The organism is Methylomonas sp. MgM2 (assembly GCF_054172045.1).
In genome coordinates this window covers 1-115,343 of sequence record NZ_JBSYXO010000010.1, presented here as the reverse complement: position 1 = coordinate 115,343, position 115,343 = coordinate 1, and the positions used below count along the sequence as shown (strand labels likewise).

Annotated in this window: 112 protein-coding genes, 3 tRNA genes, 1 other RNA gene and 2 pseudogenes (1 of these 118 running past the window's edge); 59 read left to right on the top strand and 59 right to left on the bottom strand. The window is 50.2% G+C overall.

Annotated elements, in window-relative coordinates; all coding sequences use genetic code 11:
• Positions 1-739: the beginning of an NAD(P)H-dependent oxidoreductase subunit E gene (locus ACW73I_RS10070; RefSeq protein WP_458029160.1), read on the bottom strand. 1,040 nt of this gene lie to the left of the window's left edge; 739 of the gene's 1,779 nt are visible here — the first part of the coding sequence; its start codon is at positions 737-739; its stop codon lies off the left edge, out of view.
• Positions 740-845: 106 nt separating this feature from the next.
• Here ACW73I_RS10070 and ACW73I_RS10065 point away from each other — a divergent pair, with 106 nt between their 5' ends.
• Entirely contained in the window at positions 846-1,232 is a 387-nt protein-coding gene (locus tag ACW73I_RS10065) for a DciA family protein (protein ID WP_458029159.1), read from the top strand.
• A 47-nt stretch (positions 1,233-1,279) separates the two neighbouring features.
• On the opposite strand, the gene lpxC is transcribed toward ACW73I_RS10065, so the two are convergent.
• The 21 genes from lpxC to ACW73I_RS09960 all read right to left on the bottom strand — a co-directional run bounded on the left by lpxC (position 1,280) and on the right by ACW73I_RS09960 (position 22,253).
• Entirely contained in the window at positions 1,280-2,206 is a 927-nt protein-coding gene (gene lpxC, locus ACW73I_RS10060; protein ID WP_458029158.1) for a UDP-3-O-acyl-N-acetylglucosamine deacetylase, read from the bottom strand.
• Positions 2,207-2,287: 81 nt separating this feature from the next.
• Complete coding sequence (gene ftsZ / locus ACW73I_RS10055; protein WP_458029157.1) at positions 2,288-3,448, bottom strand: cell division protein FtsZ; 1,161 nt, start codon at positions 3,446-3,448, stop codon at positions 2,288-2,290.
• Between the two features lie 24 nt (positions 3,449-3,472).
• The gene (ftsA, locus tag ACW73I_RS10050) at positions 3,473-4,699 is read right to left on the bottom strand and encodes a cell division protein FtsA (protein ID WP_458029156.1); all 1,227 of its coding nucleotides are present in this window, start codon (positions 4,697-4,699) and stop codon (positions 3,473-3,475) included.
• A 26-nt stretch (positions 4,700-4,725) separates the two neighbouring features.
• Positions 4,726-5,460: a cell division protein FtsQ/DivIB gene (locus ACW73I_RS10045; RefSeq protein ID WP_458029155.1), complete on the bottom strand. Its 735-nt coding sequence runs from the start codon at positions 5,458-5,460 to the stop codon at positions 4,726-4,728.
• A 4-nt stretch (positions 5,461-5,464) separates the two neighbouring features.
• Positions 5,465-6,400, bottom strand: a complete 936-nt coding sequence (locus ACW73I_RS10040; RefSeq protein ID WP_458029154.1) for a D-alanine--D-alanine ligase — start codon at positions 6,398-6,400, stop codon at positions 5,465-5,467.
• Positions 6,397-7,287 (bottom strand): UDP-N-acetylmuramate dehydrogenase, encoded by an 891-nt coding sequence (murB, locus tag ACW73I_RS10035; protein ID WP_458029152.1) that lies wholly within the window; start codon positions 7,285-7,287, stop codon positions 6,397-6,399. The genes ACW73I_RS10040 and murB overlap by 4 nt, the downstream gene beginning before the upstream one ends.
• Positions 7,284-8,714 carry a UDP-N-acetylmuramate--L-alanine ligase gene (gene murC, locus ACW73I_RS10030; RefSeq protein WP_458029151.1) on the bottom strand — a complete coding sequence of 477 codons (1,431 nt, stop codon included), beginning with the start codon at positions 8,712-8,714 and terminating at the stop codon, positions 7,284-7,286. The genes murB and murC overlap by 4 nt, the downstream gene beginning before the upstream one ends.
• Positions 8,711-9,772 carry an undecaprenyldiphospho-muramoylpentapeptide beta-N-acetylglucosaminyltransferase gene (murG, locus tag ACW73I_RS10025; RefSeq protein ID WP_458029150.1) on the bottom strand — a complete coding sequence of 354 codons (1,062 nt, stop codon included), beginning with the start codon at positions 9,770-9,772 and terminating at the stop codon, positions 8,711-8,713. Before murG ends, murC begins: the two co-directional genes overlap by 4 nt.
• A complete protein-coding gene (gene ftsW, locus ACW73I_RS10020) occupies positions 9,769-10,935 on the bottom strand; it encodes a putative lipid II flippase FtsW (protein ID WP_458029148.1) in 1,167 nt (388 codons plus the stop codon). Before ftsW ends, murG begins: the two co-directional genes overlap by 4 nt.
• Positions 10,935-12,299 carry a UDP-N-acetylmuramoyl-L-alanine--D-glutamate ligase gene (gene murD / locus ACW73I_RS10015; RefSeq protein WP_458029147.1) on the bottom strand — a complete coding sequence of 455 codons (1,365 nt, stop codon included), beginning with the start codon at positions 12,297-12,299 and terminating at the stop codon, positions 10,935-10,937. Before murD ends, ftsW begins: the two co-directional genes overlap by 1 nt.
• Positions 12,300-12,301: 2 nt before the next feature.
• Positions 12,302-13,384, bottom strand: coding sequence for a phospho-N-acetylmuramoyl-pentapeptide-transferase (gene mraY, locus ACW73I_RS10010; RefSeq protein ID WP_458029146.1), 1,083 nt, complete (start codon positions 13,382-13,384; stop codon positions 12,302-12,304).
• The gene (locus ACW73I_RS10005) at positions 13,384-14,751 is read right to left on the bottom strand and encodes a UDP-N-acetylmuramoyl-tripeptide--D-alanyl-D-alanine ligase (RefSeq protein WP_458029145.1); all 1,368 of its coding nucleotides are present in this window, start codon (positions 14,749-14,751) and stop codon (positions 13,384-13,386) included. Before ACW73I_RS10005 ends, mraY begins: the two co-directional genes overlap by 1 nt.
• Positions 14,748-16,217, bottom strand: coding sequence for a UDP-N-acetylmuramoyl-L-alanyl-D-glutamate--2,6-diaminopimelate ligase (locus ACW73I_RS10000; protein WP_458029144.1), 1,470 nt, complete (start codon positions 16,215-16,217; stop codon positions 14,748-14,750). The genes ACW73I_RS10005 and ACW73I_RS10000 overlap by 4 nt, the downstream gene beginning before the upstream one ends.
• Positions 16,214-17,938, bottom strand: coding sequence for a peptidoglycan D,D-transpeptidase FtsI family protein (locus ACW73I_RS09995; RefSeq protein ID WP_458029143.1), 1,725 nt, complete (start codon positions 17,936-17,938; stop codon positions 16,214-16,216). Before ACW73I_RS09995 ends, ACW73I_RS10000 begins: the two co-directional genes overlap by 4 nt.
• Entirely contained in the window at positions 17,939-18,211 is a 273-nt protein-coding gene (ftsL, locus tag ACW73I_RS09990) for a cell division protein FtsL (protein ID WP_458029142.1), read from the bottom strand.
• Positions 18,211-19,140, bottom strand: a complete 930-nt coding sequence (gene rsmH / locus ACW73I_RS09985; protein WP_458029141.1) for a 16S rRNA (cytosine(1402)-N(4))-methyltransferase RsmH — start codon at positions 19,138-19,140, stop codon at positions 18,211-18,213. The genes ftsL and rsmH overlap by 1 nt, the downstream gene beginning before the upstream one ends.
• Positions 19,141-19,145: 5 nt before the next feature.
• Positions 19,146-19,613 (bottom strand): division/cell wall cluster transcriptional repressor MraZ, encoded by a 468-nt coding sequence (mraZ, locus tag ACW73I_RS09980; RefSeq protein ID WP_458029140.1) that lies wholly within the window; start codon positions 19,611-19,613, stop codon positions 19,146-19,148.
• 353 nt (positions 19,614-19,966) lie between these two features.
• Positions 19,967-20,965, bottom strand: a complete 999-nt coding sequence (locus tag ACW73I_RS09975; protein WP_458029139.1) for an NAD(P)H-dependent glycerol-3-phosphate dehydrogenase — start codon at positions 20,963-20,965, stop codon at positions 19,967-19,969.
• A gap of 5 nt (positions 20,966-20,970) precedes the next feature.
• Positions 20,971-21,438, bottom strand: a complete 468-nt coding sequence (secB, locus tag ACW73I_RS09970) for a protein-export chaperone SecB (RefSeq protein WP_458029138.1) — start codon at positions 21,436-21,438, stop codon at positions 20,971-20,973.
• A gap of 24 nt (positions 21,439-21,462) precedes the next feature.
• Positions 21,463-21,903: a rhodanese-like domain-containing protein gene (locus ACW73I_RS09965; protein WP_458029137.1), complete on the bottom strand. Its 441-nt coding sequence runs from the start codon at positions 21,901-21,903 to the stop codon at positions 21,463-21,465.
• A gap of 38 nt (positions 21,904-21,941) precedes the next feature.
• Complete coding sequence (locus ACW73I_RS09960) at positions 21,942-22,253, bottom strand: ArsR/SmtB family transcription factor (RefSeq protein WP_458029192.1); 312 nt, start codon at positions 22,251-22,253, stop codon at positions 21,942-21,944.
• Positions 22,254-22,661: 408 nt separating this feature from the next.
• On the opposite strand from ACW73I_RS09960, the gene ACW73I_RS09955 reads away from it, so the two are divergent.
• Positions 22,662-23,906: a murein hydrolase activator EnvC family protein gene (locus ACW73I_RS09955; protein WP_458029136.1), complete on the top strand. Its 1,245-nt coding sequence runs from the start codon at positions 22,662-22,664 to the stop codon at positions 23,904-23,906.
• A gap of 37 nt (positions 23,907-23,943) precedes the next feature.
• The gene (locus tag ACW73I_RS09950) at positions 23,944-25,299 is read left to right on the top strand and encodes a S41 family peptidase (RefSeq protein ID WP_458029135.1); all 1,356 of its coding nucleotides are present in this window, start codon (positions 23,944-23,946) and stop codon (positions 25,297-25,299) included.
• 101 nt (positions 25,300-25,400) lie between these two features.
• Here the strand turns inward: ACW73I_RS09950 and ACW73I_RS09945 are convergent, their stop codons facing one another.
• The gene (locus ACW73I_RS09945; protein WP_458029134.1) at positions 25,401-25,856 is read right to left on the bottom strand and encodes a DUF934 domain-containing protein; all 456 of its coding nucleotides are present in this window, start codon (positions 25,854-25,856) and stop codon (positions 25,401-25,403) included.
• Positions 25,843-27,495, bottom strand: coding sequence for a nitrite/sulfite reductase (locus ACW73I_RS09940; RefSeq protein WP_458029132.1), 1,653 nt, complete (start codon positions 27,493-27,495; stop codon positions 25,843-25,845). The genes ACW73I_RS09945 and ACW73I_RS09940 overlap by 14 nt, the downstream gene beginning before the upstream one ends.
• 214 nt (positions 27,496-27,709) lie before the next feature.
• On the opposite strand from ACW73I_RS09940, the gene nhaD reads away from it, so the two are divergent.
• From nhaD to rpmE, 3 genes are all read left to right on the top strand, one after another.
• Positions 27,710-29,014 carry a sodium:proton antiporter NhaD gene (gene nhaD / locus ACW73I_RS09935; RefSeq protein ID WP_458029191.1) on the top strand — a complete coding sequence of 435 codons (1,305 nt, stop codon included), beginning with the start codon at positions 27,710-27,712 and terminating at the stop codon, positions 29,012-29,014.
• Positions 29,015-29,050: 36 nt separating this feature from the next.
• On the top strand, positions 29,051-30,418 hold the full coding sequence (locus ACW73I_RS09930; RefSeq protein WP_458029130.1) for an AmpG family muropeptide MFS transporter: 1,368 nt from the start codon (positions 29,051-29,053) through the stop codon (positions 30,416-30,418).
• Positions 30,419-30,513: 95 nt separating this feature from the next.
• Positions 30,514-30,714 (top strand): 50S ribosomal protein L31, encoded by a 201-nt coding sequence (gene rpmE, locus ACW73I_RS09925; protein WP_458029129.1) that lies wholly within the window; start codon positions 30,514-30,516, stop codon positions 30,712-30,714.
• 341 nt (positions 30,715-31,055) lie between these two features.
• Here the strand turns inward: rpmE and ssrS are convergent.
• The 3 genes from ssrS to ACW73I_RS09910 form a co-directional block, all read right to left on the bottom strand.
• A non-coding RNA gene (gene ssrS, locus ACW73I_RS09920) (6S RNA) lies at positions 31,056-31,237 on the bottom strand.
• A 22-nt stretch (positions 31,238-31,259) separates the two neighbouring features.
• Positions 31,260-31,553 (bottom strand): cell division protein ZapA, encoded by a 294-nt coding sequence (locus ACW73I_RS09915; protein ID WP_458029128.1) that lies wholly within the window; start codon positions 31,551-31,553, stop codon positions 31,260-31,262.
• Positions 31,550-31,777, bottom strand: coding sequence for a TIGR02449 family protein (locus tag ACW73I_RS09910; protein WP_458029190.1), 228 nt, complete (start codon positions 31,775-31,777; stop codon positions 31,550-31,552). The genes ACW73I_RS09915 and ACW73I_RS09910 overlap by 4 nt, the downstream gene beginning before the upstream one ends.
• 107 nt (positions 31,778-31,884) lie before the next feature.
• Here ACW73I_RS09910 and ACW73I_RS09905 point away from each other — a divergent pair, with 107 nt between their 5' ends.
• The 3 genes from ACW73I_RS09905 to ubiH are packed head-to-tail and all read left to right on the top strand — an operon-like array spanning position 31,885 to position 34,935.
• Positions 31,885-32,406 carry a UPF0149 family protein gene (locus ACW73I_RS09905; protein WP_458029127.1) on the top strand — a complete coding sequence of 174 codons (522 nt, stop codon included), beginning with the start codon at positions 31,885-31,887 and terminating at the stop codon, positions 32,404-32,406.
• Positions 32,407-32,415: 9 nt separating this feature from the next.
• Positions 32,416-33,726: a Xaa-Pro aminopeptidase gene (pepP, locus tag ACW73I_RS09900; RefSeq protein WP_458029126.1), complete on the top strand. Its 1,311-nt coding sequence runs from the start codon at positions 32,416-32,418 to the stop codon at positions 33,724-33,726.
• Positions 33,727-34,935, top strand: coding sequence for a 2-octaprenyl-6-methoxyphenyl hydroxylase (ubiH, locus tag ACW73I_RS09895; RefSeq protein ID WP_458029125.1), 1,209 nt, complete (start codon positions 33,727-33,729; stop codon positions 34,933-34,935).
• Positions 34,936-35,011: 76 nt separating this feature from the next.
• Here the strand turns inward: ubiH and ACW73I_RS09890 are convergent, their stop codons facing one another.
• From ACW73I_RS09890 to ACW73I_RS09880, 3 genes are read right to left on the bottom strand one after another with little or no spacing between them, the layout of a single operon-like run.
• The gene (locus ACW73I_RS09890) at positions 35,012-35,491 is read right to left on the bottom strand and encodes a protein disulfide oxidoreductase (RefSeq protein WP_458029124.1); all 480 of its coding nucleotides are present in this window, start codon (positions 35,489-35,491) and stop codon (positions 35,012-35,014) included.
• Complete coding sequence (locus tag ACW73I_RS09885; RefSeq protein ID WP_458029123.1) at positions 35,491-36,264, bottom strand: M48 family metallopeptidase; 774 nt, start codon at positions 36,262-36,264, stop codon at positions 35,491-35,493. Before ACW73I_RS09885 ends, ACW73I_RS09890 begins: the two co-directional genes overlap by 1 nt.
• Positions 36,254-36,655: a group II truncated hemoglobin gene (locus tag ACW73I_RS09880; RefSeq protein ID WP_458029122.1), complete on the bottom strand. Its 402-nt coding sequence runs from the start codon at positions 36,653-36,655 to the stop codon at positions 36,254-36,256. Before ACW73I_RS09880 ends, ACW73I_RS09885 begins: the two co-directional genes overlap by 11 nt.
• Before the next feature lie 122 nt (positions 36,656-36,777).
• Here ACW73I_RS09880 and ACW73I_RS09875 point away from each other — a divergent pair, with 122 nt between their 5' ends.
• Positions 36,778-37,443: a Bax inhibitor-1/YccA family protein gene (locus tag ACW73I_RS09875; RefSeq protein WP_458029121.1), complete on the top strand. Its 666-nt coding sequence runs from the start codon at positions 36,778-36,780 to the stop codon at positions 37,441-37,443.
• A gap of 66 nt (positions 37,444-37,509) precedes the next feature.
• On the opposite strand, the gene ACW73I_RS09870 is transcribed toward ACW73I_RS09875, so the two are convergent.
• The 6 genes from ACW73I_RS09870 to pap form a co-directional block, all read right to left on the bottom strand.
• Positions 37,510-37,914 carry a septal ring lytic transglycosylase RlpA family protein gene (locus ACW73I_RS09870; RefSeq protein WP_458029120.1) on the bottom strand — a complete coding sequence of 135 codons (405 nt, stop codon included), beginning with the start codon at positions 37,912-37,914 and terminating at the stop codon, positions 37,510-37,512.
• Between the two features lie 393 nt (positions 37,915-38,307).
• Positions 38,308-39,585 carry a TRAP transporter large permease gene (locus ACW73I_RS09865; protein WP_458029119.1) on the bottom strand — a complete coding sequence of 426 codons (1,278 nt, stop codon included), beginning with the start codon at positions 39,583-39,585 and terminating at the stop codon, positions 38,308-38,310.
• Positions 39,582-40,070: a TRAP transporter small permease gene (locus ACW73I_RS09860; RefSeq protein WP_458029117.1), complete on the bottom strand. Its 489-nt coding sequence runs from the start codon at positions 40,068-40,070 to the stop codon at positions 39,582-39,584. The genes ACW73I_RS09865 and ACW73I_RS09860 overlap by 4 nt, the downstream gene beginning before the upstream one ends.
• A 5-nt stretch (positions 40,071-40,075) precedes the next feature.
• Entirely contained in the window at positions 40,076-41,083 is a 1,008-nt protein-coding gene (locus ACW73I_RS09855) for a TRAP transporter substrate-binding protein (protein ID WP_458029116.1), read from the bottom strand.
• A gap of 16 nt (positions 41,084-41,099) precedes the next feature.
• A complete protein-coding gene (locus ACW73I_RS09850; RefSeq protein ID WP_458029115.1) occupies positions 41,100-41,981 on the bottom strand; it encodes a TRAP transporter TatT component family protein in 882 nt (293 codons plus the stop codon).
• The gene (gene pap, locus ACW73I_RS09845) at positions 41,968-43,461 is read right to left on the bottom strand and encodes a polyphosphate:AMP phosphotransferase (RefSeq protein WP_458029114.1); all 1,494 of its coding nucleotides are present in this window, start codon (positions 43,459-43,461) and stop codon (positions 41,968-41,970) included. Before pap ends, ACW73I_RS09850 begins: the two co-directional genes overlap by 14 nt.
• Positions 43,462-43,665: 204 nt before the next feature.
• Here pap and ACW73I_RS09840 point away from each other — a divergent pair, with 204 nt between their 5' ends.
• From ACW73I_RS09840 to ACW73I_RS09830, 3 genes are all read left to right on the top strand, one after another.
• Complete coding sequence (locus ACW73I_RS09840) at positions 43,666-43,863, top strand: hypothetical protein (protein ID WP_458029112.1); 198 nt, start codon at positions 43,666-43,668, stop codon at positions 43,861-43,863.
• A gap of 185 nt (positions 43,864-44,048) precedes the next feature.
• Positions 44,049-46,325, top strand: coding sequence for a Tex family protein (locus ACW73I_RS09835; RefSeq protein ID WP_458029111.1), 2,277 nt, complete (start codon positions 44,049-44,051; stop codon positions 46,323-46,325).
• A 179-nt stretch (positions 46,326-46,504) separates the two neighbouring features.
• Positions 46,505-46,891, top strand: coding sequence for an exosortase system-associated protein, TIGR04073 family (locus tag ACW73I_RS09830; protein WP_458029110.1), 387 nt, complete (start codon positions 46,505-46,507; stop codon positions 46,889-46,891).
• 44 nt (positions 46,892-46,935) lie between these two features.
• Here ACW73I_RS09830 and ACW73I_RS09825 read toward each other — a convergent pair whose 3' ends face one another.
• From ACW73I_RS09825 to ACW73I_RS09815, 3 genes are all read right to left on the bottom strand, one after another.
• Positions 46,936-50,379, bottom strand: coding sequence for an AAA family ATPase (locus ACW73I_RS09825; RefSeq protein WP_458029109.1), 3,444 nt, complete (start codon positions 50,377-50,379; stop codon positions 46,936-46,938).
• A 970-nt stretch (positions 50,380-51,349) separates the two neighbouring features.
• Positions 51,350-51,496 (bottom strand): N-6 DNA methylase, encoded by a 147-nt coding sequence (locus ACW73I_RS09820; RefSeq protein ID WP_458029108.1) that lies wholly within the window; start codon positions 51,494-51,496, stop codon positions 51,350-51,352.
• Positions 51,497-51,542: 46 nt separating this feature from the next.
• A complete protein-coding gene (locus ACW73I_RS09815) occupies positions 51,543-51,803 on the bottom strand; it encodes a hypothetical protein (protein ID WP_458029107.1) in 261 nt (86 codons plus the stop codon).
• Positions 51,804-52,264: 461 nt separating this feature from the next.
• Between ACW73I_RS09815 and ACW73I_RS09810 the strand changes: the two genes are divergently transcribed.
• Positions 52,265-52,744: a copper resistance protein NlpE gene (locus tag ACW73I_RS09810; RefSeq protein WP_458029106.1), complete on the top strand. Its 480-nt coding sequence runs from the start codon at positions 52,265-52,267 to the stop codon at positions 52,742-52,744.
• Between the two features lie 87 nt (positions 52,745-52,831).
• Here the strand turns inward: ACW73I_RS09810 and ACW73I_RS09805 are convergent, their stop codons facing one another.
• The 3 genes from ACW73I_RS09805 to ACW73I_RS09795 form a co-directional block, all read right to left on the bottom strand.
• Positions 52,832-55,174: a molybdopterin cofactor-binding domain-containing protein gene (locus ACW73I_RS09805; protein WP_458029105.1), complete on the bottom strand. Its 2,343-nt coding sequence runs from the start codon at positions 55,172-55,174 to the stop codon at positions 52,832-52,834.
• Positions 55,171-55,638, bottom strand: a complete 468-nt coding sequence (locus ACW73I_RS09800) for a (2Fe-2S)-binding protein (protein WP_458029104.1) — start codon at positions 55,636-55,638, stop codon at positions 55,171-55,173. The genes ACW73I_RS09805 and ACW73I_RS09800 overlap by 4 nt, the downstream gene beginning before the upstream one ends.
• Positions 55,639-55,981: 343 nt before the next feature.
• Positions 55,982-58,351 (bottom strand): penicillin-binding protein 1A, encoded by a 2,370-nt coding sequence (locus ACW73I_RS09795; RefSeq protein ID WP_458029103.1) that lies wholly within the window; start codon positions 58,349-58,351, stop codon positions 55,982-55,984.
• Positions 58,352-58,559: 208 nt separating this feature from the next.
• Here ACW73I_RS09795 and ACW73I_RS09790 point away from each other — a divergent pair, with 208 nt between their 5' ends.
• Genes ACW73I_RS09790 through pilQ form a run of 5 tightly spaced genes read left to right on the top strand, consistent with a single transcriptional unit; the run spans position 58,560 to position 63,635 of the window.
• Complete coding sequence (locus ACW73I_RS09790; RefSeq protein WP_458029102.1) at positions 58,560-59,621, top strand: pilus assembly protein PilM; 1,062 nt, start codon at positions 58,560-58,562, stop codon at positions 59,619-59,621.
• Positions 59,621-60,193 (top strand): PilN domain-containing protein, encoded by a 573-nt coding sequence (locus ACW73I_RS09785; protein ID WP_458029101.1) that lies wholly within the window; start codon positions 59,621-59,623, stop codon positions 60,191-60,193. The genes ACW73I_RS09790 and ACW73I_RS09785 overlap by 1 nt, the downstream gene beginning before the upstream one ends.
• Complete coding sequence (locus ACW73I_RS09780) at positions 60,190-60,813, top strand: type 4a pilus biogenesis protein PilO (protein ID WP_458029100.1); 624 nt, start codon at positions 60,190-60,192, stop codon at positions 60,811-60,813. Before ACW73I_RS09785 ends, ACW73I_RS09780 begins: the two co-directional genes overlap by 4 nt.
• Positions 60,810-61,352: a pilus assembly protein PilP gene (locus ACW73I_RS09775; protein WP_458029099.1), complete on the top strand. Its 543-nt coding sequence runs from the start codon at positions 60,810-60,812 to the stop codon at positions 61,350-61,352. Before ACW73I_RS09780 ends, ACW73I_RS09775 begins: the two co-directional genes overlap by 4 nt.
• A 15-nt stretch (positions 61,353-61,367) precedes the next feature.
• Positions 61,368-63,635, top strand: coding sequence for a type IV pilus secretin PilQ (gene pilQ / locus ACW73I_RS09770; RefSeq protein WP_458029098.1), 2,268 nt, complete (start codon positions 61,368-61,370; stop codon positions 63,633-63,635).
• 108 nt (positions 63,636-63,743) lie between these two features.
• On the opposite strand, the gene ACW73I_RS09765 is transcribed toward pilQ, so the two are convergent.
• From ACW73I_RS09765 to ACW73I_RS09755, 3 genes are read right to left on the bottom strand one after another with little or no spacing between them, the layout of a single operon-like run.
• Positions 63,744-65,252: a YifB family Mg chelatase-like AAA ATPase gene (locus ACW73I_RS09765; protein WP_458029097.1), complete on the bottom strand. Its 1,509-nt coding sequence runs from the start codon at positions 65,250-65,252 to the stop codon at positions 63,744-63,746.
• 5 nt (positions 65,253-65,257) lie between these two features.
• Positions 65,258-65,509, bottom strand: a complete 252-nt coding sequence (locus ACW73I_RS09760) for an accessory factor UbiK family protein (RefSeq protein WP_458029096.1) — start codon at positions 65,507-65,509, stop codon at positions 65,258-65,260.
• Positions 65,510-65,514: 5 nt separating this feature from the next.
• Positions 65,515-66,099, bottom strand: coding sequence for a MarR family winged helix-turn-helix transcriptional regulator (locus ACW73I_RS09755; protein ID WP_458029095.1), 585 nt, complete (start codon positions 66,097-66,099; stop codon positions 65,515-65,517).
• 547 nt (positions 66,100-66,646) lie between these two features.
• On the opposite strand from ACW73I_RS09755, the gene ACW73I_RS09750 reads away from it, so the two are divergent.
• The 4 genes from ACW73I_RS09750 (at position 66,647) to ACW73I_RS09735 (ending at position 72,453) form a co-directional block, all read left to right on the top strand.
• Positions 66,647-68,938 (top strand): hypothetical protein, encoded by a 2,292-nt coding sequence (locus tag ACW73I_RS09750; protein ID WP_458029094.1) that lies wholly within the window; start codon positions 66,647-66,649, stop codon positions 68,936-68,938.
• 180 nt (positions 68,939-69,118) lie between these two features.
• Entirely contained in the window at positions 69,119-69,736 is a 618-nt protein-coding gene (locus ACW73I_RS09745; RefSeq protein WP_458029093.1) for a hypothetical protein, read from the top strand.
• A gap of 21 nt (positions 69,737-69,757) precedes the next feature.
• Positions 69,758-70,357, top strand: coding sequence for a hypothetical protein (locus ACW73I_RS09740; protein ID WP_458029092.1), 600 nt, complete (start codon positions 69,758-69,760; stop codon positions 70,355-70,357).
• Between the two features lie 146 nt (positions 70,358-70,503).
• Positions 70,504-72,453 (top strand): transglutaminase TgpA family protein, encoded by a 1,950-nt coding sequence (locus ACW73I_RS09735; protein WP_458029091.1) that lies wholly within the window; start codon positions 70,504-70,506, stop codon positions 72,451-72,453.
• A 15-nt stretch (positions 72,454-72,468) separates the two neighbouring features.
• Here the strand turns inward: ACW73I_RS09735 and ACW73I_RS09730 are convergent, their stop codons facing one another.
• The gene (locus ACW73I_RS09730) at positions 72,469-72,732 is read right to left on the bottom strand and encodes a hypothetical protein (protein WP_458029090.1); all 264 of its coding nucleotides are present in this window, start codon (positions 72,730-72,732) and stop codon (positions 72,469-72,471) included.
• A gap of 109 nt (positions 72,733-72,841) precedes the next feature.
• Between ACW73I_RS09730 and ACW73I_RS09725 the strand changes: the two genes are divergently transcribed.
• The 14 genes from ACW73I_RS09725 to ACW73I_RS09660 all read left to right on the top strand — a co-directional run bounded on the left by ACW73I_RS09725 (position 72,842) and on the right by ACW73I_RS09660 (position 86,550).
• Positions 72,842-73,762, top strand: a complete 921-nt coding sequence (locus tag ACW73I_RS09725) for an SPFH domain-containing protein (RefSeq protein ID WP_458029089.1) — start codon at positions 72,842-72,844, stop codon at positions 73,760-73,762.
• Between the two features lie 3 nt (positions 73,763-73,765).
• Entirely contained in the window at positions 73,766-74,209 is a 444-nt protein-coding gene (locus tag ACW73I_RS09720) for an NfeD family protein (protein WP_458029088.1), read from the top strand.
• Between the two features lie 3 nt (positions 74,210-74,212).
• Complete coding sequence (locus ACW73I_RS09715; protein ID WP_458029087.1) at positions 74,213-74,872, top strand: response regulator; 660 nt, start codon at positions 74,213-74,215, stop codon at positions 74,870-74,872.
• Positions 74,873-74,876: 4 nt separating this feature from the next.
• Positions 74,877-76,289: an ATP-binding protein gene (locus tag ACW73I_RS09710; RefSeq protein WP_458029086.1), complete on the top strand. Its 1,413-nt coding sequence runs from the start codon at positions 74,877-74,879 to the stop codon at positions 76,287-76,289.
• 58 nt (positions 76,290-76,347) lie between these two features.
• Positions 76,348-77,583 (top strand): exo-alpha-sialidase, encoded by a 1,236-nt coding sequence (locus tag ACW73I_RS09705; RefSeq protein WP_458029085.1) that lies wholly within the window; start codon positions 76,348-76,350, stop codon positions 77,581-77,583.
• A 26-nt stretch (positions 77,584-77,609) separates the two neighbouring features.
• Entirely contained in the window at positions 77,610-77,984 is a 375-nt protein-coding gene (locus tag ACW73I_RS09700) for a copper resistance CopC family protein (protein ID WP_458029084.1), read from the top strand.
• A gap of 29 nt (positions 77,985-78,013) precedes the next feature.
• Entirely contained in the window at positions 78,014-78,658 is a 645-nt protein-coding gene (locus tag ACW73I_RS09695; RefSeq protein ID WP_458029083.1) for a hypothetical protein, read from the top strand.
• A gap of 111 nt (positions 78,659-78,769) precedes the next feature.
• On the top strand, positions 78,770-79,792 hold the full coding sequence (locus ACW73I_RS09690) for a HupE/UreJ family protein (protein ID WP_458029082.1): 1,023 nt from the start codon (positions 78,770-78,772) through the stop codon (positions 79,790-79,792).
• Positions 79,793-80,129: 337 nt separating this feature from the next.
• Positions 80,130-80,561, top strand: coding sequence for a hypothetical protein (locus tag ACW73I_RS09685; RefSeq protein ID WP_458029081.1), 432 nt, complete (start codon positions 80,130-80,132; stop codon positions 80,559-80,561).
• Positions 80,562-80,577: 16 nt separating this feature from the next.
• On the top strand, positions 80,578-81,243 hold the full coding sequence (locus ACW73I_RS09680) for a response regulator transcription factor (RefSeq protein ID WP_458029080.1): 666 nt from the start codon (positions 80,578-80,580) through the stop codon (positions 81,241-81,243).
• Complete coding sequence (locus ACW73I_RS09675) at positions 81,240-82,565, top strand: sensor histidine kinase (RefSeq protein WP_458029079.1); 1,326 nt, start codon at positions 81,240-81,242, stop codon at positions 82,563-82,565. The genes ACW73I_RS09680 and ACW73I_RS09675 overlap by 4 nt, the downstream gene beginning before the upstream one ends.
• Before the next feature lie 367 nt (positions 82,566-82,932).
• A complete protein-coding gene (locus tag ACW73I_RS09670; RefSeq protein ID WP_458029078.1) occupies positions 82,933-85,176 on the top strand; it encodes a TonB-dependent receptor family protein in 2,244 nt (747 codons plus the stop codon).
• 315 nt (positions 85,177-85,491) lie between these two features.
• Positions 85,492-86,052 carry a HupE/UreJ family protein gene (locus ACW73I_RS09665; protein ID WP_458029077.1) on the top strand — a complete coding sequence of 187 codons (561 nt, stop codon included), beginning with the start codon at positions 85,492-85,494 and terminating at the stop codon, positions 86,050-86,052.
• 129 nt (positions 86,053-86,181) lie between these two features.
• A complete protein-coding gene (locus ACW73I_RS09660) occupies positions 86,182-86,550 on the top strand; it encodes a hypothetical protein (protein ID WP_458029076.1) in 369 nt (122 codons plus the stop codon).
• Positions 86,551-86,764: 214 nt separating this feature from the next.
• Here ACW73I_RS09660 and ACW73I_RS09655 read toward each other — a convergent pair whose 3' ends face one another.
• The 5 genes from ACW73I_RS09655 to ACW73I_RS09635 all read right to left on the bottom strand — a co-directional run bounded on the left by ACW73I_RS09655 (position 86,765) and on the right by ACW73I_RS09635 (position 89,354).
• On the bottom strand, positions 86,765-87,235 hold the full coding sequence (locus ACW73I_RS09655; protein ID WP_458029075.1) for a hypothetical protein: 471 nt from the start codon (positions 87,233-87,235) through the stop codon (positions 86,765-86,767).
• A 97-nt stretch (positions 87,236-87,332) separates the two neighbouring features.
• On the bottom strand, positions 87,333-87,956 hold the full coding sequence (locus tag ACW73I_RS09650) for a hypothetical protein (protein WP_458029073.1): 624 nt from the start codon (positions 87,954-87,956) through the stop codon (positions 87,333-87,335).
• Positions 87,953-88,348, bottom strand: coding sequence for a copper resistance CopC family protein (locus ACW73I_RS09645; protein ID WP_458029072.1), 396 nt, complete (start codon positions 88,346-88,348; stop codon positions 87,953-87,955). Before ACW73I_RS09645 ends, ACW73I_RS09650 begins: the two co-directional genes overlap by 4 nt.
• Before the next feature lie 9 nt (positions 88,349-88,357).
• Positions 88,358-88,762, bottom strand: coding sequence for a hypothetical protein (locus ACW73I_RS09640; RefSeq protein ID WP_458029071.1), 405 nt, complete (start codon positions 88,760-88,762; stop codon positions 88,358-88,360).
• A 13-nt stretch (positions 88,763-88,775) separates the two neighbouring features.
• The gene (locus ACW73I_RS09635) at positions 88,776-89,354 is read right to left on the bottom strand and encodes a hypothetical protein (protein WP_458029070.1); all 579 of its coding nucleotides are present in this window, start codon (positions 89,352-89,354) and stop codon (positions 88,776-88,778) included.
• A 131-nt stretch (positions 89,355-89,485) separates the two neighbouring features.
• On the opposite strand from ACW73I_RS09635, the gene nikR reads away from it, so the two are divergent.
• Together nikR and ACW73I_RS09625 are read left to right on the top strand one after the other, a co-directional pair.
• Positions 89,486-89,938 carry a nickel-responsive transcriptional regulator NikR gene (nikR, locus tag ACW73I_RS09630; protein ID WP_458029069.1) on the top strand — a complete coding sequence of 151 codons (453 nt, stop codon included), beginning with the start codon at positions 89,486-89,488 and terminating at the stop codon, positions 89,936-89,938.
• Positions 89,939-90,093: 155 nt separating this feature from the next.
• Positions 90,094-92,289, top strand: a complete 2,196-nt coding sequence (locus ACW73I_RS09625; protein WP_458029068.1) for a TonB-dependent receptor — start codon at positions 90,094-90,096, stop codon at positions 92,287-92,289.
• Positions 92,290-92,423: 134 nt separating this feature from the next.
• Here the strand turns inward: ACW73I_RS09625 and ACW73I_RS09620 are convergent.
• Positions 92,424-92,777 (bottom strand): annotated as a pseudogene (locus ACW73I_RS09620) (IS66 family transposase); the annotation flags it as partial.
• 219 nt (positions 92,778-92,996) lie between these two features.
• Between ACW73I_RS09620 and ACW73I_RS09615 the strand changes: the two are divergent.
• Positions 92,997-94,091 carry an L-dopachrome tautomerase-related protein gene (locus ACW73I_RS09615; protein WP_458029067.1) on the top strand — a complete coding sequence of 365 codons (1,095 nt, stop codon included), beginning with the start codon at positions 92,997-92,999 and terminating at the stop codon, positions 94,089-94,091.
• Here ACW73I_RS09615 and ACW73I_RS09610 read toward each other — a convergent pair.
• Positions 94,088-95,023 (bottom strand): LysR family transcriptional regulator, encoded by a 936-nt coding sequence (locus tag ACW73I_RS09610; RefSeq protein WP_458029066.1) that lies wholly within the window; start codon positions 95,021-95,023, stop codon positions 94,088-94,090. The genes ACW73I_RS09615 and ACW73I_RS09610 overlap by 4 nt on opposite strands.
• 246 nt (positions 95,024-95,269) lie before the next feature.
• On the opposite strand from ACW73I_RS09610, the gene amoA reads away from it, so the two are divergent.
• The 6 genes and pseudogenes from amoA to ACW73I_RS09580 all read left to right on the top strand — a co-directional run.
• On the top strand, positions 95,270-96,022 hold the full coding sequence (gene amoA, locus ACW73I_RS09605) for a bacterial ammonia monooxygenase, subunit AmoA (RefSeq protein WP_458029065.1): 753 nt from the start codon (positions 95,270-95,272) through the stop codon (positions 96,020-96,022).
• An 11-nt stretch (positions 96,023-96,033) separates the two neighbouring features.
• Positions 96,034-97,272, top strand: coding sequence for a bacterial ammonia monooxygenase, subunit AmoB (amoB, locus tag ACW73I_RS09600; protein ID WP_458029064.1), 1,239 nt, complete (start codon positions 96,034-96,036; stop codon positions 97,270-97,272).
• A gap of 16 nt (positions 97,273-97,288) precedes the next feature.
• Entirely contained in the window at positions 97,289-98,062 is a 774-nt protein-coding gene (amoC, locus tag ACW73I_RS09595) for a bacterial ammonia monooxygenase, subunit AmoC (protein ID WP_458029063.1), read from the top strand.
• A 712-nt stretch (positions 98,063-98,774) separates the two neighbouring features.
• Positions 98,775-100,022 (top strand): MFS transporter, encoded by a 1,248-nt coding sequence (locus ACW73I_RS09590; protein ID WP_458029062.1) that lies wholly within the window; start codon positions 98,775-98,777, stop codon positions 100,020-100,022.
• Between the two features lie 165 nt (positions 100,023-100,187).
• Positions 100,188-100,628 carry a hypothetical protein gene (locus tag ACW73I_RS09585; RefSeq protein ID WP_458029061.1) on the top strand — a complete coding sequence of 147 codons (441 nt, stop codon included), beginning with the start codon at positions 100,188-100,190 and terminating at the stop codon, positions 100,626-100,628.
• A 122-nt stretch (positions 100,629-100,750) separates the two neighbouring features.
• Positions 100,751-100,924 (top strand): annotated as a pseudogene (locus tag ACW73I_RS09580) (transposase domain-containing protein); the annotation flags it as partial.
• A gap of 65 nt (positions 100,925-100,989) precedes the next feature.
• Here ACW73I_RS09580 and ACW73I_RS09575 read toward each other — a convergent pair.
• Entirely contained in the window at positions 100,990-101,301 is a 312-nt protein-coding gene (locus tag ACW73I_RS09575) for a CcdB family protein (RefSeq protein ID WP_458029060.1), read from the bottom strand.
• Positions 101,301-101,546 carry a type II toxin-antitoxin system CcdA family antitoxin gene (locus tag ACW73I_RS09570; protein ID WP_458029059.1) on the bottom strand — a complete coding sequence of 82 codons (246 nt, stop codon included), beginning with the start codon at positions 101,544-101,546 and terminating at the stop codon, positions 101,301-101,303. Before ACW73I_RS09570 ends, ACW73I_RS09575 begins: the two co-directional genes overlap by 1 nt.
• A 365-nt stretch (positions 101,547-101,911) precedes the next feature.
• On the opposite strand from ACW73I_RS09570, the gene ACW73I_RS09565 reads away from it, so the two are divergent.
• The 4 genes from ACW73I_RS09565 to ACW73I_RS09550 all read left to right on the top strand — a co-directional run bounded on the left by ACW73I_RS09565 (position 101,912) and on the right by ACW73I_RS09550 (position 102,440).
• Positions 101,912-101,988 (top strand) — tRNA-Pro (locus ACW73I_RS09565).
• A gap of 6 nt (positions 101,989-101,994) precedes the next feature.
• A tRNA-Arg gene (locus tag ACW73I_RS09560) sits at positions 101,995-102,071 on the top strand.
• A 20-nt stretch (positions 102,072-102,091) separates the two neighbouring features.
• Positions 102,092-102,167: transfer RNA gene (locus ACW73I_RS09555), tRNA-His, on the top strand.
• A gap of 36 nt (positions 102,168-102,203) precedes the next feature.
• Positions 102,204-102,440: a hypothetical protein gene (locus tag ACW73I_RS09550; RefSeq protein ID WP_458029058.1), complete on the top strand. Its 237-nt coding sequence runs from the start codon at positions 102,204-102,206 to the stop codon at positions 102,438-102,440.
• A gap of 225 nt (positions 102,441-102,665) precedes the next feature.
• Here the strand turns inward: ACW73I_RS09550 and ACW73I_RS09545 are convergent, their stop codons facing one another.
• Positions 102,666-103,055, bottom strand: a complete 390-nt coding sequence (locus tag ACW73I_RS09545; RefSeq protein ID WP_458029057.1) for a tyrosine-type recombinase/integrase — start codon at positions 103,053-103,055, stop codon at positions 102,666-102,668.
• A 464-nt stretch (positions 103,056-103,519) separates the two neighbouring features.
• Between ACW73I_RS09545 and mmoX the strand changes: the two genes are divergently transcribed.
• From mmoX to ACW73I_RS09500, 9 genes are all read left to right on the top strand, one after another.
• Positions 103,520-105,103 carry an aromatic/alkene monooxygenase hydroxylase subunit alpha gene (mmoX, locus tag ACW73I_RS09540; RefSeq protein ID WP_458029056.1) on the top strand — a complete coding sequence of 528 codons (1,584 nt, stop codon included), beginning with the start codon at positions 103,520-103,522 and terminating at the stop codon, positions 105,101-105,103.
• Positions 105,104-105,142: 39 nt separating this feature from the next.
• Entirely contained in the window at positions 105,143-106,321 is a 1,179-nt protein-coding gene (gene mmoY, locus ACW73I_RS09535) for an aromatic/alkene monooxygenase hydroxylase subunit beta (protein ID WP_458029055.1), read from the top strand.
• A 10-nt stretch (positions 106,322-106,331) separates the two neighbouring features.
• Entirely contained in the window at positions 106,332-106,754 is a 423-nt protein-coding gene (gene mmoB, locus ACW73I_RS09530) for a methane monooxygenase regulator MmoB (RefSeq protein WP_458029054.1), read from the top strand.
• A gap of 9 nt (positions 106,755-106,763) precedes the next feature.
• Complete coding sequence (mmoZ, locus tag ACW73I_RS09525; RefSeq protein ID WP_458029053.1) at positions 106,764-107,267, top strand: aromatic/alkene monooxygenase hydroxylase subunit gamma; 504 nt, start codon at positions 106,764-106,766, stop codon at positions 107,265-107,267.
• 82 nt (positions 107,268-107,349) lie between these two features.
• Entirely contained in the window at positions 107,350-107,718 is a 369-nt protein-coding gene (gene mmoD, locus ACW73I_RS09520) for a soluble methane monooxygenase-binding protein MmoD (protein ID WP_458029051.1), read from the top strand.
• Between the two features lie 2 nt (positions 107,719-107,720).
• Complete coding sequence (gene mmoC / locus ACW73I_RS09515) at positions 107,721-108,755, top strand: aromatic/alkene monooxygenase hydroxylase FAD-binding subunit MmoC (protein ID WP_458029050.1); 1,035 nt, start codon at positions 107,721-107,723, stop codon at positions 108,753-108,755.
• 3 nt (positions 108,756-108,758) lie between these two features.
• Positions 108,759-109,049: a hypothetical protein gene (locus ACW73I_RS09510; protein ID WP_458029049.1), complete on the top strand. Its 291-nt coding sequence runs from the start codon at positions 108,759-108,761 to the stop codon at positions 109,047-109,049.
• Between the two features lie 104 nt (positions 109,050-109,153).
• The gene (gene groEL / locus ACW73I_RS09505; protein ID WP_458029048.1) at positions 109,154-110,836 is read left to right on the top strand and encodes a chaperonin GroEL; all 1,683 of its coding nucleotides are present in this window, start codon (positions 109,154-109,156) and stop codon (positions 110,834-110,836) included.
• Between the two features lie 238 nt (positions 110,837-111,074).
• Complete coding sequence (locus ACW73I_RS09500; RefSeq protein ID WP_458029047.1) at positions 111,075-112,847, top strand: sigma-54-dependent Fis family transcriptional regulator; 1,773 nt, start codon at positions 111,075-111,077, stop codon at positions 112,845-112,847.
• Positions 112,848-113,148: 301 nt separating this feature from the next.
• On the opposite strand, the gene ACW73I_RS09495 is transcribed toward ACW73I_RS09500, so the two are convergent.
• From ACW73I_RS09495 to ACW73I_RS09485, 3 genes are all read right to left on the bottom strand, one after another.
• Positions 113,149-113,856, bottom strand: coding sequence for a M15 family metallopeptidase (locus ACW73I_RS09495; RefSeq protein ID WP_458029046.1), 708 nt, complete (start codon positions 113,854-113,856; stop codon positions 113,149-113,151).
• Between the two features lie 115 nt (positions 113,857-113,971).
• The gene (locus ACW73I_RS09490) at positions 113,972-114,715 is read right to left on the bottom strand and encodes an ATP-binding domain-containing protein (RefSeq protein WP_458029045.1); all 744 of its coding nucleotides are present in this window, start codon (positions 114,713-114,715) and stop codon (positions 113,972-113,974) included.
• Between the two features lie 36 nt (positions 114,716-114,751).
• Positions 114,752-115,343, bottom strand: a 592-nt coding sequence (locus ACW73I_RS09485; RefSeq protein ID WP_458029044.1) for a 3'-5' exonuclease, incomplete at its 5' end; no start/stop codon positions are given.

The window sequence follows — 115,343 nt, the reverse complement described above, 5'->3', positions numbered from 1 at the left end:
GATCCTTGAAGGTACCGGGTTCGCCCTCGTCGGCATTGCAGACTACGTAGTGGGCTTCGGCCGTTTCTTCAGCGCAGAAGCGCCATTTGGTTGCGGTCTTAAACCCGGCGCCGCCTCTTCCCCTGAGCCCGGAACGTTCCAGTTCTGCCAGGGTATCGGACAGGCCGCGCGAATATGCGGCCCGGATTGCGGCGCCTTTGTCGAACGAGGCATTCAATAACAAACCGGCTTTATGAATGTTATCGCTGACGATAAACAAATGTGCCGGCCATTCCGATAGCGGCGTTTCGGCCTTGATGAGTGCGGCGATTTCGTCGATCTTGGGCCGGTCCAGACGAGTTAATGCCAGTCCGTTTACCAGGCCGGCAGGACCTTGGTCACACATGCCGGTACATGAGGTGTTGTTCAGGCTAACTAAACCGTCGCTGCGTACTTCGCCTGGCTTGACCTTGAGTACACTGGAAAAATAGCTAAGCAGATTTTCTTTACCCAGCATGTGGTCGGTAATCGAATCGCTGATCAGAATGTCGTAACGGCCCTGTGGCGTTAAATGTAAAAAGCTGTAGAATTCAACTACTGCGATTATTTGCGTCCGCGGAATATTAAGCTCGCTGGCTAATATTTCGATGGCTGCGTTTGGGATATGTTGATATTGGGATTGCACTTCTCTTAACATCGACAAAAGCTTGACCGGCTGATAGTCGGCTTTTGCCAGCACCGTCTGTAAAAATGTGTTCATAGCAGTATTACCGGTTATTTAAGTTGCTTGGAAGATGAAGGGTTACTCAAAAAAACCTGTGTTCAGATCGGCCGTTGATTTCAACGCCGGATCACTCGCGGTGTATATGGAAAAAGTTGCCGAACACGGTCAACTGTTGCGTGTTGTGCGGGCGGCGTTACCTCCAAGCATAGCAGAGCATGCGGATTATTGTGTGGTAAGCGGGAATCGCTTACTGATATATACGGACTCGTCGATTTGGGCCTCGCAAATACGTTTTTATCGAGACCCAATACTAAACGGATTAGGTGATTCCGGACAACAGAATATTACCGATGTTCGGGTAAAAATATTGTTTCAGTTCGATGACGGAAAAAAAAACCGGACTGCACGCTTACCTTCCGCGGAAACGGTGCAATCTATGCTTGGTGCGGTAAATGAAAACAGCGATGATGTATTGGATAAGGCGTTGGCGAAATTAGCTGAGACTTTGAAAAAATGTTTGGGGAATTGAAGCCTGTCGACTATTCAATCGAACGACTTCAATTCGCCCCGAGTTCCTTATCCTGCAGCCGCAACCGGCGTTTGTGCCGAACGCATAAACGAAATTGGGGCGTCTTCATCATTCTCGAAGCTGACCATTTCCCAGGCGTCTTTATTTTCCAACAATGTTAGTAGCAACTTATTATTGAGCGCATGACCGGATTTAAAACCTTTGTATTCACCGATCAAGCTGTGGCCTAACAAATAAAGGTCGCCTATGGCATCTAGAATTTTGTGTTTAACAAACTCATCGGCATAGCGAAGACCGTCTTCATTCATCACTTTATCGTCGTCAACGACAATGGCGTTGTCCAGGCTGCCCCCTCGCGCCAGGTTGTTTTCCCTCAAGAATTCGATATCGCGCATAAAACCGAAGGTGCGAGCGCGGGCAACTTCCTTGACGAAAGTCGTCGACGAAAAGTCCATGACCGCGGTTTTTAAATGATCGGAAAATGCCGGATGTTCGAAGTCTATCGTAAAAGTGACTTTAAAGCCGTCGAACGGTTCGAAGGCGGCCCATTTATCACCCTCTTCCACGCGAATCGGTTGCTTAATGCGAATATATTTTTTCGGCGCGTCTTGTTCGGAAACGCCCGCCGATTGCAGCAGGAACACAAACGGACCGGCGCTGCCGTCCATGATCGGAACTTCAGGTGCGCTGACATCGACGATCGCGTTGTCGATACCTAAGCCGGCCATTGCGGACAGAAGGTGTTCGACCGTAGAGACCTTCACATTGCCTTGTACCAAGGTTGTCGACAATTTAGTCTCGCCCACGTTTTCCGGGCGGGCGTCAATCATGATCGGAGTTTCCAAGTCGACCCGGCGGAAACGGATGCCGCTATTGGGTTCGGCCGGATGAAGCGTCAGATAAATCTTATCGCCGGTATGTAGGCCCACGCCTGTAGCACGGATAGTATTTTTAAGTGTACGTTGCTTGATCATGAAATACTGATATAGAGAAAACTAAGCAGGGAAGTCTATCATAATTTTTTACGATAGCTTCCCTATTGCAATCGCTAGGCTTCAATCGGCTTGACGTCTTAAGAAAGCCGGTACATCCAAATATTCGAGATCGGCATCGGTGCGGGGTTGAGCGCCGAAACGCGTTTCGCGGATAGGTGCTTCCGGTTTTTGCTGGCGTATCACAGTCGGTTTTTGCAATTGATCGTAGTTGATCTCGCCGGCCGCCACTTTTTGCACCAGTTTGATCGGGGTGTTGGCCTTGACTTTTTCGCCCATGCCTGTCGCGACAACGGTCACTTTAACTTCGTTACCCATGGTCGGATTGACCGCCATACCGATCTTGATGTCGGCGTCTTCCGATGCAAACGCATGCATGATACTGCCGATTTCGTCGAACTCGTTCAGTCCCAGGTCGCCGTTGGAAGTGACGTTGACCAGGATGCCGCGCGCACCCAACAGATTGATGTCTTCCAGCAGCGGACAAGCAATGGCTTTTTCCGCCGCCAGGCGTGCGCGGTTTTCGCCGTTGGCGACGCCTGTACCCATGATGGCACTGCCCATATTGGTCATGACGGTTCTAACGTCGGCAAAGTCGACGTTCATCAGGCCGGGATGAACGATTAATTCCGTAATCCCTTGCACCGCATCCAACAAGACATCGTTGGCGACGCGGAACGCATCGACCAAAGAGCGGTTATTGCCTAAGGTCGGCAGCAGTTTCTGGTTTGGTATGATGATCAACGAATCGACCAATTTTTCCAATTCGGATAGACCGTCTTCGGCCACTCTCTTTTTCTTGGTTCCCTCGAAGTCGAAAGGCTTGGAAACCACTGCAACCGTCAAAATCCCCATTTCCTTGGCTTCTTCGGCGAAAACGCCGATCGCACCCGTGCCGGTGCCGCCGCCCATACCCGCCGTCAAAAACACCATATCGGCGCCTTCTATCACTTCGCGGATGCGTTCGCGCGTTTCTTCGGCCGCGGCGCGTCCGACGTCCGGACGAGTGCCTGCCCCCAGGCCTTTGGTCAGCTCGACGCCCAATTGCACGATGGTGTCGACATTCATTTGCCTTAACGCTTGCGCATCTGTATTGGCGCAAATAAATTGAACCCCGTCTATTCCGGTTTCCACCATATGATTGACGGCATTACCGCCGCCGCCCCCAACGCCGATGACTTTAATTACGGCATTGCCACTATTGTCCATCAATTCGTATTTCATTTTCACACCCTCCAGACACACAAATTAAAAATTACCCTGAAACCAGTTCTTGATTGTTGACCACAGATTTCCTCCATCATCATTGAAACCCAAATCCCGGCCGTGATGATCTTTGCCGTAGATAAGCAAGCCCACCGCGGTCGAATAAATAGGGTTATGTGCTACATCGGTTAGTCCGGACACATGTAGCGGCGTCCCCATGCGAACCGGCATATGGAAAATTTCCTCCGCCAATTCGGTTAATCCCTTTACTTGCGAGCTACCGCCGGTGATGACCATGCCGGCGGCGATCAAGTCTTCGTAGCCGCTTCTCCTAAGTTCGGCCTGTACCAATAGCATCAATTCCTCGTAACGCGGCTCCACGATTTCCGCCAGGTTCTGCGCGGATATCTTGCGGGGTTCCCGGTCGCCGATGCTCGGTACGTCTATCATGCGCTGAGGATCGGCCAGCTCCGTCAATGCGCAAGCGTACTGGCGCTTGATCTCTTCAGCGTTCTTGGTCGGTGTCCGCAACGCGACGGCGATGTCGTTGGTAACTTGATCGCCGGCAATCGGGATCACCGCGGTATGTTTGATCGCACCTTCGGAAAAGATCGCTATGTCGGTGGTGCCGCCGCCGATGTCGATCAAACAAACCCCTAAATCTTTTTCGTCCTCGGTTAATACGGCGGAGCAGGAAGCCAGTTGCTCCAGCACGATGTCGTCGACATCCAGGCCGCAGCGGCGGATGCATTTGACGATGTTTTGTTCGGCACTGACGCTGCTCGTGACCATGTGCACCTTGGCTTCCAGCCGAATTCCCGACATGCCGATAGGCTCTTTGATGCCTTCTTGCTGGTCGATGACGAATTCTTGAGGCAGTATGTGCAGGATTTTCTGGTCGGCCGGAATGGCGACCGCCCGGGCGGAATCGATCACGCGATCAATGTCGTGCTGGGTGACTTCTTTTTCCTTGATAGCCACGATGCCATGCGAATTCAAGCTTTTGATATGGCTGCCGGCGATACCGGCAAAGACCGATTTAATCTGACATCCGGCCATTAGCTCGGCTTCCTCGATCGCCCGCTGAATCGAATGGACGGTTGATTCCAAGTTGACGACAATCCCTTTTTTCAGTCCTTTGGATGGCGCGGTACCGATGCCGATAATCTCAATTTCGTCGCCGCCGCGGAACTCGCCAACAATGGCCGCCACTTTCGACGTGCCTATGTCCAATCCCACTAGTATGTTTCGATCTGTTTTTTTGGCCATTTGTTTGCTCAATTAAAGCGTTTAAATCAGGTTTTGTTTTTTGCTGCGATTGCCTTCCAATCAATTTCAATCAGGTCCGGTTTCCAGGTAACTGCATAACCATTCGGATAGCGGGTATCCACGTTTGCCATCATGGCGACCTTGTCTTCTCCTAAAATATCTATCGTCCTTAAGAAACGCTGCATATTTTCCAGCGGAGCCTTGCGGCCCAATTGCATCTGTAAACCGTTAGCCAGCTTGATGCTCCACGCCCGCCTATCGTTGACGTGGAATTCGGCTAACTGAAGCGATTTATCCATCAATACGATATAAACCCCTTTCATGATTTCCAGCAGTTTCTTTTCCTGGCCTTCCGGCCCGGTAATCAGCGGTAAGTTGTTAAATTCAATGATATTGTCCGGTATCAATAGATCGCCTTGATTATTCAATAACGCCTTATCTCCCCAACGTACGACGGGCTTCTGCTCGGTGATTTTGATATGAACCGCATCCGGCCAAACCCTTTTTACGTCGACCCTTTCCACCAGCGGCAACTCGGCAATCAGGTGATGGATGGTTTCCATATCGGCGTGATAAAAGCCGCGCATCATCTGAGGCGTCAGCAGTTGTTTCAGCTTTTCTTTCTTGGTGTATTGAAACGCGCCTTCAATCCTGACGTAGCGTATCGGTTTGCTGATGGCATCTTTGCTTTGCAACTGCTGCCAGCCAAACCAGCACAGGGTTAGAGCGAGCAAACCGAGTATCATAAATTTCATCTGCATCAAGCTAATTCACCATACTGGTTTCTAAAATACGCCAAACGAGTTCGCCGAAATCCACTCCGGCAACTCTTGCCGCCATCGGGATCAAGCTATGATCGGTCATGCCCGGCACGGTATTGACTTCTATTAATTGAGCTTGGTCGTTGCGGTCTATAAACGCATCGACGCGCGCCCAACCTTTTACATTTAATCCTTGGCAGGCTGAAACGGCCAATGCCTGTAATTGTTTTTCCCGTTCCTGGGTTAAACCGCAGGGACAATGATACTGAGTAGTGCTTGCTCGGTATTTCGCGTCGAAATCGTAAAAGGCATTCGGTGTCTCCAGGCGGATCACCGGTAACGCCTCATCCGCCAGAATGCCGACTGTGTATTCTTGGCCTTGAACCCATTGTTCGGCGTACACATCGCATTGATATTGCTTTGCTAGGTTTACCGCTGCGATCAATCCTTCCCGGTTATCGGCCTTGCTCATACCGATGCTGGAACCTTCTTGGGCCGGTTTGACGATGACCGGAAAACCCAAGCGGGCGATACAGGGATCGATGTCTGACTCGTTGCGTATTACCAGCCACTTAGGTGTATTCAGTCCCATGCCTTGCCAACATAGTTTTGTACGTAACTTGTCCATGCTTAGCGCCGAAGCCATTACGCCGGACCCGGTATAAGGCAAACCCATGGCTTCCAAAATGGCCTGCAACACGCCATCTTCGCCGCCGCGTCCGTGAATGATATTGAATACGCGGTCGACCTTAAGGCTCGATAGGGCTTGGATCGGGTTGCCGGTGACATCGACCGCAATCGTATCGATGCCTTTATTTTTCAGCGCTTGATAGACCGCATTTCCGCTACGCAAGGAAATCTCGCGTTCGGCTGCCGTGCCGCCCATCAATACGGCGACTTTTCCAAAATCGGATGCGTGTTTTACGGTCAATGGCTTCATGCGGACTCACCTATACGACAAACTTCGGGTTGCAATTCAACGCTAAATCGCGACTTTACTTGGGTTTGGATATGCTCGATCAGACGCTCGATGTCGGCCGCGGTGGCGTCGCCGCGATTGACGATGAAATTGGCATGTTTATCCGATACCATCGCCCCGCCGATTGAGTAGCCTTTCAAGCCGCAAGCTTCGATCAGGCGCGCTGCATAGTCGTTTGGCGGATTTTTAAACACCGATCCGCAAGTCGGTTTATTAGTTGGCTGGGTAGCATTGCGTTTTTCCAGCAAAGCCTTGATATGATGCAGGCTGGACTCGCTATTGCCGGTTTTCAGTTTCAACTGGGCCGATAAAAACCATTCGTTATCCAAACCTTTGACCGAGCGATAGGCGACTTCGAATTCGTGGTGATCACGTTCTCTCACTTCACCGGCGGCGTTGATCATTTCCACCCGATCGACGATGGCCCACGTTTCACCGCCAAAGGCTCCCGCATTCATTTTCAACGCGCCGCCCATGGTGCCGGGAATGCCGGCTAAAAATTCGGCTCCGCTCAGTCCCAAATCGGCGGTAAAACGGGCAACGTGTGCGCACGGGACGCCGGCCTCCACGTAAACCCTTTCGGAATCAATCAACCGCATGTCTTTTAAGCGGCTGCGGGTATTGATTACCGTGCCCCTTATGCCGCCGTCACGGATCAGTAAATTGCTGCCCAGTCCTATCCAGTAAACCGGTTCGCCTGGGGGTAAGCTCCTTAAGAATGCGATCAAGTCCGCTTTGTCTTCCGGAACGTACATATGCTCGGCAGGCCCGCCGACGCGCCAACTGGTATATTTCGCTAAAGGTTCGTTTTTCAACAGGGTGCCGCGAAGATTCGAAGGGCTTGTCATGACAAGGCCTCCCGTAATTTTTCGGGCAATTCGGCGGCGATTTGCCCGACATTGCCGGCACCCATGGTCAGTACGACATCGTTTTTTTGCACGATGCCGGCCAAGATGACCGGTAAATCGTCGCGGTTTTTCACGAAGACCGGGTCGACCTGACCGCGTACGCGAATCGAACGGCTTAAAGCCTTGCCGTCTGCACCGGCAATCGGCGCTTCTCCGGCGGAATAAACATCCAATAAAATCAAAATGTCGACGCTGGACAAAACCTCTACGAAATCCTCGAACAGGTCGCGCGTGCGGGTATAGCGGTGCGGTTGGAACACCACGACTTTACGACGCTCGGGCCAGGCTTGATGCAATGCCTCCAGCGTTGCGGCCAATTCGCGCGGATGATGGCCGTAATCGTCGATCAACGTCAGCTTGCCGCCGTCAATTTCAATGTCGCCATTGATTTGAAACCGCCTGCCGACGCCTTTAAATTCGGCCAGACTCTTAACGATGGCATCGTCGGAAACGCCGAGCGAGGTGGCGACGGTAACCGCGGCCAGTGAGTTAAGCATGTTGTGCCAGCCGGGTAAATTTAGGGTTACCTTTAACGGCGGCAGATCGCCCCAGCGTAGCACGGTAAAGTGCGTATGAAGGCCGTCTTGCCGAACGTCGACGGCGCGTACGTCGGCGTAGTTTTTAGCGCCGTAGGTTTTTATCGGTTTCGATATCTCCGGTAAGATATCGCATATGCCGGGGTCGTCGGCGCATAACACCGCCAGACCGTAAAACGGTAGCTGATGCAGGAATTTGATAAAGGTGTCCTTCAGACGGTCGTAACTGCCGTCGTAGGTTTCCATGTGGTCTTGATCGATGTTGGTGACGATGGCCATCATCGGTTGCAAATACAAAAACGAGGCATCGCTTTCGTCGGCTTCGGCCACCAGGTATTTGCCTAGACCCAGTTTGGCGTTAGCGCCGGCGCTGTTTAAGCGGCCGCCGATGACGAAGGTTGGATCCAGGCCGTCTTCGGCCAACATCATCGTCGTCAAACTCGTGGTGGTGGTTTTGCCGTGAGTGCCGGCGACGGCGATGCCGAAGCGAAAGCGCATCAGTTCGGCCAGCATCTCGGCGCGCGGAATCACCGGGATGCGATTTTCGTACGCTTTCGAAATTTCCGGATTGTTTCGGTCGACCGCGGTGGAAGTCACAACGACATCGACGTCCGCCACATTGTCCGCCGTATGTTCGAAATAGACCTTAACCCCTAAGGATTGCAGTCTTTGGGTGACAGGCGATTGTTTGATATCCGAGCCCGAAACCCGGTAGCCCAAATTGCATAGCACTTCGGCGATGCCGCTCATGCCGGTGCCGCCCACGCCGACGAAGTGTATTTTGTTGATGTTGCCAAGCGCTTGGATGGGATAAACGTTCGCTTTGCTCATTGCGCAGCCTCTATACATATATTGGCAACGGTTTCAGTCGCATCGAGTTTGGCTTTGTTAATGGCGGCTAATCTCATCGACGCTAAAGAGCTCATTGCTTGTTTAATTAGCTTTTCCAAATTGGCGGCATTCAATTCGGGTTGCGGTAGCAACAAGGCGGCGCCCGCATCGGATAAATAACGCGCATTAGCGCTTTGGTGGTCGTCTATCGCATGGAGCAGCGGTATAAAAATCGCCGGTAAACCGCTGGCGGCTACTTCGCTGACGGTCATTGCGCCGGCCCGGCAAATGATTAAATCGGCCCAACGGTAAGTGTCGGCCATGTCGTCGATAAATGCTAAGACTTCGGCTTGCAGTCCGAGGTCTTGATAGCGTTGCTTAACTTCGGCTTGCATGGCGCTACCGGTTTGATGCTTGATGGACAAATCTTTAAATCCGGCCAAGGCATCCGGGACGCAATCGTTCAATACCTTAGCGCCTTGGCTGCCGCCTAGCACTAATATCCGTAACGGACGATTCGACCCCGGGAGCCATTCGGAATGTTCGCCGGGCTTGGAAAAGGCTTTTCGTAAGGGGTTGCCGGTAAAAATCGCTTGCGCGGACGGTTTAAAGCTGTCGGGAAATGCTTCCAAGACTTTGTTCGCCGCAAATTTTACCAGCCAGCGATTGGTGGTGCCCGGCACACGGTTTTGCTCATGTATGACCAGCGGAATGCCCAGCCATTTAGCCATCAAGCCGCCCGGACCGGCAACGAAACCGCCCATGCCCAGCACTACGTCAGGCCGGCGTTCGCGCAATATGCGGCGCGCTTGCAAACAAGCTTGCATCAGGCGAAATAGGGCCGCCAGCTTCGAAAATAGGCCTTTGCCCCGTATACCCTCCACGGACAGCCAGTCGATCTCGATGCCGTGCGCAGGAACCACTCGGCCTTCCAAGCCTTTGCGCGTGCCTAACCAGCTTACCTGCCAGCCGCGCTCGCGCATTTCTTCGGCTACCGCTAGCGCCGGGAATACATGTCCGCCGGTTCCTCCAGCCATGATCACGATGCGCTTATTCATCGCTGCTGCCCCTTGACGTTGCTCTTATGCAATTCCGTGACTTCGTAATGAATCCGAAACAGCACGGCGATTGCGCCGCACATGATGATCATGCTGCCGCCGCCGTAACTCATAAAGGGTAGCGTTAAGCCTTTGGTCGGCAGTATGCCCATATTGACGCCCATGTTGACGAACGCTTGGAAGCCGAACCAGATTGACAGTCCATAGGCGACCAATGCGGAATATCGTTCGCCGGCCCGTTCCGCCTGCTCGCCAATGGCGAAGCCGCGCACGATTAGGACGGTAAATAAACCGATGACTGAAACGACGCCGATAAGCCCCAGCTCTTCGCCCAGCACCGAAAATAAGAAATCGGTGTGAGCCTCGGGCAAATAAAACAGCTTTTGTAAGCCGTTGCCGAGGCCGACACCGGTCACCTCGCCGCGACCGAACGCGATCAATGCTTGGGTTAATTGATAGCCGCTGTCTCTGGCGTGCTCCCAAGGGTCTACAAAGCTGGTGATACGTTTCAGACGATAGGACGAGGTATAAGCTAGTATTACCGCGGAACAGGACACCAAACCGACCAATGCGAAAAAAGGCGATAGACGCGCGCCGCCTAAAAACATCATTCCCATTGCAATGATTAATATCACTACCGCCGAGCCGAAATCAGGTTCCAACAGCAACAGTATGCAGGCAATGGAAAATAACATTAACGGCCTGACCAACCCGAATAGGGATTGGCGCACGTGGTCGCTGTGGCGAGTAATATAGCCGGCCATATAAATGACCGAAATAAACTTCATGACCTCGGAAACTTGAATTCTTATGCCTACCACCGATAACCATCGGGTACTGCCGTTTACTTTGACGCCAATGCCGGGAATCAGCACGACCAACAGTAAAACCAGGCCGGTTATAAACAACGGTTGGCCGATTTTTTGCCAAACCTGCATCGGGGTGGCCAAAATGAACGCCGAAAATACCAAGCCTAGAACGATGTGTACCAGTTGTTTGATCGGATAATAAGAGACGTCATCCGCCATCTTGACGCCTAAATGCATCGACGACGAAGCTACCAAGACAAAGCCGATACCCAACAGACATAAACAAGCCGTAAGCAGGGGTTGGTCGACATGGAAGCGATAACTTGGGCGGACTTTGGGATTCGGTACGGACATCAGCTTAGCTCCATTACCGCTCGGACGAATTGGTTGCCGCGGTCTGCATAGCTCTTATACTGATCCAGACTGGCGCAGGCCGGAGACAATAAAACGCTGTCGCCCGTTTCCGCCAAGCCTGCGGCGATTTTTACCGCTTCGCTCATGTCGCCGGCAAAATGGGTGGGCACACAGCCGTTTAGGGCTTGATCGATCAGTTTTGCATCTTTGCCCATTAAAACCACTGCTTTGGTTTTCTCTTTGATAACGGGGGCCAGTTCCGTCATGTCGGCGCCTTTGCCGTCGCCTCCGGCAATCAGTATGACCCTACGGTCATAACCCTGTAATGCGGCGATGCAGGCGCCGATGTTCGTGGCCTTGGAATCGTTGACCCAGCGAACACCGCGGATATCGGCCACTTTTTGCATCCGGTGCGGCAGGCCTTTGAATTTTTTCAAGGCCCGGCACATCGCGTTCATGTTCAGACCGGCTGCATAACCCAAAGCTAATGCGGCCAGGGCGTTGGCGATGTTATGGCTGCCTTCCAGGTTCAGGTCGGCCGCATCCAGCAATAATTGATCGCCTTGCATCAGTTGATCGGTATCGCCACGCCGCAAATGAAAATCGGCAGCTTGCTTTATCGAGAAGCTGATGCAGGTTCTGCCAGGGTCTCGCATTGCCATGACGACAGGGTCGTCGGCGTTCAGTATCATTGTGCCGTTACCGCGGAAGACACGTCGCTTTTCCTGCGCGTAGCCCGACATACTGTCGTGGCGATCCAGATGGTCGGCGCTTAGATTCAACACGGCGGCCGCGGCGGCGTTTAGCGCGGTGGTCCTTTCGAGTTGAAAACTCGACAGCTCCAACACATAGAGGTCCGCATCCTGTTGCAGTAAATCCAGTGCGGGCGTGCCTAGATTACCGCCGATGGCCGTTTTGAGACCGGCGGCAACCCCCATGTCGCCCAGCATCGTCGTCACGGTGCTTTTTCCGTTTGAGCCGGTAACCGCAATAATCGGTTTGTCGGTCGCGCAGGCAAATAAATCGATGTCGCTCATCACGTTAACGCCGGCTTGCATGGCTTTATGTATCGCTTTTTCGTTCAGTGAAACGCCGGGGCTTACCAGTAAATGAGTCGCGACATCAAAGGCCGATTGGTCGAAACCGCCCAAAAACACCGGCACGTCGGGCATATGTTCGCGCAAGCGGTCCATTTGCGGCGGATTCGTTCGGCTGTCGATGACGGCGAATTTGATGGGTGTCCGCTGCAAAAACCGGGCGGCCGAATAGCCGGTCGAGCCGAGACCCACGATCAGGACGCGGGCGTCTGCCGGATCGAGCTCGAACCGAGTAAATAGGGCGCTGAGAAATGCGTCGGTATTCATGCCTATCTCAGTTTCAAAGTGGCCAGGCCAATCAGCACCAAAATGACTGAAACAATCCAGAAACGCACAATAATGCGCGGCTCCGGCCAACCCTTCAGTTCGTAGTGGTGATGTATCGGCGCCATCAGGAATACCCGTTTCTTCCGGGTTTTGTAAGAGGCGACCTGAATGATCACTGAAACGGTTTCGACTACAAATATTCCGCCCATGATTACCAGGACGATCTCTTGTCTGACCAGAACGGCAACCACTCCCAGTGCTGCACCCAAGGCGAGCGCGCCGACATCGCCCATGAATACCATGGCGGGATAAGCGTTAAACCATAAAAAGCCGAGACCCGAGCCGATCAACGCGGCGCAGAACACCACCAGTTCGCCGGATTTGGGAATGTGCGGGATTTGCAGATATTGCGCAAAAGTGGCATGGCCGGACAAATAAGCAAAGATGGCTAACGCGGCAGCGATCATCACGGTCGGCATGATGGCCAGTCCGTCCAGACCATCGGTGAGATTGACGGCATTACTTGAGCCGACAATAACGAAATAAGTCAGTACAACGTAACTCCAACCCATATTGATGCCGACATTTTTGAAAAACGGCACGATGAATTGGGTTTCCGCCGGCACTTGCGCGGCATTAAATAGATAAATCGCCGCAGAACCCGCGACTACGGACTGCCAAAAGTATTTGGCTTTGGCCGACAATCCAACGCTATTGCCGAGCAAAACTTTTTTGTAATCGTCGATAAAGCCGATAACGCCGTGAGCCAGCGTCACCAATAACACGACCCAGATGTACCGATTGCTCAAATCGGCGCATAACAGCGTACTGAATGCAATCGCAAACAGAATCATCGTTCCACCCATGGTAGGGGTGCCGGTTTTTGAAAAATGGCTTTGCGGACCATCGTCGCGTACGCTCTGTCCGATCTTTCTGAGCGTGAGCTTTTCGATCATGGCGGGACCGATCATGAAGGAAATGACCAATGCGGTCAGTACGCCCAGTATGGCGCGGAACGTCAGATAATTCAGGACCCTGAAACCGCTATCGATACTAATTAAATAGTCTGCGAGTAAAAGTAACATTATGTTGCTCTGAAGTTTTCGACTAACGCCGCGACCACGTTTTCCATTTTTTGGGCGCGAGAGCCTTTTACTAAAATAATTTCCTTGCCTGTGACTGCCTGGGCTAAGGTGTCGATTAGTTGTTCCTGCTTTTCGAAAAATTGACCGTTTTCACCAAAACCGGCTACGGTGCGTTTGGTCAGTTCACCTGTCGCGAATAAGCGCTGCACGGGCGTCATGCTAATTATTTTTCCCAATTCGGCGTGAATGGCCGGGCTTTCCGCACCCAGTTCGCCGAACTCACCCAGCGCCAGCCATATCGGCTGCCGACAGGCCGAGACGGTATCCAGCGCGGCTTTTAGCGATGCGGGATTGGCATTGTAGGTGTCGTCGATGATGATGTTGCCTTTACGGCCGCGCAAAGCTTGCATGCGTCCGACGACCGGTTTCATGTTTTCTAATCCTTGTTTGACGGAAACAAGTTCGATGCCGAATTGCAGGGTAACGGCCGCGGCGGCGAGCGCGTTTTTCACGTTGTGCTCGCCGGCCAAACTTAAACGAATGCGTTCCTTACCGGCGTGCGTGACCAAATCGAAATCCGTGGCAAAACCTTGGTTGTCTAGTTGTGTGTGAATATTGTTTGCGCGCACGTCGGCCGACTCATTAAAACCGAAGCTGACGCAGCTGCGTGCGCCTACCTTTTCGCTTATCCAAAAGTCGTAGAAGCGGTCGTCTCGGTTTAAGATCGCGACGCCGTTAGGAGCCAGGCTCTCGAAAATCTCCGCTTTTGCATTGGCCACGCCCTCGATGCTGCCGAAACCTTCGATGTGTGCCGGGGCGACATTGGTAATGACGCTGACATCGGCCCCTGCGTAGCGGCTGGTAAACGCTATTTCGCCGAGATGGTTCGCGCCCATTTCAATAACCGCGTAACGGTGGTTTTCATTCAGCCGCAACAAGGTCAGCGGTACACCGATATCGTTGTTGAGATTCCCTTGGGTATATAAGGTGTTACCTTGCGTGGCGAAAATGGCGGCGATCATTTCTTTGACCGTGGTTTTACCGTTGCTGCCCGTGACGCCCGCGACCCTGACGGGCAACTGGCGGCGCCAATAACCGGCCAGTTCGGCTAAGGCCAAACGAGTGTCGTTGACCAGAATTTGGGGCAGTCGGCTAGATACGGGACGATTGAGTAAAAGAGCGGCGGCACCGGTTTGTTCCGCTTTGTCGGTAAAGTCATGGCCGTCGTAACGTTCGCCGGCAATTGCTATGTAGAGTTGGCCGGCACGCAATGTACGCGTGTCGATGCCGGCTCCGTCTACAACCAGATCAGCGCCTATCAGTTTGCCGTTTACCGCGTTTGCAATTTCGCTGAGTGGCAGTTTCATGATACGGAGCCCCACGCGGCTAACGCTTCCCTTGCTATTGCCTGATCGCTAAACGGCGTCTTTACGCCGTTGATTTCCTGGTAGTTTTCGTGACCCTTGCCGGCGATGACCACAAGATCCTCCGGACCTGCTTGGTAGATCGCTGTAGTGATCGCGACGTGTCTGTCGTTAATAACGTTGATTTTGTTGCTGGCGCAGCCAGCCAAAATGTCTTTGATGATTGTCTCGGATGCTTCCGTGCGCGGGTTGTCGTCGGTCACGACCACGTGGTCCGCGTAGGTTTCCGCAATTCGACCCATTTCCGGACGCTTGCCCTTGTCGCGGTCGCCGCCGCAACCGAATACCACCCACAACCGGCCTTCGGCCTTTGCGGCTAGTAGTACTTTTTCCAGTGCGTCCGGAGTATGCGCATAATCCACTATTACGGTAGGCTTGCCGTGCCCCCCGTACTTTTCCATTCTGCCTATAACCGGTGTCAGCCGGGCCAGCTGCGCAACGGCCTTGTCGAAAGACCAGTCCATGGCCAATAGCACACAGAGAACGGTCATGACGTTTTGTAAGTTGAATGCGCCGATAATCGGCGTAGTGGCGCGTAAGGATTGCCTGCCCCAATGCACATCGAATTCGATGCCGTTCGCATGGTGCAGCACCTTGTCGGCAATTAGACATTCAATGCCTTCGATGCGGCGCTGGTCGACGCTAAATCCCCAACATTTGACCTTTTCAGTCAATACCTTGAGTACTTCTTTGCTGCTTGCGTCGTCTAAATTGATCACGGCAAATTCCAAAGCCGGATTCGTAAATAGGCTTAGCTTGGCTTTTAAATAAGCTTGCATGTTGCCGTGATAGTCGAGATGGTCACGCGTCAGGTTGGTAAATACGGCGCCCTTGAATTCAACTGCGTTGACGCGGCCTTGTTCCAAACCGTGAGAAGATACTTCCATTACTACGGTTTGCGTTCCGTTTTCGGCGAGCGTATCCAGTATTTCCTGTATCGCAAAAGCATCCGGCGTGGTATTGCAGGTATCGGTTAGGCGGCCGCGCAAACCCCAACCCAATGTGCCGACGACGCCGCAATCCGGCAATGCTTGTGCAAGCAATTGGCTGCATGTGGTCTTACCGTTGGTGCCGGTTATGCCGATCACGTCGATTCGTTTTGACGGATAGTCGTAAAAGCGTGCCGCAATTTCGCCCAAATGTCGGCTTAAATTGCGTATCGCTATCGCCATGACATTTACATTTACATTTATTCGGTCCTTGTCGTCGATGCCGCAGGGATCGTAAACCACCGCTGTCGCGCCGTTTTCCGCCGCCTGCCCGGTGTATCGGATACCGTGTTGCAGCGCGCCATTCAACGCAAAAAATACGTCCCCTCTTTTTACCTTACGACTGTCCAGGCGCAACCCCGTGATCTCGATATCAGTCTCGATTTCCGTGATACCGCTTAACAAATGGCTCAATTTCATTGTCTGCTCAACAACAAGGGCATGGTTTCGAGGCCGTCAGGCTCTACACCGTAAATCCGTAAAATACCGGCCATTACTTTTGAGAATGCCGGAGCCGCTACCAGGCCACCGTAGTATTGGCCGGTTGTTGGCTCGTCTACGACTATGGCAATGATGAAACGAGGATTGCTCGCCGGAGCCATGCCTACGAATACCGATAAATATTTGTCACGCGTATAGCCTCCGGTTGCGGATGTCTTTTTTACTGTGCCGGTTTTGCCGGCCACCCGGTAACCTTCGACTCTGGCACGATAGGCTGTGCCTTCTTTGCTGATGACGTGTTCCAGCATGTTTCTGACGCTACGTGCGGTTTCCGGTTTGAATATTCGACGCGCGTCGGGGTCTTCATCACGTTTTAACAGCGAAACGGAATGTATTATTCCGTCGTCGGCCAGGGCAGTGTATGCGCGAGCCAGTTGCAATATCGATGTCGATACGCCGTAACCGAAAGATAAGGTTGCCTGATCAAATTCGTGCCAACCTTGATAATCCAATAACGAGCCGCTGGCTTCTCCCGGAAACCCGACTCCCGCCGACGTGCCGAAACCTAAGTTACTGTATACACTCCAAAAATATTCCGGCGGCATACTCATCGCGAGCTTGGTAACCGCAATATTGCTGGATTTTTGCAATACCAGCGTTAGGTCCAGCGTTCCGTAGTTATGGATGTCTTTGACGACGTTACGGCCTACGCGATAACTACCGTTGGTTTCGATTAATGCGTTTGGGGCGACGTAGCCGCCATCGAGCGCCGCCGCGACCACAAAAGGCTTTACGGTTGAGCCTGGCTCAAAGCTGTCGACCATCGCCCGATTGCGATAACGGTTGCTGCGGAGCTCCCGGCGGTTGTTGGGGTTGAACGCGGGTTGACTCACCGAAGCCAGTACGTCGCCGTTTTTGGCATCCAATACCACCAGTGAAGCCGAGTGTGCTTTATGATTGACTACGGCGGCTTGCAATTCTCTGTACGCCAAATATTGAATGCGCTCGTCTATTGTCAATACTAAGTCACGGCCGGGCATGGCTTCTTCAATGTTTTCGACATCTTTAATGATGTGGCCCTTCCCGTCTTTGATGACGCGCTTTTTGCCTGGTTTTCCCCGTAAAATATAATCGTACCCGCGTTCCATGCCTTCTTGACCGATATCGTCAATATTGGTAAAGCCCAACAGGTGCCCGGCTGTCGCTCCGGCCGGGTAATACCGTTTGAACGCCCGCTCGAAATAAACGCCGGTGATGCCAAGTGTCTTTACTTTGTCCGCTAAATCGGGGTTTATCTGCCGTTTTACGTAGACAAAGCGTTTGCCTGCTTCTTTTTTCAAAAAGGACTGCATATTCGCTTCGGGAATATTCAATATTTTGGCCATTTGACTGAACTTTTCGCGTTCGCTGTCCTTGAACTGGCGCATATTTACCCAGATTGACTGAACGGGAGTACTAATGGCCAGCGGTTCGCCGCCACGGTCTTTAATCTGTCCACGGTAAGCCGGTACGTCAACTACGCCGACATGTTGCAAATCGCCTTTGTCTTGTAGAAACTCTTTATCAAGTACCTGCAAATAGACGGCACGCCCAGCCAGCGTCATCATGGCGGTGAGCATGGTTCCCAGCAGTAGGTTCCGCCTGATACGGAAATCTAACGTCGGTTTTGTAGCTGTTCTGGCCGCTGTTGATATTCGCATTTACGGTTTGATGTAAACAATTTCGTTTTGGGCTGGCAAAGTCAGCATTAGTCGGTTTCTGGCTTCTATTTCAACCCGGTTTTCTTCCGTTAGTGTCGTCAGCTCCAGTTGCAACCGTCCCCATTCCACTTCGTAGTCGTCCAGTTGCTTTTCCTTCTGCTGGATTTCTATGAATAACAGTCGCGACTGATATTTGCTGTAAATCACGGCAATGGCCGATAACATCAGCATGGCAACTAAAATGCTTAACAATAAGTTGTTTATTGCGGTCATTAAATTTTCTCCGCTACACGCATGATGGCGCTACGAGCTCTCGGATTATCCCGTACTTCTAATGCACCTGCGCGTATTGACTTACCTACTGATTTTAAGGGCCCTTTGCCTATGTCTTGTTCTTTCACCGGCAATCTGCCGGGGTTGTTTTTACGACCGGATTCTTCGCGGATAAAGCGTTTTACGATACGGTCTTCCAACGAATGAAACGCTATGACCACGAGTCGGCCGCCCGGTGCCATGACTTCGATCGCTTGATTCAATGCCGCCTTTATCTGTTCTAACTCTTGGTTAATTTCTATTCTGATTGCCTGGAACGAGCGAGTTGCCGGGTGTTTGTTTTTTTCCCGAAACGGCACGCTGTCTTCAATCAATTTCGCCAGTTGTAACGTCGTCTGTAATGGCTGCTGTTGGCGTTGCCGCACAATCGCCTTCGCGATACGGCGCGCAAAACGTTCTTCGCCATATTCGAACAAAACCTTGGTTAAAGTTTGTTCATCGACTGCCGCCAGGTATCGAGCCGCACTCAATCCTCTAGTGACGTCCATTCGCATATCCAATGGGCCATCATGTAAAAAACTAAATCCACGTTCCGCCGTGTCCAATTGAGGCGATGAGACACCCAAATCCATCAATATGCCGTTCACTTTGCCGGCAAAGCCCAGTTGACTGATTACGTTGGCCAAGTCTGCAAAACAGGCATGATGTAAACTAAATCGAGTGTCGGCCAACAACTGTTTCGCTGGAGCGCTGTCTATCGCCTCGATATCGCGATCTATCGCTATCAGCCGTCCAAGCTCGCCAAGCTTTTGCAAGATACCTTTGCTATGCCCGCCACGACCGAAGGTGCAGTCGACATAAATGCCGTCCGCTCTTATTTGTAGGCTTTCAATAGCCTCTTCGTATAAAACGGGTTGGTGTGGCGGCATGGTCGTTAAAACGATAAATTACCAAGTTCTTCAAGCCCTTCTGTATCGCTGCCATCCAGCCATTCCAGTTCTTTAGCTTGCCAAGCGGCGTCGCTCCAGATTTCAAATTTATTCAATTGCCCAACTAAATAAATATGTTTTTCCATGCCTGCAAATTCGCGCAGTTTTTCAGGTAGCAATAATCGACCTTGCGCATCCATTTCGCATTCGCTGGCATGACCGATCACAAAACGGCGAAGTTTGCCGGCCATTTTGTTCAGAGTGGGTAGTTTGCTGATCGTTTGTTCCAGTTTTTCCCATTCCGGTAGCGGGTAAAGCCATAAGCAACCTTGTTCGCCAACGCATTTGTCGTCGACCGCAACTGTGACAATCATTTGGCGATCGCAACATTCCTGCAATTCCTCCCGATAACGGGTTGGAATCGCAATGCGACCTTTCGCATCCAAGTTGATTGAACTTATGCCTCGAAACAAGATCAGCCCCAAATAATCTAAAAAATCCCTTTTTAACCACTTTTCATCATTTTTGTACCACTATAGTTTTCAAGAGAGTCTTAGTCAAGAGTCATTCCATTAAATTCTTTCTTTTTGTACAAGGACTTACGATTTTTTTGATAATAAGGATGAGCTTATGTTTTTAGAAAAAATAAAGTTTATTTTTATCAGGCGGTTAATTGATAATTTTGATGTGAAATGTAGTTGATTGTTGCGCTTGATTTTGGCTGGGGAAATGGCAACTAGTTTGGATGGAAGACGGTTTAAAATCTTCCGCGGCGTCTGAAGTTAAAGATTGAAGGAGAATTTGGTGTCGAAACCGGGTCGTGTGGCTAGATTTCCGGTTTTTGGTCTCTGGCAAGCAGGTTTTGAACGGCTTTTTTGGGATCAAGTGAGTCGAATAATACTTTATATACTTGCTCTGTAATCGGCATTTCGACTAGATGTTTTCGGCTCAGCCGGTACGCTTCGCGGGCTGCGGCGATGCCTTCTACGGATTGGTTTATTTCTTCAATAGCCGCGTCCCGGCTTTTTCCTTGACCTAGCGCCAAACCAAAGCGGCGGTTTCTCGATTGATTATCCGTGCAGGTAAGGATCAAATCGCCTAAGCCGGCAAGCCCCATAAATGTATCGGAGTGACCACCCAACTTGATGCCTAAGCGCATAATTTCAGTTAGGCCGCGCGTAATCAACGCGGCGCGGGTATTAGCGCCAAATCCGAGCCCGTCCGCAATTCCGGCTGCAATCGCTAGCACGTTCTTGCATGCGCCCCCTACCTGGACGCCGATAATGTCGCTACTGGTGTATGCCCTGAAGCATTGGTGATGAAAAATCGTCGCAACGTCGGATGCGAATTGATCTGATTTGGATGCGACTGTGATTGCGGTCGGCAGGCCGGTGGCCACTTCTCGTGCAAAGGATGGTCCGGACAGCACGGCGGTTTGCACATTCCTATCGATAACGGTTTCGGTGACCTCGCTCAGTAGCGCGCCGTTGTTGCTGACGAAGCCTTTGGTTGCCCATGCGATTTTAGGGTTTACGTCTAAATAAGGCTTGATTTGCTCCAAAGTTTGTTTAAAAGCGTGGCTTGGCACTGAAACCAACAATATAGGACTAAACTCGGTCGCCTCGCGCAGATTGTCGGTTACGTTGAGATTGGACGGAAAGCATATGCCTGGAAGATACCGGGGGTTTTCCCGTGTTTTTTGCAGTAATTCAACTTGCTGAGTGTTGTGCCCCCAAAGTAGTGTGTCGCATCCATTGCGTGCTGCATGTATGGCAAGCGCAGTACCCCATGAGCCTGTGCCGAATATGCTAATTTTCGGGGGCATGGCTATCAATTTATTGTTTGTCCGGCCGGATTGTTTTGGTTCTGTTGTAGGTGTTGCATATATAAGGCGTCGAAATTGACCGGAGCCAGAATAAGCTGAGGAAAGCCGCCTTTGTTAACGATGTCCGATACGGCTTCACGAGCATAAGGGAATAGAACGTTAGGGCAGAAGCTCCCAAGCATAGGGCCCATTTCCTGCTCGCTGAAGCCGGCAATGGTAAAAATTCCGGCTTGTTTTATTTCAACTAAATATGCGATTGCGTCGCCTATTTTTACGGTTACCGTGATGGACAGAGATACTTCGTACATGGAATTTTCTAGGGTTTCGACATTGGTTCCTAGGTTTAAATCAAGCGAAGGTTCCCATTTCTGAGTAAATATTTTCGGTGAGTTAGGGGTTTCGAACGAAATATCTTTGATATAAATTTTTTGAATGCTGAATTGTTTTTCACCTGTCGTATTAGTTTCTGCCATGACTGAATATTTGAGTAGTTAAAATTAATCGTTGTTTTTACTGCTTATTTTTATCGGTAGTTTATTGTCTTCCCAGGATTGCATGCCGCCTTGCATGTTAAAAATATGTTCGAAGCCCGCTTTTGACAAGGTTTTGCAGGCGGGTACCGAACGCGCGCCCGTTTGGCAAGTTACAATAAGCGTGTAATATTTATATTGATCTAATGTCTGGAGTTTTTCTTCGAGCTTTCCTAATGGGACATTGATGGCGTTTTCAATGTGGCTTTTAATAAATTCGTTCGGCTCCCTAACATCTATGACCACAGTACTATCGCTATCCATTTTGGTGACCGCAATCAACGGTGAGATGCTTTCAAATTTGTTGAAGGAATTGGAAATCAGATCTTGTATCAACAAAAAAATGACACAGACCAGCGAAAATGAGAGCAAGTAGTGGTTGGTGGCAAATTCAATATATTGATCCATCGTAAGAATAATTTTGGGTTTATTTTAGGAATAGGGTTTTAGGTTTCGCAAAATATCGTGCGCATCATTTCAATAAGGTGAATGACACGTTTATCATCGATATAATAAAAAACTCGATTAGCATCCTTTTTATAATCCAAAATCCCTTTGTCTCTTAAAATTGCTAAATGTTGCGAGATGTTGCTTTGGCTAGTGCCAACTTGTTCGACGATATCCTGTACACTGATAGACCTGTCGCCCAACACACAAAGGATTTTTAGGCGTAAAGGGTGCGACATGGCTTTTAAGCAGCGAGAAGCCCGATTAATGTCGGTATCGTCATATAGTATGTGATCGTCGTTGTCTTCCATATGGTTCTTTGTCAATGGATGTTCAATATTCGCATTAGCGTTATGTGCATTCTGCGCGTACTGTATAATAATGGCATAGCGGCCGGTGAAATTATCAAGGCGTCGGCTTCCCGCAAAAAGATCAGCAAATCTAACAGAGTGGGCTTTAATGTTCAATAGGCGTCGTCTTCGGCGGCTTATTTAGGGGGGCTCTTTCGCATTTATTGACGGCGGGTAACGGAATTGTAATGTCGGCGGATTTTATAAGAGTAATGACTAGTTCGCAGAATTCTTTGATTTTAAAAGATATTTGATAAGCTTGGTTTAGGTTGAAAACGTGGCAATCATTTACATACTCCGGCCGGTGCCTTGTCGATGGACGCTATTGTAGTCGACAGAAATGACAGATATTTCGCCGGATGGCCAATAATGAAATTCGGTATTTGTGTGATTTTTGCCGCTATCGGGTTCGGTTCTGACGTATGGGCCGAAGCCGATGCAAATAAAGGCTTGCGTGAATTGAGCAAAATGCACGCAAAAATTAAGCGGATAGGTAATGATGTTAAACAACTGGCCGCGGAAAAGTCTGAGCAGGTGGACTCGCTACGCAAATTAGAGAAACAATATGGCGATCAGATCAACGCCTTGAATAAAGTAAAGGCCGAAATCGCTCAGCAAGAACAAATGTTGCAACAGGTCAGGAGCAAAATCGACGCTACCCGAATGAGCCTTCAGGCGGAGCAGCGCAATTTGGAGAGCTTAGTCAGGACGGCTTATGTGATGGGCGATAAGCGGGGACTGGATGTGTTGCTTAACCAGCACGATCCTGGCTTATCCGGGCGGATGTTGGTTTATTACAACTATATCGGTCAGGCAAGAGTTCGGAAATTGCAGTCAATAGAAGACAGCGTGCAAACCTTGAAGCGTCTTGAGTCGCAAAAGGATACCGAGACTCAATTGCTTCAGGTTTCTTTGGAAAAAAAGCAGCAAGAATTACAGGCTTTGAAGGAGCTTAAAGTTCAGCGTGAAAATTTGTTGGCGAAGCTTGATAAAGAATATGCGTCAAAAAAGATTCAATTAGCCGGATTAATCGAGGACGAGAAAAAATTAGAGGCTTTGGTGGTTTCTTTGCAGCGAGAGGGCGAAAAGTCCCGGCGACCCGTGCAACCGGAACAGGTTATAGAAACAAAACCGGCTTTTTCGAATCCAATCGCTCCACAAGAGCATCGAAAGGAACTCAAAGAGCGTAAACAGGAAGTTCGAACGGGAAAGGTTTTTGCCGAACTTCAAGGGCATCTGCCTTGGCCGGTAGCGGGTGCTGTCATCGAGCACTTCGGTAATCGACGGTTTGAGACGCGATGGGATGGAGCGGTAATCGGTGCAAAAGAGGGTGCCGATATTCGTGTAGTGGCGGATGGTCGTGTGGTTTTCGCCGATTGGTTACGTGGTTACGGATTAATGACGATAGTCGATCATGGTAAGGGCTACATGAGTTTATACGCCTTCAATCAAAGTTTGCATAAAAGGGTCGGCGAATATGTTAGAGCGGGTGAAATATTGGCTTCGGTTGGGCGTAGTGGTGGCCGGTCGCAAGCGGCGCTTTATTTTGGTATACGTGTAAAAGGCAGGGCGGTCGACCCGGAGAAATGGTGTCGTAAGTTGGGTAAGAGTTAAATTGAATAGGAAACGGGTTTTTGGAGTTTTAATACATATGCGGAAAAATACAAATATTTTGATCTTAATTCTGGGTTTTAGCTTAGGCGCGATGGTGAGCTTATGCACTAGCGTCTTGGCGGAAAAAGACTCCATGGTTTCCTCTTCTTCTGAAGACGCTCAAACGCTTCCGTTCGATGAGTTGCGGACATTTACCGAAATTTTTGGTCGCATCAAGCAGGACTATGTCGAGCCGGTTTCGGATAAAAAGTTGTTGGAAGATGCAATCCGAGGCATGCTGTCGGGATTGGATCCGCATTCCGCCTATTTGGCAAACGAAGAATATAAAGAGTTGCAGGAAGGCACCACCGGCCAGTTCGGTGGCTTAGGTATTGAAGTAGGCATGGAAAATGGCTTCGTTAAAGTCGTTTCCCCTATCGATGACACGCCGGCTTATAAGGCAGGGATTAAGGCCGGTGATTTGATCGTGAAACTCGACGATCAGCCTGTGAAAGGGATGTCCCTGGCCGACGCGGTAAAAATCATGCGGGGCGAGCCCGGGACGCAAATCGTCTTGACTGTTATTCGCGAAGGCGCCGATGCGCCTTTAAAATTTGAAATTACTCGCGATATCATTAAAGTCAAGAGCGTAAAAAGCCGTCTGCTGGAAAAAAATTACGGTTATGTCAGGATTAGCAGCTTTCAGTCCGGAACCGGAGAGGGCCTGGTCGACGCTATTGCAGACTTGAAAAAAGAAAACGACGCTCCGCTAAAAGGCATAGTACTGGATTTACGTAACAATCCCGGAGGGGTTCTTAATGCGGCGGTCGATGTCAGTGATGCATTTATTCAGTCCGGTTTGATAGTGTATACGGAAGGCCGAATTAAGAATTCCGAAATGCGGTTTAACGCTACGCCCGATGATTTAATCGATGGGGCGCCAATTGTTGTTTTGATCAATGGTGGGTCGGCCTCGGCCTCGGAAATTGTGGCCGGTGCGTTGCAGGATCACAAACGTGCCATCATTATGGGTGAAAAGTCGTTTGGTAAAGGCTCAGTGCAAACGATTTTGCCAACCAGCAATGGCGGTGCGGTTAAATTGACTACGGCGCGTTATTACACGCCGTCGGGCAGGTCTATTCAAGCAGAAGGTATTGAGCCGGACGTCACATTGGCGCGGGTTAAATTGGAGGCGTTGGCGAAGATCGAGTCTATCAAAGAAGCCGATTTGTCGGGACATTTAACGAACGGCAATACGACTGACGGTGAGTCAGACAACGGAAACAGCGAAGATAAAGAGGCGTCGGATAAAGATAAAGAAGCGTCCGGGCTTGAAGACGACATTAAGGATTACCCTTTACACGAAGCGCTTAATTTGCTGAAAGGCGTCAGCATTTTGGGAAGCCGGAACTAAGATATTGGACGTAAAAAACCGGTGGCCGGTATACCGGCCACCGGTTTTTTCATTTCCTGTGCTTTTATTAGGTGAGCGCTACCCGGCGTAGGATTTTGTTATTAGTTGATCGAGGGTTGGTAGCAAACTGAAAAATCGTTTAGAGCCGACAATACACGCTCTATATCTTTGGTTTCCGAAAGCTCAAAAGCGTCTACCCCGACCCGATGCAAATAAAATACTTGGTCGGTCATGTAATTCCCGACCGCACGTATTTCGCCATGATAACCATGTTTGCTTCTTATTAAAGAAGCCAGCGAAAACAGTCGTCCGTCGGCGAAAACCGGGAAGTCCAATTCGATAAGCTTGATCGCGTTAAAGTCTTCTTTGTTTAGTATATCGATATTGTCGCCCGGCATCAGTCTGACGCCTACTTGGCTTTCATGTTTCAAAAGCTGTTCCTTGTCTCGAGTCCACCGGTCGAGCGTAACGGTGATGTCGCCGTTCGCTAATGGGCTGTCATCGGCGATAAAGGTCCAGGTGTTTTCTGTTATTCGCTGATCTTTAATGATTGGCATAAACTTTTTCTCTAAAAGGTTCAAGGCCTACGCGTTTGACGGTTTGTAGAAATGGCTCCTCTTCCAGTCTTTGTTGAACGTAAACTTCGAGAATGTTCGTGATCGCTTTCGTGATTTCGTTTTTGGCTACGGATGGGCCTAAGCGCTCGCCGATCGCCGCTTCATTGTCCGATGAACCGCCTAGGGTAATTTGATACCATTCTTCGCCTTTTTTATCCACACCCAGGATCCCGATATGCCCTACGCTTTGGTGCGCACAGCCGTTCATGCAGCCTGACATGTTGATTTTTAGTTCGCCGATGTCATGAATGTAGTCCAGGTCGTCGAGTGCCGCATTGATTTCCTTGGCGATGCCAATCGAGCCTGCGTTGGCCAGGTTGCAGAAGTCCAGGCCCGGGCAGCATATTATGTCCGTGACGGTGCCGATATTCGGTGTGGCCAGCTTCAATGCATCGAGTTGTTGCCAAAGCGCATAAAGATCCGATTGTTTGACGTCGGCCAATACTAAATTTTGGCGATGGGTACTGCGGATTTCGCCGAAGCTGTACGTGTCGGCCAGTTGGGCCAATACATCCAACTGATCGGCGGTGATGTCGCCGGGTGGTGAGTCGGGGGCTTTGAGCGATACGAAAACGGCTTTATAACCCGGTACGCGATGCTCTACGCTGTTATATTTCGCCCATGTCGCAAACGCGTTATCGGTGGCTAGATGGTCCGGGAAGCTGGTGTCGTTGCTCGCAGAATGATCGTACGCAGGGGGAGAGAAATGAGTTTTCATTTCCGCTATGCGTTCGTCGGTCAGCAGCATGCCGTCACGAATGCGCAACCACTCATCTTCGACCAAGCCGATAAATTTTTCCAGTCCGGTTTCTTTTACCAAGATTTTTATGCGGGCTTTGTATTTATTGTCGCGCCTGCCTAGCAGGTTATATACGCGCAATATCGCTTCCAAATAGGACAGTAGATCCTTTTTCTCCAGAAACGGTTTAACGGTTTGGCCGATGATGGGAGTTCTGCCGAGGCCGCCGCCGGCCAGTACTCTAAAGCCGACTTCGCCGGCGCCGTTACGCACCAGATAAACGCCGATATCGTGTAGTTGCACCGCAGCGCGGTCCCGCTCCGAGCCGCTGACGGCGATTTTGAATTTGCGCGGCAAATAGGCGAATTCCGGATGTAGCGTGGTCCATTGGCGAATGATTTCGCAATATGGGCGTGGGTCTTCGATTTCATCCGTGCAGATTCCGGCCAAATGGTCTGATGTCGTATTCCGTAAGCAGTTACCGCTGGTTTGAATCGCATGCATTTGCACGGTGGACAGGTCCGCTAAAAGGTCCGGTACCCTTTCCAATGCCGGCCAGTTGAACTGTACGTTTTGCCGAGTGGTGAAGTGGCAATAGCCTCTATCATAGTCCCTCGCAACTTTGGCTAACATTCGCAGTTGTTTGGATGCGAGTAGCCCGTACGGAATGGCCACTCGAAGCATGGGGGCGTGAATCTGAACGTAGAGGCCGTTCATCAGCCTTAGCGCGCGGAACTCGTCTTCGCCGAGCTCGCCATTAAGGAAGCGCTTTGTTTGACCTCGGAACTGGGTAACGCGCTCTTCAATAAGTCTTTGATCTTGCTCGTTATATTGGTACATTTATTAAGGTTTTTTGCTTCGCGGAGAATTTTTACGTAGCCCTGAATAATATACTGGCAGGCATTAAATGACAAAGATTATTGTATGGTGATAACATGCTGCGCTGATTTTTAACCATGATATATAACAAATAAGACTTTTGAATAAAAAGGGGGTTATCTTGTTGCGCATACTGTTGATTTTGGCCGGTTTGCTGTTTTTGCCGGAACTGGCGATGGCCGAAGAGTTTAAAAACCTGGGGTTGACCGGGACAGAGCGGGGAATTTACACCGTTTTGATTTTCTTGGTTGCCTATGGTTTCGTGATGACAGAGGAGTTTACGCATCTGCGTAAATCCAAGCCGGTGATTTTTGCGGCTGCGGTTATTTGGGCGCACGTGGCAATCCTGGCTCAGGAAGCCGGTGTTCCGGGAGAAGAACTCCACAAGGCTTTCGAGCATGACTTGAAAGAATATGCGGAGTTGATGTTGTTCTTGTTGGTGGCTATGACGTATATCAATGCCATGGCGGAGCGTAATGTGTTTGAATCCTTGCGCTCCTGGATGATTAGGAAGCAGTTTGGCTATAAACAATTGTTTTGGATCACCGGTATTATTACCTTCTTTCTGTCGGCTGTTGCGGACAACCTAACGTCTGCGCTATTGGTGGGGGCTGTGGTGCTAGCCGTCGGCGCCGATAACGAAAAATTCGTTTCGGTCGGTTTCGTTAATTTGGTAATCGCCGCAAATGCTGGCGGCGCATTTTGTCCATTCGGCGATATTACAACCTTGATGGTATGGCAAGCGGGATATGCGGAGTTCTTTGATTTCTTTAGCCTGTTCATTCCGTCCGTTGTGAACTATGTCGTACCCGCATTTTTCATGTGGCAGGCCATTCCGGACGAGCAACCTAAGGCAACCGATGAAGCGGCTGTCGAAATGAAACCGGGCGCACTGGTTATTTGCGGTTTATTCGGGTTGACTATTGTCTCTGCGGTCAGTTTCAAGCAATTTTTGCATCTACCGCCATTTATGGGAATGATGCTGGGTTTATCGGTATTGATGCTGTACGGTTATAGCCTGCATGTGCGTTACAGCTTGCAAGGCAGCGGTTTCGACATATTCAATAAGGTCAGAGATGCCGAATGGGATACTTTACTGTTCTTTTTCGGCGTGGTGTTTGCTGTAGGCGGTTTGGGGTATATCGGTTATTTGGAATTGCTCTCCGCAGGTATGTACGATGGCCTGGGTGCTACCACCGCCAATATCCTAGTGGGCATCATTTCTGCGATTGTCGACAATATTCCTGTTATGTTTGCTGTACTGAATATGGGGGTGGACATGGATCTTTATCAGTGGCTGCTGGTGACCTTAACTGCAGGTGTCGGCGGTTCGATGTTGTCTATCGGCTCGGCTGCCGGTGTTGCTTTGATGGGGCAATCGAACCATAAATATACTTTTTTCAGTCACTTGAAATGGACACCTGTGATCGCGGCGGGTTATGTCGCCAGTATTTTTACTCATTACCTGATTAATCATTAATTTTCATCAGTTGCTTTCTATCTGAGGAGAAGGTGTTTGGCATTGACTCGCAATAGTTGGCGCCGCGCTTTCTCCGTTTATACCCGGCCGGAAGTGTTGGGTATGATTTTTTTAGGCTTTTCGGCCGGTCTTCCTTTTATTTTGGTTTCTTCGACTTTGTCCGCTTGGCTGGCGGACGAGCAGGTCAGTTTGTCGGTCATTGGATATTTCAGCTTGGTCGGCGTTGCCTATTCTATCAAGGTGTTTTGGGCTCCGGTTGTCGACCGTTTGCCTTTGCCATTGTTAACCAGATTGCTTGGTAAGCGGCGATCATGGATGTTGCTTTCTCAATTGGGTATCGCCTTCGGCCTCTGGGTAATGAGTCAAATATCCGTGACGACCGGATTGCAGCAAATCGCCTTATTGGCCGTTTGGATCGCGTTTTGTTCGGCAACTCAGGATATCGTTATCGATGCATATCGAATCGAGGCGGTTGCGGTGAAATTCCAAGGCGCGATGGCGGCGACATATGTTTTTGGTTATCGCGTGTCTTTACTGGTGGCAGGGGCTGGAGCGTTTTATATCGCCGAATATATGAACTGGCAAATCGCTTATCAGGCGATGGCTATATCGATGCTGGTAGGGATAATCTCGACGCTAACCGTTCGCGAGCCCAAACACGGTGTTGACCCGGTTGCAAGGCGGATTGAGAAAAAATTGGAGATGTCTCTAGATGCCGCGTCTGATGACGGATTATTCGCCGGTTTATTAACATGGTTTTTGGATGCGGTAGTCAGTCCATTTATCGAATTTTTTCAGCGTAATGGGCGTAGTGGCATATTGGTATTGGCGTTAATCGCACTCTATAAAATGAGCGACATCGCGATGGGGGTCATGGCGAATCCTTTTTATCTGGATTTGGGATTTAGTAAAAAGGAAATCGCCGATGTTACTAAAGTCTTTGGTTTCTTTATGACCATATTGGGCACTTCTTTGGGCGGGGTGTTTGTCGTAAAGTTTGGGATTATGCGTCCTTTATTGCTGGGAGCGATCGTAGTGGCCCTGACAAATTTGCTGTTCGCTTTTTTAGCTGTCGTCGAACCCAATATATATTTGTTGGCCGCAGTGGTAAGCGCGGATAATCTGTGCGGTGGTATAGCAGCTGCGGTATTTATCGCTTATTTATCCAGTTTAACCAATAGCGCGTACACTGCGACCCAGTATGCCTTGTTTAGTTCGTTAATGACGTTGCCGGCCAAGCTTGTCGGTGGTTTATCCGGCGAAATTGTTTCCGGATATGGATACGGCGTTTTTTTTGTATACGCTTCTCTAATCGGTGTGCCGGCAATAGTTTTGGTTGCTCTATTAATGAGAATTCAGTTTGAAAGTCGGCGGCGCGAGTCGAAAAGCAATATAGCGACTTGATGTATATCAGTTTTTTATTGCAGATTCACCAGCTTCACCGTATCATACGCAGTTCTCTACAATTATGATGTGGCCCAAACGGGTATGTGAGCGATATGAAACCAGAAATTCATCCAGAATATAAACAGATTACTGTTACTTGCGGTTGTGGAAATACCTTTCAAACAGGTTCCGTGTTAGGGCAGGATTTGCACATAGAGGTTTGTTCTTCATGCCATCCTTTTTATACGGGTAAGCAACGAGTGGTTGACACCTCAGGCCGAGTTGATAAGTTCCGTAAAAGATTCGGCAAATAAGCCTTTGTTCCGGCTCTCCTATAGCCGCCATTCCCGACGGCGGCTATAGGGTATGGCATTTGCTATCAAAAGCATGGCCGGAATGCTCGAAATAATAAGATCTACTTCGGTAATTTGTTTTGATGTTCTTAGGCGGGATCGCGTTCTGCTCGGCAATGATCCATTTGATGGCGCGTTAGGATCGGGATTGCGGAGCGCGGAATTTTGTCGGCGCAGTCGGGCTTCAATAAGGTTTCGTATTCCAGCTAACACATGACAGAAAATTTTGCTGCCGGATACCTCTGCGTGCCTGTTGCTGATTGGTCTTAGGGTGTTGGCATTGTTGCGGAAAACGATCAGATGGATCTCCCGCCTGCGCCGTCTGATGCTTTCGTCCTTGAACCGGAGGTTCAAGTGGAAACTGTGCCCAGTCAATCAGGCTTCCTGATGGATAACAGGCATGCACACCATGAAAGGTAATACGTTTCCGGGGTAATAACAGGTTCAGGAAACACCCAGCACTGCTCGAACGCCGCAGGAGATAGGGCTGGTATTATAAACTTAAATTAAGTTTTTTCTAAAATGTTTTCTATCTTGGTCCTTAAATCGCTTAATCGCTGGCAAAACTCCGGTCCGGCAGCATTGTTTTTAGTTTGACTTCCGTCGTAAGCCAGATTCAGTGCGGCCAGTACGGCGATACGTTCAGTACTTATCACTTTTCCGGTGTCGCGGATTTTGCGCATTTGTTTATCGAGTTCTTGTGCCGTGCGAATCAGTCCTTCTCGTTCCTCCACCGCGCAAGCGATTTTGTACTCCTTGTCTAAAATGTTGAGCGATACCGGTTGAATAGGCTTGCTCATGAATCGTGTTCCATGGCTTTGAGACGGGCAATCATCGCTTCGACGCGAGCTTTAGCCAGTGTGGTTTTTTCCAGTAATTTGGCTTTTTCCTTGACGAGAGCGTCTTGCTTGATTTTCAACGACTTGTTTTCGTTTTTCATTTGATTGTATTGCGAAATCAAAGTATCTAGTTTCGCTTCCAAAGCGGCTAATTCGGTTGACGGGTCTTTTTCTGATTCAGGCATGGCAGAGTGTTGGGAGATATACATTAAAATCATCCGAAATAGCGAACAATGTTAGCATAAGCGCCGGTTTTAAACAGCTTAAACACAGTGAAATAGTTGGGAAAATAATGTATCAGGCAATCAACGCAATTCTGGTGAATCGGGATGCCGATGCGGGAGTCGCAGAGGCTCACGGTATCGCAACGGGGATGTTAAGTGTCGAACTTAAGGCAGATGCAGCCAATTGGTTACGGGAACTGTTCGCGGAGGAGCACGCGCTGCAGGATGACGAAAAGGCGTCGTTGTTGAATTTGTTCGAACGCACGAGGGAATTACTCGACCCTGAATCCGAAGAATTCGCTTTTGATCTGTTTTTGCCGGATGAAGATGAATTGCTTAGCGATAGAGCGGAGGCATTGCGTTCATGGTGTCAGGGGTTTTTGTTCGGCGTGGGCTATGCGCCTGCTGCCGAATGGCCCGGCGATGTGGCGGAAGTGATGCGCGATATGGTAGAGCTGACTAAAATCGATAGCAATGTTGAAGGTGAAGCGAATGAAGCCGCTCTAGCCGAGATCCATGAGTACGTGCGTGTAGCCGTGTTGACTGTTCGGGATCTTCTTATTGAACAACAAAACGCGCAATCGCATTAAGGAGAGACAATGAAACAATCGGAATTCAAAAAAAGACGTGCGGCGCTGATGAAAAGAATCGGTAAAGGCAATATCGCAATTATCGCCAGCGCTCCGTTGCAAGTTCGAAACCGCGACGTGCATTACCCCTACAGGCAGGATAGCGATTTCTACTATTTGACCGGATTTAACGAGTCGGATTCGTTGGCGGTGTTTATCCCGGGGCGCGAACAAGGAGAGTATATATTGTTTTGCCGAGAGTTCGACGAGGCAAAAGCCCTATGGGAAGGCGCTCACGCCGGTTTGGACGGAGCAACCAGACATTATCAAGCCGATGATTCCTTTCCCATTGACGATCTAGACGAAATCTTGCCGGGCATGTTGGAAAACAAGGCCAAGGTGTTTTACCCAATGGGCAAGGATAGCGAGCTGGACCATAAATTACTGGAGTGGATCAATCACATTCGGCGGCAATCGCGCAGCGGCATCATGGCTCCGGGTGAGTTGGTTTCTTTGGAACATGTGCTGCACGAGATGCGCTTATTCAAAACGCCTGAGGAGATCAAATTGATGCGCAGGGCTGCAGAGGTGTCGGCTCGTGCTCACGTGCGCGCGATGAAGGCGTGTCGGCCCGGTATGTATGAATACCAGATCGAAGGCGAACTGGTGCATCAATTTGTGCAGGAAGGTTTACGGTATGTGGCTTATCAATCCATCGTAGCCGGGGGGAATAATGCCTGCGTGCTGCATTATACGGAGAATAAGGACAAGTTAAACAAAGGCGATTTGTTACTGATTGATGCCGGCGTCGAATGCGATCATTACGCCGCCGACATTACCCGTACATTTCCGGTATCGGGTAAATTTAGCGAGCCGCAAAAATGTTTGTATCAACTGGTGCTAGATGCTCAGGAAGCGGCGTTGGAACAGATTCGCCCCGGCGTGGCATGGAACAAAGCGCACGATGCATCGGTTGAGGTGCTTACCAAAGGCTTGGTGGAACTGGGCTTGCTGAAAGGGCGGGTCAAGAAGTTGATCAAGGATGAAAAATACAAACAGTTCTATATGCACAGAATAGGTCACTGGCTGGGGATGGACGTGCACGATGTCGGGGACTACAAAATCAAAGACGAATGGCGGCCGCTAGAGCCGGGAATGGTGCTGACCATTGAGCCGGGCCTTTATGTATCCGCCGATTGCGATGCGGTCGACAAACAATGGCGAGGTATCGGTATTCGCATCGAAGACGACGTCCTGGTAACCAAAGACGGCCACGAGATTTTAACTCATGGTGTGCCGAAGGCTATTGCGGATATCGAAGCATTGATGCAGGGTGATTAAATGCATAACCAATATGACTTAATGATCGTTGGAGCCGGTTTGGCGGGCAATTGCCTGGCGCTGGCGCTAAAGGACTCCGGCTTGAAGATTGTGATTGTCGAAGCCGCGAGTCGCGAGCAACTGCGCAATTCGCCGGCCGGCGACCGGGCCCTGGCCTTGGCCGCCGGAACGATTCAATTATTGGAGTCCCTCGGTGCGTGGGAGGGCGTAGCCGAAAAGGCTACGGCAATTAAACATATTCATATTTCCGATCGAGGACATTTCGGTAAAACCCGCTTGTCTGCAGCAGAACAAAATATCGATGCTTTGGGTTATGTGATTGCGGCCCGCGACATCGAAGAACATCTCGCCCACTTGGTCGATCAAACCGACGTGAAGCGTTTATATCAGACACGAGTCGCCGGTCTGGTGTCCGGACACGACGAGGTCAACGTTTGTTTGAAACAGGACTCTCAGTCGCGGAATTTTTCGGCGCGCTTATTGGTAGGAGCGGACGGCGGTCAGTCGACGGTCCGTAAGCTGTTGGATATCCCGCAGCAGGTGGTCGAGTACGGCCAGACTGCGCTAGTGACTTCGGTACAGTCTACCTTGCCGCATCGCAATACCGCTTTCGAGCGTTTTACCGAGCAAGGGCCGCTGGCTTTCTTGCCGGTTTCAGGCAAAAGATCGTCCGTGGTTTGGACTCGCAGCCGAGAGCAAGCCCAAGCCTTGATGGCAAGTGGTGACACCGAATTTTTGACGGAATTACAAGCGTGTTTCGGGCACCGTCTCGGCGCGCTGAAATTGGTAGCGCCGAGGCGAGCGTTTCCGCTAAGCTTGATTCGTGCCGAAAGCATGGTTTCCGGCCGAGTGGTCATTATCGGTAATGCAGTGCATCAATTGCATCCCGTCGCCGGACAAGGCTTTAATCTCGGAATTCGCGACGTGGCGAAATTGGCTGAACTGTTGATCCAACAGACCAATCGACAAGGCGATCCTGGGGCAAGCAGCCTGTTAAACGATTATGCGAGACAACGCTCTCGTGATCACAATATGACGATAAATTTTACCGACAAAGTTGTGCGTATTTTTTCTAATGATTGGTTACCGGTGGCGGCTCTGCGGAATACCGGTTTGGCAGTGTTGGATCATTTGCCGTTCGCCAAGCATATCTTAGCTAGGCATGCCATGGGTTTAGCGAATGCGTTGCCTACGCTCAATAAACAATAATGTTTTTATTCGGTTTCCCTGCACGTGCTTTTTGGCCGGCATTTATACGCTTGCGTTTGTTTATCAATTTCCTGTCTTAAAGAAATTTTGTTAGCCATAGCCTAAAGCGTAATCCCCATTCGCTGGTATAGCCGACACTGGTAAAGGCTATGTTGCCCCTGCTGTTAATAAAAAACAAAGCCGGTACCGATTGAACGCCATAGACTTGACCTATGTTGCCATTGTGGTCACTGATCACCGGCCAATTCAGCTTGTTTTTCGATAGATAGCTTGCAATCCGTTCGGCATCGCCCGATCGCTCCGCAACGGTCAAGCCCGGATAGTCTTTTAGAACCTCACTGATATTGTTTTGCATGCCGCGGCATACGCCGCACCATTCGGCCCAAAAATATAGCAAGGCCGGGCCTTGGCCGAGAATCGTCATGGATTGTTGGCCGTCGAGGGTGGTTTGTTCAATTCGAGGTGTTTGTCCCGTTATCATGCTGCCGCTTGCCATGAATTGAACAGCAACAATAAACAGAAGCGCAAAGATATAAAGCGCCAGCTTTCTTTGCATTACAAGCCTCGCATTAAACTGGAGCCGTGTTGCTTTAACCATTGTCTATGCTGAAGATAATCCGGTATATGTTCGGCTACCAATTGCCAAAAGTGCTTGGAGTGGTTTTTGTGCTTGATGTGGCATAGTTCATGTACAACGACGTATTCCAAAATATCGGGCGGCGCCAGCATCAGCAACCAGTTCAGGTTGATGTCGTTTTTTGGTCCGCAGCTGCCCCAACGGGTTTTCTGGGTCTTAATCCTTAGCTGGCGCGGTACCAATTGATATTTCACGCTGTGTTGTGCGATTAGTTGTGTGGCCTGTTGCCGAATCTGTTGCCTCATCCAGTTTTCTAATACGCGGCGGATGAGCTTAGAACTGTCGTCCTGATGTGATTCCGGTAAATAGATTACAAACTGCGGGTCGGGCTTTAAGTGTAGCCGCACGGTTTTTCCGGAAGCCGGTTTAATTGAAAGCGGAATTTGTTTGCCTTGATAGGGTACCTTCGCGCCATCTACATATCGGACGGGAGCCAACGACTCGCTTTGGCGGGCGCGCTGATTGATGCGTTTGACGGCCGCTCTAATCCAAGTTTGCTTTGCACTGACGAATGCTTTGATATGATGCTCGGAGACTTTTAGCGGAGCAACGACCTCAATTTTTTCGGCGGTAACCACGATGCGGGTTTTCTTGGCGCGTTCGCTGCGACGTAATTGATAGTGTAGAGGTGTTTCGCAATCGGTGCTTACTTCACCGGTCTGGAGTGTTGTTGCTTTGGGTTTATTCAACACGGCTTTCTGTTTCCTGATTAATCATATGAGTTGCCAACTGTTGCAGTGCATTTTGAATGTTGGCCTGTAAACGCGGGTCCATTGGGATTTCGGCCAAGGCCTTCCTCATGCATAACATCCATTGATCGCGCTCGGATTCGCCGATTTTAAAGGGGAAATGGCGCATACGGAGCATCGGGTGGCCGAATTCCTCGATGTACAAATTGGGGCCGCCGAGCCAGCCGGACAAAAATTTGAATAACTTGTCTTTTGCGGAGTCCAGGTCGGCTTGGTGCATTGCTCGGATGCCCCGGGCTTCGGGTAATATATCCATGTAAAAATAAAATCGATCGACTAAGCTGCGAATGGCCGATTCTCCGCCTATAAAATGATAGGGCGTTTGTGCTGACATAGGTATTTACGCTCTTTTCAGTAATTGTTGTTTATACTAATGCAATGAAATGCGATCTTGGAAACTCCATCAAGCTCGCAAGGTCTTATTTATTGTTTGTCCATTACCAGGAGGATGTATCTATGCGATTAACTACCACCGCTCGCTCGCAAGCCGGCATTTTAGAAACGAACAAGGTTCTTAAAAATACCTATTTATTGCTATCGATGACACTGCTGTTTAGTGCGGCAATGGCTGCCGTGGCGATGACGTTGAATCTGCCTCATCCCGGGTTGATTATTACATTGCTCGGTTATTTTGGCCTGTTGTTTTTAACCACAAAATTTAGTAACAGTGCTTGGGGTATCGTGTTTGTGTTCGGCTTGACCGGGTTCATGGGAATGACCTTAGGTCCGATTCTGAACATGTATATTCAAGCGTTCAGTAACGGCCACGAGCTCATTTTGACTGCTTTGGGCGGTACCGGCGTGATCTTTTTGGGTTTGTCGGCTTATGCGCTGACTACTCGCAAGGATTTCAGTTTCATGGCTGGGTTTTTGATGGTCGGCGTGTTGGTGGCGTTTTTTGCCGGCTTGGCTGCAATCGTGTTTTCGGTGCCGGCGCTAACTTTGGCTGTTTCCGCGATGTTTATTTTGCTGATGTCCGGCATGATTCTGTACCAAACCAGTGAAATTATCCATGGCGGCGAAACCAATTACATCCTGGCGACGGTGTCTCTCTATGTGTCGCTATATAATTTGTTTACCAGCTTATTGCAATTGCTAGGCGTTTTTGGTGGTGATGATTAGGTTGTAGAGGGAAGTAAAAAAGCCCGGTTTAACCGGGCTTTTTTAGGTAAGGCAAAAATTCAAACTTTAAGCATCGTGTAAAATTTCAATTTTTACTTTAGTCAGTCCGGCACGAATAAACCCAAGTTTCTTAGCCGCTTTCTTCGATAAATCGATTAGGCGCTTATTGGATTTATGCATCCTGTCATTAACTTTAACAATCACGCTGTGATTGTTTTTCAGGTTGGTTACGCGTAACCGTGTGCCCAACGGTAGAGTGTTATGGGCGGCGGTCATGCCGTTCTTATCATAAGCTTCACCACTCGTTGTGGTGCGACCATGATATTTGTCGTTGTAGTACGAGGCAGTACCTGCGCTACGAACCGGTGTGGGATCTTGCTTTTCTGCTTTTGCAAGGCTCACGGAATAAAAGGACATTAACGAAATTGAAAGTATGGCTTTGATTAGCCATCGGCTCTTTCGGCGTTCCATCCCTTACCTCCTTACGTTAAGTAGTTGATAAAAGGCAACTCAGGGTAACCCAGCAAAAATCGATTTGCAAGCTTTTCGTGGTTTTTGAGCAAAACGTGTTGCCGCTTTACTACAAAAAATCTGGCGGGAGACGGTTAAGATTTCAGGGTTGACGCTGTTTGTAGCGTATTGCCGGATTGAACATTAATTTTTAATGAAATCGGCGATTGTTGTAATCAAAGGTAAGCAAATTACCGAGACTGTTGCGGTCAACTAACAAAATAAGCCTTACGTGCGGACAAATAGCGGCTAGGCGTACCTTTAGCCATTTTTGGCGCAAGCACCGGAAAAGGGCGTGGTTTAAATTAGTAAAGACCCGCGCCGGTACGAACGGGTGAAGAGTGCTGTATCTCGCTACAGAAACCATGTGCTCAGCCAAGGCACATAGGTGATGATGAAGACGGCAAGCAAGAGTATCAACATGAAGGGTAAGGTTGACAGATAAAGTTCGGTTATGGATTTTTCGAAGCGATAACTGGCAATAAACAGATTCATACCCACGGGTGGGGTTAAATAACCGATCTGCATGTTTGCCAGAAAAATAATGCCTAAATGTATTGGATGTATGTCGTAACTGACAGCGATCGGCACAATCAGCGGCACCACAATTACCAAAGCGGAAAAAATGTCTAGGATTGCGCCTAGTACCAATAAAAACAGATTCAGCAGCAGTAAAAACTCAACTTTGTTGTCGATGTGGCCTTTCACCCACTCGAACAGGCGCATGGGCACCTCGGCGTCAATCAAAAAATTGGTGAAAGCCATCGAAACGCCTAGTATCAGCAAAATACCGCCAAGCATTTGCATGGCTTCGCTGACAATCCTGGTTAAATCGGAAAAACGGATTTCCTGATAGATAAACACTTCTACTATCAATACGTAGAGTGCGGTTGCCGCGGCAACTTCGGATATCGCCAAGTAACCGCCGAAAATTCCGCCGATGATGAAGAAAGGCAGCGGCAATTCCCACGCGATGGCTTTGACGGAGGCGATAGCTTCATGCCGGGTAAATTCCACTTTATCCAGTTTGACTTTACGGTTGGCCCACAATGCCCAAATGATCAGTAGTACGATCATGATTAGGCTGGGCAGTAAGCCGGCAATGAATAATTGCGGTAAAGTAAATTTTTCGCCGATATCGAGCTGCTGAACGATGATACCGTACAAAATCAACGGTACCGAAGGCGGTAACAGCAAGCCCAGACTGCCGGATGTGGTGACCAAGCCCAGACTGAAGCGGGATTCGTATCCTTCTTTGATCAAGACCGGTAGCAGCAGCGCCCCTAACGCGATAATGGTCACGCCCGAGGCGCCGGTAAACGCAGTAAAGGCGGCGCAAGTCAATAGCGAAATGACTGCTAAGCCGAACGGCATCCAGCCGAACCAGGCGCGAGTAAGGCGAAGTAAGCGTTCCGACGTGTCGCTCTCCGATAATAGATAACCGGATAGGGTGAACAGCGGCAGCGCGACGAGAAGCGGGGTATTGGCGATCCGGTACAATTCCGCACTTATGATCGATAAGTCAATTTCGGTGCTGTAGAAACCCAGCATGGTCGCGGCCAGGATTACCGCGAATAGCGGCATACCCAGCAACAGCAGTAATACGAGTAGGATAGTTAGAAAAAGCGTCATTGGTTCAGGCCGGATGACTCCCGCTTCAAGAAGGCGGCAATGCTGTAGCGGATAGCGATCACTGCGAATGCGATGGGGATGATGGTCTCGCACCACCAGGTGGGAATGTCTGCAAATGCAACACCGCCGAAATCGTATTCCTGTAGGACGAAATCAAAGCTAAACCACGCGGTAACAAAACAGATCAAACCCGTCACGGCGTCCGTCACGCGTTGAATTTTTTGCTTCCATCGTATTGGAACTCTGCGCATTAAGATGTCGATGGCAATATGGTTACGTTGACGACTAGCTATCATTGCGCCCACCATTGCTATCCATAACACACTGATGCGAGTGTATGCATCCGCCCAAATCAAACCGCCTTCAAAGACGTTGCGCATCAATACTTGGATTACCGCTATGACGATTAAGGATATCAATAGCGATAGCAGCAACAGTGTTTCAGCTTTTAACAGGGCCTGATGCAGTTTGTGTAGGAACGTCATTTCATTCAGCGGGTTGCCTGGGCTCTGATTTCGTTAAGATACTCGTGCAATTTTTTGGTCTTCTCGGGGCTTAAGCCCGCGGATCTTTCGAACTGGTCATTGGTTGCGATTATTTTGTTTTTGAATTCCTCGGCCGCTTCGGGAGTGGGTTTGACGAATTCAATTCCTTGATTTTTTAATGCAGCAATGGCGTCTTGATTGTCCTGGCGGCTGCGCAGATCAATTTCTTTGGTAACGCGAGCCATTACATCGCGAACAACTTGTTGGTCCGGTGCGGCGATTTTGTCGAAAGCCGATTTGTCGATGAAAAGCACACCGAACAGATACAACATGGGCAAATCGGTGACATAGCGGATTTTGCTATGCCATTGTAAGGCCAGAGCGCCGATTGGTGAACCGAACACTACATTGATCATGCCGGTTTGTAATCCCATCAGCACATCGCGTAGCGGTAATGGAATCGGCGAAATGTCGAACGCTTGTAAAGCGCTGACCGCAAGCTGATTGTCGTCCGGGGCCCAGGCTTTTTGGATGCGCATGTCCGCTAATGTACGTATGGGTACAGTCGACATCAAATAAGCGAAGCCGAATTCGGCGAAACCAAGCGGGACCATGCCTTGTTGTTCCAAGCCTTGCATTAGCTCGACATCCATTTTTTGGCGTACGTAATCGACTTCGCGCTCGTTTTGGAACAGCAATATCAGATTATAGAGCTGAATATCGGAGTAAACGCCGTTAAGGGCTCCGCTGGTGACCGCCGCCCCTTGCAGCTGGTGCAGACGAATCTTGCGCAATACGGTGGCATCGTCGCCCATGACGCCGCCGGGATAAAATTTCAAGTTGACGCGTCCTTTCGTTTGTTTTTCGATCTCATCCGCGCCCGAACGCATTTTTTGCATCCAGAACGAACCGTCCGGCGAAAGCGCGGCAATTTTTAGGGTCACGGCGCTTGCGCCGGGCGAGGTCAGCAATAGCAGGGCGATGGCAAGGTATTTTTGTAGTGTTCGTTTCATGATTGCGTTATTGTTATTAGAAATAGTCGTTGGCACTATCGAGTAACTGTTGGGCTTGCTGTTGCGCCAAAGTATTGATCAATGTCAAATCGGGCGCGGTTGCTTTAGAGTTTAGGGCAGTTTTTAACAGATTGTCATGCAATTCCCGATCAAATACCATGCGGGCGTAATGTTTTGCGTAGAGCACCCGCGTCATCAGATTGTCAGGCGCCAAGTCAATCGCTCGTTGGAAATGTTGCCGGGCTAAATCGGGCTTACCGCCTAAGGATGCGGGGAGCAGGCTTTCCATGACGGCCATATACACATGGGCCGAGCCTTGTTTATAACTTTCGTCTAATTCCAATATCCTTTGCATAATCAGTTTGACTTGGGCCAGTTGTGCGATAGCATTCCAGTCGCTTTTATTGGCTTGTATCCAGCCAGCCCATGCAGTGCCGAGGCTAAATAAAGCGTCGATATCGTCATGGTCGGTTTGCTGCAACATGGCTTTGACCTCATCGAAAGTTTTTTGCTGCACATCGCACCAATTCGAGCGGTACAAGCAAACGCCTTTTGACGCAATGTCCAGACTTCTTTGACTGAGGCGCTGTTTGCGGGTTTGTTCGTCCGGTAACAGGCCGATATATGCGCCGTACAAGTCGGCTGTCGATAACAAACGCCACTCGTTGTCGTCGTCTATTATCGAAGCCTCTTGCATCAGTAAGTAGGCCGGCAAAGCCTCGGCGACCGTTTCCGGATCATTGTGGTTGAGCACGGCCGTTTTGAGGCGGTCAGAAAAATCTTCGGTCGCCGATCTGACGAAATAACCGCAAGCGTTCAGACTCGACAACATACACAGTAATAATAACGCTTGCGGTCCGCTGCGCTTAGTAGTGGACGCCAATTTAACGGATTTCATCGAGCATTTTCTCCAAGCGTTCGCAGTAAGCTTTAATGATTTTGATGCGAGCATAATTTTTATCGTTGGCCTCTATCAATAACCAAGGCGATTTACCGGTACTGGTGCGGGCGATCATTTCGTTGACGGCTTTTTGGTAATCATCCCATTTCTCCCTGTTTCGGTAATCCTCTTCGGTAATCTTAAATTGTTTAAAACTGATTTGCTCACGACTTTTAAAGCGTGTCATTTGTTCGTCGCGATCGATATGTAACCAGAATTTTAGTATGATAATGCCGTGAGCCAACAAGGCTTCTTCAAAATTGACGATTTCCGAGTAAGCCCGTCGCCACTCGCTGATTTTGGCCAAACTTTCGACGCGCTCGACCAGTACTCTGCCATACCAGCTTCGATCGTAAATCGTAATTTGTCCCGCCCGCGGGATATGACGCCAAAAACGCCACAAGTAATGGTGTGCCCGCTCTTCATCGGTGGGAGCCGCAACGGGGATGATCTGATACTGGCGTGCGTCCATGGCCTCCGTCAGGCGGCGGATCGCACCGCCTTTGCCCGCGGCGTCCCAGCCTTCGAACACCAGTATGCTGGAGCGTTTTGCCGTCCAGGCGTGACGGGTCAGTTCGTTTAACTGGCCCTGGTATTTTTCCAGCTGTTTTTTATAGTCGGACTTGTTGAGTTTCAGGCTTAAATCCAAAGCGTCCAACAGGTTGTATTGTTCGACTTGGCTATTGAGAGCCAATTCTCTGCCATGGTTTGTGGCGACCGCCTCGTTATATTGCTGAATATGATGTTCTATGCACTCCAATATGTGCTGAGCCACGGTCAAACTGCTATATCGGATATCCGAGCCTTCGACGATTAGCCAGGGAGCATGGGCCTTGCTGGTTTCAGCGAGCACCTGTTCCGCGACACCGATGAATGCGTCATACATACCCAAGTGTTGTCTGTCTTTATCGGTGACGCGCCATTTAGTGGCCGGATTCTTGGAGAGCGCTTTCAAACGCTTTATTTGAGCTTCCTTTTTCAAATGCAACCAACATTTAATGATCAACGCGTTGTCGTCGGCTAGCAACTGTTCCAACCGATTAATCTGCGTTAATTCGGCTTGTAAGTCGGCGTCGGCAATTTTTTGATGTACCCGTCGCGCAATCGGGTCGCTATACCAGGAGCCGACATATAAACCTATGGTGCCTTTAGCCGGCAGTGTACGCCAAAATCGCCAAAATTTCGGCCGCTCTCGTTCCTCGTCGGTGGGTTCGCCCAAGGCGATGGTGCGCATGTAACGAGCGTCCAGCCATTCATTCAAGCGTTTGATTACTTCGCCTTTGCCGCCGCCATCCACGCCGGAAATAATAATAATGACCGGAAAGGGATAGTGTTTGAGCTGCTCCTGAACGGTTAGTAGTTGAGTGCGCAATTGGGCGGATTTTTCTTTGTATACCGACTTTACGACGGCGTGGCCTAGTTCAGCGACTTCAAACACGTTGGAAACTCCTTATTTGTTTGTACCCACACTTTACCGAAGATAACGCTTTAAAACACGCTTTGAAATAATGTTTTGACACAAAACAAAATTAAGTGTAAAAAATGTCCCGTCGACCAAAAACAATATTAACTTCGACATGCAACTCGAGTTGCCCCTTTGAAAAGGGCTTTATTATTACAACAATCAAATGAGGATTTAAAAATGGCTGAACAAGAAAAAGATAACACTATGACTGTTGTCATCGCAGTTACTCTGATTGCTATCGTTGGCGTTTTCCTGCTGAAAAGCCGTGAAACCGAACACTTACAATATGGTCAAGCTGGTGACGTTCAACAAGAAGCTCAAGTCTTGAAACAACACAAAGACTACAACAACGACGTATTGAGCCAAGCAGAATAATTCTGCTAGCAAAAAGAATAATAAATTCTTATCCACTGGCCACCCCTGCCGAAAAGCAGGCGGTGGCTTTTTTATGTTTGGAATATACGCTATTCCGAATCCGCCGCAAATCGTCATTGCCTATCTTCATTTTGCCGACTGGCTGTTAGAATGCACGCCTTCTTGAAATTACCTCGATGTAAAAAATGGACCTTATCCAACGTATTGCCGACGAATTATCCGTAAGACCTCAACAAGTAGCTGCGGCTGTGAGTTTGCTTGACGAAGGCGCCACGGTACCTTTTATTGCCCGATACCGCAAAGAAATGACTGGAGGCCTCGATGATAGCCAGTTGCGCTTGTTGGAAGAACGCGTGGTTTACTTGCGTGAACTCAACGATAGACGCGGAACCATACTCGAAAGCGTACGCAGCCAGGGCAAGTTGACGCCTGAATTGGAACAAGCCATTCTGGAAGCCGATACTAAAACCTTATTGGAAGATCTGTATTTACCGTATAAGCCCAAGCGTCGAACCAAAGCGCAAATTGCTCGTGAGGCCGGCTTGGAGCCGTTGGCGGACGCCTTGTTGGATAACCGCGATTTAATTCCCGAGCAAGCGGCGGTTTCCTATATCAATGCCGATAAAGGTGTGGCTGATATCGCCGCGGCATTAGATGGCGCGCGGCAGATCATCATGGAGCGTGTCTCCGAAGATGCCGAATTATTGGCCGAATTGCGCGAGCGTATCTGGGGTAAGGGGGTTTTGCAATCGACCGTCGTGTCCGGCAAAGAAGCGGAAGCGGCCAAATTTAAGGATTATTACGATTACAGCGAAGCGATCAACAAAATTCCTTCGCACCGGGCGTTGGCCCTGTTCCGCGGCCGAAATGAAAACATGTTGACCTTAACATTGAAACCGGCCGAACATGACCAAGAAGAGCATCAGTTTTGCACGCAGTTTGTTTGTCGGCGATTGCAAATCAGCGATATGAAAAAGCCTGCCGATGCCTGGTTGGCGGAAACCGCTCGTTTTGCCTGGAAGATCAAGCTGTTTACCCGGATCGACATGGACTTGAAGCAACGTTTGCGCGAAGCGGCCGAGACGGAAGCCATTCGCGTGTTCGCCAGCAATTTGCGCGATTTGTTGCTGGCGGCGCCGGCAGGGCACAAAGCGACGATGGGGCTCGATCCGGGCATACGCACAGGGGTTAAGGTGGCTGTGGTGAGCGTGACCGGTAAGCTTTTGGCGACCGAAACGATTTATCCGCATCAACCCAAGAATCAATGGGATCAATCTATCGCGATATTGGCGAAATTGATTCAAGAGCACCAAGTATCTTTAATTAGTATCGGAAACGGTACCGCCTCGCGGGAGACCGATCAGTTGGTGGCGGATTTAATTAAGCGGCATAAAGAATTGCCAGTACAGAAAATCATGGTTTCTGAGGCCGGCGCATCGGTCTATTCGGCCTCGGAACTGGCGGCCAAAGAATTTCCGGAGTTGGATGTGTCGTTACGTGGCGCGGTGTCGATCGCCCGCCGTTTGCAAGATCCGCTGGCGGAACTGGTCAAGATCGAACCGAAGTCCATCGGTGTCGGACAATATCAGCACGACGTCAATCAAGTGCGGTTGGCGCGTATGCTGGATACGGTGGTGGAGGATTGCGTTAACGCCGTCGGAGTGGATGTCAATACCGCGTCCGCCGAGCTGTTGAAGCAGGTTTCGGGCTTGTCCGCCAGTATCAGCGAAAACATTGTTTCGTTCCGTGACCAAAACGGTCCGTTTATGAATCGCAGTCAGTTAAAAAAAGTGCCGCGCCTAGGCGACAAGGCATTCGAACAGGCAGCCGGTTTTCTACGTATCGTGAACGGCGATAATCCGCTTGACGCTTCTGCCGTGCATCCGGAAGCCTATCCGGTCGTTAACGCGATTTTGGATGATACCGGTAAGTCGATCAGGGATCTGATTGGGCAAAGTCAATTTTTACGCGGTTTAAACCCGGCCAATTACACCAGCGCCGAATTTGGTTTGCCGACTGTGACGGATATTTTGCAAGAGCTGGAAAAACCGGGCCGCGATCCTCGTCCGGAATTTAAAAGTGTGCAATTCAAAGAGGGCGTAGAGAAAATCACCGATCTGCTGCCGGGCATGAACTTGGAAGGCGTGGTCACCAACGTGGCGAATTTCGGCGCGTTTGTCGATATAGGCGTGCATCAGGATGGCTTGGTGCATATCTCGCATTTGGCCGACAATTTCGTCAAAGTTCCTCGCGATATCGTCAAGACAGGCGATATGGTTAAAGTGCGCGTGTTGGAAGTCGATGTGGCACGCCAGCGTATTTCCTTGAGTATGAAGAAAAATGTCGATAGTGAAGACATAACACGCAGCGATAAACCGCTAAAAACCGGCTACAAACCTAAACAACAACCTGTTGCGCAAAACACCATGAGTCATGCGTTTGCCAAAGCGCTGAAAAAGTAAATTAAAAATGCTCTGCTATACTTTTCGTTCGAATATGAGGGGCTTGTGGGGCAACGGCATTTTAGATGGTTTAGTCGTGCGGTTGGCTCTAGCCTGTCGGCGTATGTCCGGTTGAGTCAGGCGTACGTAGAAACCGTTTGTAAATCATCTGCTATCGCTATCAAGGCACAGGAAAAGATATGAAATACAATAACCGAACCCTCGCATGCATACTGCTAGTTGGTTGTTTTGCCCTCGTCAATCCGGCGCGGGCCGAACCAACTGAAAGTTATGGTGAAATTGTTGGACGCAAACTTCTGAGCGGTTTGGGCAACGTCGTGACTTCCGTTGCAGAAATACCCAAGACCATTATTATTGTCAATAACGAAAGCAATATCGTGTGGGGACTTGCCGGCGGTTCGCTCAAAGGTCTAGTGAATATGATTGGTCGAGTCGGAGTAGGCGTGCTCGATTTGGTCACTGCGCCGATTCCAACCTATCCGATCGTCGATCCGCTTTATGTTTGGGACGATTTTTATGCCGAAACCACCTACGGCCCGGCATTTGTCATTGAAGAAGGGCGTTAGCATCTGTCGGCCTCATTTAACAAACGATGAGGCCTTCACCCTCGTCAGGCAACCATTTTTAATTCACTGAGGCCATTGGGTTTTTTCACCAGTTCGATTTGCGTCTTGATGCGTTTTTTCACACCCTCGACATGCGAGATAATCCCGACGGTTTTGCCGTGAGTCTTTAAGTTCTCCAGGGTAGTCATCGCCAAATAGAGCGATTCCGCGTCCAAGGTGCCGAAACCCTCGTCTAGAAATAAGGAGTCGATCGACTTTCCGTTATTGGCGATTTCCGCCAGTGCCAGCGCCAAAGCCAGGCTGACGACAAAGCTTTCACCGCCCGACAGGGTTTGCGGCAAGCGCCGCGCATTATTCTGTTTGGTATCTTCGATTTCCAAGGCAAGGCCTAAATCGCTAGCGCCCCTGCGCAGATAATAGCGGCCGCTTAGCTTTTCCAGAACTTGATTGGTTTGTGAGAGCAGGTTCTCGACCATCGTGTCTTGAATTCTTTTTCTGAAGCCGGCCGGATCGTCCTCGATCAATTTAATTTCCGCTTCGGCTTGTGCAAACAGAAGCTGTTGTTGTTCGGCTTGTGATTGTAGCGTTTCAAATTTTGCGCGATACTGCTGCTGTTTCGCCAGTTTGCTTTCCAAGGCGCGAATTTCTTGCTCGGCAATATCGATTTTTTCCTGAACGCCGGATAATGCTTGCTGCAGTTCGTCTATGTCGAGTAATTCGGCTTTGGACCTTTCGGTTTCGAGCCCTTCAACCGCTTCTTGTATTTGTGTTTCGATCTCAGCCAGTTTGCCGCTGTCCGCAATTAAATCTTGCTGAAATTGGTTTTCTTGGTCGATCAGGGATAACAGTTCTTTCAGTTGATCGATTGAACCGAATGCGCTAGCAGCCATTTTGTCATTGAATGTTTGCAAGATGGTTTTGTATTCGATTTGGCTTACACGTAATTGCTGCTCTTGATCGACGATGAGCTTTTGTTTCTCTATGATTGCGATATGCAGGCTCAAAAGCTCTTCCTGGCTCAAGGACTGCAATTTATCGTTTATCTGTTGTTGATAAGTTTCTATTTTATTCTGGCAGCCTTGCAGCTTTTCGTTCAGCGCCGCGATATCCTTTTGTATGCCCTGCTGACGCAGCAAATAAACTTGATAATCCTGGCGCCTGCTATTCAGGCGGTCAAACAGTTGGTTTTCCTTGCCGCGAGACGGTAATTTTTCACCCTGCGCGTTCAATTGCGTTTCTAATTTTTCAATCAGCGCTTGAAGTTCGGTGTTGCGTTCGGCATAGGTTTTTTCTATGTCATCGAATTCCGGCGGGCGATTGTTCCATTTTGTTTCGAGTTCTTCCACTGCCTTAATTAGTTTTTCTAACGAGGCTTGTTTCGCATCGAGCTCGGCCGTCGTTTTTACGATGTTGCGTTGCAATTGTCCATATTGTTTGATCAGCTCATTTAGCTTATTCAATTCGTCGGTTTCCTCGGTAAGGAAATGTTTTTGCAGCGATAAGTTGTCGATTGCCATGCCGCCGCGCATGACGTTCAGGCGGTTGGCCAATGTAGTCCATTCGTAATGCATCTGTTGCAGGCGTTGCTGTTTGGCCGATTTTTGCGAGTCGAACTTCTCTGCCGATTTTAATTGGGCGCTCGCTTGATCAACCTGGATTCGTAAGGCTTGAATTTTGCCGCGCTGGTCAAGCAGGGCTTTCTTTGCATCGGTAAAAACCGGTGGTCTCAACACGTAGGGGTGGGTCAAGGAGCCGCATAAATAACAGGGCTGTCCCTCGACCAGTTTCGCGCGGTCGGCGCTCATTTTTTTGACCAAGGCCTCGTTGCGTAATGCTTGTTCCAATACCTTGATGATGTTTTGTTCCCGATTCATTTCTTGATTCAATTCATCGAGATGTGCTTGCAATTCGTCCAAATCCGGTGGGATGTCAGTCGATTTTCTGATTCCTAGCCAAGACAACCAGCCCTTATGCGATAATTTTGCCGTGACGCCGGCTAGCGAAACCATTTCCTGCAAATCGCGGACCCGGGACTGCTGTTCTTGTTGCAGTTCTTTTAATTCGTCAAGGCTTTTGCCTTGAGATATTTCTTGCAAGGTTTGCTGATTGGTTTCGACTTGTTCTTTTAAAAATATCAGATCGGCTTGAGTGCCTTCTAAAGCCGCTTTGTTCTTTTTCAAGGCGGCACCGGTATTTTTTATCCAGTTGCTATTCGATTTCTGTTTGCCACCCAGCTCGATAAGTTCATTTCGCAAATTGCGCAGCCGAACCACGTTAGGAAAATCGTCAATCAAACTCGCATCGCTTCGATGGGCGTTTAGCCATTCGTTCAACTCGGCCAGGGTGGCTTGATTGGCATTTAGCTGTTGCTGAATAGACTGTGCGAGTTCCCGTTGACGCGGTAGCTCCAGTTTTAATTCGCTGATGGATAACTTTAAGGAGTCTACCCTTTGTTTTTGTTCGGTAAGGGTTTTTTCCTTTATTTGGGGGGGTGCTTGCTCCTCTTCGCCGCCCAATTGCCGCTGCAGCATCGCAAGTTCTTTGCGGTAGCTATCTAGAGTGGCTTGGTGCTGGTCGATTTGCGCTTGCTTTTTGTCGAGTAAGGTGATTTCAGGACGGAACTGCACGGCGTTTCGATTTTCGGCAATCCGATTCAAGTCTTGCTGTAATACGGCGATCTTGCTAATCAGTTCTTGCTGCTTAAGCTGCCGCTGTTGCTGTTTCTGTTCCAGCGCCGCAAGGTTTTCAATCGTGGCCAGTTGCGCTTGAATGCGCTGTTCTTGCTGTTGATAGTCGGCTGTTTGCTCATTAAAGTCTTGCAAATCTTGTGCTGCCGCTTCCAAGGCCTGTTCGTCCAGTAAGGGCAAACCCGCAATATCCTGTTGTATCAGGGTTAAGCTGTTTTTGGCTTGGTCGTATTGTTGCTCGATTCGGGTGCGGTAATCGGCGTAGATATCGGTGCCGCTGATTTTTTCCAAAATATACATGCGCTCGCTATCGAGGGCGTGTAAAAACGCGGCGAAGTCGCCTTGAGGCAACACTATCGATTTGCTGAAACGATGAAAATCCATGCCGGTTAATTCGGCAATGCGCACTCGAACTTGATTGGGGGTCTCTGCCAAAACCTCCTCTTCGCCATTTATTCGCGTCAACCGCATGTTCGGCACGGCGGGTAACGACATCGTACCTACGGTGGTGCGTTTTACTGACCAACTCGAACGGAATTTATCCTTGCCCAAAGCAAATTCAACCCGAGCAAAACATTCGTTTGTGGATTTAGTCATCACATGAGCGGCGGGCCGGTCAAATCGAAAGGTTTCTCCGTACAGGCCTAAAGTAATGACGTCGAGTATGCTGGATTTGCCGGAACCGTTAGGGCCGGTAATTGCAAAAACGCCGCTGTCGGCAATCGGTCCTTGATCAAAATAAACTTGACCTTCACCTTCTAGCGAATTGATGTTTTTGAAAGAGATGTTCAGTATGCGCATAAAATGTCGATTTGTTTAGGCTAGTCGAGGGCTTACGGTTTGGTATTCGCGCCAGGGCCTTTTAATAGAGCAATGGTACACGATGCGGAAGGTCTAGAAAACAATGGAGATTTCCGTTGCTGTCTTTGGATACTATTCAAAGTCGGTACGATTTCCGGACGGTTCCGATGGCGCCTGCCTAATTTGGCGTACTAACGGCGACTCGCGTTTGAGTCGGAAACAAGCGGTGAGACCGGCCCGCTTAGCCGGCGCCGCGCCAGGGACGGAAAAGGCATCGCGGAGATGATTCGGCCGGCTGGTTTGATGTTACGGATTTTGTGATGGCCAAAGACGATTGTCTTAAACCCAGAAGAATGGCAATTGCCTGGACATCCGACAATCTAGGTCGACAGTTCTGCTACCTTGGCGAGATAGTGGGAATATGGCGTACGCTATTCACATTGACAAACCGGCCTTGTGGCGCAAGAGCAGCCGCAAGTTTCGCCTGATTTGCACGTCGCGCTGTATTTACTGCTGAAATTACTGTCGCCGCATGTGACACTGCAACTTTGCTCGCCACTATTCAGCGAGTTTTGTTCGCGGTCGCTTTTTAATGCGGGAGTTGGCGTGTCGGTTTTATTTTCCAACAAAATAGGAGTTTGTAATGGCGCGTCTATAGCAAAAGCCGCTGTTGGATTGAATATACCTATCGTGATCAATATAAGGAAAATATAAAAAAGTTGCATCGTCGGTCTTCCCAAGTTTTGTCGTCGTTTCGTTGCGGACATAAGCCTGTCGATTAAGCGCTGCGGATTATAGGCAAGCGTGTCATTCTGAACATTCATGATAGGCTTAAATTTAGGCGCACCAGTCAAACAATACAAGGCAAAATAGAGCGCGTGCTATCGGGCGGGGCTTGACTTTGCCCTCGGGGCGTTTGTTGATTTCGTTCTCGTGTGGCGGTAATAGCGGTTTTGGGGCAGGCTGCTTGTCATAGAACGCATTCCGCCATGGTCTTGATCAACGGACGCGGCGTGCAATACTGGCCTGCACCGGATTCGGTGTCTTTGGCGTTTTTCTCCAACAAGCCTTCGTAGATCGGGCCTTTGCTATAAGCGTAATCGGCGGCCTGTCGCACCTTTTGCTTATAGCGCTACCGGCAACAGGCCGACGACAAACATTGCTTAACTATCGGCTTCGCAAAGCGCCTTAAACTCAGGTATCCCGGTCGTTAGGCGTTGGCGCAAAAAATTCAACTGGCGTTGCAATTCATCCTCGGCATCGCTTACATTTTTGAACACCTGAACGACTTTTTGATCGTTTAGCATATCGGGATAGTGCGCATCGATGAACTCAAGGACCTCCGCGTCGCATTCGGTAATGCTCTTTAAAGCGCTTTCCGTTTGAGCCAATACCGATTTTAGTTCGTCAAGATTCGTCGCCACAAAAACCTCCAGGGAAAAAACGATTACTGTACCAGAATCCGCGCGTGCTGTAGTACAGCTTAATCGCGTGAAATTGAAGCAAACCAAAGACGGCGAAATGGTCTAAATGGGCTATGGATTAAAGAGCCTACCGGATTTAGGTTAAAAGCCACGGTCGAAGCCTCGGATGAAAAATATCACCTTAGCCTTAGGCCAGCGGATGGGTTTGTCAAAGTCGTGCGACAAAATCTAGCGAAAGCCGCCGGACGGGCGGCCGGATTTTTAACGGTGAAATTCAGCCGGCAGCGGGCGAGTTTAGCTAGCTGAAAGTCCGGTTGGCGATTTTTGTTAACGCGTAAAGGGATCGAACGCTTTCGTGCCGCATCGTAAAACCGCATCAGCCCGTGATCGATTTACCCCGGTCGCCATAAGCCTATTTTGTTATCATCACGGTTTTCGATCAATAATAACGGGGGGTAAATATGCATACGTTAGGTCGCCAGATTATGCGAATGCTGCCTTTTTTCTTGTTGAGCGCATCGATTGCGGCAGTTAATCCTGTCATGGCCGAAACCGACGGCGCGGCGGAGCACAGTGGTCACGTAAAACGCGATTGGCCGGGCATTTATAACGGTTTTTTACCGTGCGCCGATTGCGTCGGAATCAAGACTTCGCTAGCTTTAAATAAAAACGGCAGTTACGTGCTGATTACGCAAAACGTCGGCAAGTCGCCTAGAGACTTCGTGGAAAAAGGCAAATACGCGTGGGACGATAATACCGATACCTTGGTGTTGACGCCGCGTAAAGGAAAGGGCGACAAGATTCACCAATATGCGGTCGACGATAATGCATTGATTCAGTTGGACGAACATGGCAATCGCCACACCGGTAAACTCGCCGACAACTATATATTGCAGAGGAACGACGTCACCTCGGAGCCGCCGGAACATTCAGGTCACTGAGCCGGCTAAAATATCCGTTTGAATGCCGTTCGCGGCCAGAGCCGAGTTGGGCCGGGCCGCGAAGGGATTTTCTCGCAGTGCTTGCGACTAATCGACTCGCAACTGGTCGCGGATAGGCAATTCCCGTATTCGCCGGCCGGTCGCCGCGAATATCGCGTTACACAGGGCGGGCGCAATCGGCGGCAGGCCCGGTTCGCCGATGCCGCCCAACGGCTTGTCGAATTCCGAAGTCGGCATAAGATGCACGCGGATTTCCCGCGGCGATTCGTCCAGGCGCAGCAAAGGATAGGTATGGAAATTGTCCTCTACCGCGGCGCCCTTCTTGAAACTGATCTGTCCCTGCATGGCTAGGGTTAGCCCCATGATGCAAGCGCCCTCCATTTGCGAACGTATGCGTTCCGGGTTGATTTGCGGCCCGCAATCCACGGCGATGTCGACTCGCGGCACCGTCAATATGCCGCTGTCGTCGACGCTTGCTTCCACCACGACGGAGACATAGGTCACAAAGCTGTAATGGGCGGCTAGCCCTAAGCCGTGTCCCTTGTTAAGCGGACGGCCCCAACCCGCCTCGCTCGCCACCTTTTCGACGACTCTGCGTAAGCGCCCGGTATCCACCGGATAAAGGTCCGGCGACTCGCCTTGATTCCAGGTGTCTTTCAAAGTTCGGGGATCGATGCGGCGCGGCGGGCCGATCAGATCCAGCAGAAAGTCTTTGTGGTCGCGGCCGGCGGCCGCCGCCAATTCGGCGACGAAAGATTGTATCGCGAAGGCTCTGGGAATATTGGATACCGAGCGGAACCAGCCGATGCGGGTGTGCGATTCGGCTTCCGGATTTTCGATGCGTAGATTGGGAATGGCGTAGGGTACGTTGATGACCCCCATGCCCAATTCGGCCGGCATTTGGTGTTTGCTGCCCGCGGCGAAGGTTGCGGAAATGCTGGGCGCGACGGTTCTGTGCAGCCAGGCGACGGTCTTGCCGGCTTCGTCTAGGCCGGCTTCAAGCCGCTCCAGAGACACCGTATGGAAATAAGAGTGGCGCAAGTCGTCCTCCCGCGTCCAGGTCACCTTGACCGGCTTGCCTTTCATGGCCTTGGATAACAGCGCCGATTCGATCGCGAAATCCGGCATGGACTTGCGGCCGAAAGCCCCGCCCAACAACGTGACGTGTATCGTGACTTTGTCTTCGGGCAACTTCAGCCATTTGGCCACGCGCTCCTTGCACAGCTGCGGCCCCTGGGTACAGGCCCAGACCTCGCAATGGCCGTCGACGATGCGTGCCGTAGCGGCCGGCGGTTCCATCGGCGCCTGCGCCAGGTGCGGGATGTAATACTCGGCGGCCAAAGTTTTAGCCGCGCTTTTCAGTGCCTGGTCGACATCGCCCTGCTCGCGCACGATTTTACCGGGAGCGCGGGCGGCTTTTTCCAGTTCGGCTTTGTAAGCGACCGAGTCGTAAGTGCCGTGCGGGCCGTTGTCCCAATCGATCTTGAGCGCCTTGCGGCCGGTGATCGCCGCCCAGGTATTGTTGGCTATCACCGCGACGCCGCCGAGCGGGTGGAAGTCGGCCGGCAACGGGCTGGCGGGCAGTTCGACCACTTTGACGACGCCGGCGACTTTCAAGGTCTCGCTCGCGTCGTAACGCAAGACTTTGCCGCCCAAGACCGGCGGACGGGCGACTACCGCGTAATGCATGCGGTCGAAGCGGGTGTCTATGCCGTATTGACCGCGGCCGGCGACGATGTCCCGGCCGTCGTAGATGCGCAGATGGCCTTTACCGATGTAACGGAATTCGCTCGGGTTTTTGAGACGAAAGCTTTCCCGTTCCGGAACCGGCAATTTCGCCGCCGCCGCGGCCAGTTCGCCGTAACTCAATGAGCGGCCGCTGGCGGGGTGAACGATGCGATGCAATTCGGCTTTGACTTCGGTAAGCGGTATTTGCCATCGCTGAGCGGCGGCCGACTCCAGCATGTGCCGCGCCGCCGCGCCGACTCGCCGCATCGGCATGAAGAAGTGCCGCATGCTGCGCGAGCCGTCGGTGTCTTGATTGCCGTAGGTTTCTTCGTCGCCCGGCGCTTGCTCGACTTTGACGGACAGCCAGTTGGCGTCCAATTCGTCCGCCACCACCATAGGCAAGCTGGTGCGTACGCCTTGACCCATTTCGGAACGGTGGCAGACGATGGTGACGCTGTTGTCTTCGGCGATGGCGACGAACACCAGAGGATTATCGACCCAGCCGTGCGGCATCGCGTCGGCGCCGTATTTTTCGTCGGAAGGCCCCGGCTGGGTTTCATCGCCTCGGCCGAATGCTGGGAAGCCGGCGGCCAATACGAAGCCCGACAACGCCAGGTTTTTTATAAAAGCGCGGCGGCTGACGTTGACGATGCTGACGGGCGAATCCGGCGCCATTTCATCGATGTTCGCTAAAGGTTTCATGACGCTTCCCCTTGCTTATCGGCAAGCTGTTTGATGGCGGCGCGAATGCGAGGATAAGTGCCGCAACGACACAGGTTGCCGCTCATGGCTTTGTCGATATCGGTATCGGTGGGATGGGGATTTTGTTTCAACAACGCGGTTGCCGACATGATCTGGCCGGGTTGGCAATAGCCGCATTGCGGCACGTCCAGATTCACCCAGGCGTCCTGAACTTTTTTGCCGGTAGGGTCTTGCGCCATGACTTCTATCGTCGCGATCTTTTTGCCGCCGAGCGCCGAGATCGGCGTGACGCAAGCCCGCACCGGCTGGTCGTCGACGTGAACGGTACAAGCGCCGCAGGCGGAGATGCCGCAGCCGAATTTGGTGCCGGTCAGTCCCAGATAGTCGCGCAAGACCCATAGCAAGGGTGTATCGGCCGGCAAGTCGATGTTGCGATTTGTGCCGTTTATGGTTAGCGTAATCATCAGTTTCTCTCCGGATTGCAGGCTTGAGTCAACTGCGCTGTCTATATAGTGTTATCCAATACTATACGGCTATGTTCCGGCAGTCTACACTATTTGGAATCGGCGACACCTCGGTTAACGCGCGCGAGTCTGAATGATCAAGCGATAGGCGCAACGCCGACGCTCTCGGTTTTTGGAATGATTAACCCTTTGCGCCACTTTTTTATTCGCCATCGATAAAGCAAACAAAGATCGAGACATCGTCTTGCCGCCGGGAATCCGTTCTTCCAGCCGATAAAATTTATCTAGAGGTCAAATGCACAGTCCGTTGATTTCTGAGAACGGCCTATGTTGCTTGCCGAGTCTAGAAAAGTGCTTCCTGGAACCATTCGGTGTCGATCTCGAACTGTGGTGCTTTAGGAGCTGAATAGTTTTTCGGAACAGTTTCTTCGATAAAGTATTCCCAAGTACCGTTATGGTTCTGCTGATCCAACAACAGTCCATCTTGCGGATTGATATAGGCTTGAACTATGCCTTCGGGAGTCGCTAAAGGTTTTTCCGGAATATTTTCCAGTGCCGCTTGCATGAATTCCATCCACATGGGCAACGCTGTTCGGCCGCCGGTTTCGCCTTTTCCAAGCGGACGAAGATTGTCGAAACCTACCCAGGCCGAAGCAACAATGTCGGGTGTGAAGCCGTTAAACCAGGCGTCGCGTTGTTCATTAGTCGTGCCGGTCTTGCCCGCGAGGTCATTGCGACCTAGTTGTTTTGCTTTTGTGGCTGTGCCATTTTGTACCACGTCCTGCAAAAGGCTGTTCATTAAAAAATGAATCTGCTTTGAAATGATGCGAGGAGCCGGATTTTCGACATTCAATCCGGTCTCTTCGCAATCCCGGCATACGGATTCCGGATTGGCTTGAAACAAAGCGTTACCGTCGTGATCCTCTATACGCTGGATAAGGTAGGGTTTTATTAAAAAGCCGCCGTTGGCGAATACCGCATAGGCCGATGCCATTTTAATCGGCGGCGCATTGCCGCTGCCTAGCGCTAAAGAAAGCGTGCCGGGTAACTGCTCGCGCGTGAAACCAAACCGCATCGCGGTTTGGAGTGCATACGGAATACCGATATCCTGAAGCAATCGAACCGAAACGAGGTTAATCGATTTGCGTAGAGCTACGCGCAAGGCGATTGGCCCCGAGAATTTGCGGGTGTAATTTGCCGGCCGCCAGCCGTCTTTTAGAGACGGATCTTCAATGATGATTGGAGCGTCGTTGATTATGCTGGCAAGGGTGAAGCCTTTTTCCAGCGCTGCGGTGTAGATAAACGGTTTGAAACCAGAACCGGGCTGCCGTTTGGATTGCGTTGCCCGGTTATAACGGCTCCGGTGGAAATCGAACCCGCCGGAAACCGCTAATATCGCGCCGTTGTTCGGGTCCAGCGCAACAAAGGCGCCTTCCACCTCTGGAACTTGGGTTAATGCCCATGATTGGTCGGGAAGCTGTCTCGCCCAAATAATGTCGTTGGGTTGGACGAAAAACGAATTAGCCGCATCGAAATCGAATTTGTTTGCGCTCGACTGGTGCCAGGGAATGTTTTTAAAAGGAATTTCCGAGGGAGAACCGTCCCTTAATATGATAGTGACGCCATTATTGGAAACTGATTTTACGACGGCTTGCTGACTATCTCCGACAGTGCGTAGCGACGATAATGATTGTGCCGGACCAAATTTCTTATGCGGCAGGCCTCTATATTTGTGGCGTTCGTCGTATTGATGCAGGGCTATGTGCAAGGCGCGGTCGGCGGCCGTCTGCAGGCGGCCTGGAACGGTGGTGTAAACCTTTAAGCCTAGTGTATAGGCATCGTCGCCGTATTTTTCCAACATCTCCTGTCGCGCCATTTCGGCAACAAACGGTGCGTTTAGTTCGATGTTCGACGGCTGCGGACTTGCATCGTCCGGCGTTTGGAGCGCCTCTGTAAACTCATTGCGGCTAATGAATTGGAGTTCAAGCATGCGGCGCAGCACATAATTGCGCCGTTCCAATGCTCTTTCGGAATTGACAATCGGATTATATACCGAGGGAGCCTTTGGCAGCCCGGCGATCATGGCTTGTTGATGAAGTTTAAGTTCGCCTAAGCTTTTCCCGTAGTAAGTTTGGGCGGCGGCGGCTATTCCGTATGCCCGCTGTCCCATATAAATCTTATTTAGATAGAGTTCAAGAATTTGATCTTTTGAAAAACGCTGCTCTATCTGAACGGCTAACAAAATTTCTTTGAGTTTACGCAAGTAAGTCTTTTCATGGCCTAGAAGAAAATTACGTACCACCTGCATCGTAATCGTGCTGCCGCCTTGCTTTTTTTTACCTGTGATAATCAATTGCTTGGCGGCACGTAATAAACCCTTGTAGTCGACTCCGGGATGGGTGTAGAAGCGTTCGTCCTCCGCGGCAAGGAAAGCGCTAATTTGCATTTTAGGGACGCTGCTTACAGTAATCGGGACTCGTCGCTTTTCGCCAAATTGGCCTATCAAAAGTTTGTCCTGGCTATAAACTCTCAAAGGAGTTTGATACTGGACGTTTTCAAGCTGACTGATGTCCGGCAGTTCTTTGCTCAGCTCAAGGATAAAAAAATAGCACGCAATGGAAAAACAAATAACCAGACTAAAAAAAATAAAGATAAGCCACTTGAACAAGGTTTTGATCAGGTGTTTTTGCTTCGGTTCTTTCCTGACAGTCACGGAGAATGATTTTAGGTATTCAGTTACACGTTATTAGTCAAAATACCCGCTTTTGGTCAGAGGAACAACTTAAAGTTCGAATTTAAAAATACCTGGACTGTGAAAATTATAAAACCTAACTATACTTCCCCCCTAGCTAGATTCTGCAAGCTTAGTCCGATGCGTTGCAGACCGTTTAACGTTTCTTGGAATTATGTAGGTTTCATTCATGAACTGGTTTAATCGAAATCAGTCTGCTTTGCTCGGCATCGATATTAGTTCGGCAGCAGTCAAATTGTTGGAATTAAGCCGAACCGGCGCACGCTACAAAGTTGAAAGTTATGCCGTTGCGCCCCTCCCGCAAGACGCTATTATCGATAAAAACATTACTAATATAGAAGTCATCGGCAACGCGATAAAAGCGGCGGTAAAACAGTCGGGTACCAAAGCAAAGCGGGCTTGCGTCGCAGTGGCGGGATCGTCGGTCATGACAAAAATCATTTCCATGCCGGCGTCGTTAAGCGAGGCTGATATGGAAGAACAGATCATGGTCGAGGCCGATCAATATATACCTTATTCTTTGGAAGAGGTGAATTTGGATTTCGAGGTACAGGGCGTTTCGAAAAACAATCCCGAAATGCTCGACGTATTGTTGGCCGCATCGAGAAGGGAAAATATAGAAGATCGGGCGGCCGCACTAAGCTATGCGGGGTTAAAAGCTGCGATCGTCGATATCGAAGCGTTTGCGATGGAAAACGCTTTTACCTTACTTGCTGATCAATTACCTGAACAAGTTGAGAACAAGACGATAGCGATTGCCGATATCGGTGCGACGATGACCGCTTTGAATATTTTATACGACGGGAAAACGATTTATACGCGTGAACAAGGATTCGGCGGGCGTCAACTTACGGAAGAAATCCAGCGTCGATACGGGCTATCGTATGAAGAAGCGGGTTTGGCTAAAAAACATGGCGGCTTGCCCGATAACTATGTTCCCGATGTACTGGAACCTTTTAAAAAGGCCATGCTGCAACAGATTGCTCGCTCGTTACAATTCTTCGTGTCCTCAAGTGCCAATCGGGGCGTTGACGCTTTAGTTCTGGCCGGCGGCTGCGCCTCTATCCCGGGATTGGATAGGCTGGTCGAGCGGGATTTGGGGATTCCCTCATACATCGCCAATCCATTTATTAATATGGCGTTGTCAAATCGGGTTAAGCCGCAAAGCTTAAGTAATGATACGCCAGCCATGATGATTGCTTGCGGTTTAGCGTTAAGGAGTTTCGATTAATGGCCAAGATTAATTTACTTCCCTGGCGCGAAGAACTTCGTAACAAGAAACAACAAGATTTCGTAGCCGGGATCGGTGCCGGTATTTTGGGAACGGCACTGATTTTGATCTTGGTCTACATGCATATCGAAGGGATGAAGGACTATCAAAATAGCAGGAATCAGGTCCTGAAGGATGAAATCGCCATACTCGATAAAAAAATAAAAGAGATTAAGGATATCGAGGATAAAAAGAACCTGCTGTTGACTAAAATCGATGTCATTCAGAAGCTGCAGGAAAGCCGGCCTGAAATCGTACATTTGTTCGATGAATTGACCAGAGTCACACCGGAAGGCGTTTATCTGACTAAGCTAGTCCAGACCGGCGCGGCGTTAAATATGGACGGTAAGGCTGAGTCAAACGCGAGGGTTTCAGCCTTTATGCGATCAATTGACGCCTCACAGTGGCTCAATACGCCTGTGCTCGGTGTGATTAAGGGCCAGGGCAAAAATTCAGGCATACCGAACGATTTTTCCTTAACGGCCAAGCAGGGTAAGAAAGAGGGGAATGATCCGAAGAGGGCTGGCAAATGAACCTATCTGAAATCAATTGGGACTTGAATGCCGCCGGTAGCTGGCCGACACCGATAAAATTCGCAGCCGGGGTCATCGTTTCTTTGTTAGTCGTGATTGCAGACGTTTACTACATCACGATTCCGCAACTGGATGAGCTAGAGGCACTGGAAAACGAAGAGATTAATTTAAAAACGTCTTTTGAAACCAAACAAAAGAAAGCGGTCAATTTGCAGGACTACCGGGATCAGTTAACGCAGATAGAAGCTTCGTTAGGTGAAATGTTGAAACAGATGCCGACCAAAGCCGAGGTGGCGAATCTGCTGGTGGATATATCGCAAACGGGACTGGCAAGCGGATTAGAGTTTAAGCTTTTCCAACCGGGCGCTCCAATTCCCAAGGAGTTTTATTCGGAGTTGCCGATAAATATTCAAGTCATCGGTAAATATGAGGAGTTAGGCTTGTTTGTCAGTGGCTTGGCCTCTTTACCTCGGATTGTTACCGTTCATGACGTCAATATCGTTCCTATAGGCGGTAACGATAAGACAGGAACGATGAATATGTCTGCGGTTATCAAAACCTATAATGAGGCCGATATGGGGGCTTCTGCAAAAAGCAAGCCAAGAAGAGGGGGAAGATGATGTTACTCCGCTATCGAGTAAATAACTTTGTTTATTCATTGGCATTTGCTTTTTTCCTGACAGCTTGTAGCAGTGACGATATGACAGATCTGCATGAATATATTCAAGAGGTAAAGGTCCGGCCTAAAGGCGCTATTGAACCATTGCCCGAAATAAAGATAGTCGAGGGTTTTATCTTTAAACCGGAGGGATTGCGCGACCCATTTCGGCCAACAGAAGTAACGCTGGAAGAATCGGGCGCTAGCGTCGCTGGTTATAGTGGTATACGACCTGATACTCAGCGTAGGAAAGAAGAGCTTGAAGCTTTTTCTCTCGATACACTCAGGATGGTCGGAACCCTAACCGACCAGCTAGGCTTGTGGGGGCTGGTAAAAACCAAAGACGGCACTATACATAGCGTGCAAGTGGGTAATTACATGGGACAGAATTACGGCAGAATTGTCCGTATTGCCGAAGATAGGATTGAATTGATGGAAATCGTGCCGGATAAACCTGGAACTTGGCGCGAACAACAAGCAACATTAGCATTGGCCGAGTAATTAAAGGTTATAAACATGAGTACTAAGCAAAACAAATTTACGGGGAATAGCCAGGAACGTCATGTTCACCAATGGTTTTTATTGTTGTTGTTGATACTACAGGCCATTAGAGTTTCAGCCGACAATGCCTCTATCAATAATTTGGAATTTTCCGCGTTGGCTGGGAATCAGCTGCAAATTCAACTCGACTTGAGCGAACCTGTGGTTGCGCCGAAGGTATTTCAGACCGATAACCCGGCTCGAATCGCTCTGGATTTCGAGGGCGTAAGCAGTAATCTTGCAAAAAAAAGCTTTCCAATTAATCAGGGTCCGGCCAATACGGTTTATGTTGTTGAAGCGTCCGGCCGGACTCGGGTTGTTATCAATTTGGCGGAAAAAGTACCTTACGAAACACGAGTAGACGGTAATAAATATTATGTGGTTTTGAGATCGGCCGGCGCTGTCGCCGCCGTTAATAATATTGTGCAAACCAGTGCAATTAAGGAAACTGCGCTGAGCCGGTTTTTACCCGAGCAAGGTATTAAGAGCATTGACTTTCGACGGGGTCCTAATGGCGAAGGCCGCTTGTTGTTGGGTTTAACTACGCCCAATACGGTGGTCGATGCCAAACAAAGCGCGGGCAAGGTGGTGTTGAGTTTCTTAAATACCAGAGTGCCTGAATCGTTGGCGAAAAGTTTCGATGTGTCAGATTTTGCGACGCCCGTGCAAAAAATCGATGTGGTTCCGAGAGGGGAAAGCACAACGGTTACAGTTACTCCCAATAACCCGAATTTCGATTACTCGTCATACCAAGCGGATAATATGTTAACGGTTGAATTCCGACCATTGACGCCGGCAGAAAAAGAAGCGCTACTAAGAGAAAAGCAGCCTTATATCGGCAGTAAATTGTCGCTGAATTTCCAAGAGATTGATGTCAGATCCGTACTAATGATTCTTGCCGATCACATTAAAACCCAGGAAGGCAAGGAAGTTAACATTATCACCACTGATTCGGTATCGGGTTCGATCGCTTTACATGTTAACGACGTACCTTGGGATCAGGTTTTGGATGTTGTTATGAAATTGCGTGGCCTTTCCAAACGTGAGAACGGCAATGTTATTCTGATCGGCCCGATTGAGGAAATTAAGGAAATTGAAGAAAAAGAATTGGAGGCCAGGAAAATTAAGGAAGAACTCGAGCCTTTGGTCACCGAGCATATACAGATTAATTATGCGAAAGCCGAAAACATTTGTAATATTTTGCTTGGCCGTAGCGTGACGGCTGCAATGGCCGGTAGCGCCGTGAAAGGCGGAGCGAGCGGCCGTACCTCTGGCGCAGGCGGTAGTGCGGGCGCCTGCGGCGCAACTATCGGAGGAGTCGGATCGATGGGGGTTCCTCCGGCTGTAGGGGGCGGAATAAATGCGGACGCTGCGCAAGGCATGAGATTGCTGTCGCCCAGAGGCTCGGTGATCGCAGACAGTCGCACCAATGTGCTTATCGTAAAAGACACTGCGACAAAACTAGAAGAAGCTCACAAGATGATTTCAAAGCTGGACATTCCGGTTCGGCAAGTAATGATCGAAGCGAGGGTTGTTATTGCAAGTACCAACTTCGCCCGGGATCTGGGCGTTAAGTTTGGCGTGAACAGTAATTCGAACAACCTGCAAGCCGACAACGCTGTTCGAATGTTAGCTGATTTGGGCTATACCTTAGCCGCGTCGAGCCCACAAGGGGCTTTAGCAATGACTTTAGCGAGCGGCGCAAATTACTTGCTCAGCATGGAAATCCAAGCATTGCAAAACGAAGGTAAAGGCGAGCAGTTATCTAATCCGCGCGTGTTAACGTCCGATAGGCAGCTTGCGCATATCGAACAGGGCACGGCTATACCCTATACTGTTGCGCAGAGCGCCACCAGCCCCGCTTCAACGGCCTATATCGATGCAACGTTGTCAATGGATGTGACGCCCCAGATCACGCCTACCGGCAGTATCATCATGGATATTTTGGTCAGCAAAGATGCGCCCGGAATCAACTATGCGCAGTCTCAAGGCGGGGAGGCCCCGGGTATCGAAAAGAAAAATGTCGAAACCAGAGTTCAGGTAGAGGATGGGCAGACGGTTGTTTTAGGCGGTATTTATGAATCAAATGTAAACAATACCAGAGAGTCAGTGCCATGGTTTGGCGACTTACCGATATTTGGTTGGTTATTCACGCCTTCGAAAACCGTTTCCGATACCAAATCCGAACTATTGATCTTTGTCACGCCAAAAGTCGTTAAGGATAGTATTTCCGCAGCATATTAAATTCCGTGTCTTTCGAACAATTCTCTTCCCGGCAAGGACGAGGATTGTTCGGGCTCTTGCAATAAAACTGGCGGGAAAGCCGGTCCGCTTATCTAAGCGAATGTCGATTTATCGTGCGCGATCCAATTTGCGATAATTAATCGCTTCGCTCAGGTGTATTAACTCTATCGAATGAGAGTCCGCCAAATCCGCAATCGAACGGGCGACTTTAAGGATGCGGTGATAAGCGCGATGTGATAGGCCGAACTTTTCTAAGGCTTGTTCCAGTAATCGATGTCCGGCTTCGGACAATTGACAAAAAGCCTTGATTTCTTGCGATCTGAGTTCGGAATTGGGTTTACCCTGGCGTTGTATTGCGACAGTTCGAGCCGCGGATACGCGTTTTCGAATCGTCTCGCTGGTCTCGTCTCCTTTGGCCGCTCCGTTGCGTAATTCAGCCACTGAAACCCGTGGAACCTCGAGGTGCATGTCTATTCTGTCCAATAGGGGCCCGGAGACACGGGCACGATAACGGGCTATTTGCTCGCTTGTGCAATGGCAGCGCCCAGACGCGTCGCCTAAATAGCCGCACGGGCAAGGGTTCATTGCCGCGATCAGTTGAAAGCGGGCCGGAAAATTGGCCTGATGGCTTGCACGGGAGATAATGATATGGCCAGTTTCCAACGGTTCGCGGAGAACCTCCAGAACTTTTCGATCGAATTCCGGTAATTCGTCTAAAAATAATGCGCCGTTATGCGCTAGAGAGATTTCGCCGGGCTTTGGATTTCCGCCTCCACCCACCAGGGCAGCGGCCGAAGCGGTATGATGAGGTGCGCGAAACGGTGGTTTCCGCCATTTGTTAATGTCAAACGCTTGGCCGCTCACAGATACAATTGCCGCAGATTCTTGGGCTTGTTGTTCAGTTAATTCCGGTAATATGGTTGGCAAACGAGCAGCTATCATCGATTTACCGGTTCCGGGCGGGCCGATCATGAGTAAGTTATGAGTGCCAACTGCGGCGATCTCCATGGCCCGTTTGACGTGAAATTGGCCGTGCACATCGGCAAAATCCAGATCGAAATGGATGTTTTTCTCGGCTAGGGTGGTTTGATATGTCTTTATAAGGCTGCGGTCATTTAGATGTGCGCATACTTCCAGCAAGTTTTTCGCCGGTAAAAGTTCGGCGTCGCGAATTAAGGCCGCTTCGGAAATGGAGCTAACCGGTAGGATCAGTTGTCTACGGGCGTCACGGCTAGCGATTGCGACCGGTAGTAAGCCGGATATCCGGCGCAGCTCGCCGCCCAAGGACAATTCGCCTATGCACTCAAGCCGGTTGAGTCGGTCTTTAGGGATTTGTCCTGATGCGGCAAGTATGCCTAGCGCGATGGGAAGGTCGAAGCGTCCGCCTTCTTTGGGTAGATCGGCCGGCGCAAGATTTATTGTGATCCGCTGAAACGGGAATTCAAAATGTGAGTTGATGATGGCCCCGCGTACACGGTCTTTGCTTTCCTTGACGGCAGCTTCCGGCAAACCAACGATATTAAGCGCTGGCAAGCCGTTGCTAATATGCACTTCGACAGTCACCAGTGGAGCGTCGATTCCGGAACGCCCGCGACTATAGACGATAGCCAAAGACATAATACTTAATCTTGTAAAACTCTTTTTTCCAGCTCTTCGACACGTTTTTCCAGTTCTTCCAGGCGCAAACGGGTTTTGGTCAATACGGCTTTTTGTACTTCAAATTCTTCGCGACTTACGAGGTCCAATTTTGACAATGCGCTTTGTAAAAGCGCGTGGATATTTTTTTCCATATCGCCTTTGAAGTTATTCAAGCTGGGTGGAATGGCGCTCGCGATACGGTCGGCGATGTTATCGATGGATTTTGGGTCAAACATAAGGCTCACTCTCGGTCGATGAAGGTATTGGGATTAGAGGCGTGTTCGCGGCATATTTTATCAGTATCCTCGCGGTCAAGCGGATCGTCGGTCAACGTGCATATAAAGTGGTTGGCTTCCACGCTGAAATGACGGCAGGTTCGACATAAACCGAAACTTTTGCTCTGGTTGACCTGCTGCAAGATGCCTAAGGTGGCCTTGAGCGCATTGTCGACCGTATCGAAGACATGGCGGCTGATTTTGGCCTCGGCTTGCTTGAAAATGTCGAGCGGCTTCAGCTCGTCGATTAGAGCGCGACCGTTGTCGGTTAAGCTCAAGTGGACGACGCGGCCATCGATATTGTCGGTTTTTTTTTCCAAAAAGCGTTTGCGTTCCAGTACGTGTATGGATTGCGATACGGTGCCTTTGGTCAGTCCCAGGTATTCCGCCACCGAAGCGTGGGTGTTGCTGTATTTGTTACATTTGGCAAGGTATTCAAGTACTTGCCCGTGAACAGGTTGTAAGCCGATCGCGGCGTATTTTTTACGTTCTTCGGAGCGTAATACCGAACTGATGCGTTCGATCAGTTTAAATGTTTCCAGTTCATACATGGATTAAATTTTAACATATTCGTTTATTTCCATTGTGATTAGGTATTCGCGCGGGTAGGCGGAAATGATTTGGCTTTAATTCGATCTGACAAAAGTGTCAGTCAAAACGTTAGATCTTGTTAATTTTGTCAGTCTGAAAAAATCCATAAATTTAGATACTTATAGACGGATAGCGGATTCGCTCTATCCAATATTCCGAAGAAAATTACCGACGAGATATTACGAAAATAAATAAGGGAAATAACTTAAACTAAGTTATTTCCCTTATTTTTTACTCGGGAGTTTTCTTGAGCTCCTTTTTTTATGCCAGCGTCGCTAGGCGTTTCTTAGGTGTTGGCCTAACGCTTGCTATTGCAGTTGCTCAGAGCGGGATTGCTCTCATATTTATTGCGTTGTGTGCATACTCAGACGGTGCCTCCTGATTGAATAAGACATGCGATTCAACGTAATCGGCTATAGGCCGGGGTATGACCGAAGCAAATACGATTGGACGTTCCAACGTATTGCCGGCCTTTTTCTGCACAAGTAGTTGACCTAGGAGAACCTAATGCAACGGAAACATCGCCTCAATGGTAAGAGGAGAACAATTTTTAAATTTTCAGCGACAGTCGCTGCTATTTCGGCACTGGCGACCGGTATCTACCTTCAAAATCCGGAATCGATATCGACCGGAACGGAATTTGGCCAATCAGCTTACGGCGTAGGGCATGGCGATGTCGATACGCTGAAAACATCGCTCATGAACTGGAGCAGGGCTTATGAAGCCAAGGGCGGAAAGCCCGAAGTCCTACGGTTGGCTTTAGGGAGTTCCAGCGTTTTGACCGACTCCATTTCCAAAGCTCGCGGCCGCTTTCAATTTAACCTAAAAACCGGCGAACTATCCTTTACAGCCGATTCAATGAAGGCCGGTCAATATGATCTCTGGCTGGTGGATAGCAAGGATGGTTCCGTAAGGCCAAAAGCGGGGGACGATATGATTCAGTTGGGCAGCTTTGCTGTGAACGACGGTAAAGGCCATTTGGCAAGTCGCCTGGAACGCAGCAAATTATTGGGTTTCACCATGGACTCTATTGTGGTGACCGAAGCGGGTAAACCCCCGGTTGACCAATTAGTGTTGTCGGGCGCTCCCGGCTTGATGCATAAACTGTACTATGCCGATAAGCCTTGGCTGACGACGTCGGTCGGTGATATTGCCATGACTGCGTCGGAAAACAGCGTTCCTTTTGAGTTTTTATTACCTAAAGCCGCGCAGGCGGATGCCGGAGCGAATCTGACTCCGGAACAATTGGAGGCGTTAATAGCCGAAGGCCGGCAAATATTCCACAACGAAACCTTCGACGGGAACGGGCGCACCTGCGGCACTTGCCACCGCGAAGACAACAACTTCACGCTGGATCCGAATTACATCATGAAGTTACCGGCATCCGATCCGTTGTTTGTGGCGGAAACCAATCCGGAATTGGCGGACTTGGAGGATCCGGTGTTGATGCGTAAACACGCCCTGATCAAAACCAATGTAGACGGTTTCGCCGGGCCGGATATTTACCGTAGCGTACCGCATACCTTGGCGCTGTTTACCTCGATTGATCACGAGATCAACGATACCGCGCCGGATTATAATCCAGAGGACGACAATTTCGGTGAAACGGGTTTCGGTGGCGAATACAACGTAGGCAAAGGGGGCGAATTTACCCAAGATAATCTGTTTGCGCACTCTACCGGTTGGAGTGGTGACGGTGCGCCCGGTACCGGATCACTGAGGGAATTCACTCTGGGCGCGATTACTCAACATATGCCGCGAACGATGACGCGCATGGTTGGTAGCGATTTCCGCCTGGCTAACGAGCATGAGCTGGATGCGGTTGAAGCCTATATGTTGTCGTTGGGACGTAATAAGGATTATCCGTTGTATCAGATTACGTTCAAAGATCCGTTGGTACAGGCGGGCAAAGAACTGTTCGATACAAAAGTCAACCCGGTGAATGGTGGTCAGCCAGTCTTGGGCGAAACCGCCAACTGTAATGGTTGCCACCAAAATGCCGGTGCGCGTAGTTCGACCACCAAAGCCAATCCGACTCGCAATACCGGTATGGAAAACATGAAAATTCATCCGGCACGCCTGTTGAAGCCCGATATGGCTTATGACGGTGGCTTTGGTACCGATCCCGCCTTCTGCGGGCCAGATGCCGGTGATAATCCAAATTGCTTTGGGGACGGTCGTTTCGCTACGTCGCCGCTGATCGAGGCCGCGGATACACCGCCTTATTTTCACAATAATGCGGTCAGCACCCTCGAAGAAGCGATCGCCGCATATAATAGCGATGCTTTTAATACTTCGCCCGGCTCGTCTTCAAAAGGGACAGATCGCAGAATCAAGCTGGATTCAACTCAGATCGTGGCTATCGCGTCATTCCTGCGTTCGATCAATGCCTTGGAAAATATGCGCATGTCGGAGCGGCTGTCCGATCAGGCCGAGGGGATCAGCAACAATGCAGCTGCACGCGATTTGGTCCGTTTGGCAAAAGAAGAGAACCTGGATGCCGTTCAGGTGTTGAAGGAAGGCATATTAGGCAACAACTGGAAAGCGGTGCAATATCTGGAGAAGGCCGATTACTTCTTGAAACTGGCTCAATTGGCTCCGGTTAAGCCTTTGCGTAACAGCCTGCTGAGCCAGGCAATGGCGCAACAGGCTCAGGCTAGGGCGCATATCGTCGAAAGTTGCGATCCGAACGCGGTCGCCGATAGCAGTGTTCCGCTAGTCAGAAAAGTGCCGTCACCGGCCGATGCGTTCTTATACAGTTGCGATGAACTGGGTTTGGCTTCGCTAGCTGTCAATTGACGCAATCCGCACGGAGCGCGATTTCGCGCTCCGTGTTTCTTGTCTTAACCGCTCTTGTTTCGGATAAACGTAGCGGATCGAATGATCGTGGTGTGGTTTGGTAGGTTCTGCTTGGGTCCAGCTACCGCAAAAAAGCGATTTGTTGGCGCCATTTCCGGAGACAGAGGAAGGAGAGATGTCGTGGTATTTTTGATGCGTATTTTAGTGCTTGGATTAGTCACCGCATTTTCGTTGCCGGTGCAAGCCGTTTCGACTGCGACCAGCAGTTTTTATTTGGATTGGAATGGTGCGATTTTCGGCAATAACGCCGTCGCGCACGGCTGGATGACCGTCATTTCAAGTGACGGCGCCAAGTTTTCGGGTGCCTCCGACAACGCTTGGTTATTGCCGGGGGAAGACATAATCGATTTTACGGTAACGGTTTCGGGCGCTACCGGCGGTAATGGTACCTTTGGTTTGGCCGACTTCGATTTTTTCATGTGGACGGCAAAAGCCTCGACCGAGTGGCCTTTGGACTTAAATTCAGAAGTCGTCGGTCAAGCAACTCTGGGAGGCCCATGGGGAAGCGATCGAAGCAACGACGCGGAGACGGGCGACTTCAACTTGTTCGCAAATCTCATCGAAAACCCATTGGCCCCGACTGCGGCGGGCAGGGCATTCGTGATTGCCGCCGAGGGCGGATTAGGAGACGAGTTGGCCTTGACCTCTTTCAGGCCGGTACCGATTCCGCCCGCATTTTGGTTTTTTGGGGCGGCATTGTTAGGCTTGGGGCGTATCGGCCTGAAACGCTGTTCGTAATCAATGCATGAGAGGAACGATATGAAGTATTCGCTAAGAAAATTATGGATCAGCTGGACTGCAGTGCTGGTTTTTTCAGTCCCTGTTCAAGCTTATGCTGCGGCAGTTGAGTCGAACCGTTTCTACTTGGAATGGAATGGGGCGGACTTTGGTAATTCCGCTCAAGCGCATGGCTATTTAACCTTGGATTTCGCCTTGCTTCCCGCAGCGGGTAATTACGTTTTTCTAAGCCCGGGCAGCGAAATCCTGGATTTTTCAATGACAATTTCGGGTGCCGCTATCGGAAACGCCTCTTTTACCTTAGATGATTTTTCCTATTTTTCCTGGTATGAACCCGTCCCATTGGACTTTGCTCAAGACCTGGTGGGGCAGGAAACCGGTAACGGCGGATGGGGCAGTACCTTCGACGGCGCTACGGGCGATTTTAATCTGATCGCCATCGAAGGCTCTGGTGCGCCTTCGTTAGGGGGCGCTTTTCAGGTCGCAACCGCGGAAGGTCTAGGCGATTCCCTGCGATTGACCGCGTTTCGTCCAGCGCCCGTGCCTGTGCCGGCCGCAATTTGGATGTTCGCTGGCGGTTTAATAAGCCTGTTGACGATCAACAACAAGCGGCGGGTTTGACGCGCGTCGGCAAACGCCTTAGATGAGGCCGGCCTTACGGGCTTTCGATCGATGTCTCGATTTCGGTTTGGCTAGGGTTGTTTAATCGGCCGAATCGCTGTAGGCTGTCGGCAACTCGGTGAACCGGGCCCGGAGTTCGGCCTTCTATGATCGAAAATAGCTTGAATCAGCGCTCGCTGATTTTTTTATTGATTTCCATCGCCCTGATCGCCTTGCCCCATGCCTGGCACTTATCCTTGCCGATATTCGGCTTCTTCTGTTTGTTGTTGACTTGGCGATTCGCCGCCATCTGGCAAAGGCGTTGGCTGCCGAATCGATGGCTGTTGTCCGGTTTAACCTTGGCCGGTATCGCAATACTGGCGATCAGGCATAGCGGCTGGTTCGGCCGCGATGCCGGAGCCGCCCTGTTCGTCACGGCGCTGGGTTTGAAGTTGATGGAAATACGCGGCAAAAGGGATGTGGTGTTGGTGGCCTATTTGGTATTTATTGTCGCAGCCTCCCAGTTCTTATACGAACAAAGTATCTTGATGGCCTGCTATATCCTAGCCGTCTGCGTGGCCTTGTTGGCGGCTTTGGTCGTGCAGACCGCCGGCTGGGTGCCGACGTGGGCGGCGGTCAAAATCGCCGCAACCATTACCTTGCAGTCCTTGCCATTGGCGGTGGTGATTTTCGTGTTGTTCCCGAGGCTCGAAGCGCCGCGCTGGATGTGGTTTAAAGACGACAACAAGGCTCTTTCGGGTCTGAGCGACACGCTCGAACCCGGCGCTATCAGTCAATTAAGTTTGTCCGGCGAATTGGTATTCAGGGTGCGGTTCAAAGGTGAAATTCCGCCGCCGCGCTTGCGCTATTGGCGAGGACCCGTGTATTCGAACACCGACGGCGTACGCTGGTCGATGGGTAATCGGAACAAGTCGCAGACCGAGTCGCCCGCATTCTCGGGCAAAGCCTATGATTACACCCTGTTGATGGAGCCGCAAAAAGAGGATTGGGTGTACGCATTGGACATGCCGGAAAGCTTTGACCATAGTTTGCACCGCGACGGCTACTATCAATTGAAAACTCGCAAAAGGCCCAGCGAACGGGCGGAATACACGATTACATCCCGGCCTATTTATAACTCGGGCAGTCTGGATAAGGCCGAAATTTTAGAGAACCTGCAATTGCCTGGTTCCGCCACCGAAAAACAATTGGCCTTGGTCGAGGCGTTAGGCGGGCTGAGCCAAGCGCCTGAGCGATTCATCGACAATCTGTTGCATCATTTTCGCCGGGAAGAATTTTTTTACTCGCTGACGCCCCCTCTAATGCCGGTTAATCCGATCGATACCTTTTTGTTCGAAACGCGCAGCGGGTTTTGCAGCCACTATGCTGCAGCCTTTGTTTACCTGTTACGGGTAGCTAAGATTCCGGCGCGAGTCGTTGGAGGCTATCAAGGAGGTCAAATAAACAGCGTCGGTGGATTTATGGAAATCCGGCAGGCCGACGCGCATGCGTGGGCGGAAGCTTGGCTGGACGGGAGAGGGTGGGTCAGATTCGACCCAACGGCCATGATTGCGCCGGAAAGAATAGAACGCGGTGTGAACATCGATCTGCAAATCGCCAGCGGCAAGGCCAATTTCAGCTTACCGGTGGAAGAATCGGCAGCATGGCGCTGGCTAAAGTACAGCCGGCACTTTTGGCAAAGCATTGATTATAACTGGCAACGCTGGGTCATTAATTACCGAAGCGTCAATCAACGCCAATTACTTGAATCGCTCGGAATCAAGAGTGTTGTCGATTGGGCAAAATGGTTGGTAGGCGGTGTCGTCCTAGCCACATTACCTTTAACATGGTACTTGCTCAGGCGAAAAAACTTGTCGACGGATAAAGCTGTAGGTTACTACCGGCGATTTTGCGACAAATTGGCCCGAGCCGGAATTCAAATTCAAGTGGGTGAAGGGGCGCAAAGTTTTGCCGAACGCGTAAAAAAACGACGACCAACATTGTCCCGACAGGTTGAGCAGATCACTGCCGCCTTTATTCGGCTCCGTTACCAGCCGGATGCCGGGCCAGGAGATTTGCAAACGTTAAAAATCTTGGTTAGTAAACTGCGTGTTTAGACCGCGATTCGTCGCTTAATGCAAATCGGGAACTTCGGTATCGAATGGACGGCTTGTTTGCTGTTTGGCTTGCTGCGCTTTTTCCTCGGCTAACTGTTTGTTGCCTTCACCGAACATGACCGCCGCGATCATGAATAAAATGGCTGCAATAAACACAATGGGCATGCGGCTTGGTTTGTCCATCCAAAACAAAATCCATTTCGGTTTATACATGCCGATGCCAAACACCACCAACATAAGGATAAAGATATTGAAGGAATAATAAATCAGGGTATTCATGAATCGTGTCCTGTTCTGTTGCCTGCAAGTTTAAAAGGGATGCATTATTATTAGTTGGTCGGCAGTTTGCAATAAACAATCATTTCATATCATTAATTGAGGAGGGGCTATGGGCGGCTTCGGCTTGTTTGTAACAGTATTGTTCGTATTTGCGATACTGATGGTGTTTTTGAGCGTTAAGTCGGTTCCGCAAGGCATGGAGTACACCGTCGAACGTTTTGGAAAATACACCAATACGCTGACCCCGGGCTTGAACATCATCGTGCCGATTATCGACCGCATCGGCCGTAAACTGAACATGATGGAGCAGGTGTTGGACGTGCCTTCACAAGAAGTGATCACCAAGGATAATGCGATGGTGCGGGTCGACGGGGTGGTGTTTTACCAGATCATGGATGCGGCTAAAGCGGCTTATGAAGTCAATTATTTGGATGTCGCCATTATCAATCTGGTGATGACCAATATTAGGACCGTGATGGGTTCGATGGACTTGGACGAATTGTTGTCCCGCCGCGACGAAATCAATGCGCGTTTGTTATCGGTGGTCGACGATGCCACCACGCCGTGGGGAGTCAAAGTAACCCGCATCGAAATCAAAGATATTGCGCCGCCGAAAGACTTGGTCGATTCGATGGCTAGGCAAATGAAGGCGGAAAGGGAAAAACGCGCGCAGATTTTGGAAGCGGAAGGTTTGCGCCAAGCCGAAATTCTGAAAGCCGAAGGCTTGAAACGGAGCGCGATTTTGGAAGCGGAAGGCCAAAAAGAGGCCGCGTTTCTCGAGGCTGAAGCACGCGAGCGGATGGCGGAAGCCGAAGCTAAAGCGACTATGATGGTCTCCGACGCCATCGCTAAAGGCGACGTGAAAGCTATCAATTACTTTGTCGCGCAAAAATACGTGGAAGCGCTGAAAGAAGTTGCAGCGGCGGACAATAGCAAATTGATTATGATGCCGTTGGAAGCTTCCAGTGTCATAGGCGCATTGGGCGGTATCGGCGAACTGGCCAAAGAAGCGCTGAGTAAAAAGGCGTAAACCATGGGTGATTTTGAAATTATATTTTGGTATTGGTGGGTGTTGGCGGTCGGCTTTTTAGCGATAGAATTGCTGGCGCCCGGCTTTTTCTTTTTGTGGCTGGCGGTGTCCGCATTCGTGGCCGGCTCGGTATTGCTGGTCATTCCGGTAACGCCGTTCGAAGTGCAGTTGTTTTTGTTTTCGGTGCTGGCGGTCGCCTCGATATTGGTTTGGCGCCGTTTCGTCAGCGCCAAAGCGCAGCAGAGCGATCATCCGTTGTTAAATCAAAGAGGTGCCCAGTACATTGGACGTACCTTTAACCTGATTGCGGCAATCGAAAATGGCCAAGGTAAAATCAACGTCGATGGTACTTTGTGGAAAGTGCGCGGTGCAGATTGTCCTTTAGGCAGTAAAGTCAAAGTTGTCGCGGTCAAAGGTACTGTTTTCGACGTGGAGAAATGTGAGTAAAGCATGCGATTGTTATTGGTAGAAGACGATGCCATTCTAGGTGATGGCTTAAAGGCCGGGTTGTCGTTGGAAGGCTATGCGGTAGATTGGTTGACCGATGGCGCGCAGGCCGATGAGGCCTTGAAGCTGAATAACTATGACTTGATCGTATTGGATTTAAATTTGCCTCGCATGGACGGCATGACGGTGTTGAAGAATTTGCGTAAACGTAAAGATGCTACCCCGGTATTGGTGCTGACGGCGCGCGATGGCGTACCCGAGCGGGTGGCGGGACTGGATAATGGCGCCGACGATTTTGTCTGTAAGCCTTTCGATTTGACGGAAATTTGCGCCCGCCTCAGAGCCTTGTCTCGCCGTAAAGAAGGGCATGGCTTGCCGTTGTTGGAACACAAAGGCGTCACCATCGATCCGGCGGCGCATCAAGTGTATTACAACGGGGTCGTGGCCGACTTGTCGCAAAAGGAATATGAAATTTTGAACTATCTGATGAATCACATCGGCCATGTCACGTCGCGCGCGCGACTGGAAGAAGCATTGTATGCCTGGGGGTCGGAGGTCGAAAGCAATGCGGTCGAGGTCCATATACATCATTTGCGCAAGAAATTGGATGCCAACCTGATCCGGACCATTCGAGGTGTCGGTTATATCATCGACGAAAACTGAAGGCATGAAGCTCAGATTTCGGCCGCGCTCGCTCAGAAAGCAGCTGTTAATTTACTTGTTGTCATCGCTGTTGCTGGTGTGGGGGGCGACGGTCTATATCAGCTATCAGCAAACCCGGGACGAAATCACCAAATTATTCAATGCCGACCTCGCCCAATCGGCCAGGGTGGTGCACGCCTTCGTCGAAAATCTGCTGCAACAGCGCCGCTTAAATAAGTTGTGGGACCAAGATAAGTCGCCCGACCTGTTTTATATGCCGATTTTGGGACATAAATACGAACGGAAAATAGCGTTTCAGTTACGTTCGGTCAAAGAGGGCGTGGTACTGCGTTCCGAAAGTGCGCCGGAATTCGCCTTGTCGTTGACGCGAAACGGTTATAGCGAAACCATGATAGACGGCCACTTATGGCATGTATTCAGTATCGGCACCGAAAACGGCGATTATGTGATTCATACCGGGCAGCGCGACGATATCAGGCGTTCGCTGGTGGAGTCGTTGGCGAGCCAGCAATTGATTGCGATGTTGCTGGCTTTGCCGGTGTTGACCCTGGTCATACTGTTTATCGTCAACCGTACGTTAAAGCCGGTCAATCAGCTAAAGGAAGAATTGGCATCAAGGGAGGTTGGGTATTTACAGCCCTTATCGCTTGAAAATTTGCCCGAGGAAGCGATACCCATCGTGAAGCAGATCAATGCCTTGTTCGAATTGTTGGAACAGGCCTTCGCCAATGAACGTAACTTCACATCGGATGCTTCGCATGAGTTAAAAACTCCGTTAGCGGGGCTGATGACCCAATTGCAAGTTGCGCAAAAAACCAAAGACGAGACCATGCGCAAGCAGGCTTTGCAAAAGTGCCAGCAAGCCGTGATGCGCATGACGCATATGGTACAGCAACTTTTGACCTTGTCCCGCGTGCAGCATCACAACGCGCAACTGGTTAAACAGAACGTTAATTTATATCAGGCCATGGTGGCAGCGATTAGCGATCTTGAATTCTCCGCTCATGAGAAGCAAATCGAGGTTGAATTGAATGGCGATGAAAGTATAGCTATCGCGGCAAATCCGCAATTGCTCGGGATATTGTTTCGAAATCTGCTCGACAATGCCATCAAGTACACGCCCATGGGGGGGCGAGTCTTTGTAGCCCTTGGACAAGAAAAACAGCAGGTTTGGGTCAGTGTCGAAGATAGTGGCCCGGGCGTGATTGATGACGATCATGAGCGCATCACCCAACGCTTTTATCGCTGTATAGATACCGCTCAATCAGTTGAAGGCAGCGGTTTGGGATTATCCATCGTGCAGCGCATCGTGCGTTTGCACGATGCCGATATTGCCTTTTCAAAATCAGGCCTGGGCGGATTGAAGGTAGAATTACGTTTTAATCCGCCGGCAAAGGCCCGCAAAAAATTAAAGTAGTTTCGGCTTTTGCGATCACTATGATGTAATCAAGGGCCGTTTATGAGTGTTTTAAACCATGTTTGATTTTAACTTGAGGAATATTCGCAAAGGATTGTGCCTGCTGATCACGGTGAATTTGCTTGCTTGCTCCGAATCATCGGTTAAAGATCACGTTTTACGTCCGGCCGAGCTTGTGCGGCTTAAATCCATCGATGTTCCGGCCTTGGCCGGGAACGACCTGATTAGCTTCGATATCTACCCCGAACAGGGGATACTGCATGCTGTTTTTGCGGCGGCAACTGCGACGCCTAAACAACCTTACGTTGCTTATATCAAGTCTGAGGACGGCGGCCGACATTGGTCTAAGCCCGTATCTTTAGGACAATACGCATCAAACACTTTGGAGTCCGGCACCGGCAACGACATTCAGATTGCTGCGCATGAAAATAATCTGCTGGTCATTTGGCAGGCAACGGGAGAAATTCCGGGCATGGGGCCGTTGCAGCTTATTTATTCAAAGGATGGTGGCGCGCATTGGCAATCGGGCGCAAATCCGACCGGGCCCGAAACGGATCAATCGCATCCGGACTTGGCAGGAGACGCGCAAGGCCGTTTTCATTTGGTTTGGTTGGACGATAGAGATGAAAACGGTTATCAGGGCGTTCGCTATGCCAGAACAAGCAATGCGGGTCTATCGTGGGAATTGGCGCAAACTATCGATGATTCGAGTTGCTCTTGCTGTTGGAACCGTTTGTTGATCGGCCCGGATCAACAAGTCGATGTGCTTTATCGGGATATGGAACCGCGCGATATGGCGCTAGCTCAAACCGAAGATGCCGGCCAAAACTGGCAACGCATCAGCACCGTCGGCGAATTTAACTGGGTGTTCGACGGTTGCCCGCACAATGGCGGAGCGATCGCCTGGGCCGGCGATACCTTGCAAACCTTGGTTTGGACCGGAGAGGAAAGCAAAGCAGGCTTGTATCATCTATCTTCAAGCGATAACGGCAAAAGCTGGTCGCCACCGCAATCGATGGGAGGCGGGTCGCTGGCGTTCCATAGCGATATCGCGGCTTCGGGCAATGAACGCCTTCTGGCGATATGGGATGCCAGAGGGGCGGCCGGTTCAACGGTGATGATTAGCGAGTCTTTTGATAAAGGTCTGCATTGGTCTCCGGCCAGACAAATTTCAACTCCGGGCGGTTCGGCGCAGTTTCCTCGCTTGGTATCCACGCCTAGCGGTTTTTTAGCCATGTGGCTCGAACAAAAAACAGGCGCAGCCAAGCAATGGATGTCTGCGATAATTCAATAACAATAATGAGTCTATGAGATCGTCTTATGCGTAAATTAAACCGTTTATCTATTACTCTGATGCTGCTAGCGGGTTTGTCGACGCCAATTACCGCGTTTGCTCACGCGATTTTGGTTAAGTCGCAGCCCGAAAAAGATACTGAAGTCAGTGTGGCGCCCAAACAAATCGACCTTTGGTTTAACGATCCGGTCAGAAGTCAATATAAGGCATTGGCTGTCGTCGATAGCGACGGCAAGCGTGTCGATAACCGGGATGTCGCGCAAGAAATGCTCGACGGCTCCCACATCTACGCGACGGTACAAGATTTGACTCCGGGTACCTATACCGTGCGCTACCGTGTAGTTTCCCAGGATACTCACATCGTTACCGGAAAATTTCAGTTTACCGTTAAGCCGGAATAATCCGGTGTTTTCCCTCTTTAAATATTTCCATGAACATACAACGAATTTCTTTCTTTTTCGTATCCAGTTTACTGGTTTGTTTTTTTCTTAGCGGCTGCGAACAATTCGGCTGGGGCGAGAAACAGTCCAATGCGCTGGGCAATCGGCCGGAATTGGATTGCATTATCGCCAACGACTTTTACGCGGTGCATTTCAGCGCGTATATACAGCCGGAGAAAGGCGAGTCTGCTAAAGACAAAGCGGCTTTTGTACCGTTCTGTCAGCAAATACCTCGTGCCGGTAAAATGTTTTTTACCGCAGACTTGATCGATCGCGACATCCGTACCATACCCATCGGCATCCGCCTGGTGGAAGTGGAAAAAACCGGGCAGCCCTTTCCGGATGATATACGCGAGATCCGTACGATTACCGAAATTCCAAGCAAGTTTTATCCGCGCGGCGCGGTCGAGGCTCAGGCCGAGATCGATAAAAAAGGCGACTATGTGCTTTATTTGCTGATTGGCGACGCCGTCGAAGAAGACGATCGTTTCCGTGTACCGCTGGACGTGGGCGTAGAACCGGACGGTTCCATGTTGCCGATGTTTGCCGTCATTGGGTTGGCTGTGTTGTTGATCGCTGTGTTGGGCTTTTTGATTTATAGATTCAAACGAAAATCAAATTCCGGCCGGGACTGATCAAGCATGAATATATCTAAGGGAATGAAGTTTTTATCTATTTTCGCAAAATATTTTTTAATTTGTGGACTATTGCTGCAGTCGCATTGGGTCGCAGCACATCCTCCGGGCTTGAGCTCAATCGATATGTTGATTGGCGATGAGCTGATCGCCGCGAAAATCACCTTCGCCCTGCAGGACATCGAAGCCTTCGCCCCTATGGATAGCGATCTTGACGCCGAAGTTAGCGACGCGGAACGCGAGGCGGCAAAACCGGCTATTGCGAAGCTGTTGGCCGAGCAGTTGCGTGTTAATGTCGACGGTGTTGACGCGGCGCCTTTGGAACCGGGCAAAGTCGATTATGACGATCAAAACAATGCCCATGTGAAGTTTCTGTTTCAGCCAGTGCCGCACCAGCATATGCTAGTACAGTCCAAGTTTCTGGCATTGCTGCCGGATGGTCATCAGCAATTCTTGAAGATTAGAAACGCCGACGGCAAAACCCTGTTGGAAAAAATGCTGAATAAGGCCAACGATCAGGTGGAACTTGATTTTACCATGGTCGAAGGAGAACAACAGGTCAGCGGCAGTTCTTGGTTTTCGGCCTTTGTCGACTTTTTTAAACTAGGCGTCGAACACATCGTCACCGGTTACGATCATTTGCTGTTCTTGTTTGCCTTGTTGGCGGTGACCCATAGTTTTTGGCCGGCGATTAAGATCATCACTTTTTTTACGATAGCCCATTCGATCACCTTGGCGTTGGCCGGATTGAATGTCGTGGAGTTGCCCGGCAGTTTTGTCGAACCGTTCATCGCCGCGACCATCGTCTATGTCGCGGTGGAAAACTTGATCCGTGGAGATCATCCGAAAGGCAGGCACTGGCTGACTTTCGGCTTTGGTTTGGTGCACGGCTTCGGTTTCGCCAGCGTGTTACAGGAGATGGATATTTCAAGTGGCGGAACCGGTATCTTATTGCCTTTGTTGTCCTTCAATCTCGGTATCGAAACCGGTCAAATCGCGGTGGCGGCTATCGTCCTGCCCATGATTTGGCGGTTAAACAATAAACCGGCGTTTTCCGATAAATTCCTGAAAGCCTGTTCGGCGATGATTTGTCTGATGGGCGCTTATTGGTTCCTACAGCGCACTGTATTGTAGAAAAACTTCTTGACCGGCTGTTGAACTGCTCGCAGCCGGTTTTCTGATCTGTCCTACGCTTTTTAATCTCGCTTCGTTTGCGAAATACAAAAAATCACTAACAAATTCAACTTGTTAGGATTCTGTAAATCGGCCGCCGGCAACTCCCCCCCACGACTTTTGCTGAAGATAGGTCAGCGAATGCTTGTATGAATAAAAAAAATAAAATAATATTTTTTAAGATTAATTAATTAATATTCATACAAAGTTGGCGCAGCTTCGTTAATCGAAGCGAATTCGATCGTCATGCCGAATATGCGGTATCAATTTTTAATGTTTATACAAGAAGGGTGGAAATATGAAGAGCAGGGTGAATAGTTTCGGTTTGGTTTGTCTGGTGTTGACCGCTGCCTGTGGCAGTGCTGGCGAAATCAACGGTCACAGTCTAAAAACGGCAAATAAATCAGTCAATTTTATCAAAGAGCATTTATCTGACGACTTGCGCGTCGAGTTCGAAGTGGCCTATTGGGCATTACGCAAGCAATTCAAAAACGACGAGGAATTTTTGCAAGCCATAGATCGTAAGTCGGCCCAAGATTTGATTGCATTGGCAAAAGCGGATTTCGCCAAGCAGAAAGCCGCAGGTATCAAGGAATATGCCGCTTATGATAATTGGGAAGAAATGCTGAGCCAGCAAATCGAGCGCCGCAAATTGCAAGACCTCACGGCAATCGATACTCGCGACAAAAAAGGCTATCCGCGGGTCGACTATAAATTGCACTCCATGTAATAGTCAGAACAAGTGCATGAAAATATTATTGATTGAAGACGACCCGGCTTTGTCGCGAGTTTTGAAAATAGGGTTGGAAGCGGCAGGGTATGCGGTTGAGAAAGCAATGGACGGCGAACGCGGCGAATTTTTGGGGGCGACCGAAAATTATGACGCTGCAATTTTGGATTTGGGCTTACCCAAAATGCCCGGGCTCGAAGTGCTGAAAAGTTGGCGGGATGCCAATAATAGTGTTCCGGTGATCGTATTGACGGCGCGCGACGCCTGGCACGAAAAGGTCGATGGTTTTAAAGCGGGTGCCGATGATTATTTGAGTAAGCCGTTTCATTTGCCGGAACTTGTGGCACGTTTGCAGGCCGTGTTGAAACGCACCAATCAACGCAATCAGGCGGCGCTTAGCATTGAGGGTGTGACACTTGATGAAGAGCGACAAAGCGTGACGGTTGCCGGTAAACAGCCGGTGGCGCTGACGGCCGTTGAATTCAGATTGCTACGTTATTTTATGCTGTATTCCGGCAGGCTTCTAAGTAAATCGCATTTGCTTGAGCGGGTTTATGACGACCCGCGCGATACCGACAGCAATGTCATCGAAGTCTATGTTAACCGGTTGCGCCGTATCGTCGGTACGGACATGATTCAAACGCGTCGTGGTCAAGGGTATGTTTTCGGACCGAAACCATGATGTCGTTACGCAAACGCTTGGAACGCGGTTTGATTACGGTATTGAGCGCTATCTTTGTCATGCATTGGTTGGCGGCCGATTGGGTGATACGCTCTGTTGCCGAAAAGCAAATGGCGACCCGCCTGGTCGACGACGCTTATTCATTGACGGAAACTTTGGCCGGTAATGACGATGACAGCGTTCGATTCAACAGCTTCCACATCAGTTCAGTCTATAACAAGCCTATGTCCGGGCATTTCTATCTGGTGAAGGTGGATGCCCGAATCTATCCTTCCCCATCTCTACGCGGTAACTCTTTGAATGTAGCGCCTTTGGGTCCGAATCAATCCAAGCTTTATCATCTCGATGGCCCTGAAAATCGTCCGTTGTTAGTATTCGGCATGGGGACGGTGAAATTTGGGCATAGGATCAACATTAGTGTGGCCGAAGATTTGTCGGCGGTCGATCACGACATCACTACCATACGTTTGGCGTATTTGAGTGTGACGCTGTTGATATTAGCGAGCGCCATCGCATTGCAGCGTTGGGATGTGAAGCGCGCTTTGAAACCCGTATTGGCGGTCGGTCGAGAACTCGAGCTCGTTGCTTCAGGGAATCAACGGCAAATCGTTGGGGACGTGCCGGTCGAAATCAGGCCTTTGGTTAAGGAAATCAACCGCTTGTTGGCATTGGTCGAACGGCGTTTGCAGCAATCCCGTACCGCTATGGGCAACTTGGCGCATGCCCTGAAAACGCCGATCGCGATGTTATTCAAGGTAGCCGAACATTCAGCATTCGATCAATGTCCCGAATTACGACAGCAACTACACGCGCAGAGCGACGCTCTTTATTGCTGCATCGACAGGGAGTTGAAACGAGCCCGCATCTGCGGCAACCAGCAAGCGATCATGAGTTTTAATCCTTATAGGGAAATGACCGATCTAACGCTGTTGATGAACAATCTGCATGCCGAAAAACATTTGAGTATCAAATTCGTTGCGCCCGACTCAACGGTACATCTCGACCGGGAAGACATGTTAGAGATGATTGGAAATTTGCTGGATAACGCTTGCAAATGGGCCAAGCATCGAATCCGCATTGATATAGGTTTGTCCGATACCTTGACTATCGAAGTCGCGGATGACGGGCCCGGCTGCAGCAAACTTGACGCTCAAACATTGACGCAACGGGGCTTGCGGCTGGATGAATCCGTGCAAGGCCACGGTTTGGGTTTGGCCATCGTATCCGACATCGTCAACTTTTATAAGGGCGATTTGCGGGTGTGTCGCAGCACAGAACTGGGCGGTTTTATGGTCAAAGTGCGTTTGCCTTTATATTCATAAGCTTCGGAAAGCATGTTGTCGCCGAGCATGCGGTTAATTTATTTTGTGCCTGATTCATACAGGGTGACAACAAACTTTAAATCGGCCTTAGCATCGGTCCAAAGATAATTTACTTGTTTTTCAGCTTAAATTTAACTTGCTTCATTAATCTGCCATAACCACCCGCTTCAGCCGAGACTTTCGATATTTGCCGATGAAGGGGGGCGTGAGCGGTATATTTTCTACATGGCCTATATGGATATCCGACCGGGCATATGATGCGGAGAGGAGGCTAGCCCAACATCAATCGTCTCTTACGTCGTCCTCTAGGTGTGGTTAAACACTTTGTGTTCAGCGGCCGCACGGCCGAATGTTAAGAGGGATAAATATGATAAAACCAAACGGCTTATTTCCCGTGTTGTATCTGATGGCTTATGCTGCCGTAGCCGGCGAACAAACCGAAGCAAGCGATAAAACGGATACAGAGTTAACTAATGTCAATCAACTGTCGGCGGTACAGGTCGATGAAAGCGTGGAGAAGGCCGAAATCTTTTCCGGTTCGACCTCCGTGATTGATAAAGAAACGCTTGAACGTGACCGTGTCTTTACCGTTAATGAAGCTTTGCGTAAAGCGCCGGGCATATATGTTAGAGATGAAGAGGGTTTGGGCTTAAGGCCTAACATCGGAATACGAGGGCAAAATCCGTTTCGCTCTACCAAAGTCTTATTTTTAGAAGACGGCTTGCCATTCAATTTTGCGCCCTACGGCGACAACGATATTTACTATCATCCGCCAATCGATCGCTATGATAGCGTCGAAATCTATAAAGGCGCGGATTTGACCCAATTCGGTCCGCAAACCATTAGTGGGGCGATCAACTATTTGACGCCAAAAGTACCGAGAGAGCCCGGCGGTTTTATGAGTTTTACCGGGGGTAACCGCGATTATCTGAACGGACATGTGCGCTACGGCGGCATGTTGGATGAGGTGAAGGGTATTGATGCTGTCGGCGGTGTGATCGATTATTTACACAAGGAAGGCATGGAAAATCGCGACAATACCTTTGCCGTGATCGACGATGCAAACCTGAAAAGCATCATCGAATTCGATGCGCTTAACCGTTTGATCTTGCGAGGAGACTATTATCATCAGGATGAACAGGGGGCGACCTTCGGCATGACCGATGCGGAATACCGTAATTTAGGACCGCAGTACAACCCGGATAAGAATGCCAGCTTTATAACCAGCCACTGGTCCGCCTCGGCGACCTACGAGCATAGTTTCAATAATGACGTGACTTTGGAAACCAGTTTTTATTGGTCAACGTTTAACCGCGATTGGTGGCGGCAGCAGAATCAGTTTCCGACCGAGAGTCAATGCGGCGAGGCTTATGTGCAAAACCGGCTGAACGGCATTCCGGTCGATATGGATACCTGCAATTACGATGTCGGCCGTTTGCGCCAGTATGAAACCTGGGGCATTACACCGGTATTGCATGCCAAGCATGATTTATTCGGCATTGAGAGTCAGTTGGATGCAGGCTTTCGAGCGCATTTCGAGAGTCAGTACCGGCGCACGGTAAACGGTGATTCGCCGACCGCCCGCGACGGCACATTGATCGAATATAACGAGCGGTTTGCCGATGCCTATTCGGGTTTCTTGCAAAACAAATTCATATGGGACGATTGGACCTTTACTCCCGGAGTAAGAGTCGAATCGATTAGTTACCAGCGCAAAAATTTACTGAACGGTGCTGATGGTCAAAATGACATGACGGAAATCTTGCCGTCTTTTGCGATGACCTATACGCCGATTAATGAAGCGACTTTGTTTTTCGGTATTCACCGCGGTTTCGCTCCGCCGCGGGTCGAAGACAGTGTTTATAACGTCAGTGGAGGACCGGTCGAAATTGGTCCGGAACTTAGCTGGAATGTCGAATTCGGCGTCAAGGCGAGGCCTATGTCCGGCATTACGACCGAGTTGACGTATTTTCATAACGACTTTGACGCTCTGACGGTACTGGGTACGGTGGGTGGTAACGATACGCCCGTTGCGCAGGGGCAGGCGCTGTATGAAGGCATCGAGCTGATGACTCGAGTTGATGGCGCGGATGTGTTTAATTGGATACACAATCCTTATGTTCAAATCGCTTATACCTGGTTGCCGACGGCGGAGACCCTTTCTGCGTTCCACTGTTTGCCGCAAGCCGATGGAACCATGTCGGCTATGTGTCCCGGCGGTAATGTGTACGGCTCATCTCCGGGTAAGCGTGCGCCGTACGCACCGGAGAATTTGCTGACGGCTAAATTAGGCTATTCACATCCTAGCGGTTTTGATGCTCATCTAGAGGCGGTATTCACCGACGAACAATTTGCCGATTTCATGAATCTTGAAACCGGTGCCGACCACCCTAACGGTGCGGGTAGTGCCGAGGCTCGTTCCGGTCAATACGGTAAAATCAACGACTATGTAGTGCTTAACTTTGCGACATCTTATAACGTGACTCGTGACTTGAACGTGTATTTTGCGATGAAAAACATGTTGGATAACACCTATATTGTCGATCGGGTGCGAGGCATTCAGCCGGGCATGCCGCGTTTGGTGCAGGCCGGTTTCAAGTATGCGTTTTAGCATTGGCGAAATTTTTTTGCCTGAATAGTATGAAAAATGAAAAAAGGTTCATATTTCTGCTAGAATGGAAATGCATTATTGGCCGGCGCTAAGCCTAATTACGCTAACTCTCAGTTTGGCGACGGCAGTGAAATAATGCACGCCGGTGGCCTGAAAGGGGGATGGTTTATCAAACTACGCCTCTTTCAGCGCTATCAATTACGGTGTATTGGCTTCAAGGAATGATTTGCCGGTCGCACTTGGGGCATATTCTTGAATATGGTGGCCACAAAGCCGAGTTTCCAATCAACTTGATAATACTTTAAGGAGATAGTGATGAAAGGCAAGGCAAGATATTTTCAAGCGTTCGCATTAGCTGCACTTTTGCAGCCTTTAGCCGTAACAGCACACCCGTTTCACTGGGCGAGCGAATCGATTGGTTTTATTGGCGGCTTGATTCATCCGCTTACAGGCGTGGACCATCTCATAATCATGCTGGCGACTGGTTTATGGGTTTCTCGAATCGGTAGACCGTGGCATATTTTCATGCCTTTGGCATTTGCGGTTTTGATGCTCTTCGGTTGCGGAATGACCTTGGTACTCATCGAAATAGTGTATGCCGAGCCTCTTATGCATCTTGCAGTATTGACATTAGTTATGACCTTAATTCGTGTGCGTAAGATTCCCGGGTATTTTGCTATTCCGCTTTTCACTAGTGTTGCAGTGCTCCATGGTTATGTACACGCCTACGATATGTGGCTTGATTTCGATACGGTTACATATACTTTAGGTTTTTCGTTGACGACTATGGTATTGATTCTGGTTGGAATCGCAGTAGGGGTAGCGTTAAATCGCCTGGCGGTAAAATCTTTTTTCGGCAAGTTGATAGAGCGTTGACTTGGCATGGCCTTAATATGTCCGACTCACGTGCAAGAGCAAAGGATCGGCTCACGTCGTAAGTCATACATTTCATTCTAAAACTATTTTTTCAATTCAATTACTTAATAACTTTAGGGATTCAAAGATATGTCACTAAGAAAACTTTTTGTAGCTTTCACTCTATTTTTTGCATTGCTCGGTCTTTCCGGGGCAACCTTTGCAAAAGAAGTAAAAAAATCTGTGCCGGAAGTTCTGAAAGAAGTCGATGCCAAAATTCAGGCAGCTTTGGATGCGATTCCAAATGGCAATGCTGACGAAGTCGCCGGATTGATCAAGGAAGCTAACGAAAATGCCAGCGAACTTAGCGCGAACTACAAATTTGAGTTCGAACGCGACAAAGTCATGGGAAGATTGAAAAATGCCAGAAATGCGGCCAAAAAATCGGATTTTTCAAAGGCTGAGGAAGAGCTGAAAGCCGCTAAAGAGGGTTTTGCCGGATTGATGAAGTTTATTTAACGAATAACGAAGCCTAGACAATTCTGGAGTACGTGCCCGGGATTGATCGGGCCAATTCTAGATAATCAGATTCGGGCTTGTATGCAATAGGAAAGGGCGGTTATTACCGCCCTTTTTTATGTCATCCAGAATTCGGCTTTAAACAGCCGTATTATTTAGGTGCATGCATAAAGTTAATAAGCTGTTGATTGCGGCAAGACTTTCAGTTGCTGGTTCAGAATGCTTGATTCGCAAAGGGGTTGAAAGCAGGACGGGTGACCACGTTAAAGCCGAAATCCGTACCTTGGTGGCATACGTTACAGGCTGCGGTCAGCTTGTCGTAATTTTCGATGAACGCTTGCCTATCTTTGTTTTTGACGGCTAGTTCGACGTCTGCCAGCGGTTGATCCATGGTATTGGCAATCAAATCGGGAATAGGTTGAACGATGTGCTTGTGCGTCGGGTGGTATTTGCCCGCATCTTCGAAACCTTCTTTCAGTTCGTCCACTTCGTATGCAGCCAAATCCCAGTTTTGCGCCTGGCCTGCAAACCATAGTTTGGCATGGCGTGTTGCGGTTTGCGCCATGATCTCACCGAGTCCGGGCGTAAAATGGCTGTGCTCATGCTCATGCTCATGATGGCGATTGGCGCAAGCGGGCAGCCCGATGATGGCCGCTACGCTCAGGATCAATAAAGATGATTTCATGGTCGATTCTCTTGGTTTGGCTGGAAAAGCAGTGACTATGTGTGCCGATAGACGGTTGCCTTCATGTTCCCGAATGACGCCGGCAGCTTCATGATCGTTAAGCTGTTTCTACCCGGTTAGGCTTCAGCAGGCGCGGCACATAGTAGGCCGAAATGGCAATAACGGCGCCGGTAAGGGCAAACAGGATCAATAAACCTCCGCTGCCGCCTTCAGACTGTTCTGACGCTATACCTACCGTCAACGGAATATGCAGAGCGCTGATCTCCAAAGGCATATGCAAGTCGGTATCGTCGACATACAAAACGGCTTTGTATTTTCCCGGCGTTTTAAAATCTACCGAGGTTGACAGCACGCCCTGTTTGGCAACCGCCATCGGCAGTTCGGCGACGGTTTGCCCGTCTTCGCGCAGAATTTTCAATGCTACCGGTTTCTTGCGCACGTCCAAGTCCAACAAATCAATGCTGATTTGGGTTTTTCCGGCAATAGGCATGTCTACGCACTCCGCCTCAGGTAACGGCTGTTTTCCGTCTTGAGCTTGGTTGGGATCGATTTGGTAGGCGGCAAAATTGACCGCGTAATAATCGTTAGTCAGCATGCAGCCGTACATATCGTAACTGCCGCCCGCGCCCTTCCTATTGCCGCCTAAGGGTACGGATGCTTCGGCTTGACCGAAGGTGCAAAGCATAAGGATGAAAATCAACTGGGAGCAAAATGTTCTCATGGCGCCTCCTTCTTGATGGTTGCAGGCGAATCGGTGATGGAAAATTTCAGTACGCCGCTGACGATCAGGCCGTCTTCGGTGATGACGCGGTAGCGGGCCGCATAGGGGCCGGGCTTCAATGGTTGCGTCGTGGCGGTCAGACGATGCCGCTCGCCAAGTACCAGGCGGGCGTCGCTATTGTCGACTCTTTTGCCGGTATTGTTCACGACCACTACCGCCGGTGAACGTTCGCCGACATTGCCGCTGAACCAGAATTTGATGGTGCCGTCGAAATCGGCGATTTCGGTGTTGTTTTTAGGGTAGGACTTGATCAGTATGCCTTCGGCATGCGCAGTACCGATAGATAAAAGTACGCATATCAGCGGAAAATATTTCAATATTATCTTCTTCATTGAAAGTCTTTAAGGTAAGCCAAAAAATTCGGCGATGAACAATACGATGGGATCGGCCAAAGGGTGAAAGAAACCCACCGTAATTAGAATTAGACCGATCACGAATATGCGAGCCCACGCATTTAGCGGAAAATCCTGGCGTCGCCAAAGCATGTGAAAAACCAGCCAACTACTCAACCAAACCATGATCGCTAGGGTTTCTTTGCCGGAATAGGAGCCGATGCTACCGTCCGGGCCTTTGCCGGTCGAGCCCGGTATCCAATAACCGTATGAATGTACTAGTTTGTCTAGGCTTGGCGTCAATCGTGAAATGTGGTGGCTGATCATCAGCGCCGCAAAGGCTAGCAGGATCGACAGGCTGGCGGCGACTACCGGGCCGGAATAAACGGTTTGTTTGTCTAAATCTTCTTGCATGGCAAATTTCCTGTTAAACGAAACGTAATTTGGCCAAGACCAAACCGGCAACGAAACCCAGCATCAAAAAACTCCAGGAAATTAATATCGTGATGCCGACAAAGCGCGCGATGTCACGACGCAGCTGCTGCTGCAGCCCGTAGTAATACAATACGAATGTGGCCGCCAACATTAACGGGAACGGGAATAAGGACACAAATTCCTTGAATTCCATCAATACGTTATGAAAGTTCGGGACGTTTTTGAGTATCCAATCCCGCGGGCCATCTTGGCCTCGGTAGCGCATATAAATCCAGTTTCCGCTGATTGCGCCCGCTAAATTCAACAGCATGGCGGCCAGCAGCCAGCGGCGCAAGGACGCCAAATGTACCTGCATACCCTTGATCAATGGAATGGCGCGATGCGTCAAATAAGTGCCCGCGACGATGGCCAAAATCGCACTGACGCCATGTACGCCGGCTTTTAGGCTGTAATCGGTCGGATAGAAAAAATTAGCGGCGGGGAGCAGCAGTAACAAGGCCGCCGCAATACCCACTTGGCTACGGATTGTGATCTTACTGAAATGATCGTGTAGGTAATCTCCAGCAGACATCGATTTTCCTCATGTGATAAACGAACTTTAACTTAACGGGGGCTCTCGGGTGACGAGTGCCCAAAATCGGGCCATTTAGGGCTTTGCGTTATAATCCGCTCTTCCCATAACGATAATTACAGGAGCCGACTTTGGAACGATTTACTATTTCTCTCAGCGACGAACTGGCTGCGGACTTCGACAAATGGATTCAGGCGAGGGGCTATGTCAATCGCTCCGAAGCCGTGCGCGATTTGTTGCGCAAGGAAATCGAGACCGAACGTCTTAATAAAGATGAGGCGGCTCACTGTGTGGCCAGCCTTTCTTACGTTTATAACCATCATGAGCGCAGTTTGGCTGAGCGTCTGACGCATTTGCAGCATCATGCGCATGATTTGGTTGTCTGTTCTATGCATGTACACCTTGACCATGAAGATTGCCTGGAAACCTTGTTTTTACGGGGATCAACCCGGATCGTGCGCAGTTTTGCCGAAAAAATCTGCGCCGAATCCGGCGTGCGCCACGGGTCGGTAAACTTGGTACCGGTCCAGATGGCGGCGACTGATCATCATGCGCGTCATACCCATTTTCATCCGCTTACTTGAACTCCACTTGCTTCGAGAACAGAAAGATAAGGCCTCAGTATGAAATATTATTTAATAGTCTTACTGATTATATGATACTTTTTGTACTTTTCATACAAAATGACATGGCTAGTAAGGTTAATGTCTGATCGTTTGTTGTTCAGGTGGAAAAGATCATGGAATCAAGAAAAATAATATTTAAGAAGAACGCTTTATCCATCGCTATCGGTTTTACTTTGGCTATGGGCGGAGGAGTAGGTCAGGCCCATACTGTGAGCGAAGGTAAAGTCGAGGAGTTGGAAACTATTGAGGTAGAGGAAGGGCGAGGAAAGGATTTGATTGGGATAGCGGAGTCGGCTTCACAAGGTGAAATTAGCCAGAAGCAGTTCGAAAATCGTCCGCTATCGCGAAACGGCGAGCTGATTGAAGTGGTGCCCGGCGCAATTGCGACGCAGCATAGCGGCTCCGGTAAGGCGAATCAGTATTTTTTGCGTGGGTTCAACCTTGACCATGGTACGGATTTTTTAACCTACGTTGACGGTATCCCGATGAACATGACTACGCATGCGCATGGGCAAGGGTACATGGATCTCAATAGTATTATTCCGGAGTTGGTTAACAAGATCGAATACGGAAAAGGACCGTATTATGCCGAAATTGGCGACTTTTCGTCGGCTGGTTACAGCAAAATGACGACGATGAATAGATTGTCTCAAGGGATCGCCAAATTTACTCCCGGTCAATTCGATTATTATCGCGGTTTGGTTGCCAATTCCAATCAGGTTGGAGACGGCGATTTGTTGTACGCAGGGGAATTTCTACTCTACAACGGGCCTTGGGTAGTACCCGAGGATAGCAAGAAGTTCAATGGAATGCTTAAGTACACGCTCGATCGGCATGATTGGGGATTGTCTATTAACGGTAAGGCTTATACAAATAGTTGGACGGCGACCAATCAGATACCGGATTATGCCATCGACAACGGTACACTCGGTTTATATGGGTCGATGGATCCGTCTGATGGCGGTACGTCCAACCGCTACAGCCTGTCCGGCAATTTTTGGCAATTTGGCGACAATTGGAAAAATGACGCTAATCTTTATGCGCTTTATACCGACTTGAATTTATATTCGAATTTTAGCGGATACACATTGAGTCCTGATAATCCGTGTAACACTGGCGGATGTCCGGATTACGATCCCGTCGATCAAACGTATTCGTCTGACCAGATTCTGCAGAGAGAGCGTCGGGTGCAGGTCGGAGGTAACTTCGAGCACACGCGTTACAACAAGGTGCTGGGGTTTGAAATGGATAATAGCGTTGGTATTCAATTCCGCAACGATCAGATTATGGATCTGGGCCTTTTTCATACCGACCAGCGGGAAATTCTCGCCGATGTTGCTACCTATGATGTAGGCGTGACTAAGATTGGCACCTATTTAAAAAACCATACCCATTGGCATGAGAAGTTCAGAACGATTGCCGGCTTCCGCGCTGATTTCATTCACAATAACGTAACTGAGCTCAGCAATACCGAGAACAGTGCCGCGGTTAATGCCGCTAATTCGGGCAATCGTGCCAAAGTCATGCTCAGTCCCAAACTGAGTATGATTTTCGGTCCCTGGTATGACACCGAGTTTTTTATCAACGGCGGTTATGGTTATCATTCCAATGACGCGCGTGGCACCACAATAACTCGTGATCCGACTAACGGCGATTTGCTCGGTCCTAATGCAGCCAGAATAGATCCGGCTGCCTGGACGCGCGGTGGCGAAGCCGGTTTTCGTAGTAACTATATCCCCGGATTAACCACAACGTTTGCGGCGTGGTATCTATATTCAAGCGAGGAGCTAGTGTTTGTTGGCGATGCCGGTACGACGGAGGTTAATAATGGATCCAATCGTTATGGCATTGAATGGACTAATTACTATAAGCCAATCGATTGGGTGACTCTGGATTTCGACTATGCGCTCACTTCGGCACGCTTTGCGCAGACGAATCCGGGCGAGACAAATAACTATGTACCCAATTCGGTGGGACAAGTTATCAGCGCGGGTATTCTGGTTGAAGATCCGACTCGTACTACGGGTCTATTCGGTACTTTACGATTGCGTAATTTTGGGCATGTGCCATTAGACGAATCCGGGACCTTTTGGATGGGGGAAACCAGCATCGTAAATCTGGGCGCCGGTATTAAACAAAAGCAATACAGAGTGGAAGTCGATGTCTTTAATTTGTTTGGCTCGGACGCTAGCGACATCGCCTATGCTTATGACTCAGCGTATCCAAACGGCACTAGCACTGTTTACGGTATCTTGAAGCATCCCGTAGAGCCACGGATGGTGAGAGGTACGATTACCATTAATTTTTAAATTTTTACTAATAGGCATGATGGCCGACGCGCGGTCATGCCTCCTTCTTTCGAGCCGAAATCTAATCGGCTGATTATCTACTCCGATATGTAACTATTCAGCGTATCAAACCTGTAAAAGCCAAGGTCACGATGTTACAAAATAAAATTAGGTAATTTGTCATCAAAAAGCAGTGACAAGGTCAGGGTGGCCGAAATGTTGTTCTTGCGGCAGGTCGATAGATAACTGCAAACACGGCAAAAGATATCAGCGCCTGCTTGCGAGCGGAGGCAGGCGGCAGTTTTCTGGTGTGGTTTGGTCATGCGAATGTCGTTCTCACCCTGATTATTGGTAAAAGGCACATCCGGATTAGCGAGAAAGCGTAAGGTTTCGGTTTCGTATTTGCGTAACCGCTCTAATCAATTCCGCGATTTGCTGCGCTTGACGCAGCCCCGTTGGCCGGGTGTTTGGGTTGGGTCGGGCGGTGGACACTCGATTTCAGCCGCATCCCGCAGAGATTGGGAAGCGGACAGGTTAACCAGTACGTTGGAACAAACCTGAGCGAATTTTGATCCCGAATCGATCCACCGAAAGCGCGGTATTGGCAAGATTGAATACTCAAAGCATCATCAATGTATTGAATGGTCCGTGATGAAATAATGTCATTTAACACCGGTTTAACGATCCGTTATGTTGCTGCCTAAACCAACAACATAATGGAGATGACAATGAACCGTGTGACCCGATCTTGTGCAGCCCTATTATTTTCTACGTTTGCAGCCCTAGCTGACGGCAACTCAAATTTCGAGGTGTTCGCCAAGCTGAATACCGGGCCGGGCAATGTCGCGGCAACCGCCAACGGCCGTATCATCATGAGCCAACATCAATTTTATCAACCGCAATACACCGTGGTTGAATACAAGGATCAAACCTTGCTGCCTTTTCCGAATAAGGAGCTGTCTGCGGCCGATTCGACCGCACAGATCAAGCTCGACTCGGTCTTGGGTATCCGCTCCGATAGTAACGGTATTGTCTGGATGCTGGACAACGGCATGCGTAGCGGCGTTACGCCAAAACTGGTCGGCTGGAATACCAAAACCAATAAACTCCAGCGTTTGATTTACCTGCCGGCCCCCATAGCGCCGAAAGATGCGTTCGTCAATGACTTTGCTTTGGACGCCAACCACAATCATGCGTTTATCAGTGACCCGGCAGGCGGGGCGAATGCCGCCTTGATCGTGGTCAACTTGTCGACCGGCGCGGCGCGGCGGGTGCTGGAAGGACATCGCTGTGTGGTGCCGGAAAACGTCGATTTGGTCATCGACAATGTGCCGATTCAGGTGAAAACCCCGTCGGGCGAATTGGTGAAACCGCATATTGGCGTTAATCCCATTACCGAGGATTTGGCCAACGAATGGGTATATTTCGGGCCGATGCACGGCCTCAGCCTTTACCGGATTAAAGCGGCGGATTTGATCAACGAGTCGTTAACGCCTCAAGAACTTGCCCGGCAGGTTGAACGCTACAGCGACAAACCGATCTCGGACGGTATCAGCATCGATGAAAACAACAATATCTATCTGGGGGATTTAGCCAATAATGTCATTGGCGTGATAGCGCCTAACCGACAATACCGGCAATTGGCGCAAGACCAGCGGCTTTCATGGGTCGATTCCTTCAGTTTCGGCGCTAACGGACAACTCTATGCCGTGGTTAATCGCTTGCATCGCTCGGCTACACTGAACGGCGGCGATGATCAATCCAAACCGCCTTACTTCCTGTTAAAGGTCAAGCCCTTGGCCGCTGGCCTGCCGGGACGTTAAAGCCGTATTTCACTCGCGTTAATTTTCCGGCCTATGATGTTGATTTGTTCACGCAACCAGCCGTGGGCCGGGTCTTTCTCCCATAAGGGATGCCAAATCATCGCCAAATCGTAGTCCGGCAAACTAACCGGCACGGGCAATACTTGCAGTGGTACCAGTTTCTGAAACGCGATGGCCAGGCGGTAGGGTAAGGACAAAATCATATTGGACTGGGCCACGATCAAAGGTGCCGACAAAAAATGCGGCACGATGAAATTAATATGCCGCTCCAGGCCCAACTCGGTCAATTTCTCGTCTATCACCCCCAATTTATCGCCGGTTCTGGAGATCAGCATGTGGGGTGCCGCCAAATACGCTTCCAGCGCCGGCGCTGCCTTTATGCTCGGGTGATCCTGCCTGACCACGCAAGCCATGCGATCGATGAATAAATGTGCGCAGTGCAAATGCGCGGGCGGATTCAGTACCGAGGCAAAGCCCAACACCACATCCAGACTGCCGTTTTCCAGTTGCGCCAAGGGAAAAGCCGATTCCGTCCGTTTGACATGAATATCCACGCCCGGCGCCGACTGCTCAACCAATTTCGACAACTCCGGCAAGATTAAGAACTCCATGTAATCGGTCGCGGCGATGGTGAATCGGCGCTGACTGGATGCCGGATCGAAGGCTTGCGGCGCCTCGAGCAAGCGCTCCATCTCCTGTAAAAGACTGCGTACCGGCTCCACCAATGCCAGCGCCAACGCCGTCGGCTGCATGCCCGATGGCGATTTAACCAGGACCGGGTCGTTCAGTTGCTGGCGCAAGCGATGCAAGGTATGGCTCATCGCCGACTGGGTGACGAACATGCATTCTGCCGCGCGGGTGACATTGCGCTCCCGCATCAATATATCGAAAGCCAGTAACAGATTTAAGTCGAAAGTGCGTAGATTGGCCATGTGGATATTCCTAAAAATTCGGCTGCATACTAAACAAAATCGCTGCCTGCCGGTATGAACAGTCTTGATGATAGCGGATGAAATTTCACCATTTCACAGCCAAGCCGTTTCTCCCTACCTTATACCGCGAGCGCGTCGTCCAGCCTATAGGGTTTAACTCCCCCAAGGGTGGCTTTCGGTTGGCGGTGCGCCCAAACACACAATGGCGACTGCCGTTCACTAAAACACACTCGGGGGATTCTTACTATGTCTGCACAAATTCCTATATCAACACTAAAACCTTATCGGGGCGAGAAAGCCCGGTTGGCCAGAGCTTACGATTATCTGATCCTGGTTCTGGCCTTGTTTTTATTCATCGGTTCGTTTCATCTCCATTTTGCCCTGACCGTCGGCGACTGGGATTTCTGGGTCGATTGGAAAGATCGGCAATGGTGGCCGTTGGTGACGCCGCTGATCGGCATTACCTTTCCAGCCGCCGTACAGGCGGTGTTGTGGGATAAATTCCGACTGCCGTTGGGTGCCACGCTGTGCGTCGCCGCCCTATTGCTGGGCACCTGGGTCACCCGCGTATTTGCCTATCACTATTGGAATTTCTTTCCCATCAACATGGTGTTACCGGCAACCATGGTGCCGGGCGCACTGGTATTGGATACCTTATTGATGCTTACCAATAGTTTGACCATCACCTCAATCTTTGGCGGTGCTGCGTTTGCATTGTTGTTCTATCCCACCAATTGGCCGATCTTCGGCATGTTCCACCAAGCGGTCGAATACCACAACAGTCAGCTTACGGTAGCCGATTTGTACGGTTTCCAATATATCCGTACAGGCATGCCGGAATACTTGCGCATCATCGAGCGCGGCACCTTGCGCACCTATGGCCAGTACGCCACACCGTTGGCGGCCTTTTGTTCGGCGCTGTTATGTTCGTTGATGTATCCGCTCTGGTGGTACATCGGCAAATGGTTCGCCGATACCCGTTATCTAAAAAGCATTTAAGGAGACCAGCCATGAAAGTACTTTTTAAACCTTGGCTGTTGGCGCTGCTGTGTATCAATGTATTGTCGGTGTTGTCAGTACCCACCGCTCAGGCGCATGGCGAAAAAGCCCTGGAGCCGTTCATTCGCATGCGCACCATACAGTGGTACGACGTGCAGTGGTCCACGCAAAAATTCAACGTCAACGATGAAGTCAGCGTCAGCGGCAAGTTTCATGTCGCCGAAGACTGGCCGATCAGCGTGCCGAAACCGGAAGCCAGCTTCTTGAATATCTCCACGCCGGGACCGGTGCTGATCCGTATCGAGCGTTACCTGAACGGTAAGCCGTGGACCAACTCGGTGGCGCTGGAGCCGGGTGGCGACTACGAGTTCAAGGTCGTCTTGAAAGGCCGTTTGCCGGGGCGTTACCACATTCACCCGTTTTTTAATTTAAAAGACGCGGGTCAGGTGATGGGTCCAGGGGTGTGGCTGGAAATCGGCGGCGATCCCGACGACTTCAGCAATACCATTAAAACCATTAACGGCGAAGTGATCGACATGGAGAGCTTCGGCTTTGCCAACGGCGTGTTCTGGCACGTGTTCTGGGGCGTGTTGGCTGCGGCTTGGTTGTTGTGGTGGGTGCGCCGCCCCTTGTTCATCAGCCGTTACCGCATGCTGGATGCCGGTTTGGAACAGGAGTTGATCACCGGTCAGGACAAACTCATCGCCAAGGCTGTGTTAGTCGGCGTGCCGGTATTGGTACTGGTGCTGAATGCCGTCACCGCCAACCGTTACCCGGACGCCATCCCGTTACAAGCGGGACTGGATCGGATTTTGCCTTTACCGGCTCAAGTCAATGCCGGAACGGTCAATGTGGACGCCATAAAAGCGGAATACAACGTGGCTCAACGCGCCATGCTGTTGCAGGTCAACGTCGACAATCAAAGCCAAGGGGCGGTGCGAATCGGCGAGTTTTCCAGCTCCAACGTGCATTTCATGAACGCCGACTTAGCCAATGTGGGCAACATTCCCGGCAAGGATGATGTCAGTAATAACGGCCTGAGCCTGGATAACAATGCGCCTATCGAACCCGGCGAACAACGTACCATCACGATTGAAGTGCGCGATGCGGCCTGGGAATCGGAAAAGCTGGACGGGCTGATCAAAGATGCGGATAGCCGTGTCGGCGGTTTACTTTTTCTTTACGACGACGTGATGGGAAAACGCTATATCTCCAGCATTTCCGCCGCCGTCATTCCCAAATTCAATTAATTCAGGAGCACACATCATGGCTACCACGACAGAACACGTTAGCTTAAACAGCGAAAATCCCAAATCATTGCCTTGGTATTTGATCGACTTGCCCAAGTATTTAAAGGGCTTTGGCATATTGACCGTTATCTACGTCAGTTTACGGCTGTATCAGGGCGCTTTTGCCATAGAACACGGTCTGGATTCCACGGAACCGGCGTTCGAACAGTACTGGATGCGGCTGTTTTATATCGAACTGGCGATTATCGCGGCCGTCGCCGGCGGCTTTTGGGGTTACTTATGGACCACGCGCGACCGGAATCTGGAGCAACTGGCACTCAAGGAAGAGATACGCCGCTATTTCACCTTGACGATGTGGATCAGCATTTATACCTTTGCCGTGTATTGGGCGGGCAGTTATTTTGCCGAACAGGACAATTCCTGGCATCAGGTGGCAATCCGCGATACGCCGTTTACCGCCAACCATATCATCGAGTTTTACTTCAATTTCCCGCTGTATGTGATTCTGGGAGGCTGTGCCTGGCTGTACGCCAGAACCCGCTTGCCGCTGTATGCCAAAGGCATTTCCTTGCCGTTGACCTTGGCGGTGTTCGGGCCGTTCATGATCCTGGTCAGCGTCGGTTTCAACGAATGGGGGCATACCTTCTGGTTTAGAGAGGAATTCTTCGCCGCCCCGATTCATTGGGGCTTTGTGATTGGGGTGTGGTTCGCCTTGGGCGTCGGTGGCATTTTGTTACAAGGCGTCACCCGATTGATCGAATTGCTGGATAAAATCGAAGACGCCGAATAAGTCTGCTTTGGGATGCAGTTGGCATGAAAAGCCCATCCTAACAAGGTTGCCGTAAAAGGTAGGTTGGGCTGAATGCAATGGGTGCGGTTCAAACTGATGTGGAAAATCAAAAAAACGCGAAGCGAAAAAAGCCGAAGGCTGGTTTTAATCCCCTCATACCGCCCCGAGCATCGCAGGCTTTGACGAGACAAATCGGCAGGATTACCGATTTGCATGCGCAGCACCCGAAGGGCGATGTACAGGGATGTACTGAGTGAGTAGCCCGCAGGGGGGGGGGCAGGGGCGAGGCATGGATGCCGCTCGTTTTCGGAGGGCTAAGGGTAGCCCTTCCGAAAACCCTCGCCAAAAGCGACAAATTTACCTGGCGCAAATTTGAACAGCCGATAGGCTGGCCCAAAGGGCGAAAACCAGAGAAGGTTTTCGTAAAAGCGCAGGATTAAGGCGGTATGCGGGGCGGCCTTTTCTTTGGTTTCTTTTTTTTGGCCGAGCAAAAGAAAGAAACTCGGCTGTCGGGCCGAGACCCGACTTTTAAAGTAGTCTCGCGAAGCGTTTCCATATTTTGGACACATCAGTTTGAATTGCAACCGAATGCAATGAAGCCCAAAATTTTGATTTTGTTTGCTTAGTTTTGCTCAGCCCAACCTACATTCAGCTTTCGAGACAGCTGCATAACGATAAATGCAGCATCCCTTACTAATAAACCCTCAAGAAAATGTTTAAGTCCTTAATCGCAATGCCGAAGAGTCACACTGATTCAGTTCACTATGCCTGGGTAGTACTTGCGGTCACGTTTCTATGCTTGTTTATTACATCGGCACTGCGCGCTGTTCCGGGGATCATCATGCTGTCCCTGGAACAGGAGTTTGCTTGGAACAGAGAAACCATTAGCGGGGCGATTTCGCTCAACCTGCTGTTATTCGGCCTAGCCGGGCCATTTTTAGGCCGATTGATGGATTTATACGGCGCAAAAAAAGTAAGTGTCATCACTCTGATACTAGCGGTATTGGGGGCTGCCGGTAGCGTTTTTATGCAGGAATCCTGGCAAATGTATTTGTTTTGGGGATTGCTGATTGGAGCAGGTTCGGGCGGCACATCAATGATTATGGGATCGGCGTTGATCAATCGCTGGTTTCATAAACACCGGGGACTAGCATTAGGCATATTGGGGGCCGCCTTCTCCTCCGGCCAGTTAGTGTTCACCCCTGTTCTAATGCATATCAATGTTCACGAAGGCTGGCGCGCGGCGACGCTGTTGATCGCCGTCGCGTTAGGTTTGGTGGCTTTGCCTTTGGTGCTGAAATTTTTAAGAGACGATCCCGAATCCAAAGGCCTGTTGCCCTATGGTGACTATGGCGTTCATGGAGCAGTCATTAAGCCCGATCAAAATCCCATGCGATCAGCCATGAGCAGCCCGCAATTCTGGCTATTGGCTTTAAGCTTTGGGATTTGCGGTTTAACCACCTCCGGATTATTTCAGACTCATTTGATTCCGCACGGCATCGAACACGGCTTCAGCGAAATGACCATGGCCATGTCCTTGGGGCTAATGGGCGCGGCCGATGTGTTTGGCACCATTTTATCCGGCTGGTTGTGCGACCGCTACGGCAAGCGCTGGCCGCTGGCGTTATATTACGTCGTCAGAGGTGCAACGCTGATAGTACTGCCCAGCATAGCTACCACCGGGCAATTAATGATGTTCTCGATTATCTACGGCATGAATTGGTTGTCGACCATTCCGGCGACCTCGGCATTAACCGCAGACTTGTTCGGGAAACAAAACGTTGGCGTGGTGTTCGGCTGGATATGCTTTGCGCATCAAATCGGAGCGGCCATCGCCGCCTACAGTGCCGGTTACGTCCATAGTCTGATGGGCGACTACAACTTGGCTTTTGTTGCGTCCGGCCTGTTCGCATTTGTCGCAACCGGTATCGTTTGTTTTATCCGCGAACCCGGTGTCTGAAAGGGAAAATATTGCAGACATTGGCTCAAATAAAGTGACGGGTCGCTATGTATAGTATCCAACTATGTATAGAAGTGATCTATTTCGACTGACAACCCGCGCGCTGCCAGCGTGTTTTATATGGTTATCGTGCTTGAAGAAACTGCAACAGGCTAAAACCGGTTTTTGAGAGCTAATCAGGCTTCCAGCGCCACTAAAGCCTCGAAAAAGGGCGTCGAAACCGGAGGTATATCGGCAAATTTCAACAACCTGTTAAAAGTGCGGCTTGCCGATACAGAGGCAGGCTATCCTGGTATTTGGTGGCCACCACCCAGGCCAACGCCGCTACGCATTATCCTCAACGGCTTGCCCACCGAAGCAGCAAACCGTCAAGAGCTGGAAAATTCATCGCTCGACGACGGACTGTGCCGAAGAACTGGCGAGGCGTTACAACGCGGTTCTACGAGGCTGGATCAACTGCTACGGCAAATTCTGGTATCGAAACTTCAGCTATCACTTGTGGCGAGTCTTTCAATCCAGACTCTTGAAGAGGGTGCGGGGCAGGCATCGATGTTCGGTGAGGAAAGCCGAGTAAAGACTTGCCAAGCTGAGAAAGGAAAAGCCTGATCTCTTTGCCCGCTGGTATCTACTACGTGCAGCGAATGTGTGATCAAGAGCCGTATGACAGGGGACTGTCACGTACGGTTCTGTGAGCAACTAAGGGGTGAAACTCTCCTTGGTTGACTCGACTCTGCGACACGGTGGCCGGCGCTAATCTCTATTCGCCCATCGAAACCTGCAAAGCCAACAGCATCGAATCCTATACCTGTCTGGTGGCATTGTTCCGTCAGTTGCACCTGGCAAAAACCGTCGAAGACTTCGAATCATTGCTGGCTTGGCGCCTCGTCGAATCAGCCTCTTGACCACCTAAACGACTACAGCTTAAAGTACGTCATTGAGCGCTTACGACGTAGCTCTTTGTGCGCCATCAAATCCCGGTAATCAGCAAATCGACCGCCGCTAAAATCTCGCCACGAAGCATTTCCAACCCTGTCACCTTGACACCGAGATTATTCGCCGGAATGGCAGCCATCTCTTGCACAACCAGCAAATATTGCTGTTGTTCCCATTGAAGAATTGGATTCAAGCGGGTAATGGGTTTTTTCTCAGCCAACTTGATCACGGGAACCACTAACCGGGTTTTCAGCTCGTTTAGAAAATCACTCTGAATGTCGAGCAGAAACGGGTAACGACCTTGGGTTTGTCGGTTAGCATTGCGGTAAAGAGTAAATTGCGCCATTAAAAACTCCGCAAGCTGTCACTGAAACAGCCTTCGGCTTCGATGCGCTGGTTATAGTCTTCGATAGATTGCCGATTTTCCTGTAGCCATTGTTGACGCAGCTTGTCACGTATGGCTTCGGCCAAGGCGCGCTCCAGCGTGGCGGATAAGTTGATATGCAAGGCCTTGGCTTGGTTCAACAACTCGCTGTTGATACTGAGATTGGCGGATTTTTTGGGGGCAGTCGGGTTAACGGCGGTTTGCATGGCAATTCCTCGCGCATTTTTTATGCGCACAGTATATGCGCAAAGAATGTCCTTGGCTATTCAAATTCCGAGACAGTGTTCCGGAAATTCGCAATATCCAATCTTATAGACGCTATAAATGAATTCTCAGTCAGGTTCCGTCAAAATTTACCGAGCCGTCTCTAAAGTCATCATCAAGGTCATTGCTTACAATGGTGAGTCCACAAATCCCTATGAAAGATAAAATTGTTTGGTCTGTCCGGACAGAGTATGTACCAATATAGTTCTACAAAAATTAAAAATAGTTTGACACTGTTAAATCATATCGATATTATAGTCTCTTCACCGCGAGGCGGCATCGCTGCTTCAAAATAGAAGGTCAAATTCGGGGTATAGCGCAGTCTGGTAGCGCGTCTGCTTTGGGAGCAGAATGTCGGGAGTTCGAATCTCTCTACCCCGACCAAGATTTGCGCTTGTAGCTCAGCTGGATAGAGCATCGGCCTTCTAAGCCGAGGGTCGCAGGTTCGAGTCCTGCCAAGCGTGCCATCTTATAAAATTTCATTATGGTGAGCGTAGCTCAGTTGGTAGAGCCCCGGATTGTGATTCCGGTTGTCGTGGGTTCGAGCCCCATCGTTCACCCCAATAAAATCAGCAACTTACCTGCAATAGGGGGTTGTCATGTCGGATAAACTGTCAACCAATAGTCAACAAAATTTCGACGTTGGCCCATTCCCGGCATTATCAACGTCGGCAAAAGTCAAGCTTCGTCAATTTCGAACTGCCTTACCTTACGAGTATTACGCCAGGTTAGAGGTAGAAGCCGCTAGGCGTGGCATGTCCGGTTATGCGTTCGCGTCTGAATTGCTTAAGCGTGTTCTTGATGCAAATTTCCCGGAGAAGCGAACCGGAGATTGATCCGCGGTTCACGCCCTGGCGTGGAAACCTGCCGAGAATCGACCGCACGAACGGCGAGAGGCTTCCCGGTCGAAACCATGGGGGCCTTGAGCAAGAGTGAGGGAGCGGGATTTTGCGAAAGAGATTGTTGCCGGTGCGAACCCTGAGGCATACCGAATGAGGAACGCCGTGAACCCTTCCATGGGGGCTTGACGGCAGCATCCTCACTCGGTACGTCCCCAGTGACTATTGCCATATCGGGAAGTTATTTTGGACGATATCCTTGGAAAAAGGGCTAAATAATTTGGCCTCCTCCAAGTGTTCCGGTGCTAAATGAGTATATCTGATAGTCATATTCAAACTGTGACGGCCTAAAATCTTCTGCAAAGTCAAAATGTTACATCCATTCATCATAAAATGACTGGCGAACGTTTGCCGTAAAATATGTGAAGACTGACTACGTGGTAACGTTACCTTAGCGCGCTCGATCGCATTCCCAAAAGCCTTGATCGGATCCGAAAAAGCGCCATTCCTTCCCAATTGCTTAACGAGATCCCGTTCTAAAGCCTCCGGGATCGGAACAGCTCGATTCTTGCCGCTCTTGGTGCCTGCAAAGTAAACCAAGCCGTTACGCACGTTTTAAAGCTTCAAACCGACCGCCTCAGACCAACGCGCACCAGTGGCTAGGCAAAACCGACACTACAAGCCGCAAATCGTCGCTAAGCGACTCATCAACCTTCGCGCCTGCAAGGGAAGACGCAGTTGCATTTATTTTATGCATGTTTCTTAGGGCGCGGTCGGGAGGCCGACCGATATTCAAGACGGTAGGTAAGAAATAAACGTTTTCATTATGAACAGTGTCTAGTTTCTAGACGCCTAACTAAGGGAGCAAGAAAGGCCGAAACGAACCCTGTTGCGCATAAGTCTTTGTCGCAAAAGGTGGTTTATCCGATGGTGCAAAATTGGCACTCCAGTTGCAGTAAGCGATCGGGGTCGGCGTCGTTCCAGACAATGAAAGCCATTCAAGACGACGGGAAATCGCCACGACTGAAGGGACGTCGCCCCCATCCATCTTTACAACAGTACAACGAGGAGACATCATGGCTATAAGTGCAGCTACCAAAGCCGCAACCGATGCGTTGGCCGTCAATCGCGCGCCAACCAGCGTCAATGCTCAGGAAGTACACCGCTGGTTACAAAGTTTTACATGGGATTTTGAAAAAAACCGCACCAAATATCCTACCAAATACAAAATGGCCAACGAGACCAAGGAGCAATTCAAGCTGATCGCCAAGGAATATGCTCGGATGGAGTCGGTCAAGGACGAGCGCCAGTTCGGCAGTTTGCAAGACGTCTTGACCCGTCTGGATGCCGGTAACCGCGTCCATCCGAAATGGGGCGAAACGATGAAAGTGGCTTCCAACTTTTTGGAAGTGGGTGAATACAACGCGATTGCCGCGACCGGCATGCTGTGGGATTCGGCTTCCGCACCGGAACAGAAAAACGGCTACCTGGCCCAGGTGTTGGACGAAATCCGCCATACCAACCAATGCGGTTACGTGAACTATTACTACAGCAAGCATTACCACGATCCTGCCGGCCATAACGACGCCCGCCGTACCCGTGCCATCGGTCCTTTATGGAAAGGCATGAAGCGCGTGTTTTCCGATGGTTTCATTTCCGGTGATGCGGTGGAATGCTCGATCAATCTGCAACTGGTCGGCGAGGCTTGCTTCACCAACCCATTGATCGTCGCGATCACCGAATGGGCGGCGGCTAACGGCGACGAAATCACGCCGACCGTGTTCCTGTCCATCGAAACCGACGAATTGCGCCACATGGCCAACGGTTATCAAACCGTGGTGTCCATCGCCAACGACGAAGCGGCTTCAAAATATTTGAATACCGACCTGAACAACGCCTTCTGGACCCAGCAAAAATACTTTACGCCGGTACTGGGCATGCTGTTCGAATACGGTTCCAAGTTCAAAGTCGAGCCTTGGGTCAAGACCTGGAACCGTTGGGTCTACGAAGATTGGGGCGGTATTTGGATCGGCCGTTTGGGCAAATACGGCGTGGAATCGCCACGCAGCTTGCGCGACGCCAAGAAAGACGCCTACTGGGCTCACCACGACCTGTTCCTGTTGGCTTACGCCTTGTGGCCGACCGGCTTCTTCCGCCTGACTCTGCCTAGCCAGGAAGAAATGGACTGGTTCGAGGAAAACTACCCCGGTTGGTACGACCATTACGGCAAGATCTACGACGAATGGCGCGCCCGCGGCTGCGAAGATCCGGACAGCGGTTTCATTCCGTTGATGTGGTTTATCGAAAACAACCATCCGATCTATATCGACCGCGTGTCGCAAGTGCCATTTTGCCCATCCTTGTGCAAAGGCGCCAGCACCCTGCGCGTACACGAATGGAACGGCAAAAAACATTCCTTCAGCGACGACTGGGGCGAACGTATGTGGCTGACCGAGCCGGAACGTTATGAATGCCAAAACATGTTCGAACAATACGAAGGCCGTGAATTGTCGGAAGTGATCGCCGAATTGCACGGCGTGCGCAGCGACGGCAAAACCCTGATCGCCCAACCGCACACCGCCAAGAACGGCAAGCTGTGGACGTTGGACGACATTAAAAAGCTGAACTGCGTATTCCAGGATCCGCTGAAAGCCCTGTAATTGCCGTCCTTCTCATTCTTAGATTCAAGGAGACATGTAATGTCCGTACAAGTACAACAAGGAAAACGTGGCCTGACCGATCCGGAAATGGCAAAAGTCATCCTCGAGGCGATTCCCGACCAGCCGCTGGATACCCAGCGCAAGATGAATTATTTCGTCAAACCGCGCGGCCGTAGGCTGTCCGAATACGAAGTGTTGAGCTGCTACGCCCAACCGACTCCGGACTGGATTCCCGGCGGCTTGGACTGGGGCGATTGGACTCAGAAATTCCATGGTGGCCGCCCATCCTGGGGCAACGAAACCACCGAACTGCATTCCACCGATTGGCACAAACACCGCGATCCGGCCAAACGCTGGCATGCGCCCTATGTGAAGGACAAAGCGGAGGAATGGCGCTATACCGAGCGTTTTTTGATGGCCTATTCCGCCGAAGGCCAAGTACGCTCCATCGACCCTGTTTGGCGCGACGAAGTGCTGAACGATTATCTGGGGGCCTTCTGCTTCAACGAATACGGTCTGTTCAACGCTCATTCGTCGGCGTCACGCGACTGTCTGGGCGATACCCTGCGCATGAGTATCGCCATGATCGGCTTCGATAAAGTCGATAACGCCCAAATGATCCAATTGGAACGCACCTTCTTGGCCAAGCTGGTGCCGGGCTTTCCCGAATCCACCGATGAGCCGAAAAAAGAATGGACCCAAGGCAGTATTTACAAAGGTGCTCGCGAAACCGTGCAAGACATCTGGCAAGCCACTTACGACTGGAACGAAATCCTGTGGGCCTGTCACATGGTTTACGATCCGCTGTTCGGCCAGTTCGTGCGCCGCGAGTTCTTCCAACGCCTGTCGTCTTATTACGGTGACACGCTGACGCCGTTTTTCATCAATCAGATGCAGTTGTATTTCTCCCAAACCAAGGGCATCACTGCCGACATGTTCTTCGAATGCTTGGGCGACGATGCCGAGTTCGGCGACTACAATCGGCGCATGATGCGGACCTGGACCGACAAATGGTTGCCGCGCACCGTACAAGCGTTACGGGATTTCATGGGCATCTTCGACAAGATTCAGGAAATTCCCGGCGTGACCTGCAAGGAAGCGGTGGAAGCGGCACTGGAACGGGTACTGGACGACTGGAAAACCGAATTTGCCGATCAAGTCAGTTACAAACTGGACAAGGCAGCGATTATCAAAACCGTCATGCAAGGCATGAAATAAGGAGAACATTATGTCAGTCAGTTCAAACGCGTACGGCGCGGGTATCATGGCCAAAAAAGGCAAGGAATTCGCGGACGAATATTTTGCCGAGGAAAACCAAGTCGTGCATGAAAGCAACGAAGTGGTACTGGTGCTGAAAAAATCCGACGAAATCAATATCATCGTTGACGAAATCCTGCTGGGCGACCGCAAGGACGACAATCCGACCTTGGTGGTGGAAGACCGAGCCGGCTATTGGTGGCTGAAAGCCACCGGCAAAATCGAAGTCGATTGCGAAGAAGCCTCGGAAATCCTGGGTCGCCATTTCAGCGTCTACGACTTTCTGGTGGACGTCTCGTCCACCATCGGCCGCGCCTTTACTCTGGGCGAAAAATTCACCATTACTTCGGAATTGATGGGTCTGGATCGTCAATTGGAAGACCTGAAAGCATAGGAGGCCGACGTGGCAAATTACAAAGTACATGACAATCCGTTACGCGATGAATGGATCAAAAAAATCGGCTCGCTCAATACCTTGGCTAAAGGTGTGGAAATGTTGGATGCGTTTCGCCGCCAATACACCACACCGCTTCGTGAAAGCTATGATCTTGAACTCGATTGGGGCTGGATCGAATGCAAACTGGAAGAAAAGGTAGCGCTGTTGAAACACAAGGAATTCAACGACTCACAAATCTTGAACAACTGTGCAAACGGTACGAATGCCCAGCAGGAAGCCAATGCCGTGCTGGCTAAAATGGCGGCTTGCGAAGACAAATACGAAGCCGAAAGAATCCACATCGGCTTCCGTCAGCGGTTCAAGCCGCCGATGATGCCGGTCAATATATTCATGGACACCGACCGTATCCTCGGCACCAAGTTGATGGAGCTCAGAAACATCGGCTATTACGACCTGCCGTTGGAAGCGTTGCGCAAAGTGCGTGGGGTCAAGACCATCACCTTGCAATAAGGATGTGAAGAAATTGCCGCGATGCCGGTTCTTCTAATGTAGGCGGGAGAGCCGGATTGGGTATGTTAGAGCGCCATGCCGGATGCATGGCGTCCGCTTCATTGTAGTAGCGATTGTGGGCTACATGCCGGAATGCTCCGGCGATGGGCTAAATCGATTCCTCAATCATCAAACCGAATTATTCAACATGATGGATTTTTTCTCTAACTTCAAATCATCCAATCCACCAGTCTTTCCCGAAGACAACGACGGATTGACCAAGCTATACGATGGCGAACCCTATACCGCATTTTGCGAGGATCTGGAGTTCATGTGGCGCTGGACTATTTACCGGGACAAAAAACTGGTTCAAGAAGGCTGTTCTCTAACCGAAGACGCTTCGCGCCGAGCCGTTGAACATGTGATGGCATTCTTCAACGTTGCCAACGGAAAACAACCGCAAGGAGAGTAACGGTGAATACGCATCAAGTTAAAATCATTACGGAGGATGGCGAGTCGGTCTGTTTTGATTGCCGTCAGAATGAGGATGTCATCAGCGCCGGCCTGCGTCAGGACATTTACCTGATGTCATCCTGCCGCGAAGGCGGTTGCGCAACCTGTAAGGGATTTTGTGCGGAAGGCGATTACGAACTCGGTAAGATCAGCGTACAGGCTTTGCCTCCCGAAGAGGAGGAGGAAGGCTTGGTGCTACTATGCCGTTGCTATCCGACCAGCGATGTCGAAATCGAGGTGCCTTATACCTATGACAGAATTTCCTTTTCGGCGGACGATTTGTGCTTTGAAACGGAAATTACCGAACTCAGTCAAGTATCGTCCAATGTCGTCAAACTGTGTCTGAAACGCCTTGGCGACGATCAGAACGTCCGTCTGGATTCCGGTCAGTTTTATGATTTGGAAATACCCGGAACCGCGACTACCCGTTCCTATTCGCCGGCCAATACCGCGAACAACAACGGTGAATTAGAATTTCTGATTCGACTCGTCGACAACGGCCGCTTTTCCAATTATCTGAAAAACGATGCTTATGTTGGCCAGAAGCTCAACGTCAAGGGCCCGCAAGGCATGTTCGGCTTAAAGGAAAACGGTTTTACGCCGCGTTATTTCGTGGCTGGCGGCACCGGTCTGGCGCCGATTCTGTCCATGGTCAGGCGTATGTATGAATGGGAAGAGCCGCAAGCTTGCGTGGTGTATTTCGGGGTAAACACAGAGCAAGAAGTGTTTTACGCAGAGCAGCTCAAGGCATTGGAACAGCTTATGCCGACGTTATCCGTTCACATTTGTGTTTGGAAGGCCACGGACAGCTGGGATGGCGAAAAAGGCAGTGTGGTGGATATTCTGCGCCGAGATCTGCAAGGCACCGGGGTTAAGCCGGATCTGTATTTGTGCGGACCGCCGGGCATGGTTGACGCGACTTATTCAGTCTGCGCCGAAGTCGGGATTCCGCAAGAAAAGATTTATTTGGAAAAATTTTTACCGAGTGCTGCCTGAAACATGAGACAAGAAGATCAGGTGTTTATTAACGAAATGGTCAAAGAGTTAGAAGACAGCATCCGCAATTTAGTCGAGGAAGAGCAAAGACTGAAAGACAAACTCGGCGAGGAACGGGTGGCGGAACTCAGGGAATATTGGCTGAAGCAATTACCAGCCGAAGAAGAGGAGGCGTTCAAGTTGGGGCTTGACCATAACGATAAGAAACTGACCTGGATTTGGTTCAGGCTGAAGCGAGCGCATAAAGCAAGAACAAGAGCCGGACAAGCGCTGATGAAAAATCACATGCACTGAAACCGGTCCTGCCGGTTGTTTCAACGCTCGACCGACTGTCCGGTTTCATCGTTCCGCGATGAATCGCAAGAGACATCTCAGGATTAATTTACATAGGGAGAACCATGGCTAAACAGATTGTTTATAACCCGGAAGCCCGCTTGCGCATGTTGCAAGGCATGGAGACCTTAGCCCGAGCCGCCGGCGTTACGCTGGGCAGTCACGGTCCGGCCGTGATGATACAGCATCGTACCGACGGTATCGTCCCGGTTTACACCCGTGACGGCGCCACGGTAGCCAATGCTATCGTATTCGAAGACCGCATCGCCGATCTCGGTGCCCGCATGCTTCGGGATGTGGCCGGAACCATGTCGCGTCAGGTTGGCGACGGCACTACCACGGCGATCGTATTGGCGCAAAAAATTGCCGTCGAATGCATGAAAAGTGTTGAAGCCGGTTTTCATCCGTTGCAACTAAAAAAGGGCTTGGAACTCGCTCTGATGTTGGTCGAGCAGGATTTGGCCCAGCAGTCGATAACCGAAATGTCCGACGGTTGGGTGGAAAAAATTGCCAGCATCGCTACCAAGGACGAGCCGGATGCCGGCGCGCTGTTGGCACGCGCTTTCGATGAACTAGGAACCGATGGTGTGCTGACTTTCGAGTTGGGTAATGGCCGTCGGGATGAGTTGGATATCGTCGAGGGTATCCATTACGAACAAGGTTATTTGTCTCCCTATTTCGTCACCGACAAAAATCGTAATGCGGCAGTATTGGACCAGCCATATGTCTTGTTATATGACAGGGAAATCACCGACTTGATTGATTTAGTGCCAATATTGGAACAAGTTGCCGATCAGAATAGATCTCTGCTTATCATTGCGGAAAACATACAAGAACATGCGCTGGCCCCATTGTTATTGAATCATGTGAGGGGCGTGTTTAAAGTCGCAGCCGTCAAACCGCCCGGATTCGGCGACAAGCGCATAGACCGATTAAACGACTTAGCCTTAATGACGGGTGGCCGGGCCCTATTGGAAGGTAAGGCGGGAAGACTGGATCAAGTTACCTTGGCCCAATTAGGGCAGGCTAAGCGCGCAGTGATCACCGCCGAAAAAACCAGCATTATCGGTGCAGCCGGTAATACGCAGGTAGTGAAGCAACTCGCCGAACGACTTAAACAACAGGCTGCTGCGGTACGCGCCAGAAAACCCGGTGACGGTTCGCCGACGGGCAATCAGCACGAGGCCGAGGAGTTGGAGGAACGTTTTGCGATGTTGTCTGGCAGAATCGGTCGCTTTGGCGTGGGCGGTGTTACCGATATCGAGATCAAAGAACGCCTGGTACGAATCGAAAATGCCTATCGTTCCGCCAAAGCTGCGCTGGAAGAAGGCGTATTGCCGGGTGGCGGTATTGGGCTGTATCGCGCCAGGCAGTCTATCGGTCAAGTCATCGCCGAAAATGCAGAACAACAACAGGGCATTGCCATCCTGCATCTGGCATTGGCCGCACCCTTACAAAAATTGTTGAACAACGCGGGCCTAAGTCGCGAGGAAATCATCGCCCGTATCGACTGCCACGATGACCGCCAATTAGCATTCGATACCCGCGATGGCCGCTTCGGTCATTTTCTTGAGATTGGCGTCATGGATCCGGTTAAAGTCGTGCGATTGGCCTTGCGTAATGCCGTTAGTGTAATGACTACGCTGATGTCCACCGAATCGGTAATCATGGATGTGCCGGATACTTCGGTCATGGCCGGCTATTCACCCGAATGGGCTGCCGCCACCCGGGAAGATCCCCGTGTTTAGTTTCTTGCTGTAACCTCCGCTTGGCTCCTCTCTAGAAAACTCCCGATTTCTAGGAGTTTCCCGCTCTTCCCATCCTGGAGCAAAGGCAATGTGACGTTATGTCGCATTGCCTCTTTTTTTCATTTTGTTATTTTGGACGACCCAGTCTAAAACGGACATAAAAAACGGATAAGTCGCTGTTTTTTATATTTTTGTTTTGAGCCAAAACTAATTTGGTCAGCCAAAATCAAGAGAAAAAATGGATATTGCATTGCAGCTGCCCCACAAAGTAAAAATCATTCAGGAAGCCTTCGCGTTAAGAAGCACATTGGAATTTGAAGTTGACCGGCCTGTTCAAGCTTGGCATTGGATGACACAAACCCGTTGCGTGCCGGATCAAGCGGATTGGGTACGGCCCGAAGTATCGGAGTCTTGGCGCCGTTGTTTGGAGGATCATCAGTTGCCGCTGGGCAATTTCGCCCGATGGGATCATTTGTTACTTAAAGACAGCTCTTTGGCGACCGATCCTAAAACCGGGGAAACCGGCACATTGCTGGCTCACTTGAGCCATCAGTTTCATGTGTTCCTAAAAGAAGCCGGCGTCATGCTGATTCTGACCTCGGCGGATGGCAGGTTAGCGCAAGTTTTGGGGGAAGATCCTTTCCGGAACCCCTTTATGGCCAAGCTATATGAGAAAAATAGCCTCTGGAATGAAAAAGTATTGGGTAATAACGGCATAGGCACCGCGGCATTGTTGAAAAAACCGGTTGCATTTCAAGGCATGGAGCATTTTTTGAGTCTGTTACACCCATTTACCACGCTGGGTTATCCCTTATTGGACGAAAATGGGGAGGTATTCGCGGTGATAGGCTTGATCAGCGATAGACAGGAAAGTATGAATTCATTATTCGCCTTTCTGCATTTGATTTGTGTGTTGCTCAATTCCAATCTGCCATTGACGCGAAGCCCGCAGGCGCAAGTACGTGTCCTGCAAAAAATTCCGTTCAAACTCGCCAAAAAGCCTCCGCAGCAGGACGAATCGGCCCTTTCCGGACACTTACTGGATTTAGTAAAAAAAGCCAATAAGCTGCAGCACTATAAAGTGCCGATTTTGATTACAGGCGAATCCGGCGTCGGCAAAGACCATTTTGTGAACCTGTTGAAAAATAGCGGGCCGCGCCAACATCAGCCACTGATTGCAATCAACTGTGCGTCTATCCCGCATGATTTGATCGAAAGCGAATTATTCGGTTACGAAGCCGGCAGTTTTACCGGCGCACGCAGTGCCGGTAAGCCGGGCAAGTTCCTCCTGGCCGACAAAGGCATCCTGTTTCTGGACGAAATCGGCGATATGAGTTTGGATCTGCAATCGGCTTTGTTGCGGGTGTTGGAAACCTCGGAATTCACACCGGTTGGCGGTAGTAAGCCGATACGGGTCGATGTGCAAATCGTCGCAGCGACCAATGTGCCTTTGCTGGAAGCCGTGGAAACGGGGCGTTTTCGCCGCGATTTGTATTATCGGCTTAATGGCGCCCAGATACATCTGCCGCCCTTGCGCGAGCGTGAGAACAAGTTGGCGATCATTCACCACATACTGCAACGGGAGTTGGCTAATTTGCCGGAGGCGCAACAGGTAAGGATTTGCCCCAACGTGATCAACCTGATCGAGCGGCATCCGTGGCCAGGCAATATCCGCCAATTGATCAATGTGATACGGGCCACGCTTTACACGGCCGGCGATGATCTGATCACGCAACAGGATTTGCCGCTGGATTTTGTCGAGGAATTGAATAAATACACCCAGCCGGGTGACGCTGAGCAAACCAAGCCGCCACAGCTAGCAGGCTCGCCTAGAAACATGACGCTGGAGGACTGGGAAAAGCACGGTATTCAGACCGCCTTACAGGCTTGCGCCGGCAATATATCGCTAGCGGCCAGGCACTTAGGCATTACTCGCACTACCTTATATAAAAAAATGGATCGCTTTGGGCTGGACAAAAGCGACTGGCGGGAAAATTCCTCGGCCGGCTGATATCGGCCGCGATGGCGTGCCCGCCGGTTGCCTTTACTCGGCTACGACCGAATCAACGGCAACCCGGCGATGCCGAGCGCATAATGTTGGCGATAGGCGGCTAACGCGCCTGTCAGAACGGCTGCCAGAATAAACACGGAAAGTGCGGAGGCTTGTTGCCCTTATCGATGCGGCCTTCGTAGCCGCCGTATCGGCTGCTAACGAGCGCGGCCGACGCAGACGGCATCAAAGCCGTCGCAATTGATCCCGGCCCGGCCGAACGGGCGTTGCGCCTCGGGCCGATACCGGGACGGGCAGGCGCCTACTCGATTGCGAAATCGAAATAGCGGTTCGGAAACGGCTCATTCTTAAGGGTAAAATGCCACCATTCTTCTGCGAGATTCTTGAAACCGTTTCGCTCCATCACGGATTTCAGCAGCGCTCTGTTTTCGCGCTGTTTCTTGCCGATATTGCTGTCTGCGGTATGAGAGCGCGGGTCGAAAAAATCAAACTGCGTTCCCATGTCCAATTCCTGCCCGGTATTCAAGTCGATAATGGTCAAATCGACCGTACTGCCTCGACTATGCCCCGATTTTTCGGCGATGTAACCACGGCTAAATAGCGCCTTCTTGTCAACGAAAGGGTAATATTCCGATTTCATTTTTTGGTCATTCAAATCTTTCGCCCAACGGACGAAATGATCGACCGCCCGCCGGGGACGATAACAATCGAATATCTTCAGCGACTGCCGGTTGGACGCCAGTTCCGTTTGTACTTTACCTAAGGCAAGCGCGGCTTCTTGCGTCAGCAAGCATTTAGGCGCATCGTAGCCGTCAATTCGCGATCCGACAAAATTGTGATTCGAGTAATAGCGCATATCCAAGCGTACCGACGGAATCATTTGCTTTAAGTTCACAAATTCATCGCTATCGACAGCCCGAGCCATTTGCTTGTGTTCGGCGCAAGCGTTTATCAGAATAGCCGTGGCCAGCAATATCAAAACCGAACTGTACTTATTGTCGGCCTTCATTGTGTTCGAACCAAATGCGTTAAATAATTGCGCGAGGCTATCCATGACGATGCTGGAAAAAAGTGCGCGGCTTTCCACTCACTTGCCGGATCAGGCTTGAAATTCTTCTGAATGATCATTGGCTCCTCTTGGTTTGAGTCTTTATTTCTTCATAACGTATTTCGGGAATGACAAGCTCCCAGGCTTCAACTTTTAGCGTACCTTGTTCTTCCGGTTTCATAAATCGCGTCAGAATGACCGCAACCCTAACCGAGAGAATTTTCCCTTCGGGAGGTCGGAAGGCCTGTGCCATTCGGCCGACAACGGTGCCGTTCTTGTCGGCCAATTCCCACCCTGGTTTACCATCGTTTCGACGGCGTAAAATCAGTTCACAGCCGTAATCCAATTCGGCGATAGCCTGATGAATGGGATTGTCGGCGGCAAAATAGCCAGGCCAGGACAGAACAATATGACTGGGGTTGGCGAGCCAGCCGCGTTCCGTCAATGGCGGTATTTCCCGCTCCGGCTCAGGCCGGGACGTTAGACACAAAGCTTCGCAATCGCGCACGAAGGGATGCTGTCTAACCCGGCGGGCGCATAGGGTCAAGGATTTTCGGGCGCGGGTCATCGCCACGTAAAACAAGCGTCGCTCGTCGTCCTTTGCGCTGTGCCAGCCGCCGACGTCCATTACCAGCACGTGGTCGAATTCCAAACCTTTGGCGCGGTGCGCGCTGAGCAGTAACAAGGGGGAATGTATATTGTCCGGACTGGCGGATTGGCTGCCGGAGCCGAATTCGTACAAGGCTTCCAACAGATTGCCGGCCACGTGCGGACGGCCCGGCGCAAGCGATTCGGCTTCCGATATGAATTGGGCCAGCATCGCCCGATGGGGATATTCGATGGATTCGGTAACCGCCTACCGGTAACGTCGCCGAAACCAACGCGGCAGCGCGCCCCAGCGCAACACGACGCGCGGCTTTGGCGCTTTGCGGCGCCGGTTGCTCAACAGCGAGATCAAGGCGTAACCCTCGCGCGTGCTATGGAGAGAAGGCAATTGCTGGTCTCGCATCAAGCGGACCGGTATGCCGGACTGCCGGCACAGCGCCGCCAAGGGTTCCAATGCATCCCAATGCCTGGCGATGACCGCAAAACGCCCCCAATAGCCGGTTTGATTCGCCGCGGCCAATCGGTTCAAACGCATCAATTCGGCACAGACGGCGCCGGCTTCGGCATCGACCTGGCCCGGCGTTTCCAATATGTGCACGCGGCCTTGAGTCAGGCTGTCCACCGCGGCCCATTCGCCGCCGTCCGGCTGGTCCTTGCGGGCATGATTGACTCGGATGGCTTGTTTCGCCTTCATCCTGTCGCGCGCGGCTGCAATTACCCGGTTGGCGCAATGAACGATGTGCGCGCTGGAACGGTAGTTTTCGATCGCTGCGAAACCTTGGAAACGAAGCGCCAGCGAGTGAAGGTTGAGTAGTCCCTGGAAGCCGTAGCGCCGGGCGGTT

Coding starts and splice junctions, on each gene's coding strand:
- ACW73I_RS10065 (WP_458029159.1), top strand. CDS start 846: ATGGAAAAAGTTGCCGAACACGGTCAACTGTTGCGTGTTGTGCGGGCG.
- lpxC (WP_458029158.1), bottom strand. CDS start 2,206: ATGATCAAGCAACGTACACTTAAAAATACTATCCGTGCTACAGGCGTG.
- ftsZ (WP_458029157.1), bottom strand. CDS start 3,448: ATGAAATACGAATTGATGGACAATAGTGGCAATGCCGTAATTAAAGTC.
- ftsA (WP_458029156.1), bottom strand. CDS start 4,699: ATGGCCAAAAAAACAGATCGAAACATACTAGTGGGATTGGACATAGGC.
- ACW73I_RS10045 (WP_458029155.1), bottom strand. CDS start 5,460: ATGCAGATGAAATTTATGATACTCGGTTTGCTCGCTCTAACCCTGTGC.
- ACW73I_RS10040 (WP_458029154.1), bottom strand. CDS start 6,400: ATGAAGCCATTGACCGTAAAACACGCATCCGATTTTGGAAAAGTCGCC.
- murB (WP_458029152.1), bottom strand. CDS start 7,287: ATGACAAGCCCTTCGAATCTTCGCGGCACCCTGTTGAAAAACGAACCT.
- murC (WP_458029151.1), bottom strand. CDS start 8,714: ATGAGCAAAGCGAACGTTTATCCCATCCAAGCGCTTGGCAACATCAAC.
- murG (WP_458029150.1), bottom strand. CDS start 9,772: ATGAATAAGCGCATCGTGATCATGGCTGGAGGAACCGGCGGACATGTA.
- ftsW (WP_458029148.1), bottom strand. CDS start 10,935: ATGTCCGTACCGAATCCCAAAGTCCGCCCAAGTTATCGCTTCCATGTC.
- murD (WP_458029147.1), bottom strand. CDS start 12,299: ATGAATACCGACGCATTTCTCAGCGCCCTATTTACTCGGTTCGAGCTC.
- mraY (WP_458029146.1), bottom strand. CDS start 13,384: ATGTTACTTTTACTCGCAGACTATTTAATTAGTATCGATAGCGGTTTC.
- ACW73I_RS10005 (WP_458029145.1), bottom strand. CDS start 14,751: ATGAAACTGCCACTCAGCGAAATTGCAAACGCGGTAAACGGCAAACTG.
- ACW73I_RS10000 (WP_458029144.1), bottom strand. CDS start 16,217: ATGAAATTGAGCCATTTGTTAAGCGGTATCACGGAAATCGAGACTGAT.
- ACW73I_RS09995 (WP_458029143.1), bottom strand. CDS start 17,938: ATGCGAATATCAACAGCGGCCAGAACAGCTACAAAACCGACGTTAGAT.
- ftsL (WP_458029142.1), bottom strand. CDS start 18,211: ATGACCGCAATAAACAACTTATTGTTAAGCATTTTAGTTGCCATGCTG.
- rsmH (WP_458029141.1), bottom strand. CDS start 19,140: ATGCCGCCACACCAACCCGTTTTATACGAAGAGGCTATTGAAAGCCTA.
- ACW73I_RS09975 (WP_458029139.1), bottom strand. CDS start 20,965: ATGCCCCCGAAAATTAGCATATTCGGCACAGGCTCATGGGGTACTGCG.
- secB (WP_458029138.1), bottom strand. CDS start 21,438: ATGGCAGAAACTAATACGACAGGTGAAAAACAATTCAGCATTCAAAAA.
- ACW73I_RS09965 (WP_458029137.1), bottom strand. CDS start 21,903: ATGGATCAATATATTGAATTTGCCACCAACCACTACTTGCTCTCATTT.
- ACW73I_RS09960 (WP_458029192.1), bottom strand. CDS start 22,253: ATGGAAGACAACGACGATCACATACTATATGACGATACCGACATTAAT.
- ACW73I_RS09955 (WP_458029136.1), top strand. CDS start 22,662: ATGAAATTCGGTATTTGTGTGATTTTTGCCGCTATCGGGTTCGGTTCT.
- ACW73I_RS09950 (WP_458029135.1), top strand. CDS start 23,944: ATGCGGAAAAATACAAATATTTTGATCTTAATTCTGGGTTTTAGCTTA.
- ACW73I_RS09945 (WP_458029134.1), bottom strand. CDS start 25,856: ATGCCAATCATTAAAGATCAGCGAATAACAGAAAACACCTGGACCTTT.
- ACW73I_RS09940 (WP_458029132.1), bottom strand. CDS start 27,495: ATGTACCAATATAACGAGCAAGATCAAAGACTTATTGAAGAGCGCGTT.
- nhaD (WP_458029191.1), top strand. CDS start 27,710: ATGGCCGAAGAGTTTAAAAACCTGGGGTTGACCGGGACAGAGCGGGGA.
- rpmE (WP_458029129.1), top strand. CDS start 30,514: ATGAAACCAGAAATTCATCCAGAATATAAACAGATTACTGTTACTTGC.
- ACW73I_RS09915 (WP_458029128.1), bottom strand. CDS start 31,553: ATGAGCAAGCCTATTCAACCGGTATCGCTCAACATTTTAGACAAGGAG.
- ACW73I_RS09910 (WP_458029190.1), bottom strand. CDS start 31,777: ATGCCTGAATCAGAAAAAGACCCGTCAACCGAATTAGCCGCTTTGGAA.
- ACW73I_RS09905 (WP_458029127.1), top strand. CDS start 31,885: ATGTATCAGGCAATCAACGCAATTCTGGTGAATCGGGATGCCGATGCG.
- pepP (WP_458029126.1), top strand. CDS start 32,416: ATGAAACAATCGGAATTCAAAAAAAGACGTGCGGCGCTGATGAAAAGA.
- ubiH (WP_458029125.1), top strand. CDS start 33,727: ATGCATAACCAATATGACTTAATGATCGTTGGAGCCGGTTTGGCGGGC.
- ACW73I_RS09890 (WP_458029124.1), bottom strand. CDS start 35,491: ATGCAAAGAAAGCTGGCGCTTTATATCTTTGCGCTTCTGTTTATTGTT.
- ACW73I_RS09880 (WP_458029122.1), bottom strand. CDS start 36,655: ATGTCAGCACAAACGCCCTATCATTTTATAGGCGGAGAATCGGCCATT.
- ACW73I_RS09875 (WP_458029121.1), top strand. CDS start 36,778: ATGCGATTAACTACCACCGCTCGCTCGCAAGCCGGCATTTTAGAAACG.
- ACW73I_RS09870 (WP_458029120.1), bottom strand. CDS start 37,914: ATGGAACGCCGAAAGAGCCGATGGCTAATCAAAGCCATACTTTCAATT.
- ACW73I_RS09865 (WP_458029119.1), bottom strand. CDS start 39,585: ATGACGCTTTTTCTAACTATCCTACTCGTATTACTGCTGTTGCTGGGT.
- ACW73I_RS09860 (WP_458029117.1), bottom strand. CDS start 40,070: ATGACGTTCCTACACAAACTGCATCAGGCCCTGTTAAAAGCTGAAACA.
- ACW73I_RS09855 (WP_458029116.1), bottom strand. CDS start 41,083: ATGAAACGAACACTACAAAAATACCTTGCCATCGCCCTGCTATTGCTG.
- ACW73I_RS09850 (WP_458029115.1), bottom strand. CDS start 41,981: ATGAAATCCGTTAAATTGGCGTCCACTACTAAGCGCAGCGGACCGCAA.
- ACW73I_RS09840 (WP_458029112.1), top strand. CDS start 43,666: ATGGCTGAACAAGAAAAAGATAACACTATGACTGTTGTCATCGCAGTT.
- ACW73I_RS09835 (WP_458029111.1), top strand. CDS start 44,049: ATGGACCTTATCCAACGTATTGCCGACGAATTATCCGTAAGACCTCAA.
- ACW73I_RS09830 (WP_458029110.1), top strand. CDS start 46,505: ATGAAATACAATAACCGAACCCTCGCATGCATACTGCTAGTTGGTTGT.
- ACW73I_RS09825 (WP_458029109.1), bottom strand. CDS start 50,379: ATGCGCATACTGAACATCTCTTTCAAAAACATCAATTCGCTAGAAGGT.
- ACW73I_RS09810 (WP_458029106.1), top strand. CDS start 52,265: ATGCATACGTTAGGTCGCCAGATTATGCGAATGCTGCCTTTTTTCTTG.
- ACW73I_RS09805 (WP_458029105.1), bottom strand. CDS start 55,174: ATGAAACCTTTAGCGAACATCGATGAAATGGCGCCGGATTCGCCCGTC.
- ACW73I_RS09800 (WP_458029104.1), bottom strand. CDS start 55,638: ATGATTACGCTAACCATAAACGGCACAAATCGCAACATCGACTTGCCG.
- ACW73I_RS09790 (WP_458029102.1), top strand. CDS start 58,560: ATGAACTGGTTTAATCGAAATCAGTCTGCTTTGCTCGGCATCGATATT.
- ACW73I_RS09785 (WP_458029101.1), top strand. CDS start 59,621: ATGGCCAAGATTAATTTACTTCCCTGGCGCGAAGAACTTCGTAACAAG.
- ACW73I_RS09780 (WP_458029100.1), top strand. CDS start 60,190: ATGAACCTATCTGAAATCAATTGGGACTTGAATGCCGCCGGTAGCTGG.
- ACW73I_RS09775 (WP_458029099.1), top strand. CDS start 60,810: ATGATGTTACTCCGCTATCGAGTAAATAACTTTGTTTATTCATTGGCA.
- pilQ (WP_458029098.1), top strand. CDS start 61,368: ATGAGTACTAAGCAAAACAAATTTACGGGGAATAGCCAGGAACGTCAT.
- ACW73I_RS09765 (WP_458029097.1), bottom strand. CDS start 65,252: ATGTCTTTGGCTATCGTCTATAGTCGCGGGCGTTCCGGAATCGACGCT.
- ACW73I_RS09760 (WP_458029096.1), bottom strand. CDS start 65,509: ATGTTTGACCCAAAATCCATCGATAACATCGCCGACCGTATCGCGAGC.
- ACW73I_RS09755 (WP_458029095.1), bottom strand. CDS start 66,099: ATGTATGAACTGGAAACATTTAAACTGATCGAACGCATCAGTTCGGTA.
- ACW73I_RS09750 (WP_458029094.1), top strand. CDS start 66,647: ATGCAACGGAAACATCGCCTCAATGGTAAGAGGAGAACAATTTTTAAA.
- ACW73I_RS09740 (WP_458029092.1), top strand. CDS start 69,758: ATGAAGTATTCGCTAAGAAAATTATGGATCAGCTGGACTGCAGTGCTG.
- ACW73I_RS09735 (WP_458029091.1), top strand. CDS start 70,504: ATGATCGAAAATAGCTTGAATCAGCGCTCGCTGATTTTTTTATTGATT.
- ACW73I_RS09730 (WP_458029090.1), bottom strand. CDS start 72,732: ATGAATACCCTGATTTATTATTCCTTCAATATCTTTATCCTTATGTTG.
- ACW73I_RS09725 (WP_458029089.1), top strand. CDS start 72,842: ATGGGCGGCTTCGGCTTGTTTGTAACAGTATTGTTCGTATTTGCGATA.
- ACW73I_RS09720 (WP_458029088.1), top strand. CDS start 73,766: ATGGGTGATTTTGAAATTATATTTTGGTATTGGTGGGTGTTGGCGGTC.
- ACW73I_RS09715 (WP_458029087.1), top strand. CDS start 74,213: ATGCGATTGTTATTGGTAGAAGACGATGCCATTCTAGGTGATGGCTTA.
- ACW73I_RS09710 (WP_458029086.1), top strand. CDS start 74,877: ATGAAGCTCAGATTTCGGCCGCGCTCGCTCAGAAAGCAGCTGTTAATT.
- ACW73I_RS09705 (WP_458029085.1), top strand. CDS start 76,348: ATGTTTGATTTTAACTTGAGGAATATTCGCAAAGGATTGTGCCTGCTG.
- ACW73I_RS09700 (WP_458029084.1), top strand. CDS start 77,610: ATGCGTAAATTAAACCGTTTATCTATTACTCTGATGCTGCTAGCGGGT.
- ACW73I_RS09695 (WP_458029083.1), top strand. CDS start 78,014: ATGAACATACAACGAATTTCTTTCTTTTTCGTATCCAGTTTACTGGTT.
- ACW73I_RS09685 (WP_458029081.1), top strand. CDS start 80,130: ATGAAGAGCAGGGTGAATAGTTTCGGTTTGGTTTGTCTGGTGTTGACC.
- ACW73I_RS09680 (WP_458029080.1), top strand. CDS start 80,578: ATGAAAATATTATTGATTGAAGACGACCCGGCTTTGTCGCGAGTTTTG.
- ACW73I_RS09675 (WP_458029079.1), top strand. CDS start 81,240: ATGATGTCGTTACGCAAACGCTTGGAACGCGGTTTGATTACGGTATTG.
- ACW73I_RS09670 (WP_458029078.1), top strand. CDS start 82,933: ATGATAAAACCAAACGGCTTATTTCCCGTGTTGTATCTGATGGCTTAT.
- ACW73I_RS09665 (WP_458029077.1), top strand. CDS start 85,492: ATGAAAGGCAAGGCAAGATATTTTCAAGCGTTCGCATTAGCTGCACTT.
- ACW73I_RS09660 (WP_458029076.1), top strand. CDS start 86,182: ATGTCACTAAGAAAACTTTTTGTAGCTTTCACTCTATTTTTTGCATTG.
- ACW73I_RS09655 (WP_458029075.1), bottom strand. CDS start 87,235: ATGAAATCATCTTTATTGATCCTGAGCGTAGCGGCCATCATCGGGCTG.
- ACW73I_RS09650 (WP_458029073.1), bottom strand. CDS start 87,956: ATGAGAACATTTTGCTCCCAGTTGATTTTCATCCTTATGCTTTGCACC.
- ACW73I_RS09645 (WP_458029072.1), bottom strand. CDS start 88,348: ATGAAGAAGATAATATTGAAATATTTTCCGCTGATATGCGTACTTTTA.
- ACW73I_RS09640 (WP_458029071.1), bottom strand. CDS start 88,762: ATGCAAGAAGATTTAGACAAACAAACCGTTTATTCCGGCCCGGTAGTC.
- ACW73I_RS09635 (WP_458029070.1), bottom strand. CDS start 89,354: ATGTCTGCTGGAGATTACCTACACGATCATTTCAGTAAGATCACAATC.
- ACW73I_RS09625 (WP_458029068.1), top strand. CDS start 90,094: ATGGAATCAAGAAAAATAATATTTAAGAAGAACGCTTTATCCATCGCT.
- ACW73I_RS09615 (WP_458029067.1), top strand. CDS start 92,997: ATGAACCGTGTGACCCGATCTTGTGCAGCCCTATTATTTTCTACGTTT.
- ACW73I_RS09610 (WP_458029066.1), bottom strand. CDS start 95,023: ATGGCCAATCTACGCACTTTCGACTTAAATCTGTTACTGGCTTTCGAT.
- amoA (WP_458029065.1), top strand. CDS start 95,270: ATGTCTGCACAAATTCCTATATCAACACTAAAACCTTATCGGGGCGAG.
- amoB (WP_458029064.1), top strand. CDS start 96,034: ATGAAAGTACTTTTTAAACCTTGGCTGTTGGCGCTGCTGTGTATCAAT.
- amoC (WP_458029063.1), top strand. CDS start 97,289: ATGGCTACCACGACAGAACACGTTAGCTTAAACAGCGAAAATCCCAAA.
- ACW73I_RS09590 (WP_458029062.1), top strand. CDS start 98,775: ATGTTTAAGTCCTTAATCGCAATGCCGAAGAGTCACACTGATTCAGTT.
- ACW73I_RS09575 (WP_458029060.1), bottom strand. CDS start 101,301: ATGGCGCAATTTACTCTTTACCGCAATGCTAACCGACAAACCCAAGGT.
- ACW73I_RS09570 (WP_458029059.1), bottom strand. CDS start 101,546: ATGCAAACCGCCGTTAACCCGACTGCCCCCAAAAAATCCGCCAATCTC.
- ACW73I_RS09550 (WP_458029058.1), top strand. CDS start 102,204: ATGTCGGATAAACTGTCAACCAATAGTCAACAAAATTTCGACGTTGGC.
- mmoX (WP_458029056.1), top strand. CDS start 103,520: ATGGCTATAAGTGCAGCTACCAAAGCCGCAACCGATGCGTTGGCCGTC.
- mmoY (WP_458029055.1), top strand. CDS start 105,143: ATGTCCGTACAAGTACAACAAGGAAAACGTGGCCTGACCGATCCGGAA.
- mmoB (WP_458029054.1), top strand. CDS start 106,332: ATGTCAGTCAGTTCAAACGCGTACGGCGCGGGTATCATGGCCAAAAAA.
- mmoD (WP_458029051.1), top strand. CDS start 107,350: ATGCATGGCGTCCGCTTCATTGTAGTAGCGATTGTGGGCTACATGCCG.
- ACW73I_RS09510 (WP_458029049.1), top strand. CDS start 108,759: ATGAGACAAGAAGATCAGGTGTTTATTAACGAAATGGTCAAAGAGTTA.
- groEL (WP_458029048.1), top strand. CDS start 109,154: ATGGCTAAACAGATTGTTTATAACCCGGAAGCCCGCTTGCGCATGTTG.
- ACW73I_RS09500 (WP_458029047.1), top strand. CDS start 111,075: ATGGATATTGCATTGCAGCTGCCCCACAAAGTAAAAATCATTCAGGAA.
- ACW73I_RS09495 (WP_458029046.1), bottom strand. CDS start 113,856: ATGAAGGCCGACAATAAGTACAGTTCGGTTTTGATATTGCTGGCCACG.
- ACW73I_RS09490 (WP_458029045.1), bottom strand. CDS start 114,715: ATGCTGGCCCAATTCATATCGGAAGCCGAATCGCTTGCGCCGGGCCGT.